The 115,343-nt window shown below is 41.3% G+C and carries 95 protein-coding genes, 2 tRNA genes and 1 other RNA gene (2 of these 98 only partly in view); 38 read left to right on the top strand and 60 right to left on the bottom strand.

What is annotated here, in order from left to right:
- From J4856_RS10485 to J4856_RS10465, 5 genes are all read right to left on the bottom strand, one after another.
- On the bottom strand, positions 1-456 hold the 5' portion of the coding sequence (locus tag J4856_RS10485; RefSeq protein ID WP_306302197.1) for a DEAD/DEAH box helicase. 3,525 nt of this gene lie to the left of the window's left edge; only the first 456 of its 3,981 coding nucleotides appear in the window; its start codon is at positions 454-456; its stop codon lies beyond the left edge, outside the window.
- Between the two features lie 191 nt (positions 457-647).
- Complete coding sequence (gene recA / locus J4856_RS10480) at positions 648-1,673, bottom strand: recombinase RecA (protein ID WP_065367743.1); 1,026 nt, start codon at positions 1,671-1,673, stop codon at positions 648-650.
- Positions 1,674-1,707: 34 nt separating this feature from the next.
- Positions 1,708-2,028, bottom strand: a complete 321-nt coding sequence (locus J4856_RS10475; RefSeq protein WP_025838331.1) for a TfoX/Sxy family protein — start codon at positions 2,026-2,028, stop codon at positions 1,708-1,710.
- A gap of 4 nt (positions 2,029-2,032) precedes the next feature.
- Positions 2,033-3,271 carry a saccharopine dehydrogenase family protein gene (locus tag J4856_RS10470; protein ID WP_025838333.1) on the bottom strand — a complete coding sequence of 413 codons (1,239 nt, stop codon included), beginning with the start codon at positions 3,269-3,271 and terminating at the stop codon, positions 2,033-2,035.
- 109 nt (positions 3,272-3,380) lie between these two features.
- Complete coding sequence (locus J4856_RS10465) at positions 3,381-4,001, bottom strand: DUF6621 family protein (RefSeq protein WP_025838335.1); 621 nt, start codon at positions 3,999-4,001, stop codon at positions 3,381-3,383.
- 148 nt (positions 4,002-4,149) lie between these two features.
- Here J4856_RS10465 and J4856_RS10460 point away from each other — a divergent pair, with 148 nt between their 5' ends.
- On the top strand, positions 4,150-5,355 hold the full coding sequence (locus J4856_RS10460) for a hypothetical protein (protein WP_025838337.1): 1,206 nt from the start codon (positions 4,150-4,152) through the stop codon (positions 5,353-5,355).
- 312 nt (positions 5,356-5,667) lie between these two features.
- Here the strand turns inward: J4856_RS10460 and J4856_RS10455 are convergent, their stop codons facing one another.
- Together J4856_RS10455 and alaS are read right to left on the bottom strand one after the other, a co-directional pair.
- The gene (locus J4856_RS10455; RefSeq protein ID WP_072904681.1) at positions 5,668-6,084 is read right to left on the bottom strand and encodes a DUF1648 domain-containing protein; all 417 of its coding nucleotides are present in this window, start codon (positions 6,082-6,084) and stop codon (positions 5,668-5,670) included.
- Positions 6,085-6,310: 226 nt separating this feature from the next.
- Positions 6,311-8,977 (bottom strand): alanine--tRNA ligase, encoded by a 2,667-nt coding sequence (gene alaS, locus J4856_RS10450; protein ID WP_065367744.1) that lies wholly within the window; start codon positions 8,975-8,977, stop codon positions 6,311-6,313.
- Positions 8,978-9,155: 178 nt separating this feature from the next.
- Here alaS and J4856_RS10445 point away from each other — a divergent pair, with 178 nt between their 5' ends.
- Positions 9,156-9,494, top strand: a complete 339-nt coding sequence (locus J4856_RS10445; protein WP_004360810.1) for a MerR family transcriptional regulator — start codon at positions 9,156-9,158, stop codon at positions 9,492-9,494.
- Between the two features lie 1,210 nt (positions 9,495-10,704).
- Here J4856_RS10445 and J4856_RS10440 read toward each other — a convergent pair.
- The 3 genes from J4856_RS10440 to J4856_RS10430 form a co-directional block, all read right to left on the bottom strand.
- The gene (locus J4856_RS10440) at positions 10,705-12,819 is read right to left on the bottom strand and encodes a DUF262 domain-containing protein (RefSeq protein ID WP_025838343.1); all 2,115 of its coding nucleotides are present in this window, start codon (positions 12,817-12,819) and stop codon (positions 10,705-10,707) included.
- Between the two features lie 51 nt (positions 12,820-12,870).
- The gene (locus J4856_RS10435; RefSeq protein ID WP_025838345.1) at positions 12,871-13,647 is read right to left on the bottom strand and encodes a copper homeostasis protein CutC; all 777 of its coding nucleotides are present in this window, start codon (positions 13,645-13,647) and stop codon (positions 12,871-12,873) included.
- A 158-nt stretch (positions 13,648-13,805) separates the two neighbouring features.
- Entirely contained in the window at positions 13,806-16,403 is a 2,598-nt protein-coding gene (locus tag J4856_RS10430) for a transglutaminase-like domain-containing protein (protein WP_025838347.1), read from the bottom strand.
- A 342-nt stretch (positions 16,404-16,745) separates the two neighbouring features.
- Here J4856_RS10430 and J4856_RS10425 point away from each other — a divergent pair, with 342 nt between their 5' ends.
- Together J4856_RS10425 and J4856_RS10420 are read left to right on the top strand one after the other, a co-directional pair.
- Entirely contained in the window at positions 16,746-18,149 is a 1,404-nt protein-coding gene (locus tag J4856_RS10425; protein ID WP_025838348.1) for a C1 family peptidase, read from the top strand.
- 215 nt (positions 18,150-18,364) lie between these two features.
- Positions 18,365-19,660 carry a histidine-type phosphatase gene (locus tag J4856_RS10420; protein ID WP_025838350.1) on the top strand — a complete coding sequence of 432 codons (1,296 nt, stop codon included), beginning with the start codon at positions 18,365-18,367 and terminating at the stop codon, positions 19,658-19,660.
- A 473-nt stretch (positions 19,661-20,133) separates the two neighbouring features.
- Here the strand turns inward: J4856_RS10420 and J4856_RS10415 are convergent, their stop codons facing one another.
- Positions 20,134-21,753: a RagB/SusD family nutrient uptake outer membrane protein gene (locus J4856_RS10415; RefSeq protein WP_025838353.1), complete on the bottom strand. Its 1,620-nt coding sequence runs from the start codon at positions 21,751-21,753 to the stop codon at positions 20,134-20,136.
- A 32-nt stretch (positions 21,754-21,785) separates the two neighbouring features.
- A complete protein-coding gene (locus tag J4856_RS10410) occupies positions 21,786-24,521 on the bottom strand; it encodes a SusC/RagA family TonB-linked outer membrane protein (protein ID WP_025838354.1) in 2,736 nt (911 codons plus the stop codon).
- A gap of 170 nt (positions 24,522-24,691) precedes the next feature.
- On the opposite strand from J4856_RS10410, the gene J4856_RS10405 reads away from it, so the two are divergent.
- The gene (locus J4856_RS10405; RefSeq protein WP_025838355.1) at positions 24,692-27,859 is read left to right on the top strand and encodes a glycoside hydrolase family 2 TIM barrel-domain containing protein; all 3,168 of its coding nucleotides are present in this window, start codon (positions 24,692-24,694) and stop codon (positions 27,857-27,859) included.
- A 220-nt stretch (positions 27,860-28,079) separates the two neighbouring features.
- On the opposite strand, the gene J4856_RS10400 is transcribed toward J4856_RS10405, so the two are convergent.
- The 4 genes from J4856_RS10400 to rsfS form a co-directional block, all read right to left on the bottom strand.
- Positions 28,080-28,727 carry a SprT-like domain-containing protein gene (locus J4856_RS10400; protein ID WP_025838356.1) on the bottom strand — a complete coding sequence of 216 codons (648 nt, stop codon included), beginning with the start codon at positions 28,725-28,727 and terminating at the stop codon, positions 28,080-28,082.
- A gap of 87 nt (positions 28,728-28,814) precedes the next feature.
- Entirely contained in the window at positions 28,815-29,681 is an 867-nt protein-coding gene (locus J4856_RS10395) for a phosphatidate cytidylyltransferase (RefSeq protein ID WP_025838358.1), read from the bottom strand.
- 14 nt (positions 29,682-29,695) lie between these two features.
- Positions 29,696-31,726, bottom strand: coding sequence for an ATP-dependent zinc metalloprotease FtsH (gene ftsH / locus J4856_RS10390; protein ID WP_025838360.1), 2,031 nt, complete (start codon positions 31,724-31,726; stop codon positions 29,696-29,698).
- A 45-nt stretch (positions 31,727-31,771) separates the two neighbouring features.
- Positions 31,772-32,131: a ribosome silencing factor gene (gene rsfS / locus J4856_RS10385; RefSeq protein WP_025838362.1), complete on the bottom strand. Its 360-nt coding sequence runs from the start codon at positions 32,129-32,131 to the stop codon at positions 31,772-31,774.
- A gap of 238 nt (positions 32,132-32,369) precedes the next feature.
- Between rsfS and J4856_RS10380 the strand changes: the two genes are divergently transcribed.
- The 3 genes from J4856_RS10380 to J4856_RS10370 all read left to right on the top strand — a co-directional run bounded on the left by J4856_RS10380 (position 32,370) and on the right by J4856_RS10370 (position 34,905).
- Positions 32,370-32,440 (top strand) — tRNA-Gln (locus J4856_RS10380).
- Between the two features lie 74 nt (positions 32,441-32,514).
- Positions 32,515-32,901, top strand: coding sequence for a rhodanese-like domain-containing protein (locus J4856_RS10375; protein ID WP_025838364.1), 387 nt, complete (start codon positions 32,515-32,517; stop codon positions 32,899-32,901).
- Between the two features lie 342 nt (positions 32,902-33,243).
- Entirely contained in the window at positions 33,244-34,905 is a 1,662-nt protein-coding gene (locus J4856_RS10370; RefSeq protein ID WP_065367651.1) for an IS1182 family transposase, read from the top strand.
- A gap of 153 nt (positions 34,906-35,058) precedes the next feature.
- Here the strand turns inward: J4856_RS10370 and J4856_RS10365 are convergent, their stop codons facing one another.
- The 9 genes from J4856_RS10365 to J4856_RS10325 all read right to left on the bottom strand — a co-directional run bounded on the left by J4856_RS10365 (position 35,059) and on the right by J4856_RS10325 (position 45,320).
- Positions 35,059-36,948, bottom strand: a complete 1,890-nt coding sequence (locus J4856_RS10365; RefSeq protein ID WP_025839157.1) for a DUF349 domain-containing protein — start codon at positions 36,946-36,948, stop codon at positions 35,059-35,061.
- Positions 36,949-37,103: 155 nt separating this feature from the next.
- Positions 37,104-38,030 (bottom strand): magnesium transporter CorA family protein, encoded by a 927-nt coding sequence (locus J4856_RS10360; RefSeq protein ID WP_025839159.1) that lies wholly within the window; start codon positions 38,028-38,030, stop codon positions 37,104-37,106.
- Between the two features lie 293 nt (positions 38,031-38,323).
- Complete coding sequence (locus tag J4856_RS10355) at positions 38,324-39,355, bottom strand: AMP-binding protein (RefSeq protein ID WP_025839161.1); 1,032 nt, start codon at positions 39,353-39,355, stop codon at positions 38,324-38,326.
- Between the two features lie 56 nt (positions 39,356-39,411).
- Positions 39,412-40,449: an o-succinylbenzoate synthase gene (locus J4856_RS10350; protein WP_025839163.1), complete on the bottom strand. Its 1,038-nt coding sequence runs from the start codon at positions 40,447-40,449 to the stop codon at positions 39,412-39,414.
- Positions 40,450-40,598: 149 nt separating this feature from the next.
- Positions 40,599-40,994 (bottom strand): GxxExxY protein, encoded by a 396-nt coding sequence (locus J4856_RS10345; protein WP_044081193.1) that lies wholly within the window; start codon positions 40,992-40,994, stop codon positions 40,599-40,601.
- 194 nt (positions 40,995-41,188) lie between these two features.
- Positions 41,189-42,016, bottom strand: a complete 828-nt coding sequence (menB, locus tag J4856_RS10340) for a 1,4-dihydroxy-2-naphthoyl-CoA synthase (RefSeq protein ID WP_065367745.1) — start codon at positions 42,014-42,016, stop codon at positions 41,189-41,191.
- Between the two features lie 84 nt (positions 42,017-42,100).
- Positions 42,101-43,762 (bottom strand): 2-succinyl-5-enolpyruvyl-6-hydroxy-3-cyclohexene-1-carboxylic-acid synthase, encoded by a 1,662-nt coding sequence (menD, locus tag J4856_RS10335; protein WP_025839167.1) that lies wholly within the window; start codon positions 43,760-43,762, stop codon positions 42,101-42,103.
- A gap of 94 nt (positions 43,763-43,856) precedes the next feature.
- Positions 43,857-44,903 carry an isochorismate synthase gene (locus tag J4856_RS10330; protein WP_025839169.1) on the bottom strand — a complete coding sequence of 349 codons (1,047 nt, stop codon included), beginning with the start codon at positions 44,901-44,903 and terminating at the stop codon, positions 43,857-43,859.
- Entirely contained in the window at positions 44,904-45,320 is a 417-nt protein-coding gene (locus tag J4856_RS10325; protein ID WP_025839171.1) for a PaaI family thioesterase, read from the bottom strand.
- Positions 45,321-45,774: 454 nt separating this feature from the next.
- Here J4856_RS10325 and lysS point away from each other — a divergent pair, with 454 nt between their 5' ends.
- The 4 genes from lysS to J4856_RS10305 all read left to right on the top strand — a co-directional run bounded on the left by lysS (position 45,775) and on the right by J4856_RS10305 (position 50,963).
- Complete coding sequence (gene lysS, locus J4856_RS10320) at positions 45,775-47,511, top strand: lysine--tRNA ligase (protein ID WP_025839173.1); 1,737 nt, start codon at positions 45,775-45,777, stop codon at positions 47,509-47,511.
- Between the two features lie 143 nt (positions 47,512-47,654).
- Positions 47,655-48,650, top strand: a complete 996-nt coding sequence (locus J4856_RS10315; protein WP_025839175.1) for an NAD(P)H-dependent glycerol-3-phosphate dehydrogenase — start codon at positions 47,655-47,657, stop codon at positions 48,648-48,650.
- A 6-nt stretch (positions 48,651-48,656) separates the two neighbouring features.
- A complete protein-coding gene (locus tag J4856_RS10310) occupies positions 48,657-50,015 on the top strand; it encodes a glucose-6-phosphate isomerase (protein ID WP_025839177.1) in 1,359 nt (452 codons plus the stop codon).
- A gap of 213 nt (positions 50,016-50,228) precedes the next feature.
- The gene (locus J4856_RS10305) at positions 50,229-50,963 is read left to right on the top strand and encodes an inorganic diphosphatase (RefSeq protein ID WP_065367746.1); all 735 of its coding nucleotides are present in this window, start codon (positions 50,229-50,231) and stop codon (positions 50,961-50,963) included.
- Positions 50,964-51,290: 327 nt separating this feature from the next.
- Here the strand turns inward: J4856_RS10305 and rsgA are convergent, their stop codons facing one another.
- The 4 genes from rsgA to rsmA all read right to left on the bottom strand — a co-directional run bounded on the left by rsgA (position 51,291) and on the right by rsmA (position 54,357).
- Positions 51,291-52,235, bottom strand: coding sequence for a ribosome small subunit-dependent GTPase A (gene rsgA, locus J4856_RS10300; RefSeq protein WP_025839179.1), 945 nt, complete (start codon positions 52,233-52,235; stop codon positions 51,291-51,293).
- Between the two features lie 152 nt (positions 52,236-52,387).
- Positions 52,388-52,948, bottom strand: a complete 561-nt coding sequence (gene frr / locus J4856_RS10295; protein WP_025839181.1) for a ribosome recycling factor — start codon at positions 52,946-52,948, stop codon at positions 52,388-52,390.
- Positions 52,949-53,051: 103 nt separating this feature from the next.
- Complete coding sequence (locus tag J4856_RS10290; RefSeq protein WP_025839182.1) at positions 53,052-53,531, bottom strand: GAF domain-containing protein; 480 nt, start codon at positions 53,529-53,531, stop codon at positions 53,052-53,054.
- A 22-nt stretch (positions 53,532-53,553) separates the two neighbouring features.
- Positions 53,554-54,357, bottom strand: coding sequence for a 16S rRNA (adenine(1518)-N(6)/adenine(1519)-N(6))-dimethyltransferase RsmA (rsmA, locus tag J4856_RS10285; protein WP_025839184.1), 804 nt, complete (start codon positions 54,355-54,357; stop codon positions 53,554-53,556).
- A 78-nt stretch (positions 54,358-54,435) separates the two neighbouring features.
- On the opposite strand from rsmA, the gene J4856_RS10280 reads away from it, so the two are divergent.
- From J4856_RS10280 to J4856_RS10270, 3 genes are all read left to right on the top strand, one after another.
- Complete coding sequence (locus tag J4856_RS10280; RefSeq protein ID WP_025839186.1) at positions 54,436-55,464, top strand: lysylphosphatidylglycerol synthase transmembrane domain-containing protein; 1,029 nt, start codon at positions 54,436-54,438, stop codon at positions 55,462-55,464.
- A gap of 64 nt (positions 55,465-55,528) precedes the next feature.
- Positions 55,529-56,983: an aminoacyl-histidine dipeptidase gene (locus J4856_RS10275; protein WP_065367747.1), complete on the top strand. Its 1,455-nt coding sequence runs from the start codon at positions 55,529-55,531 to the stop codon at positions 56,981-56,983.
- A gap of 453 nt (positions 56,984-57,436) precedes the next feature.
- Complete coding sequence (locus J4856_RS10270; protein ID WP_025839188.1) at positions 57,437-58,312, top strand: hypothetical protein; 876 nt, start codon at positions 57,437-57,439, stop codon at positions 58,310-58,312.
- 72 nt (positions 58,313-58,384) lie between these two features.
- On the opposite strand, the gene J4856_RS10265 is transcribed toward J4856_RS10270, so the two are convergent.
- From J4856_RS10265 to J4856_RS10250, 4 genes are all read right to left on the bottom strand, one after another.
- Positions 58,385-58,963 carry a hypothetical protein gene (locus J4856_RS10265; RefSeq protein ID WP_025839190.1) on the bottom strand — a complete coding sequence of 193 codons (579 nt, stop codon included), beginning with the start codon at positions 58,961-58,963 and terminating at the stop codon, positions 58,385-58,387.
- 567 nt (positions 58,964-59,530) lie between these two features.
- Positions 59,531-59,953, bottom strand: a complete 423-nt coding sequence (locus J4856_RS10260) for an RNA-binding S4 domain-containing protein (RefSeq protein WP_025839191.1) — start codon at positions 59,951-59,953, stop codon at positions 59,531-59,533.
- A gap of 31 nt (positions 59,954-59,984) precedes the next feature.
- The gene (gene pth / locus J4856_RS10255; protein ID WP_025839194.1) at positions 59,985-60,557 is read right to left on the bottom strand and encodes an aminoacyl-tRNA hydrolase; all 573 of its coding nucleotides are present in this window, start codon (positions 60,555-60,557) and stop codon (positions 59,985-59,987) included.
- Positions 60,558-60,592: 35 nt separating this feature from the next.
- On the bottom strand, positions 60,593-61,195 hold the full coding sequence (locus J4856_RS10250; RefSeq protein ID WP_025839196.1) for a 50S ribosomal protein L25/general stress protein Ctc: 603 nt from the start codon (positions 61,193-61,195) through the stop codon (positions 60,593-60,595).
- 263 nt (positions 61,196-61,458) lie between these two features.
- Here J4856_RS10250 and nusB point away from each other — a divergent pair, with 263 nt between their 5' ends.
- From nusB to J4856_RS10225, 5 genes are all read left to right on the top strand, one after another.
- The gene (gene nusB, locus J4856_RS10245) at positions 61,459-62,538 is read left to right on the top strand and encodes a transcription antitermination factor NusB (protein WP_025839198.1); all 1,080 of its coding nucleotides are present in this window, start codon (positions 61,459-61,461) and stop codon (positions 62,536-62,538) included.
- Positions 62,539-62,703: 165 nt separating this feature from the next.
- Positions 62,704-63,033: a preprotein translocase subunit YajC gene (gene yajC / locus J4856_RS10240; RefSeq protein ID WP_025839200.1), complete on the top strand. Its 330-nt coding sequence runs from the start codon at positions 62,704-62,706 to the stop codon at positions 63,031-63,033.
- Positions 63,034-63,064: 31 nt separating this feature from the next.
- On the top strand, positions 63,065-64,075 hold the full coding sequence (locus tag J4856_RS10235; protein WP_025839202.1) for a CdaR family protein: 1,011 nt from the start codon (positions 63,065-63,067) through the stop codon (positions 64,073-64,075).
- A complete protein-coding gene (gene coaE / locus J4856_RS10230; protein WP_025839203.1) occupies positions 64,072-64,635 on the top strand; it encodes a dephospho-CoA kinase in 564 nt (187 codons plus the stop codon). Before J4856_RS10235 ends, coaE begins: the two co-directional genes overlap by 4 nt.
- 27 nt (positions 64,636-64,662) lie before the next feature.
- Positions 64,663-65,100 (top strand): DUF5606 family protein, encoded by a 438-nt coding sequence (locus J4856_RS10225; RefSeq protein ID WP_065367748.1) that lies wholly within the window; start codon positions 64,663-64,665, stop codon positions 65,098-65,100.
- Positions 65,101-65,195: 95 nt separating this feature from the next.
- On the opposite strand, the gene J4856_RS10220 is transcribed toward J4856_RS10225, so the two are convergent.
- The 4 genes from J4856_RS10220 to J4856_RS10205 all read right to left on the bottom strand — a co-directional run bounded on the left by J4856_RS10220 (position 65,196) and on the right by J4856_RS10205 (position 68,109).
- Positions 65,196-66,023, bottom strand: coding sequence for a DUF4846 domain-containing protein (locus J4856_RS10220; protein WP_065367871.1), 828 nt, complete (start codon positions 66,021-66,023; stop codon positions 65,196-65,198).
- Between the two features lie 518 nt (positions 66,024-66,541).
- Positions 66,542-66,949: an Hsp20/alpha crystallin family protein gene (locus J4856_RS10215; protein ID WP_025839208.1), complete on the bottom strand. Its 408-nt coding sequence runs from the start codon at positions 66,947-66,949 to the stop codon at positions 66,542-66,544.
- 289 nt (positions 66,950-67,238) lie between these two features.
- Positions 67,239-67,580 carry a DUF488 domain-containing protein gene (locus J4856_RS10210; protein WP_025839210.1) on the bottom strand — a complete coding sequence of 114 codons (342 nt, stop codon included), beginning with the start codon at positions 67,578-67,580 and terminating at the stop codon, positions 67,239-67,241.
- A gap of 4 nt (positions 67,581-67,584) precedes the next feature.
- Entirely contained in the window at positions 67,585-68,109 is a 525-nt protein-coding gene (locus J4856_RS10205) for a hemerythrin domain-containing protein (RefSeq protein WP_025839211.1), read from the bottom strand.
- A gap of 146 nt (positions 68,110-68,255) precedes the next feature.
- Here J4856_RS10205 and J4856_RS10200 point away from each other — a divergent pair, with 146 nt between their 5' ends.
- Positions 68,256-68,927, top strand: coding sequence for a Crp/Fnr family transcriptional regulator (locus J4856_RS10200; RefSeq protein ID WP_025839213.1), 672 nt, complete (start codon positions 68,256-68,258; stop codon positions 68,925-68,927).
- Between the two features lie 51 nt (positions 68,928-68,978).
- The gene (locus J4856_RS10195) at positions 68,979-69,914 is read left to right on the top strand and encodes a calcium/sodium antiporter (protein ID WP_025839215.1); all 936 of its coding nucleotides are present in this window, start codon (positions 68,979-68,981) and stop codon (positions 69,912-69,914) included.
- Between the two features lie 283 nt (positions 69,915-70,197).
- Here the strand turns inward: J4856_RS10195 and J4856_RS10190 are convergent, their stop codons facing one another.
- Entirely contained in the window at positions 70,198-71,034 is an 837-nt protein-coding gene (locus J4856_RS10190; protein ID WP_025839216.1) for a peroxiredoxin family protein, read from the bottom strand.
- A gap of 237 nt (positions 71,035-71,271) precedes the next feature.
- Here J4856_RS10190 and J4856_RS10185 point away from each other — a divergent pair, with 237 nt between their 5' ends.
- The 5 genes from J4856_RS10185 (at position 71,272) to J4856_RS10165 (ending at position 75,359) form a co-directional block, all read left to right on the top strand.
- The gene (locus J4856_RS10185; RefSeq protein WP_065367749.1) at positions 71,272-72,477 is read left to right on the top strand and encodes an ISL3 family transposase; all 1,206 of its coding nucleotides are present in this window, start codon (positions 71,272-71,274) and stop codon (positions 72,475-72,477) included.
- 191 nt (positions 72,478-72,668) lie between these two features.
- Positions 72,669-72,833 carry a hypothetical protein gene (locus J4856_RS10180; RefSeq protein ID WP_234967324.1) on the top strand — a complete coding sequence of 55 codons (165 nt, stop codon included), beginning with the start codon at positions 72,669-72,671 and terminating at the stop codon, positions 72,831-72,833.
- A gap of 240 nt (positions 72,834-73,073) precedes the next feature.
- Positions 73,074-73,766: a queuosine precursor transporter gene (locus tag J4856_RS10175; protein WP_025839872.1), complete on the top strand. Its 693-nt coding sequence runs from the start codon at positions 73,074-73,076 to the stop codon at positions 73,764-73,766.
- Between the two features lie 82 nt (positions 73,767-73,848).
- Positions 73,849-74,304 carry a preQ(1) synthase gene (gene queF, locus J4856_RS10170; RefSeq protein WP_013264236.1) on the top strand — a complete coding sequence of 152 codons (456 nt, stop codon included), beginning with the start codon at positions 73,849-73,851 and terminating at the stop codon, positions 74,302-74,304.
- Between the two features lie 38 nt (positions 74,305-74,342).
- Positions 74,343-75,359 (top strand): endopeptidase, encoded by a 1,017-nt coding sequence (locus J4856_RS10165; RefSeq protein WP_234967323.1) that lies wholly within the window; start codon positions 74,343-74,345, stop codon positions 75,357-75,359.
- A gap of 355 nt (positions 75,360-75,714) precedes the next feature.
- Here the strand turns inward: J4856_RS10165 and J4856_RS10160 are convergent, their stop codons facing one another.
- Positions 75,715-77,010, bottom strand: a complete 1,296-nt coding sequence (locus tag J4856_RS10160; protein ID WP_025839870.1) for a histidine-type phosphatase — start codon at positions 77,008-77,010, stop codon at positions 75,715-75,717.
- A gap of 143 nt (positions 77,011-77,153) precedes the next feature.
- Between J4856_RS10160 and J4856_RS10155 the strand changes: the two genes are divergently transcribed.
- Positions 77,154-77,444 (top strand): SGNH/GDSL hydrolase family protein, encoded by a 291-nt coding sequence (locus tag J4856_RS10155; protein ID WP_025839869.1) that lies wholly within the window; start codon positions 77,154-77,156, stop codon positions 77,442-77,444.
- Positions 77,445-77,699: 255 nt separating this feature from the next.
- The gene (locus J4856_RS10150) at positions 77,700-78,833 is read left to right on the top strand and encodes a BPL-N domain-containing protein (RefSeq protein WP_025839868.1); all 1,134 of its coding nucleotides are present in this window, start codon (positions 77,700-77,702) and stop codon (positions 78,831-78,833) included.
- A 107-nt stretch (positions 78,834-78,940) separates the two neighbouring features.
- Here J4856_RS10150 and ssrA read toward each other — a convergent pair.
- Positions 78,941-79,341: a transfer-messenger RNA gene (gene ssrA, locus J4856_RS10145) on the bottom strand.
- Positions 79,342-79,551: 210 nt separating this feature from the next.
- Between ssrA and mfd the strand changes: the two genes are divergently transcribed.
- From mfd to J4856_RS10125, 4 genes are all read left to right on the top strand, one after another.
- On the top strand, positions 79,552-83,082 hold the full coding sequence (gene mfd, locus J4856_RS10140) for a transcription-repair coupling factor (protein WP_025839867.1): 3,531 nt from the start codon (positions 79,552-79,554) through the stop codon (positions 83,080-83,082).
- 453 nt (positions 83,083-83,535) lie between these two features.
- Positions 83,536-84,897 (top strand): dipeptidase, encoded by a 1,362-nt coding sequence (locus tag J4856_RS10135; protein ID WP_025839866.1) that lies wholly within the window; start codon positions 83,536-83,538, stop codon positions 84,895-84,897.
- 289 nt (positions 84,898-85,186) lie between these two features.
- The gene (locus J4856_RS10130) at positions 85,187-85,543 is read left to right on the top strand and encodes a hypothetical protein (RefSeq protein ID WP_044081298.1); all 357 of its coding nucleotides are present in this window, start codon (positions 85,187-85,189) and stop codon (positions 85,541-85,543) included.
- 105 nt (positions 85,544-85,648) lie between these two features.
- Positions 85,649-86,839, top strand: a complete 1,191-nt coding sequence (locus J4856_RS10125) for an IS256 family transposase (protein WP_428842427.1) — start codon at positions 85,649-85,651, stop codon at positions 86,837-86,839.
- Positions 86,840-87,233: 394 nt separating this feature from the next.
- Here the strand turns inward: J4856_RS10125 and J4856_RS10120 are convergent, their stop codons facing one another.
- The 10 genes from J4856_RS10120 to J4856_RS10075 form a co-directional block, all read right to left on the bottom strand.
- Positions 87,234-87,980, bottom strand: a complete 747-nt coding sequence (locus J4856_RS10120) for a polyprenol monophosphomannose synthase (protein WP_025838237.1) — start codon at positions 87,978-87,980, stop codon at positions 87,234-87,236.
- Between the two features lie 69 nt (positions 87,981-88,049).
- Positions 88,050-88,661 carry an ATPase gene (locus J4856_RS10115; protein WP_065367751.1) on the bottom strand — a complete coding sequence of 204 codons (612 nt, stop codon included), beginning with the start codon at positions 88,659-88,661 and terminating at the stop codon, positions 88,050-88,052.
- The gene (locus J4856_RS10110; RefSeq protein WP_025838234.1) at positions 88,658-88,873 is read right to left on the bottom strand and encodes a hypothetical protein; all 216 of its coding nucleotides are present in this window, start codon (positions 88,871-88,873) and stop codon (positions 88,658-88,660) included. Before J4856_RS10110 ends, J4856_RS10115 begins: the two co-directional genes overlap by 4 nt.
- Positions 88,874-88,942: 69 nt before the next feature.
- Complete coding sequence (locus J4856_RS10105; protein ID WP_025838232.1) at positions 88,943-89,755, bottom strand: lysophospholipid acyltransferase family protein; 813 nt, start codon at positions 89,753-89,755, stop codon at positions 88,943-88,945.
- Between the two features lie 18 nt (positions 89,756-89,773).
- On the bottom strand, positions 89,774-90,946 hold the full coding sequence (locus J4856_RS10100) for a metallophosphoesterase (protein ID WP_025838229.1): 1,173 nt from the start codon (positions 90,944-90,946) through the stop codon (positions 89,774-89,776).
- Entirely contained in the window at positions 90,943-91,782 is an 840-nt protein-coding gene (locus tag J4856_RS10095; RefSeq protein WP_025838226.1) for a vitamin B12 dependent-methionine synthase activation domain-containing protein, read from the bottom strand. Before J4856_RS10095 ends, J4856_RS10100 begins: the two co-directional genes overlap by 4 nt.
- A 6-nt stretch (positions 91,783-91,788) precedes the next feature.
- Complete coding sequence (locus tag J4856_RS10090; RefSeq protein ID WP_065367752.1) at positions 91,789-93,138, bottom strand: dihydroorotase; 1,350 nt, start codon at positions 93,136-93,138, stop codon at positions 91,789-91,791.
- Between the two features lie 127 nt (positions 93,139-93,265).
- Positions 93,266-94,114, bottom strand: a complete 849-nt coding sequence (locus J4856_RS10085; RefSeq protein WP_025838224.1) for a DUF4369 domain-containing protein — start codon at positions 94,112-94,114, stop codon at positions 93,266-93,268.
- A gap of 98 nt (positions 94,115-94,212) precedes the next feature.
- Positions 94,213-94,656: a hypothetical protein gene (locus J4856_RS10080; protein ID WP_025838223.1), complete on the bottom strand. Its 444-nt coding sequence runs from the start codon at positions 94,654-94,656 to the stop codon at positions 94,213-94,215.
- Entirely contained in the window at positions 94,640-94,984 is a 345-nt protein-coding gene (locus J4856_RS10075) for an FtsB family cell division protein (RefSeq protein ID WP_025838220.1), read from the bottom strand. Before J4856_RS10075 ends, J4856_RS10080 begins: the two co-directional genes overlap by 17 nt.
- Positions 94,985-95,141: 157 nt before the next feature.
- On the opposite strand from J4856_RS10075, the gene J4856_RS10070 reads away from it, so the two are divergent.
- From J4856_RS10070 to J4856_RS10050, 5 genes are all read left to right on the top strand, one after another.
- Positions 95,142-96,956, top strand: a complete 1,815-nt coding sequence (locus J4856_RS10070; RefSeq protein ID WP_025838218.1) for a DNA polymerase III subunit gamma/tau — start codon at positions 95,142-95,144, stop codon at positions 96,954-96,956.
- Between the two features lie 464 nt (positions 96,957-97,420).
- On the top strand, positions 97,421-100,267 hold the full coding sequence (locus tag J4856_RS10065) for a putative LPS assembly protein LptD (protein WP_025838216.1): 2,847 nt from the start codon (positions 97,421-97,423) through the stop codon (positions 100,265-100,267).
- Between the two features lie 90 nt (positions 100,268-100,357).
- Complete coding sequence (locus J4856_RS10060; RefSeq protein ID WP_025838214.1) at positions 100,358-101,533, top strand: trans-sulfuration enzyme family protein; 1,176 nt, start codon at positions 100,358-100,360, stop codon at positions 101,531-101,533.
- Positions 101,530-102,711 (top strand): MalY/PatB family protein, encoded by a 1,182-nt coding sequence (locus J4856_RS10055; protein ID WP_025838212.1) that lies wholly within the window; start codon positions 101,530-101,532, stop codon positions 102,709-102,711. Before J4856_RS10060 ends, J4856_RS10055 begins: the two co-directional genes overlap by 4 nt.
- 12 nt (positions 102,712-102,723) lie before the next feature.
- Entirely contained in the window at positions 102,724-103,239 is a 516-nt protein-coding gene (locus J4856_RS10050; RefSeq protein WP_025838210.1) for a nitroreductase, read from the top strand.
- Between the two features lie 364 nt (positions 103,240-103,603).
- On the opposite strand, the gene J4856_RS10045 is transcribed toward J4856_RS10050, so the two are convergent.
- The 10 genes from J4856_RS10045 to J4856_RS10000 form a co-directional block, all read right to left on the bottom strand.
- Positions 103,604-104,425 (bottom strand): zinc ribbon domain-containing protein, encoded by an 822-nt coding sequence (locus J4856_RS10045; RefSeq protein WP_025838208.1) that lies wholly within the window; start codon positions 104,423-104,425, stop codon positions 103,604-103,606.
- Between the two features lie 195 nt (positions 104,426-104,620).
- Complete coding sequence (locus J4856_RS10040) at positions 104,621-105,436, bottom strand: Nif3-like dinuclear metal center hexameric protein (RefSeq protein WP_025838206.1); 816 nt, start codon at positions 105,434-105,436, stop codon at positions 104,621-104,623.
- Positions 105,437-105,522: 86 nt separating this feature from the next.
- Complete coding sequence (locus J4856_RS10035; RefSeq protein ID WP_025838204.1) at positions 105,523-106,431, bottom strand: Cbp1 family collagen-binding glycoprotein adhesin; 909 nt, start codon at positions 106,429-106,431, stop codon at positions 105,523-105,525.
- Between the two features lie 145 nt (positions 106,432-106,576).
- Positions 106,577-107,521 (bottom strand): DUF4595 domain-containing protein, encoded by a 945-nt coding sequence (locus tag J4856_RS10030; protein ID WP_025838202.1) that lies wholly within the window; start codon positions 107,519-107,521, stop codon positions 106,577-106,579.
- Between the two features lie 151 nt (positions 107,522-107,672).
- On the bottom strand, positions 107,673-109,943 hold the full coding sequence (locus tag J4856_RS10025) for a cation:proton antiporter domain-containing protein (RefSeq protein ID WP_065367753.1): 2,271 nt from the start codon (positions 109,941-109,943) through the stop codon (positions 107,673-107,675).
- Positions 109,944-110,159: 216 nt separating this feature from the next.
- Positions 110,160-111,383: a peptidase T gene (gene pepT, locus J4856_RS10020; protein ID WP_025838200.1), complete on the bottom strand. Its 1,224-nt coding sequence runs from the start codon at positions 111,381-111,383 to the stop codon at positions 110,160-110,162.
- Between the two features lie 176 nt (positions 111,384-111,559).
- Positions 111,560-112,726, bottom strand: coding sequence for a dicarboxylate/amino acid:cation symporter (locus J4856_RS10015; protein WP_025838198.1), 1,167 nt, complete (start codon positions 112,724-112,726; stop codon positions 111,560-111,562).
- A gap of 268 nt (positions 112,727-112,994) precedes the next feature.
- Positions 112,995-113,068, bottom strand: a tRNA-Arg gene (locus tag J4856_RS10010).
- A 469-nt stretch (positions 113,069-113,537) separates the two neighbouring features.
- Complete coding sequence (locus tag J4856_RS10005; protein ID WP_025838197.1) at positions 113,538-114,422, bottom strand: carbon-nitrogen hydrolase; 885 nt, start codon at positions 114,420-114,422, stop codon at positions 113,538-113,540.
- 89 nt (positions 114,423-114,511) lie between these two features.
- Positions 114,512-115,343, bottom strand: partial view of an agmatine deiminase family protein gene (locus J4856_RS10000; protein ID WP_025838195.1) — the 3' portion only. It continues 236 nt past the right edge of the window; 832 of the gene's 1,068 nt are visible here — the last part of the coding sequence; the start codon falls outside the window, past its right edge; its stop codon occupies positions 114,512-114,514.

The following is a 115,343-nucleotide window of genomic DNA, read 5'->3' as shown; positions in this document are numbered from 1 at the left end:
CAGAACAAAAGACAATAATTCTGTGGTCATTGATAGAAAGAAGCTCTCATATTCTCTTTCATCAATCAAGTTAAGGCAACAGTCATTGAATGAATCTAAGACTTGTGCATAGGAAGTTGATATTGCTTCCTCAGCATTTGTCGCTATATAATATATTATCAAACGCACCAAAGGAGATGGGGTGTCATTATCATAAGTCTTCTTATAAAGTCTGCGAATATTCTGTAATAATAGGCTGTTTTCTTCTTTGAAAAGTTCAAAGAGAGAAGGAATCAGCATATCCTTATTTATGTACAATACTTTTCCACCTCCGTAATTGTGAAGATTTACTTCTACCAGTAAACCATCGGTCATTAACCTTTTAAAAGCCAAATCGGAAAGAGATGGCAACATTATCTTCTCCAACAAGTTTGATAGTTTCTCCTTAGTTTGACCATATTTGTAAAAATAAGCCATCAGCATAAGGATTGTGCGCTCGCTAGAATTAAGGGAAGAGAATGAAAGCATAGAAAATACTTATAATTAAAAATGTATCCTTATTAAGATTTATAGGAATGGGTATTGATTAAGAATAAATAAAAACCTATGGTCTCAGGAATGCTCTTATATGAAAGAGTTATATTCAAGTTACCATAGGTTGGTGCTTTTTACTTTGTCTGCTCGACGATTGCGTTCTTAATCAAGCCTTCCAGCTCTTCAGCAAGTTCTGGGTTGTCCTTGATCATAGTCTTAGTTGCATCACGACCCTGTGCGAGTTTTGTTCCATTATAGCTAAACCAGCTACCACTCTTCTGTATGATACCATACTGAACGCCCAAGTCAACAATCTCACCAATCTTTGAGATACCTTCACCGAAGGTAATCTCAAACTCGGCCTTACGGAAAGGAGGGGCAACCTTGTTCTTTACTATCTTCACACGAACCTGATTACCGATAACTTGATCGCCATCCTTAATAGACGTGACACGGCGGATGTCGAGACGTACAGAGCTGTAGAACTTCAGTGCGTTACCACCTGTTGTTGTCTCTGGATTACCAAACATGACACCAATCTTCTCACGCAACTGGTTGATGAAGATGCAGCAAGTATTAGTTTTTGCGATAGTTGAAGTAAGTTTACGCAATGCCTGACTCATCAATCGTGCCTGCAAACCAACTGCAGAGTCACCCATGTCACCCTCAATTTCCTTCTTTGGAGTCAAAGCAGCAACTGAGTCGACAACGAGGATGTCAATCGCAGAAGAGCGAATCAGCTGGTCTGCAATCTCTAAAGCCTGCTCACCATTGTCTGGCTGTGAAATCCAAAGATTGTCAACATCTACGCCTAACTTCTCAGCATAGAAACGGTCGAAGGCGTGCTCAGCATCAATGAAGGCTGCAATACCGCCCTGCTTCTGTGCTTCTGCAATAGCGTGAATAGCCAGAGTTGTCTTACCTGAACTTTCCGGACCATAAATCTCAATGATTCTTCCACGTGGATAACCACCTACGCCGAGTGCTGTGTCAAGTGCAACACTACCTGTTGGAATAACGTCCACATGTTCTATTTGTTCGTCGCCCATACGCATGATGGACCCTTTACCAAAGTCTTTTTCTATCTTAGACATTGCAGCTTGCAGAGCTTTCAGTTTCCCTTCTGCTGCCGATGTCGTACTTGTATCTTCTTTTGCCATATACTATTATCTTTTTTTTCTGATTGATAAAATATTATTTTTTCTTCTTTCTACTCTTTGGATAGGGTAAAACCTCAGCTAAGGTCTTAACAAGCTTGACTGCAAAATCAGACCTTGAAACATCTAAAACGTAGTGTTCCTTAGCTCCTTCATAAGGAAAACCGCGTTCAGCAGACTGCATCATTGACTCAATTGCCTCGTGTTCTTTAACATAAGGTATATTGTCACAAACTATGATAACTGGTTTTTCGTCAACATAAATCATGTATTCGCCAAACATCTTTCTGTATCTTACCATTCCTGCAGAAGCTATCTGACTACTAACAAATTCAATAAAGTCCAAAGAGCAAGCCATCTTCTTATAGTTCTAAATCACCACCAAACTCTTCATGCCAAGGTAAGCCCTGTTTATTGAGTACCTCCAAGAACGGATCTGGGTCGAAGTCTTCCACATTCCATACACCAGGTTTACGCCAAAGTCCCTTAAAGAACATCATTGCACCTGCCATTGCTGGCACACCCGTTGTATAGCTAACACCCTGCATGCCTGTCTCGTTGTAAGCATCCTGATGTTTGCAATTGTTATAGATGTAATAAGTCTGCTCTTTACCATCCTTGATACCGCGGATGCGACAGCCAATAGAGGTTTCTCCATCATAGTTTTCACCGAGGTCTTGTGGGTTAGGCAATACAGCCTTCAAGAATTGTAATGGTACAATCTTCACCTTAGTTGTCTTACCAGAACCGTCTGCTAATGGTGCTTCGTACTCAATCTCGTCGATACGGCTCATACCAAGATTCTGAATACAATCGAGGTAAGTGAGGTACTGCTGACCAAATGTCATCCAGAAACGTGCACGCTTGATGGTAGGATAGTTCTTAACCAATGATTCCAACTCTTCATGGTGCATCAAGTAAGAGTCACGAGGACCAATGTTTGGATAGGTTATGTCTTGATGTACTACCAATGGCTCTGTTTCAATCCATTCGCCATTCTCGTAGTAAAGCCCTTTTTGAGTAATCTCACGGATATTGATTTCTGGGTTGAAGTTCGTTGCAAACGCCTTGTGGTGGTTACCTGCATTACAGTCAACAATATCAAGATAATGAATCTCATCAAAGTGATGCTTTGCTGCGTATGCTGTATAAGCCTGTGATACTCCAGGGTCGAAACCGCAACCAAGGATAGCTGTCAAGCCAGCCTGCTCAAACTTATCCTTATAAGCCCACTGCCAGCTGTACTCGAAGTGTGCCTCATCCTTTGGCTCATAGTTAGCGGTGTCAAGATAGTTGCAACCGCATGCTAAGCAGGCATCCATAATGGTGAGGTCCTGATAGGGGAGAGCAAGATTAATAACCAACTCTGGCTTGAATGAATTGAAGAGTTCTTTCAACTGCTCAACATCATCAGCATCAACCTGTGCAGTCTTGATGTCAGCCTTATAGCCTTTATCATGAATTGCCTTAACCAGTTCGTCACATTTTTCCTTACGACGGCTGGCAATCATGAACTCTGTAAACACGTCCTGATTCTGGACAATCTTAAAAGCGGCTACAGTAGCTACGCCACCTGCGCCAATCATTAAAACTTTTCCCATAGTTCAATCCAAATCCCTGTCATTCGTTCCAATAATCCATTCCTAAGAAAGTATCATGGAAGTTGATGCTGGGAATTCTTATTTTATTATTATTACTTTATTTTTATGTTTACTTTATCTTATGCTCAATTTCTGAAGAGGATATTCCCATAGCATTGAGGAGCGAATAGCCCAAAATCTGCTGTTTGAAGTTGCCTCCTTCTAATGGTTGCATTGCAAATAGTGTGACATGTTTTAACTCATCATCTACATCGCGAAGTGTAGAACGAAGCATACCCATAAAGTGACCATCCTCAGCATTTGGCACAATCATAATACGTTTTACCTCTTCGTGATTAAGGATTGTCTTCAGAAGGTCTAGAAGGGCGTCATCTTTCTTCGTTGCTTCATCACCTGTTGCAATGGAATTGATAATGAATTCTCCAAGGTGGTCGTCCTGAAAGGCTTGTCCATTTAGTTCTTTTCCATAATCAGCTGGGGCAAAATTCTCAAGTTTTGGATTCTTCCGATCATGCAAGAGTACCACTTGGGTCTCGTGATTACCAGGCTTCAAGCGTCCGTCAAGTGCAATGTTAACAGCCCACTGACTGAAGTCAGCAGCGGGAATGCGGCGGTTCAACATACGTTCAAAGTTGACGATGATGTCGAAGGCAACATGGTCAATGTAATCACCATCTGCTATGATGATGTTTTCGCTCCATTTAATGTTCTGTGCGTCTTGTGCATTCATAGCTACAAAGATACATTAAATCAAGCGAAATGCAAAATAAAAATTAGTTTTAATTTGATATGATGCGAATGAGAAATTTTATATATCTTTGTAATCTATTTGTGTTATTGTTCATATCGAAAAATATAATAAACTTAAAACAGTAGAAATGAAAAGACTTACGTTTACTTTTTTGCTATTAGTAACTACTATTGCTTCTTATTCACAAATATTCACGGACCAGAAGTATGACCAAATTGTGAAAGCACCTGAGATGTTCTGGCATTGTCCTGAAATAGACAATAATATGAGTTTGTTGTACTCTTTGAGCAATGATGATTACAAGATATATGCAGAAAATGTAAAGAAACGATTTCCTTTGAAAATAGACGAATCAAACGTTTCTGAAAAGTTTATTGCTACTACAGCAAAATTCACTATTGAATCTCCTCTATATAAATCAGAAAATCTTTTAAATCATGTTGCATCTTGGTTGCAAAATCAAAATGGTTTGAAAATAAAGAAAATAAATCTAGCTGAACACTTGATAGATGTGGAAGGAACTATAAATGTTGCTACACATCCTGCTTTCTTTTCTGTTTATAAGATTTCAATATCTCCCTTAATGAGCTTCCAGCTTATTGATGAAAATAAAATGTTAGTTTCTTTTTGGGTAGATAGATATATAAATGAAGAGTATTCTGATGGTAGATGTATAAGAAGTTTCAATCCTAAAATTTCAGATGTTTTTCCTTTTGTGCCAAAATCCGCTTATAAAACTTCTTATGCTAAAGGGTATGTAGGAACTTATCTTTATTTTTGGGACTTAATGAAAAAACTTTCAGAGAATCTTAATACAAATTTCAGGAGGGATAATAAACTTTTGAGTCAACTACACTATGAATATTCAAAAGATTCTCTGTATGCCAAATATGGAGAACCTACTAACATAATTAGAGGTAATAATCTCACTCCTGATGTCAATCATGAGTTACGCTTCTATGCGAATATGCAAAAGGTTGTATTCATGGGAAAAACAATTAACTTTAAGGATGTTATTAGTTGCGAAATTAAGGATGACCCACAACTAATTCCAGGTCATACATCGTCTTATATTGGTGGTATTTCGTTTTGGGGTTTTGAGTTTGGTGGTGCAGAAACGTCAAGAACGCCTGATAAAACGATTCATAATTATGTTGTTAATGTAAAGATTGATGATTTGAGTGCACCTTCATTGCATATTGTAACAGGACATGATGCACATAAAGCAGAGGAGATTGCTTCAGCTTTTGAATATATTATAAGACATAAACAAAGTAAAGAAAAAAACTCGGACAATCGAAATATATCTACACGGAAACGCAATAAAAAATAAGAGGAATATCAACTATTATCTAATTTTTAATTATCAGTCACCTTTATATAAAAATGGCTCTATAACGAATTGTGTGGGTAAAAGATAATGCGATATGTACTTACCACAGAATATTACCATTATAAAATTCTCTGTTTTGGTATAATCTAACGGATGCTTCTCCTTATCTGTAAATCTTTGTCTCAAAGATTTAATGTTGAAGCAAAGAAGACAGATTAACCTGTCAATGAAAAGATGTTCAAGCTAAAAAAGTATCCTTCTGCTATCTACACGAAATGGTATAGAACCTTTTTTATTGTTGTCTGGTAAAAATTATCGTTTTATCCGTCTGCGTGAGTTATAGATAAAGAGGATTATTGCAAGAATGATAAGCACGAAGGATACCCATGAATACATTGGGAGTAAGCATGCAGAACAAGCTGTTATATACAAAATTACTGATAGTAGAATAGGTGTTGCAGCTCCGACTGCCTGTGGATGCTTACTTCTTTGTGAGTTCTCATTTAGCAGACTCGTGTCGGGAAGATGCTTTCCTTTGCTTGCTAACAGCAAGAAAATAATTGTTGATATGACAGGAAGAATTAATATCAAAGACTTTGACCCATAACTATCTGCCTCACCTGAAAAGTTCCAATGAAGTATTATTTGTTCCGGACCATTCACAACACAGAGTAATGAGATGATTATCGTGGCAACGATGATGGCTATTGATAAGAGTCTAGTGTTCATATTGCGGTGATTTTGTTATATTAAATTGTTTTGTTCTCTTAGGCAAAGATAATTATTTATCTTATAAGTGCAAAGCGATATTCAATATTATTACATAAAAGAATAAAATTTATCTGGTGCTAAACACGCTTATTGTATGCACCATCTTTAATAACATCATTGAGGACACAAGTAATATAAAAGAAGGAGAGCCTGAGCTCTCCTTCTTAATGAGTGTTTTGTTTATTTATAGATTGATTAAATCAATCACTTTATCCACTGCTGATTTTATGCCTTCAGCATTCTTACCACCAGCCTGAGCGTAGTGTGGCTGACCGCCACCGCCACCTTGGATGAGTTTAGCAGCCTCACGGATAATCTGACCAGCATTTAAGCCTTGCTCTTTCACCATGTCGTCACTGAGCATGATAGACAATAGAGGACGCTCATCATATACAGAACCGAGTACACAAACAAGCTTCTTTGGTAATGCCTCACGCACTTTGAAGACGATATCCTTTGCCGAAGCTGGGTCGATTGGTAATACAGCCTTAACAACATGTACACCATTTACCATCTCTGCACACTCAACTAACGACTTTGCTGTGCGACTAACGGCCTGAGATCGGAAACTCTCTACTTCCTTCTTCATGTGGTCGTTTTCCTCAACAAACTTAGTGATAACAGCCTTGAGATCCTTAGCATTGTTGAACATAGCTTTCAAGTCGCGTAAAGTATCTTCAAGAGCGTAGATAGCGTTTTCACAAGTTTCACCTGTCATAGCCTCGATACGGCGTACACCAGCAGCTACACTGCTCTCACCAACAATCTTAAAGAAGCCGATACGGCCTGTTGAGGTGGCATGAATACCACCACAGAACTCACAGCTTGGACCGAAACGTACCACACGAACCTTGTCACCATACTTCTCGCCGAAGAGGGCTACTGCACCCATCTTCTTAGCTTCTTCCATCGGAGTATCACGATGCTCGTCCATTGGATAATCCTTGCGAATCATCTCATTGACTAGCTTCTCAACCTGACGAAGTTCCTCATCGGTAATCTTCTGGAAGTGAGAGACGTCGAAACGTAGTGTGTTAGGACTTACGTATGAACCCTTCTGCTCTGCATGCTCGCCAAGCACCTGCTTCAAAGCATAGTCGAGAAGGTGAGTTGCAGTGTGATTGGCAGCTGAAGCATCACGCTTCTCTGTGTCAACACAAGCCATGAAATCAGCCTCAAGGTTCTTTGGTAATTCCTTAACAATGTGTACGCTCTGGTTGTTCTCAAGCTTGGTATCGATAACATTGATTGTTTCGTCCTCACTAACGAGACCGCCTTGGTCACCTACCTGACCACCCATTTCTCCGTAGAAAGGAGTATGGTCGAGTACAAGCTCATAGAAACTATTTTTCTTCTGAGTCACCTTACGGTAGCGGAGGATGTGGCATTCATATTCTGTGTAGTCGTAGCCAACAAACTCCTGTTCACCTTCACGTAGTATTTCCCAGTCACCATTCTCTACAGCAGCAGCATTGCGAGCACGTGCCTTCTGTAGTGCCATCTCCTCATTGAACTGCTTCTCGTCAACGGTATAGCCATTCTCTGCGCAGATAAGTTCGGTGAGGTCGAGTGGGAAACCATAGGTGTCGAAGAGGCGGAAAGCCTCCTTACCATCGAGTTGAGTCTGGCCATGTGCCTTCAACTCGTCCATTGCACCATTGAGGAGCATAATACCCTTGTCCAATGTACGGAGGAAGGAATCTTCTTCTTCCTTCATCACACGACCAATCAACTCACGCTGTGCGTTAAGTTCTGGATAGGCACCACCCATCTCACGTACCAACACGTTGAGCAACTTATACATGAAAGCTTCCTTCTGACCAAGGAAAGTATAAGCGTAACGAACGGCACGGCGAAGGATTCGCCGAATAACGTAACCTGCCTTAGCATTGCTTGGCAACTGACCATCAGCAATAGAGAATGCAACAGCACGAAGGTGGTCGGCTACGACACGCATAGCGATATCTACCTTCTGCTCCTCATTAACGCCTTCACCATTAGGACCCTCTGGGAAGGTGTGGTTATACTTCTTGCCTGAAATATTCTCAATCTCTGCAATAACTGGTGCAAAGATATCTGTATCGTAGTTAGAGTTCTTGCCCTGCATGAGACGAACGAGACGTTCAAAGCCCATACCGGTATCGATAACCTGCATCTTCAAAGGTGAAAGACTACCATCAGCCTTACGATTGAACTGCATGAACACGATGTTCCAAATCTCAATAACCTGTGGGTGATCTTTGTTTACGAGTTCTTCACCAGGCACCTTTGCCTTCTCTTCCTCTGAACGAAAGTCGATATGTATCTCTGAACAAGGACCACAAGGACCAGTGTCTCCCATTTCCCAGAAGTTATCGTGTTTGTTGCCGTTGACGATATGATTCTTTGGGAAGTGCTTCTCCCAATAGCTTGCAGCTTCATCATCACGTGATATTCCTTCTGTCTCATCACCTTCGAAGACAGTTACATAGAGATCTTTTGGGTCAAGGTGGAGTACATCTACAAGGTATTCGTATGCATAGTCGATTGCTCCTTCTTTGAAGTAATCACCGAAACTCCAATTACCTAACATCTCAAACATTGTGTGATGGCTGAGTGCTGCATCACGACCAACCTCCTCCAAGTCATTGTGCTTACCACTAACACGCAGACATTTCTGTGAGTCAGTGCGGCGACGAGGCTCTGGTTCCTTTGTTCCGAGGATAATATCTTTCCACTGGTTCATACCAGCATTTGTAAACATCAGTGTAGGGTCGTCCTTAATAACCATAGGGGCAGACGGTACGATAACGTGTCCCTTCGACTCAAAGAATTTCAAGTAAGAGTCGCGGATTTCGTTTGCTGTCATCATCTTTATTTTATTTTTAATTCAATTTTTCTACCTAAAAGTGTTGCAAAGATACTGACTTTTGAGTATTTTTGCAAACAATTAGGCTGCTGAATACGTAAAAACTTCTTTTAGAGGTGGACATAGTCTTCCTATTCAGACCTAAGATTGTGTAAATAATTGATATAAAAGTTACTAAGACATGGCAGAGAATCCGCGCAAACTGTATTATTCTATCAAGGAAGTGGCACAGCAGATTAACGTTACGGAGAGTCTGTTGAGATATTGGGAAACCGAGTTTCCACACCTTCGTCCTAAGACGACGGGTAATCGTGTACGCCAATATACGGAGAAGGACATTGAACAGATAAAGGTTATTTACAATCTTGTCAAGGTGCGTGGCTTTAAGATTGCTGCAGCTCGTAAGATGTTGCAGGAGAACAGAAGTGGTGCCGACAAGAGTCAAAAGGTAATGGAAACCCTCTTCTCTGTGCGCGACCAGCTGAAAGAACTTAAGAAGCAGTTAGACGGTTTAGTATAGACGGCATATCAAGGGGAGATGCCTTCGGAGATATGTCACACCAATTAGCAGTCATAGCGAGGATTTTTGTATTCTTATTCCCCCTATTTTATTTTTGTTTTTAGTTGCTGTCAGTTTTAACATTTGTGATAAAGAGTTTATAATAAGTCACTTACAGTGTAGTTTGTTGTGATAGGAGTGACAGCAACTTCTAAATTGTGTCCAAATAGTTACGCATTCTATTTGGAACTTTAAGATAGAAAGACTATTCCGTCATTGGGTATATCTACGAGTCAGTCCTAAAAACGCAACTTAAGGTTGCCATCACATATCGTGTTGTACATCAACACGTCTCGTGTTTGCCGTAAGCACAATATGTGCGGCATGTCAGCATTAAAGAATGCAATACCTTAATCGCCTATTGGTATAATTGTTTTTAATTCAGCTATGTTAATGAGTAATGTCATCAAAAATAGTATATCTTTTATTGGAGTTAAACTTTAGTCCTACAATCTAATGAATAATCGAGGATTAATATAGATATCTCATAAACTACGCATCCTGACCGAATGATAAGAAATTAAACTATTGGTGTCCGATAAAACTTTTGAGGAGTTATCTGTATTAGATAAAATAGACTTAAACTTATGATTTCATTAATTTATTTGGTTATTATAAGGCTTCCCTTGTCAAAATAAGCACATTTTATAATGCTTACAGTTTAAAACTGAAAACCAAGCCCATGGATAAGTAAAACGGCTGCAACACCGATGGGTAAAGAGATACAGAACTTTCAGTTTATTTTTATCGGACAGCAATAAAATTAAACTTACTGTCATTACTGTCACTCGTTTTTGATTTATAATATTCTGTATTACAGATAATAATGCGAAATGTTAAAAATGACAGCAACTGCATTTCAAACTTAATTCTCAATATATAAGATTTTATGTCTCGAATATTTAGTGCCCATTAAGTCTCTCAAACAATAGTAGTTACTATCGTATGCGTTGTATAATATTATTAATATTACATCAGTTATAGGAGTAAATATCTATCGTAACTGACTGATAATCATATACAGAATTACTAAAACACCTATCCCCTACAACTTTTATATATTAATTCGTACTGTCCTCTTTTTCAATATAAGCTATAAACACATCTTTAAAAGTTCTACATCTATTGTGGAAAATAGAACAAACGTGAATAACTTATTGTAGGAAAATAACTATTCTTCCTCTAACTGCTTTTCTGTAACAGGTTGCAAGTGTATTTCTAAATCAGTTTCTGGGATGTGACACTTCTCAAAAATAAACTTAATAATAGTTTTCTTTGTTCGAGTGTCGCATGCAGTATGTACAAAACATCCTTCAGCAACTTTTGTTCTATTATTCTTTTCTGTATCATGGAGCCACAGTCCATTATGACTTAGATGAATAATACTTGTTGGGTTCTCCTTATATAGTAATTGGCATAGTTGAATTAGCATACTCTTCCAATTTGACACAGTATACTTTTGTCCTTTATAGGTGAAAGCAAGAATGTTACGACTGGTCCACTCGTACTCATCATCAGCTAATGATACTGTTTCCATATCTTTCTCAAGTGGGGTATATATAGTAGAGATCATAGGCCATAAGCTCTTGAAACGCTGCAATAACAAAGTGCCTCTTTCTATCAATTGTTCTTCCGTCCAATAATCACAGGTCTTCAAATAGCTACTTAATTCATACTTAGACTCATTAAGACCATATACCTTTACACCCTTATACTCATATCCATTTTTTTTATCTTGGAAAGAACGGTTGCTGTAGTTAGTGTTATAACCAGTTAGCGTAAGGTTAGCAAAGGTATGAAGATACTTTTCGTAGATTTCCTCGTATCGCTCGCCAAGTTCCTGTTTCCATTGAAGAGTCAAAGTTTGAGGCATAATATGTTCTATTGTAACTACACCTTCTTTCATCTTTTCAACAATAGGTTGTATTCCCTCATTACTATTTTCATTTTCCATTCTTTCAAATAAGAAGTACTTGTAGTCAATGGGTAATTTATAAATCTGACGAATTGGAAACTCCATATCCACCGCTCTGTCATCAGGAAAGATAGAATTACCCTGTTTCTTTAACAGAAGATACTTCATAATCTCTGCATAAGAGACCTCTACGGGAATATTTCTCTTCTCATGCCTCTCGTAAATTCGCATCACATCATGGTGCAATGTTGCATAGAGTTTCTGCATGACATTAGCTGGATAACCACAAATAATGCGTCTTGCCCAATAATTCTCTGTGATATCAAGAACTTCATAAACAGCTTCTTCTGAAAGTAGATGTTGGTCTTTATAGTTGAAGAAAGATAAGTAAAAAGGCATCGCAACTTGTGAACCAATACTTGCTAATTGATTTAGTTTGCGGTTTATTTTTATACTTTCTGTTCTTCCTTTAACGATTTGTGTATAATACTCTGCATAATGTAATAGGTCTGCAAGAAATTCCTCACGATTTTTGTTGTTGAGTTCACTAAATTCTTTAAACTCAAAATAGAGGTTATTTATATTACAAATTCGTTTGATATGAATAGTTAAATAGTCACGAATAAACATAGTTGGATCACCATCTGTATATTCTTCAATTTTCTTCCAATACCGATGATAGTAATCCTCTTGTTGGTCTTTGGTAAGTGCCATAAGAAGAAAGTTTCTTACCTTGTCAGCTTCTGTAAGATCTTTTCCTGTGGAATTAAGACTTTCGAATATCAACTGTGGCTCATCACTTGACTCTAATCTCAAATCTATAATGATAAGTTTTTCTACTGCTTCAAAAATTTGTTCAAAAGTCAAACCACAACTAATTATTTGTTCATAGTAAAAGTTATAGTTGTCTGTGAGACCAGAGCTCGTAATAAACTTTTTGGGATTATTCTCAAATAATACATCATATGCAGGCTTATCAGACTCTATTGGGCAAAGTTTTATTTTTCGTGGTACCTTCCGAAACATAGCATACAAATAAGGCTGGGTAGTCTGCATCATCATTTCTTTATCTTCACACTCCAATTGACCTTTATTTACAGCATTCCGTAGTGCAAGGATAATCAAGGAAATCGTAGTAATACGCTGCTGTCCATCTATCACCAACAAGTCATTTTCCAACTCATTGTCCTTTACTGTTACAATAGAACCAAAAAAATGACTCGGTCTATTATACTTCTGAATCTTCAAAATATCCTCAAATAATCTACGACAATTATCCCTGTCCCATGCGTATTTTCTCTGATATAAAGGTATTATAAAGAATGCTTTTGGGTCATAGAAAAATTCAGATATGTGTGTTGCGTATTTCATTATCAAATACTATTTAAATGTTAATTATGTAATATAAGTGTTCTCTAATATCTAATAATCTTCCCTATCACGCCTTTTTCCCATCAGTGCGTCAATCGTATTTCTCACTCTGCGCTCTGTTGTTAACATGATAGTGTCCTCATCGGTACCCTCTGCACCCATATAAACGGATGGATTAGAGTAGGTCATGCGACTTGTTTGTGGCTCACGGGCAGAGAAGTGGAAGGCAGGTACGGCTGTTTCTTGGCGTATGCGTGCAATGTTCTTTTCGTTCACACCACAACCCGGCATGATTTTTATACGACCATTTGCCAACTGGTTTAATCGCTGGAGTAGGGGAATACCCTCCTCAGCAGTGGGTTGCTGTCCAGAAGTCAGTACTCTATCAAAACCAAGAGAGATGAGCTGTTCCAATGCTTTCTCAGGTTCACGGCAACGGTCGAAAGCACGATGGAAGGTAACACTCATTCCTTTTGCGTGAGACATCAGATATTCATTGGATTTCATGTCAATGTCTCCTTCAGCTGTAAGGCAGCCAAAGACAACACCATCTACACCTAACTCACGACAAAGATCAATATCCATAGCCATGCGCTGAAGCTCTTGTTCAGTATAAAGGAAGTTGCCCCCACGATTGCGGATGATAACATGTAGACGTGTATCAGTCAACACTTCTCTCGCCATCTTTATCTCACCATACGAAGGAGTGGTGCCACCTTCGGGAATACCCATGCAGAGTTCTACACGATTAGCTCCACCTTTCTGTGCTTCTATGCAGCTTTCAACGCTATTAGCACATATCTCTATCTCAAAATCAGTTCGGTTCATGTTGGATTATTTGAGGGTTAAAGGAGTTAAGGAGTGAAAGGGAGTTAAGACAATACTTTTATAGATGTAATTTATTAGACGATTAACAGTCATACATCACAATAACAGATAGTATTGTCTTAACTCCCTTTCACTCCTAAACTCCTTGTTCTCCTTAATTAAAGTTTACTACTTGTTTTAACGAGTTGCTCACCCAATCCGATTGTATATCCCTGAGAAAGGAAGACAATACGATTGAAGGTGTCAGCGATAATAAAGATAGGTAACTGTTCAGTATTGCGGAGTTTCATCTCTTTTGCTATTTCCTGCTGGATGGTTCCATCCTTATCAATACCGAAGATAGTCTTCGCAGGGAGGTTAGGGAACTCACCCTTCTGTGCTTGGAACTTCTTAGCTTCTGCCTCATTTTTAAAGAGTAAGACGAATGGACGACCCCACTTGTCGAGCTTATCCTTCATCTTTTCAATATCATGCAAAGCGTGGTTGGTTGGCTCTTGACCGATACCCAATACGCCGAGAACGTAATAGCCACGTCCTGTCTGGCTTAGGATAGAAACGCTCTGACCATCTTTGTCAAACAAGTCCTCACTATTGAAGCTACCAATCACCTTCACACCTTCACTTTCCTGACGTACATCGAGTGGGAGAGTAGTCGTCTCTCCTGGTTTAATCTGGAAGAAACGGCTGTGTGCAAGTACACTACCATCTGCCATTCGCTGACCAGTCACGAGGATGTAGGTACCCTCATCGAGTGTTGCCCCATTCTTAAAGGTGTTCGACCATGTAGCACCGCCACCCATGTCGACCTGACCTTCGTCAAAGTTCATCAGCCATGTCTGTCCATAAACAATCTTACTAATGCTGAAATGGCTATAATACTTAGGATCATCGAGGAAACCATCAGGAGTGAATGTCAGTACTAATTTACCAGTCTTCGCAGTCTGTTGTGCTGCTGAATCAAAGTCAACATCCACCCATTTGCCGTTCTGCTTATACTGAATCTTCCATGCCACAGGATCCATACGAGCCTCAATACCTAAGCTGCGTGCAACATCTACGAAGAAGATATCACGACTACGGCTATCGGTAATACGGCTCTCCCAAACACTTCTTGGTGTCTGTGGGATTCTCATTGCACGAGTATCAGGATTCATTTTGATATTCTTTCTAATCCATTCAACCAATAAAGCTGGGTTCTTACGGAAACTTGCAGCCTCCTTTGCAAAGGCTTTCTCAAAGAATTGTTTGAACGGTTTGAGAATCATTTCACTCTCAACACGTGGAGAGAGTTGGTTGCTCTTTGCCTTCATGTTATCCTCCAAGATTTCCATTGGCATGTCACGGAGGTCCTTGTCGCTCAAAGTACTGAGCAATTTTAGGGCACGATCTTGCTGATTAGCATACTTCTCTACAAAAGCCTTGATAGTTTTCCAGTTTCCACGTGCCTTAACAATATAAGGAGTAGCTGCTGGATAGCGATAATCTTTCATAGACTCTGCCGTTGGGAAGGTGGCAATGTAGGCATGACGGATTGAATCCTCATAAGTCAAACGACGAGTATTCTCATCACGCTGTGCCTTGGTAACGGCTGGTAATGTGGTATTTGAAGCAGGTGGAACGATGTCGAGGTCAGCCTCCTTTGGCATATTTTGCTCGTTATAATCCAGTTTGATGGTGATTGACTTATCCTTTCCAAAGGTGGCTTTAGCAAAGCCAAACTGTCCATCCTTTGATGCCCAGACAATCATATCGCCCTTACCAGCAGAGAGGAAGGTCGTTCCATCAGTACCTGTGTACTTAGACACAGCGGTATAGAACTCGGCATAATTATAAATCTTGAAGTCTACCTTTGCGTTGTCAACAGGCTTACCATCTTTATCAATAATCTTAAAATCAATCTTAGACGTACTGCCATAGTTGTCAATGAGGTTAATCTCGGTGAAGTTATTGGTACGTAACATCACCTCCTCTGGACCCTCATAATCACCGAAAGCACGTGTGTGCATGAGCATTGCACGTGATGCGGGCTCGTTAAACCAAGCAAGGTTGAGTACTGGCTCTGGCTCACAAGCACCTAAGAAATACCATTTGCCATCAGCCCAAGCTTCTACCCAAGCATGATTGTCATCCGTATGTGCCCATCGAGGAGTATATACCTGACGAGCTGGAATACCGATAGAACGGAGGGCAGCTACCGTAAAAGTACTCTCCTCTCCACAGCGTCCACGACCCGTACGGATAGACTGAAGAGGTGAAGAAGTACGAGCATCAGAAGGCTCGTAGGTAACACGTTCGTGGCACCAGTGGTTTACCTCAAGGATAGCTTCCTTCATAGGAAGTCCTTTCACACGCTCACTCAGTTCACGATAGAAGATAGCACGAGAGCTATCAAGCGGCTCGTTGTTTACACGCATAGGCAAAACGAAATGTCTAAACAGCAATTCAGGGACATCTTTTCCCCATGCCATAGACTTTCTTGTTTGCAAGGCGGTGCGTATGTTTTTAAGATGATAGGCCGTAGGATAGTCCGTAGCATCGGCAATTGGCATATAAGCATACAAGAAACGTAAGGCTTCCTCTTCTTCAGGAGACACCCGAAGCCCCTTTGTGTTATAGAACTTCTTGCCAATAACCTTCATCTTGGCTTGGAATGCATTTTCTACTTTTTGTCTGAAATTAGGGTCTGTTATAAAGTGCTGTGCATAGCTTGATAGGCTGACAGCAGCAAGAAACAGGCTCAATAAGATTTTCTTCATAGATTTATTTTTAGTTTATGCGACTTTCATCAGCCGCTAATTTGCGTATGCAATATTCGTAAAAAAAAACAATATACGCAAATGTTTTACATAGAAAATGCCTGAAAGTATGGTCAAAGTGATAGGATAGGATTCCTTCTTTTCATGTACTGCCTTTAATTTTTATGAAATAAACTCTTTTCTCTTCACCAAAAGAAATTGTTAAGCTTTCCCTTTTAGGTAGAATTTATCAATATCAATGATGATTTTCACACATTATTACAACAACAATGGGAAATAAATAGTATCTTTGTAGAAAATAAGTTTTTAATAACCCTTTACCTTAATATTATTAAGAAAACAATGAGAAAGAAAATGTTTATAGCCTGTGGCTTGCTAAGTTGGGTGCTTACACTTCAGGCACAGACGAAAGATGGTGGTATTGATGCACAGATGTTGCAGCAGATTCAGAAGTCTGGATTGACTAAGTCTGACCGTGCTTTATCGAATGCAATCGCCACAAATTCTATTGATGACCTTGCTCGTAACTTCCGTAATTCTGGTCCTGTAGACACCTACTTTAGCGTGGAGACACCGAAACAGAATATCCAAGATCAGAAAAGTTCGGGTCGTTGCTGGCTCTTTACAGGACTGAATGTTTTGCGTGCTAACTTTGCACGTCGCCATAAGGATACATTGAGAGTGGAATATTCTCACGTTTACCTCTCTTTCTATGACCAGTTAGAGAAGGCTAACTTGATGTTGCAGGGTGTGATAGACAATGCTGGTAAGTCATTAGACGACCCACGTGTGCAGTTCTTCTTTAAGAATCCTATCAGTGATGGCGGTACATTCTGCGGTGTATCTGACTTGGTTGAGAAGTATGGAGTAGTACCCATGGAAGCCATGCAAGAAACCTATTCAGCTGAAAATACCTCTCGTATGGCAAGGATTGTGTCATCAAAACTACGTGAGTATGGTTTGGAACTGCGTAAGATGGTAGCTGACAAGAAGTCAAAGGCAGCTATCAAGGCACGCAAGACAGAGATGTTGGGTAATATCTATCATATACTCTCACTTTCTTTGGGTGAGCCAGTGAAGACATTCACCTTTGCTTTCAAGGATAAAAACGGTAAACAGATTGGTAAGGCTAAGACCTATACACCACAGGAATTCTATAAGGAGACAGTGGGAGGTCCACTCAATGGAACCTTTATTATGGCAATGAACGACCCTCGTCGTCCTTACTATAAGACCTACGAGATAGAGTATGACCGTCATACCTACGATGGTCATAACTGGAAGTATGTGAACCTTCCAATGGAAGATATTGCGAAGATGGCTATAGCTTCACTGAAAGACTCAACAAAGATGTACACCAGTTATGATGTGGGTAAGCAGCTCGACCGCAAGCGTGGTTATCTTGACTTGGATAACTATGACTATGGAACACTTTTCGGAACAAGCTTCCCAATGAATAAGGCAGAGCGTATTGCAACCTTTGACAGTGGTTCAACCCATGCGATGACACTTACAGCAGTAGACTTAGATGAGAATGGTCAGTCAAAGAAGTGGAAGGTAGAGAACTCTTGGAGTGCCTCTTATGGTCAGAATGGTTACTTGATTATGAGTAATCCTTGGTTTAATGAATACACCTTCCGTCTGGTTGTTGATAATAAGTACGTACCAGAGAATATCATGAAGGCTGCTCAGCAGAAACCAATAATGGTTGTTCCTGAGGACCCATTGTTCCAAGAGGATATGTAAAGACCTCCCCCAACCCCTCCAAAGGAGGGGAGGGCTGGATAGGATTAGAGAGAAATGAGGATGTGTTAATAGGCACATTCTCATTTTCTTTTATTACCTTAACCTCCGAAAATCATGAAAAATGCTTATCTTTGTAGGATAGGATGAAATCACCCTGTGCGTTCATGGCGTTTTGGTTTCGTCCTTATAAGAATATAAAACAAATTTATTATGATATGAGAAAACAAATCACTCTGCTGTGTATGATGGCTTTCCTGTCTTCGTTACATGTGACAGCACAGTCATTCAGAAAAGATATTGATGCGAAGCCAGAACTATCAGCAAGTAATGGGGTAGCCTATCCTACGCCTTCAGGAAAACTTACGGCACCTCCTATTGGCTATGTCCCAGTCTATATCTCTCACTATGGAAGACATGGATCGCGTTATCTTTTATCAGGACAAGACTATATTCGACCGCTGCAGGTGCTTGAGCGAGCTGATTCGGCTGGTATCCTCAGTGAGAAAGGTAGGGAAACAATGGGTAAGATACGTCGTATGTATGCTGAGTCATACAAGCGTTGGGGCGAGTTGACACCATTGGGTGCTGAGCAACATAAGCAGATTGCACGACGAATGTTTAAACGTTTCCCATCTGTTTTTCGTGATTCTGTGTGGGTGGATGCCAAGTCAACGGTGGTTATCCGTTGTATTCTATCCATGGAGAATGCCCTACAGGAACTCTTACGACAGAATCCTCATTTGCGAATTCGCCACGATGCGAGTGAACATGATATGTATTACATGAACTTTTCAGACAAGAAACTTGCTCAACAAAAGGAGAGTGAGGAGGTTAAAGAAACTATGAAGGATTGGGAGAAACGCAATATGAATTATCAGCCATTGATGTCCCGCCTTTTCAAAAATGCTGATTATGTTGACAAGAATGTCAATGCAGAGCAGCTGATAACCGACCTCTTTAGCCTTGCTGGTTTCGTGCAGAACTCGGAGATACGTCATTCGTTATCACTATATGATATTTTTACGCCAGATGAACGTTATCGGCTTTGGCAGCGAACCAATGTTTGGTGGTATCTACACTTTGCAGGTGCACCTCAGAGTGGTGCTAAACAGCCTTTCTCTCAGCGTAATCTCTTGCGTAATATTATTACTGAAGCAGATTCTTGTCTTGCGCTTCCACATCCAGGAGCTACACTTCGCTTCGGACATGAAACAATGGTTATGCCGTTGGCTTGTCTGCTCGATTTAAATGGAAGTTACGTACAAGTGTTTCAGGTTGATAGTCTTGAAGCAAAGGGTTGGATAGGTTCACGTATCTTCCCAATGGCAGCTAATATTCAGCTTGTGTTCTATAAGATCCCAAAGAACCCAAAGGCAGACGTTCTTGTAAAGGCACTGCTCAATGAGGAAGAAGCTACGCTACCATTGCCTTCGACCGCTAAACCTTATTATTATAAGTGGAGTGATTTCAGACGTTTCTTTTTGAATCTGATTAATAGTTATCATGATTAGTAACCTATTAGTTAGGGTTCTTTCAGATTATGAAGTGATAGTTTAAACCTATTATATAATAAGACATACAGAGCAACTCTAAGTTTCTTGCTGCAAACTTAGAGCCTCGCTGTGTGATATTTCTTAAGAGTCTATGCGCAAGATGCATACCTTATCACTCTAAACCTCTTTAAGTTTGTCCAATTTTTTCACATATTGATTTTGTAAAGACCACAAAATGGCTTGTAATTAACGCCCAATTGGCTTGCAAAAGGTGCCCTTTTGAGGTCTTACTAACGCCCTTTTAGAACCTTATTAAGCACCTTTTAAAACCTCTTTTTGCAACTACCTGATAACAAGTAACTTACGGAAGCGATAAAGCAGCTCGCTTTTAAGGCATTTTCCTACCTTTTTCTCGAATGTTTTGTCAATATATTTCTTAACCTTACAGCGTTAAACCTCACACAGAAGCATGGAGCTGACGGAGGTTTTATTTAGCGTTGATAACCTTTATTCTGTTTCAGTTTTTCGTTGAGGTCTAATGCACGTGATGGGATAGGGAAGACGATAGTATGACGGTCGGCTTCTGTTGCGGGTGCAGTACGAAGGTCGTAGGACTGATGGAAACGATTGAAGCGGATGAGGTCATTACGACGCCAGCCCTCCCACATTAGTTCCATCAGGCGTTCAGCAAGAATATTATCTAATGTAGCAGTTCTATTTCCCATGCCACTACGGCTGCGAACGAGGTTCAGTTCAGTATTACCATTCTCTCCGTTGCGTACTGCAGCTTCAGCCTTCATTAGCAATACATCGGCATAACGGAAGAGAACAATGTCGTTGTCTGGGCTTTTACCATCGTTAAAGGCGTTGCGGTCCACCTCATATTTAGCCATTCTTGCTCCTGCCGTCTTGATATATGGGCTGTTAGTGAGATTTAACTCTACAGCAAGTGGCATATAAACAAGTGGTTTGCCATTTTCTAAATATATGATATTTCCATCTACTCGAACAGTGTCAGAGTAGAGGTTATAAGCATATCGCTTGTCAACATTACTGGTACCATAGCCGAAAGTCTTCACTGTTGAAATAGTTGCACAGGCTCCATTCTCAGAGCCTGTACCGAAGGCACCGCCATGTGAGTAGTGACGAGAGCGGAAGAGATACTGGAATTGGCTCTTGTAAAGGTGTTTGTCGAGTGGGATAGTAAAGATATTCTCTGGTGAATTCTCGTTGTTAACAGAGAAGTTGCTGAGATAATCGGCTGCTAAGGTAAAGCCATCAGCAGTCAACTCATCGCAGTAATATTTGCAGGCTTGCCATATATTCATCTGCTGACCATTGATGGTAAAGTAGGTTTGCTTACCATTAGGTTGTTGATTATCTGTCCAATCAGCATCAGAATAAACCTCACCATTCAGCATCAACTTAGCAAGAAGGAAGTTGGCTACAGAACGTGTTACACGTCCATAGTTCTTGCCAAGAAGGTTACTATGACCTGTAGGAAGCAGTGGGGTGACTTCTTGTAGTTCTTTTACAATAAACCGATATACCTCAGGGCGACTTGCTTGTTCTACGTTTTCAGTACTTTCGTCAGCCGTAGTTACTAATGGTATATTTCCAAACATATCCATAAGGTAATAGTAGTATAAGGCACGGATAGCCCTAACTTCCGCCCTATAAGCCTTGTACTGCTCATCTGTAAGCAGTTGTTTATGTTTGTCGATAGTTGTAAGTGCATCATTACTGAATACAATTACTTTATAGAGATACTTCCATGTATCGTAGAGCGGTTTACTGTCTTCTGCCCAGTTATGTGTATATAAATCAGCCCAAAAGCCTCCATCATACCAGTCTCCACCACGTACAGGTATGATTGCTTCATCGGTTGTGAACGTATTATAATCATATACACCACGATAAGTACCTTGTAATCCCTCACTGTCTTTATCACTTCCTATGTAGTTATACAAGGTAGCGACGGCGTTGACATATACATCTCTATCTGTCGTGTAGGTATGTTGTTCATCGAGGCTGTCTTTGCTATTCTCGTCCAGACAACCTGTCAATGTGAGGAGAGTTAGAAAAAAGAGTGGGCGAAGTAAGTATTTCATACTTGACAGTTGTTTATGTTGTGTTAAATTGCTTAGAACTTAATGCTCACACCGATAGAATAAGTGCGATAAGGAGGATAGGTACGTTTGTCATCAATACCTAAAGTGTTATCTACTACATAACTATTGATAATCGGTGTTAAGCCACTATAACTTGTTATTGTTGCAAGGTTATTGATGCTAAAAGACACACGTAGTGAGTTGATATATTTGTTTTTAACAGGCGTATTCCAACCTATCGTAAGATAATCAAAGTTTAGATAATCACCTTTTTCTAACCAATAATCCGTCACATTCTGGTCAACGATATTCCGTGCAGGAGCTTCTGCAAGGACATTATAGTCAGGGAAGTTTGACATGTTCAGGAAAGAAAGAGTTGTTCCGTTAAATATCTTATGTCCGAAAGCACCATTCATCTGTAAGGAAATGTCGAATGCTTTGTATCTGAAACTTATGTTAGAACCCAAGGTCATCTTAGGTGTTGCTTGTCCTGCGATATAGCGATCGCCATGGTCGCTGAGGTCGATTACATTGTCATTATTCAAATCAGCAATGTCGTATTTGTTGTGTCCATGCCCGTTGTCAACGATTCCTTTGCAGTGAGGAAGATAGAAAACACCTAAAGGTTGACCTACAATCTGATAGATAATATCATTATATCCACCATGGAAACCTGCGCCATTCATACCACCAATTGGTGTTATGTCTGATGCAGTCATATTTCTTCCGTTGAGCTTACCATTGAGCGAAAGGAGTTTGTTCTTTTGCCATGCCATATTGACATTGACATTGAGTTCCATATCTTTCTTTGAGATAGGAACAATACCGATACCCAACTCAAATCCACTGTTAGACATAGAGCCGATATTTGCCAATAGCTTGTCGAAGGCGAAAGTTGGCACAGGTACGTCATATTCGTAAAGCATATCGGTAGTCTTGGAATAGTAATACTCTGCTGTAAGGAGCAGACGATTGTTGAACAATCCAAGGTCAGTACCAATATTAAAGGTGCTGCGCGTCTCCCAACGTAGGTCAGGATTGCTGTTGCGTAAGGTACCCATTGTGACTGTTGGTGTACCATTATACGAGATTAAACCTACTGGGATATATTGCCTTAAGGTCAAATAAGAACTGATTCCACCAAGGTTTCCAGAGCGACCATAACCGGTTCGAAAGTTCAGAAGACTAATGTTCTTATTGTTGCGTAGGAAACTTTCTTTCTTCATATCCCAAGTCGCTGAGATAGAAGGGAAGATTCCCCATGTATGGTCTTTGCCAACCATTGACGAACCATCTGCACGTGTTGTCAGATTAAGTGTGTATCGGTCGAGTAGTGTGTAGGTAAGTGTACCCATAAAAGAGGCAAGACTTGGGTCAGCATAACTACTACCAGTTCCTCCATAAGGACGGTCAGAAGCTGCCCCAAGATTGTCATAACCAAAGTAATTATTGGTTAATCCCTTTACTTGTGTCCAAAAAGCTGCCATCTTTTTCTTCTGATATTCAGCAAGAATGGTGGCAGATAAATTGTTAATCCCCCAACGATATTTCCAATCAAGAGAGATGTTACCTAACATATCTTCGGTCTTTCGTTCTCCTCTATATGCTAATCCTTGCGCCCATACCCATGTCGGAGCAAATCGTCCGTTCTCCGTTGAGGTGTAAGAATAGGAACCTAAGGCTGCTAACTGAAGGTTATGTGTTAGCTGTAAGGACAACTGCAGATGTGAATTGAACGTAAGATTCTTCTCATCGTTACGCTCAAATAGCAATGGTTCTGTCGGTCCTATCTGTGATGCATTGCCATTCCTCTGCCAGCCGTTTCCTATTTTGTGGAATGGGAGTGTTGGATTCATTGCAGCAATAGAGTAGGAAAGTGCTTGAATATCAAATATCTTTTCATCTTGTTGAGATGAACCGAAGGCACCAAAGTCTATTTTTAGTCTCTCGTCAAAGGCAAGCTGTGAGATGTCTAACTTAGCCACGAAGTTATTGTAATCCTTGTTTTTAATAACCGTTTGACCGCGCACATAGCCCAGTGAGGCACGATAGTTAGACTTCTCACTGCCTCCACTAAAAGCTACGTGGTGTGAGTTTACGAAGCCTGTTCGTGCTATTTCTTTTTGAAAGTTAGTATCATAGCCCTTATCAACATAGTCTAATCCCAATGCTTTTGCAGCACTAACATACTCCGTAGCATTGAGCATTCGAAGTCGTTTGTATACAACGTCGAAGCCAGCAGTTCCGTCATAGTAGATCTGGAACTTACTACCATTGCCACGCTTTGTCTTTACTTCGATAACACCCGATGCTCCTCGTGAACCATACTTAGACGTTTCTGAAGCATTCTTGAGGATAGTAAAGCTTTCGATATCAGCAGGATAAATGGTGGATAGGGTAGATAAATCAGAAGAAACACCATCTATAAGGACTAGAGGGTCATTACCACCAGTAAGCGATGTGGTACCACGAACGCGCACACTGGTCAACATTGCCATACGATCCTGCCCATTCGTAACGACATTTACACCAACGGCTTGCCCGGAAAGGGCATTAATGGCTGAATTTACCAAACCTTTATTCATCTGTTTCTCACCTACCTTTGCCATTGAACCGACGATAGGTAGGGTATCACTCATGAGGAATAACGGCTGCTTTTGCTTTTTAGTAATGGCTTTATATCTTCTTTGCGCATTTGCAATATTTGTAGAGCCAATTAGTAAAAGGCAGCAAACAAGTGAATGGGTTAGGAAGTGTTGTCTGGCCATATTAGGATATAATAAATGTTGTTTATACTGATTATCTAAGCAAATATACATATTTTTCGTGACATAAGTCGATGATTACAGTTTTTTTTGCTAATTTTGTTGTGTTATCCTTATTATATACTCTTTGTGAGTTGAGGAACTTAAAGATAGAAACCTAAATTATTATCAATATGGAAAAGCTTTTTCTAACGGCTTTGCTGATGGGCATGTCTATGTCTGGTATTCATGCACAGAAAGCCGTTATTGAGCCTACTTTTACCGAATGGCATGACCTACAGGTGAATGCTGTCAATCGTTTTGCAACGCATACAGACTTCTTTGCGTTTGCACCATTTGAAAATCTGCGTGGAACAAAGTTTGATATGAAGAAGTCGGCTAATTACCTTTCACTTGATGGGGATTGGAAGTTCAATTGGGTTGAGAATGCTGATCAGCGTCCAACAGATTTCTTCCGTACCGATTTCGATGATTCTCAGTGGAAGACCTTTCCTGTTCCCGGTATCTGGGAGGTGAATGGCTATGGCGACCCTGTCTATGTGAACATTGGTTTTGCATGGCGTGGCAACTTCAAGAACAATCCTCCAGAGGTTCCAATTAAGGAGAACCATGTTGGTTCATATCGTCGTACTATTCGCATACCAGACAATTGGGATGGTAAACAAATAATCGCTCATTTTGGCTCTGTGACATCTTGTGTATATCTGTGGGTGAATGGTAAGTTCGTTGGCTACAGTGAAGACTCTAAGATTGGACCAGAATTTGACGTAACGAAGTATCTCAAGAAGGGCGATAACCAAATTGCTTTCCAAGTATTCCGTTGGTCAGATGGCAGTTATTGTGAGGATCAGGACTTCTGGCGTCTCAGTGGTGTTGCTCGTGAAAGTTATCTCTATGCCCGTGATGCAAAGCAGCATTTGAAAGATATTCGTGTAACTCCTGACCTCGTAAATGATTACAAGGACGGTACGCTCAGCGTCAATCTCCAGTTAGCGGGTAATACAAAGGCTTTCTTAATCTTGGAGGATGCGGATAATAATCTTACTGCCAAGGATGTTGTTACACCTGATAAGGCAGGGCAGGCTAAGGCTTTCATGGAATTAAGAAACCCAAAGAAGTGGACAGCAGAGACTCCTTATCTTTATAATCTCTATGTGAATGTTGAAGATGCCAAGACGGGTAAGGCTATTGAAACAATCCCTCTCAAAGTTGGTTTCCGCAAGGTTGAAATCAAAAACTCGCAGGTCTTGGTTAATGGTCAGCCCGTTCTCTTTAAGGGAGCTAACCGTCATGAGATGGATCCAGATGGTGGTTACGTTGTGACACGTGAGCGTATGATTCAAGATATCAAACTGATGAAGCGTTTGAATGTCAATGCAGTGCGTACTTGTCACTATCCTGACGACCCTATTTGGTATGACCTATGCGACGAGTATGGACTCTACGTCGTTGCTGAGGCTAACCAAGAAAGCCACGGCTTTGGCTATAATAAGGATGCAGTATCTGGTAGTCCGCTTTTTGCTAAGCAGATTATGGAGCGTAATCAGCATAATGTCGGAACGAAGTTCAATCATCCAAGTATTATTTTCTGGAGTCTTGGCAATGAAACTTGTTACAGTAAAAACTTCGATGATGCATACGATTGGATTAAGTCGCAGGACCAGAGCCGCCCTGTGCAGTATGAGCGTGCTGAGCTGAATGGCTATGCTACGGATATTTTCTGCCCAATGTACTATTCTCCAAAGGCTTGTGAAGATTACTCAAAGAACGCTCAATACACTCGTCCACTTATCCAATGCGAGTATAACCATACGATGGGTAACTCTGGTGGTAACTTGAAGGAGTACTGGGATCTTGTTCGTAAGTATCCTAAATTCCAAGGTGGATTTGATTGGGACTTTGTAGATCAAGGCTTACACCGCAATCCTAAGTTTGATGCTTCTCGTAGGTTGGAAGATTATGAGCGTGCGGCTGATGCGGTTGATGTGAAGACGGAATACACATACGGTGGTGACTATAATAAGACTGACCCATCAGACAACAACTTCAACTGCAATGGTATGATTGGTCCTGACCGTCAGTTGAATCCACATGCTTATGAGGTTGCCTATGAATATCAGAATATCTGGGCTCGACCAGTTGACCTCAAGCAGGGCAAGATTGCTGTTCACAATGAATACTTCTTCCGTGATCTAAGCAACTATCGTATGGAATGGAGCCTTGTTAACGAGGGTAAGGTTGTTGAAAAGGGCGCGATTGAAGAACTGAATGTTGCACCACAGCAGACGGTTGAATACACTTTACCAATAGTTGGTAAGGATTTTGACGGTGAAGTTCTCTTGAATATCGACTTTAAGTTGAAGACTGCTGAACCACTGATGACATCTGGTCAGACTGTAGCAGAAATGCAGATGGAGGTACAGCCTTGGCAGCCAATGCCAAAGATGGAGCCTGTTGTAAAGAATAAGGTGAAGGTAACTGACAATGTGAAAGAAGGTGTTGTGCGCTTTGCAGGCAACAACTTCGACCTCGTATTCGATCGCAAGACAGGTTTCCTCAGCAGTTATCAGGTTGATGGTCGTAACTTCTTGGGTGAAGGTGGTAGCTTGAAGCCTAACTTCTGGCGTGCTATGACAGACAATGATATGGGTACTAACTTCCAGAATCGCCTGTCAGTATGGAAGAATCCTACAATGACATTGAAGTCATTAGAAGTTGATAAAAAGATGAATCGCCTCACAGCAGAATACGATTTACCACAGGTAGGTGGGCAGTTGTGCCTTGTTTACCATGTTGCAGCTGATGGTGCGCTTCATGTTAGTATGGATATGGAAATGAAGGAAGGTAGCAAGGCTCCTCAGCTTCCACGTTTCGGAATGTTGATGCAGTTGCCTTATAATATGGATAAGTCGGTGTTCTACGGTCGTGGACCTATCGAGAACTATGCCGACCGTAAGCTTTCACAGCGCATTGGACGTTATGAGCAGACTGCCGACAAGCAGTTCTTCCCTTACATCCGTCCACAGGAGACAGGCACGAAGAGCGACGTTCGCTGGTGGCAGCAGACTGACAACAGCGGTCATGGATTCCGAGTATTGTTTGATGAGGCAGCTTTCTCAGCCAGTGCATTGCATTATAACATCTCTGACCTCGATGAGGGAAGTGAGAAGCATCAGCGTCACAGTTATCAGGTACCAATGTCTAAGTACACTAACCTCACGTTGGATGCCGCAATGATGGGTGTAGGTGGTATTGATAGTTGGGGTTCAGAACCTCTGAAGAAGTATCAGTTGCCAGCTGAAAACCGAGCTATGCACTTCTGGATTGTACCAGTATTCTAAGCTGATAGACATCTTTTATAAAATAGAAAACGCCTTTGCAGAAGTCCTGCAAAGGCGTTTTTTGTTTAATATCCGTACTGTCAGTATACCTATCAATGGCAGTGTCTAAATTCTTTTCATGAAAATAAATATTTTTCTTCACGTAAATAAATATTTTTCTTCATGAAAATAATTCTTTCTTGTTGTGAAAATAATTCGTTTTTAGGCTTCTATCAGCCTTTTATTTTAGTAGTTTCATCTTCTCAATCATCGTTTCGTAGACCTCTGCAGACACTTGTCTACCACGCAAAGAGCGCACACGTGGCATACTGCGGAAGTATTCATCTTGTGACTGATACCACGCGTAATGTGCTATTTCACGAGCGCGAGCAAGGGAAATTGCCAATTTCCCAGCAGCAGAGGGATTGACGGAAGAGAGAAAATACTTGCCATCTTTCATCTTTAATGCCAATATGAGATAGTCTTTGGGTTGTTGTACGCTGCGTGCTTGTAGGTTGCGTGTGCGCACAGAGATAGTGATGTGTCTATTGAAAGTACGGTTTATTTTGTCCATCATACCACGAAAGACAATGCCATGTGCTGATGTGTCTTTCAATCCTGTATAGGCAATAGAGTAGTGTATCATCTCGTGGATGAGCACATCGTCTATCTCTTCTTTCGTGAGTTTATAATAGTTGGAAATAGAAATGGTGAAGTCATAGTACTTTATACGTCCCCAACTCGTTTTTCTTTTGCATGCCATCTGTCCCAAACGAGTTTTAGCACGTGACCATTTTAGCTTTGGTACGGGTAGTTTGCCTTCAAAGATGAGGTCATTGTAATGCTCAAACGCCTGTCGAAGATAGTCTATTGTTAGTTCTGCGTTCATTATCAAGATATAGCAGGTGTTATAAACAATATAGGGACAGACGGTTCCGTCTGTCCCTATACGTCTGTTATTTCTTCTTATTATAGTTTAATTGAAGAGTGTCAATGTATAAAGATACACGACAGCTGCTGGTATTGCTAAGAGTGATGAGTCGAAACGATCGAGCATACCACCATGTCCCGGTAGGATATTACCACTGTCCTTCACACCGAGTGTACGCTTGAGAAGGCTCTCAACAAGGTCGCCCCATGTTCCGAAGAACACTACGACGAGTCCAAGTCCTACCCATCCAGGAATGCTCAACATGTGAGGTGTAGCCCCGATGTTTGCAAAATAGCCGATGACACCAGCCACAATCAGAACGAGAATTCCTCCACCAATGCTTCCTTCCCAACTCTTCTTGGGACTGATACGGGGGAAGAGCTTATGCTTTCCGAGGAGTGAACCACAGAGATAAGCACCTGTATCATTAGTCCAAAGGAAGATGAAAATACTCAATGGAAGGAGATAGTCGAAGGTCACCTGTCCTGGTTTAACCTGCTGGAAAGCTAATACGTTGATCATTGAGAAAGGCATTGCGATATACATCTGTCCCAACATTGTGTATGCCCAACTGTTGATAGGGTTCTCATTTTTCAGATATAGTTCTGAAATTAATAGGTAGAGAATTGACAAAATGTAGGGTACAAAGACCACGAAGCCCTCAACTGGTGTCAGACGCAGACCTGCAACCGCCAAGAAGAAATAGACTCCTATGATGGTTGAGATGAAGCGATTTACCTTTACTCCCTTGATGTTGTTCACCAATCCAGTGTATTCCCAGATGGAAAGACCCGTGATGAGTGCGAAAAGTGCAATCAAGGCGTGAGGGTGAAGGATGCCCAACACCATCACGGTGACGAAGAATACGCCAGTAACGGCTCTGACAATCAGATTCTTTAGTTTATCACTCATAACTATATGTTTGTTTATAAATCACTGGCTTTGTCGCTGCCTTCTTTGGCGATTCTTGCTTCGTGCTCTGCTTGTGCCTGCTTAACCTCCTCTGGCATATCCTCCAACTTAGGCTGAGACCTCTCTTCCTGTGCAAGCAACTCTTGTGTGCGGCTTACCCAAGGACGCTTTCCGAAGATCTCTTCTATGTCTTCTGCCATGATTACCTCACGTTCAATGAGAATCTGTGCCAAACGATTATGACCTTCTTTGTGCTCTGTCAGAATCTGCTTAGCACGCTCATACTGTCCATTAATCATCTTCAGTACCTCTTCATCTATGGTCTTAGCCGTTGTGTCAGAATATGGTTTCTGGAAGTTGTATTCGTCATTGTTATAATAACAGATGTTTGGCAACTTGTCACTCATACCTGCATAAGCAATCATGCCGTATGCACTCTTGGTCGCACGTTCGAGGTCATTCATTGCACCTGTTGAGATATGACCAGTGAAGAGTTCTTCTGCAGCACGTCCACCGAGCAATGAACACATCTCGTCAAGCATCTGTTCCTTTGTTGTGATAGGACGCTCCTCTGGCAGATACCATGCTGCACCGAGTGCCTGACCACGTGGAACGATGCTCACCTTTACCAATGGGTTGGCGTGTTCACAGAACCAACTGATAGTAGCGTGACCAGCTTCGTGAAGGGCTATAGTGCGCTTCTCGTCAGCTGTCATAATCTTTGTCTTCTTTTCAAGACCACCGATGATACGATCAACGGCATCGAGGAAGTCTTGCTTTGTTACTTCTTTACTGTCATGGCGCGCTGCTATTAGGGCTGCTTCGTTACATACATTGGCAATATCTGCACCCGAGAAACCAGGGGTCTGACGTGCAAGGAGGTCAATATCAAGATTCTTCTCTAACTTCAAATTACGCATGTGAACGAGGAAAATTTCCTTACGCTCTGGCAGGTCTGGCAAGTCAACATGTATCTGTCGGTCGAATCGCCCAGCACGAAGGAGTGCCTTGTCGAGCATGTCAACACGGTTCGTTGCTGCAAGAACGATAACACCTGAGTTCGTTCCGAAGCCGTCCATCTCAGTCAGAAGGGCATTGAGTGTGTTCTCACGTTCATCGTTTCCACCCATAGCTGGGTTCTTTGAACGTGCACGTCCAACGGCATCAATCTCGTCAATAAAGATGATACAAGGTGACTTTTCCTTAGCCTGATGGAATACATCACGCACTCGGCTGGCACCGACACCGACGAACATTTCAACGAAGTCAGAACCACTCATAGAGAAGAATGGTACACCTGCCTCACCTGCAACGGCCTTAGCTAAAAGAGTTTTACCAGTTCCCGGAGGTCCAACAAGGAGTGCACCCTTAGGGATTTTACCTCCCAAATCGGTATATTTCTTAGGATTCTTCAAAAACTCTACAATCTCTTGTACCTCCTGTTTTGCACCTGTCTGACCTGCAACATCTTTGAAAGTGATACCCATTTCGTTGGCTTTCTCATAAAGCTTTGCTTTAGATTTACCTACGCTAAATACGCCTCCGCTGCCTCCTGCACCACCTCCCATACGCCGCATGAGGAAGTACCAGATTCCGAAGAAGAATATCCATGGTGCAATAGAGCCAAGGATGTCGAGGAAGGTATTACCTGATTGGTTGTCGTAGCTATAGCTAACGATTTTCTTTTGTGCTACAGCTTGATCGAGGAAGGTCTCAACCTTATCTACTGAACCAATCTCCACAGTCACATAAGGGGCTGTACCCACTTCTTGTGTACCCTTTTTGAAGATGTCACGGATATGGTTTGGGCTTACGTACATACGTAGGGTGTTGTCATTTCTGTTGACAATCACCTTTGTGGCGTAGCCTTTAGCAACGTATTGTTTGAACGTGGTATAGTCCTTGTCTATACCTGCACTTGACGGAAAAAGCCCATTCCCCCCAGCAAAGAATACTACTCCGAGGGCAATAATAACGAATATATAGAGCCAATTCATATTGAATTTAGGCATATTCGGCTTGTTTTTGGGATTTGAATTGTCCATTTTGAAGTTTTTTTTATGTTATAAGGTCGATAACCAGGTTACTTATCAGTCTATATCAGGCAGAGTGGTTAATTTGGCATCTTCCCAAAGGTGTTCTATGTCATAGAATTCACGTGTCTCTGGGGTGAAGATGTGAACGATAACGTTCGCATAATCAATTGCCACCCACTGTGCGTTGCCAAGTCCTACGCAGTTGATAGGCTTTTCACCGATCGTCTCGCAAACATAATCACTTACTGATCCTGCAATAGCTTCTACCTGTTGTGTGGAGTTACCCTGGCATATAATGAAATAGCGACAGATAGTACCATCAATCTTTGACAAGTCTGCAATAACTATGCCATGTCCTTTTTTATCTTGAATTCCTTTTGTAATTAATTCTACTAAATTCTTTGTTTCTTCCATTAAATTACATTATAATATATGAACTGCAAAGGTAGCGCAAAAGGAATGAAGCACAAAATAAATTCTATTTTATTTAGCAATTTGTTACGATTCACCTTCTCTTGTCTCATTCTCACTCGTATTTTGCATTTAAGCATCTTTTTGGCTTTTTTTTATAAAAAAATTGATAGAAGTTTTGGTAGTTCAAGAAAAAGTGCTAACTTTGCACTCGCAATTCAGAAATGAGTTGTAAGATCATTGGGATATGGTGTAATGGTAACACTACAGATTCTGGTCCTGTCATTCCTGGTTCGAGTCCGGGTATCCCAACAGATGAGAGAGTTGAGGTATTCAACTCTCTTTTTTTATTTCATTTAGTAACTTAAATATTTACCTAGTAATAGATGAAAAAGTTATTTACAGTCATTTTGGCAGCATTAGGAATAAGTGCGGGGGCATGTGCACAGAGTCCTTATAAGGATGTTGACGTAAATGGTTTCGAGCAGATTATTAAGTCTGATTCTGTTCAGTTGGTGGATGTTCGTAGAGCTGATGAGTTTGCTGAAGGACATATCCCTGGTGCAATTCATATTGATGTGTTGACCCCTTCATTCCTTTCTGTCGCTCTTACCAAACTTGATAAGCATCGTCCTTGTGCGGTTTATTGTCGTTCAGGTAAGCGTTCAGCTATGGCAGCGGCGCTTCTCGCCAAGGAAGGCTTTACTGTTACCAATCTTTCAGGTGGTATCCTTGCATGGACTGAAGCTAAGAAGAAAATCGTAAAGGATTAGGCAAGTTCATTTAGTGTAGATTTTATGAGTGATTGATACTCTTTCTTATCTGATCTTTACGAATAGGGTTGTAGCTGTCTGCGAACTTTTTCACAGTCGTTGATAGTTTTTGTTATGTAGAAGAAATCTTCATCTATGCGATGGAAGGTATTGCTTTTCCTGAACATACATTCATGGCTATACTTTGTTTTACAAGGAACTTTTAATTAGGAGATAAAAAGTAAGAGGGTGTGTCAAAATGTACACATCCTCTTTTTTATGCACAAAGCCCCGACTTTCTCAAGCCAGGGCTTTGCTATTTCCTAAAGTTTTTGTACCTTTAGGCATTAAAAAAATCTCATTATGACAAAGATACACTTTCGTTCTTACATACACAAGAAAATGATTCTTTTTCCTCAAAGAATCGATAAGGATATCGCAGAAGATGCCCCTGTTCGTCTTTTAGACGCCTTGGTGGATAATCTTATGTTGGATAATGTCTACAAACTTTATAAGCCCAGTGGTCGCAAGCCTTATCATCCACAAATGATGCTTAAGGTGATTCTTTACGCCTATATGAATAATATCTATTCCTGCCGTCGTATAGAGTCACTTCTCAAGCGTGACATTCATTTCATCTATCTGGCAGGATATGAGCAGCCTGATTTTATTACCATCAATCGTTTTCGTAATCGTGTGAAAAAGGAAATCAACAATATATTCACACAAGTCGTATTAGTACTTGCAGCCAAAGGTTTGATAAGTCTTGACGTTGAATATATTGACGGCACAAAAATAGAATCGAAAGCTAACAAGTATACCTTCGTTTGGAAGAGAACCGTGGAAAAGAACCGCACCAAGTTGCAGGAACAAATACGCACACTCTTGCTTCAGGTTGACGATGTCATTGCGCAGGATAATGCCGCTAAGAAAGAAGGTATTGAGTTCACTGCAGCTCTGCTTGATGAGATATCCGAGGAATTGAACAAGTCTTTGGAATCAATCCCTAAACCTAAGACAAAAGAAGAGAAGCAGGCTGTTAGAACCAAGAAAAAACAGCTTAAAGAACTTGAGAAGAAACGTAATAAACTCCAGGAGTATGACCAACACCTTGAGATTATGGGAGAGAGAAACTCCTACAGCAAGACCGACCCTGATGCCACGTTTATGCACATGAAGGAGGACGCTATGCGGAACGGACAGACTAAGCCTGGATATAATCTGCAGATAGCAACGGAGAACCAGTTTATCACCGACTTTGCACTCTATGCCAATCGTACCGATACACTCACACTACCTTCTTTCTTGGAGTCTTTCAAATCACGCTATCATCGTTATGCCAAGACAGTCGTAGCCGATTCAGGGTATGGCTCCGAGGAGAATTATCTGTTCATGGACGTACATAATATGGAAGCCTATGTGAAGTATAACTACTTCCATAAAGAGCAGCGTCCACGCTACACACCTAACCCATTCAGTCCCGCAAGCCTTTATTATAATAAGGAACAGGATTTCTACGTCTGCCCTATGGGACAGCACATGAGGCGTATAGGTATGAAGCGTTCCCTAACCTCTAATGGATTCGTTACTTACAGCGTACGTTATCAGGCAGAACACTGTGATGGTTGTCCGTTGAGAGGCTCATGTTTTAAGGCAAGAGGGAACAGAATTATAGAAGTAAACCACCAACTACAGCACTATAAACAAAAGGCACGGGAACTACTGACCTCGGAAGAAGGCATCAAGCATCGAGGACGAAGGTGCATAGAACCTGAAGCTGTTTTTGGACAAACAAAATATAATAAAGCCTACAAGAGGTTTAGGCATTTTGGGAAAGACAAGGTCAACATGGACTTTGCATTCTTTGCCATTGCCTTTAACATAGGAAAAATGTGCAGAAAAACTAATCTCAAGGAACTAAAAGCCATTATGGAGGTACTTTTAGTCACCTTCAGATGCTCTATACAAGTTTATATAGGCTATTTAAAGACCAATAAATCATTTTATATGAAATTAGCAGCATAGCTATAGTAAATAATGATTTATATGGTAGACAAGGTAAAGGGGGGGGGTAAAAAGAGGATGTGTCCATTTTGACACACCCTCCTTTTCTTTATTTCATTTTTCCTTATTCAATCCACTGATTACCAAGGATTGAGTTGATAGGATACTTCTGTTTTACTTATTTTCAGCATCGATAGCCTTGATTTTTTGCTTCACCTCATCCATATCGTCTTTGAGTTTCTGGATACGGCGGTTCATCTCGTCAATCAGACTATTCCCCTTTTTAGAGCTGATGTTAAGGAAGCCAAGGTTATTTTCATAAGTGTTTATTTCCTGCTTCAACTGCTCATAGCGGCGGAGTAAACGGCCACGCTCGTTGTCGAGTGCATCAACACCACGATCAGCTACCTTCTTGAGGTTATTGCGGAAGTTGTCAACTCGTTTGCGAGCTGCTGTTATATGAAGATCTTTATAAATCTTGTCCAATACCTCGTGGTATTCCTTGTAGAGATTATCTTTTTCCTTATAAGGAACATGTCCCACCTTATTATATTGTTCAGTAAGCTGCTGTACTTTCTCGTGAAGGTTCTCACCAGCCTGCTCAACGAGTTCTTTCAGCTGGCTAATGATATCACGTTTTTTACTGAGATTCTGATATTCCTCATTACGAGAGTCAGCGTGTATAGCATTACGAGCCTCGAAGAAGTGATTACAAGCAGCGAGGAAATCGTTCCAAAGCTGGTCGCCAATCTTCTTAGGAACCATACCGATGGTCTTCCACTCCTTCTGCAAAGCAATGAGTTTGTCAGATGTAGCCTTCCAGTCAGTAGATTCGCTCAAAGCTTTGGCTTTTTCAACAAGTGCCTTCTTCTTTTCTGCATTCTCAGCAAATTGTTCTTTCATTTGCTTGAAGAATTCACCCTTTCTACCGAAGAAATCATCACATGCAGCACGAAAACGTTCAAAAATCTTAACGTTCATCTTCTGTGGAGCGAACCCAATGGTCTTCCACTCTTGCTGGATAGCTATGATCTCTTTGGTTATTTTCTCCCATTCAGCTGACGTCTTGTTCTCTTTCTTAGCCAATTCTTCAGCCTTTTCGCATAGGTTAGTCTTCTTTTTTAGGTTCTCTTCCTCACGTGCCCGCAGTGTTTCAAAGTGCTGTTGATGGCGCTTGTTGATTACAGTGCTAGCTGCCTTGAAGCGTGTCCAGATCTGTTCGCGAAGTTCTTTAGCGACTGGACCTGTCTCACGATATTCCTGATGAAGTTCCTGTAACTGGTGGAAAGCACTGATAATATCTGGCTCATCGGCCAACTTCTCAGCTGCCTCACAGAGCTTTGTCTTCTTCTCAAGGTTTTTCTTGAAGTCGTATTCGCGTGCTTCACGGTTGAGGTTTAACAAGTCATAGAACTGCTCAACATATAGTTGATAATTACGCCATAGTTCGTTTGACTTTTCAGCAGGAACCGTTTTAAATTCCTTCCATTCATGCTGAAGTTTCTTGAATTGGTCGAAGTTCTTGTTAGCCTCATCAGGAGTAGTAGCCATCGCCTTTATTTGTTCGATGATAGCTTCTTTCTTCTGTAGGTTCTGTTGTTTTTCCTCTTCGAGTGCAAGGAAAGCTTTCTGGCGTTTTTCTTTAATGATGGTCATCTCCGCCTTGAAGATTTCTTCATCCTCATCAGGTAGTACCTGATATTTCTCAGGGTCACCACCATTGTCAAGATAAGTCTTCTGTTGTGCTTCACGCTCAGCAAAATGTAACTTGTAGAAAACTGTTTTCAAGTGTTCTACTTCTGCCTTTTCAGGTGTCTCGTCACTATCAACGATAGCCTTCAGACGTTCTATAATCTCCTTCTTTGAGTTATATGCCTTTGTGGCAAGGTTTTCTGCCTCGTCCTTAGGCTGTGTTTCAACTGGCTGATCGGGGCTTTTAGCTGCTGTATCAGCATTGACATTCTGCGCTTCGGATTTTTCCGTTGTTTCGTTGGTTGTAGCTTTTTCAGACAGCTTAACTTCTTTTGTACCCTGATTCAGGGCATTTTCATGAGAGTCCATCATTTCACTTTTTATTTGTGATTTGGGTTTTCCACATTTAAGGTTTCAGACTATTGCATGAAACTGCGATAGTCTTCTACCAATAACATATCAACTGCAAACTTATATAAAAAGTTTCAAAATACCTAATTTTAGGTTGTTTTTTTTATTTCTACCTTCTAAAGTAGGCGTTTACGGCGTAAAATCCACCATGATGCAGCCGATACAACGACTGATAAGAACATTGCAACAGGGAATCCCCATGGGTTTGTTTCCAAGCCATTGACAAGGTTCATACCGAATAGGGAGGATATAAGCGTTGGCAACATCATAACGATGGATACCGAAGTGAGCGTACGCATCACGGTGTTCATGTTGTTGTTGATAATACTTGAGTAAGTATCCATTGTTGATTCAAGAATGTCAGAGTAGATGCTCGTTGTCTCTCGTGCCTGTGACATCTCAATATTTACGTCTTCAATCAGGTCGGCATCCAACTCGTCAATCTGCAACTTAAACTTTAATTTAGCCAAAAGGTTCTCGTTACCACGAATGGATGTGATGAAGTAGGTAAGCGAATCCTGCAGACGACTCAGTCCTATCAGACTCTCGTTGTCCACACCTCTATCCAAGTTGTGTTTAGCTTTTTCAATCAATGTGTTGATTTGCTTCAGTCGTTTTAAGTACCAAACGGAAGAAGAAAGGAAGAGACGGAAGATGAGGTCAACATAATCAGTGAAGCCCTCATTTCTCTTTTGTTGATAGCTGACGAAGTCAAGCATCATATTTGTTTCGAAGTTGCATATTGTGATCGTCACATCTTTCTTGTGAATGATACCTAACGGAACTGTTGTATAAGGCGTCCTTGATCGAATTTCCTTTACGTAAGGAATACGGAGGATAATCAGCATCCAACCGTCATCATATTCATAGCGTGCTCGCTCATCGGTATCGCTAATATCCGATAAGAAATAGTCTGGGATATGAAAAGTGTCTTCGAGTTCTTGCTGATCTTGCTCTGTTGGGCAAGTTACCTGAATCCAGCAGTTAGGCTGCCATTCCTTAATCGTATTAAGGGTTCCGTTAATGTTCCAATATGTCTTCATTAGCTAATCTCCATAGTTAAATAATAGTGTGGGGATTAGCAACTTTCTGTTGTAATCCTCACGCTTACAGATTAAAATTTTCCGCGTGATAATCGTCCATTTGATAATTACGTATTGGTTTTGTGGATGCAAAATTAGCTAAAAAAAATGGTTATGGCAAACAAAAGAATACTTTTTTCATTGTTCAATAAAGGCTGTGAAGATGTGAAAGTTGATGTAGTGAGTAAACAGTGAGAAGAATAAAATGCTGTTGCTTAACACTATTCTTACATGGTGTAAGTATATACGTGATATTATCCTCTTGTTTTATATAACTGATGTGTTAAAGTCTTTATCTCGACTCTTGCTGGTTTTCCATTACCTGTTTTAGGGAGAGTCGGCGTGTGGAAGATGAAGCGAGGTTGCCAGAACTTTGGGAGATGTTGTTGACAAATCTCATTAATAGCATCGATGCTGCTATCAGTCGTAAGTAAAACCACCGTTTCACCAAAACGCTCGTCTGGGCAGCTCGTTATGGCAAAATCGGATGTTAGGAAAGATTTCAAGCGGCTTTCAACTTCCTCAATTTGAATTTTGATACCACCCGAATCAATTACGTTATCTTTTCGTCCGAGGATACGGAAACAAGGTGTTTCTATTCCATTTTCCATATGTGAAGGAGAAAGCTCAGCCCTATCGTTGGTTACTAATGGATAGGCACAAACGGCAGGAGCGTCTATGACAAGACAACCTTCTTCATTGAGCCATATTTTCACACCATCAAAAGGCTTGTACCATTCGCTGGCATTGGGTCCATTTAAGCGGCGGAGAGCAATGTGTGAGAGGGTTTCTGTCATCCCGTAGGTACTCCAAACAGCGTTAGGGAAATCGTGTAAGGCAGCTGAAAGTTTATTATCGACAGCACCACCGCCTATAATAAGATGACGGATTTGGCGCAAACGCTCACGCTCCTCAGGTATTTGCAGAGAGTTATAAACCTGCAGTGGTACCATTGCAGCAAAGGTTATCTCCTCGTTGGAAATACCTGCTTCGGATAAAGACTTGTCAGAGAGAGGATGCCCAGAAGGTGTCACGCTCAATAGGTGTAGGTTGCGCTCAATACTTCTTACCACTACCATCTTTCCAGCAATGTAGTCGAGTGGCATACAGAGTAGGGCGGTGTCGTTAGCCTTCAAACCCAAGAAATCACAAGTGATGCGGGCTGAATTGAGCATACGTTGCTTCTCTACCCACAGCGGTTTGGGCTTACCAGTTGAGCCACTGGTGTGCACAAGGAGTTGTGAATTATCATTATGCCATTCTGTGAGGAAGTTTTGTAGTGTCATTGTCATTGTTTTTAATTATTAGGCTGATTGGGCTAATAAGGCTAATATAAGTTTTCCTAAACGCTAATCCAAAGCTGGTCGCCTCTGATTTCTAATGGCATTGGGATATTATCGGTGAAGAGTTGTCCCGTGCCTAAGCCTTGCGGAGTGGTGATATCTGGACCGTAGATGTCAGCTGTTAGCTGGGCGATAGCATTCAGTCCGATGTTACTCTCAAGTGCGGAGGTTATCCATGAGTCAATGTTACGTTCTCTTGCCATTGTAATCCATTCTCTTGTTCCAGTCATACCTCCATGTAGGCTTGGCTTTAGGATGATATATTGTGGACGAGTTGTATCGAGTAATAACGCTTTTTCTGTAGGGTTATTGACACCAATAAGTTCCTCATCAAGGGCTATTGGTAAGGGAGTGTTAGCACACAAGCGTGCCATTTCCTGCCATTGATGCTGTCGGATAGGCTGTTCGATGGAGTGGATATCGTATTGTGCCAATGCCTCTAATCGTTGCATGGCATCTTTAAGAGTAAAGGCACCATTCGCATCAACGCGTAGTTCCACCTGCTCACGTGTGAAAGCCTGACGGATATGGCGTATAAGGTCGAGTTCTTTCTCAAAGTCAATCGCACCAATCTTCAGCTTTACACAACGGAAACCAGCCTTGAGTTTCGCTTCCAATCGCTGATACATCTCCTCGAAAGTTCCCATCCATACAAGTCCGTTAATAGTAATACCCTCTTCACCTCGTCCGAAAGGTGTGTTGAATAGATTGATACTTCCTTTCGCATCCAGTTGTGCCTTAGCTGTTTCCAGTCCAAAGAGCATAGAGGGGTAAGGGCGCATCGCATCGAAATCAATGACGCCTGTACGGCAGAAATCATCACAAAAAGTACGCAACTTCTGCTCATATTCCTCATCAGGCATAGCATCGCACGATAGGTCGGGGAGCGTTGCGCATTCCCCGATACCTGTCACCCTTGGCTGGTTGCTATCAGTCATCGTGATGTAATAACTTTTCCTCGTTGTGTAGATACCACGAGAAGTACCCGCAGGGTGGAGGAAGTGGAGGGTGCGAGAGGAGATGTTTATGTTGTACATTGTATGCTCTTAATTAGACATGATAATGTGAGACAATAGAAACGTGGTGGCATGGAAGACATAGTAACATGTGAACATAGTTCTGAAAGTAACATCATCTTTTTGAGATATAGTAACAGAGGGGTACTTTCTTAGGGTAATACGACTCTTTATAGTTTACGATATATACGATACTTTCGCTTAAATTGAAGTTTATCAGCCCCGAAGTTGATAAGCAACCCATCATCTATTTGTGTTGATGTCAGATAGTTTACCAGTTGAACTTCATTGGCAATTGATAGGTCCTGTGTAGCTTTAAGTTCTAAAATGAGCCTTCCCTCAACAATAATGTCAGTACGATATTCACCGACAACAATCCCATCATAGAGTACTTGGATGAGTTTCTCTGTTTCAAAGTTGAGTTTTAGCTTTCGCAGTTCAACAACCATTGCATTTTTATAGACCTTTTCTAAGAATCCTGGCCCAAGTTGTCGACGTATGCGTTTAGCACATTCTATAACCTCGGTTATTAGTTGGTCGGTTGTTATAATATCAGGTTCCTTCATGTTAAGTTCTTTTGTATTTTCTCAAAGTATGATTATAAGCATTTGACTCTTTTGTTACTCAGATGCTAAATGTGTTATTAATAGGATAGCTCTTATATTATCATATAATTAGAAGAATATGTTACTATTAGAACAATGTTCATCTGTTACTATGTCTTAATGGCTCCAATATTTTGTCTCACAGTTCCCTTGTCTTATGGGAACTGTGGATATTTGTCAAAGTCTGGCTTACGTTTTTCAAGGAAAGCCTTGCCACCTTCCTGTGCTTCATCAAGTGTGTAGTAGAGCATAGTGGCGTCACCAGCAAGCTCCTGAATACCTGCTTGTCCGTCAAGTTCGGCGTTAAAGCCGGCCTTCATCATACGGAGAGCGAGTGGGGAACGTTCTATCATTGTCTCTGCCCAGTCGATACACTCGTCTTCGAGACGATCGAAAGGAACCACCTTGTTGACCAATCCCATTCGTTCAGCTTCCACAGCAGAGTACTGACGACACAAGAACCATATCTCACGAGCCTTCTTCTGACCGACAATACGTGCCAGATAAGATGCGCCGAAACCTGCATCGAAGGAACCAACCTTTGGTCCTGTCTGACCGAAGATAGCGTTATCAGAAGCAATAGAGAGGTCGCATACTACGTGAAGTACGTGTCCACCACCAATAGCATAACCATTCACCATTGCGATGACTGGCTTTGGAAGACGACGAATTTGCATCTGTAAGTCAAGTACATTGAGGCGTGGAACACCATCACTACCAATATATCCGCCATGTCCCTTTACGTGCATATCACCGCCAGAGCAGAAAGCCTTGTCACCTGCACCAGTGAGAATGACAACGCGTATATCAAGGGCTTCACGACAATAGTTGAAGGCCTGCGACATTTCCCAGACTGTCTTCGGTGTGAAGGCATTGCGATAGCGGGGACGATTGATGGTTACTTTTGCTATGTGGTTGTACTCCTCAAAGAGTATTTCTTCAAAGTTGAAGCCTTTAATAGTCTTCCATTCTCTTTTCTCCATAGGGTCTTTTTGTTTATGATAAAAATATGAGGAACTTACCAAGTCATCTCTTAGAAAAAGTCTGACTATGGCAAGTTCACTTTGTTAAAATGCTTGATAATAATCTCTTAGGGCTTGTGCGTCATCCGCTGCGTTTGTGAAAACTTCCAGTAGTACTGGTCCTTCCTCTGAATTGAAGAACTTATCAAGATTCTCATCCAGTTCCTTTTCATTATGTGCAGAGAGATAGACGATGTCATGTGCTTGACAGATTCCTTCTGCTGAAGTCGTATGTTGGGCAGCAATGGCACTATCTCGATAAGGTGAATGTTCAAGTCCAGAGAGTTGATGGAAGATACCGCCACCGCCATTGTTCAGTAAGAGGATAGACAGGTTAGGTGAAAGCGACTCGTTCCATAATGCATTCTGGTCATAGAAGAAACTTAAATCGCCAATAACGCAGTAAACGTCTTCCTCTTCCTGATGGGCAATGGCATAGCCAACAGCTGTTGACAATGAGCCTTCAATACCATTCACACCTCGGTTGACATAGATATACTGGTCAGAGAAGATGTTACCCAGTCGCACTGCCATGCTGTTGCCATAAAACAACTCTCCATCAATCGCTTCTTCTCTCATCTTCTCGTGAAAAGTCTTGACAGCCAACAATTGTGAGAAACGTGGGTTGATTGTTTCACGGATTGCTAAGGCCTTATCGAATGCCTTCTTCCATAGCGAAACAAAGTCTTTCTCTTTACCATCCTCCGTTTCATTGGCAAAGATACCTATAACATCTTCGGCGCATCCTTGGATAATGTCTGTAGCGTTCATAAAAGTATCACAACACGCGCCACTCTCATTAACCACGATTGACATTTTACACTTGCTCTTACGCAAAAACTGGCGGAGTCGTTTGCTTACGATGGTCCCGCCTATATATAAAAGGTGGTCAGGATGATATGCTTCATCTTCCCCAATCATCTTCAGTACTTCGTCGGTGGGCTGTGCTGGGGCGATGTCATCATCAGCCAACTTCTCTTGTATGACGACCGCACATTTCTTCAAAGCCTCTATTGCATCTAGTGTATTGCCCACGACCTCGGGAATGAGCTGCCCAAGAATAATCATTGGTTTCTTTCCACTGAAGAAGTCTGCAGCCATTTCATAGACGTAGTTATCATCTGTTGAAGCAGGATGCAGGGATATCTTGCGCTCATTGGGGAGTTGAGGGACATTATATTCGAAGAGTGGTTCGCTGATAGGGACATTAATATGTACAGGACCACCACCATTCAAACGTGTTGCATGTAATGCTTCGTTGATCAACCGATTGCAAAACCAGTGTTCCTCCTCGTTATGAGGCTCTGGAAGTGTTACACTCTTGCGGACATTAGGCTCTAAGGTCTGATGTTGTTGAATTGTCTGACCATCTTGCTGGTCTATCCATTGTGTGGGTCTGTCAGCTGAAATGATAATCAGTGGACGATTCTGATAATAAGCCTCTGCGGCAGCCGGTGCCACGTTGAGTAATGCCGAGCCAGATGTGACGCATACAACAACAGGGTCATTATCAGCTAATGTCATACCTAAAGCAACGAAACCTGCCGACCGCTCGTCAGTAACGGGAAAGCACTCTATGTCAGGACAAGTACAAAGGTTATGTACAATAGGGGAGTTACGAGAACCTGGACATACGACGGCTTTATTAATACCTTCCTTTACGAGTAAGGATGTGAGGATGTTAACGTTTTCTTTGTTGCTGTACATTGTGGGTATTGGGTGGTGAATGTTGGGTGATGATGGTTAGGGGTATTGGGCTAATAAGCCTAATAAGGCTCATAAGCCCAATATGTCCATAATTCTAATTGTGATTTAACAACTGGCGCATAGTGTCAAGTTTTGTCTCTGTCTCCAGCCATTCGTTCTCCTCGCTGCTTCCCTTTAAAAGCCCGCCACCAGCATAAAGCCGACAGGCAGAACGGGTGAGTTGCATACAACGAAGGGTGACAAAAAGTTTTGCCGTGCCATTCTCTCCAAGCAATCCACTGAAACCACTGTAATAACTGCGGTTGAGTTTTTCGTTATGAAGGATAAACTGCTGGGCTTCAATCTTCGGCATACCACAGACGGCAGGGGTCGGATGAAAGGCAGTGAGGAAGGTGCCGAGTCGCTGCGTATCTTTAAGTCGGAAAGCAAAATCAGTTCTGAGATGTGCCAAGTGCGCTGCACGGGCAGTGTAAGGTTTGCTTTCAGTTATCTCTGCGGCAAATGGCTGCAAGCAGTTGCGGATGTAATCGGCAACGAGTTGTTGTTCCTCTTGATTTTTAGCTGACCAACGCATATCCTCCCCCTCATACTTCATTGTACCAGCTAGTGCCATAGTTTGGTAACCATCAGCATTACCATTGAGCAAGATTTCAGGACTTGCAATCAGCCACATACCAGTTTCTTCTGTAAAGAAAAGCGCTATATAGGAACGTGGATACTTCTTACAAGCATTGAGAAAAATATTTCGAGGACTTGTCTTCTCATCTTTTTGTTCTATAATAGAACGTGCCAAAACTAGCTTTTGAAAAGTGTTGTGTTCTAGATGTTTATGAAAACGAGTGAAGGCGTTGTGATAGCCCTCACGTGGAGAAGTTGTTTCTATCGAGAAGGAGAAGTCGTCCTGCCAGTCAGGAATAGCGTCAAAGCCTTTGCTACCATCTAATGGAAGGGTAGTGGAAGTGCTGTCTTGTCCATCCAATAGATAGATTGCGTTGTTGTCATCATTGAAAAAAGGCGCAATGACAAGTCCTTTACGCCCATCGAGTGCTGCAAGCGAAGCTATCACAGTCGGCTTCTCCGATTGAGTGTAGCAATGGCAAATCTCTTTGAAAGGCTCACGAAAGATAAAAAAAGGATTCATTTATTTCTCCTGTGGGGCTATGACATAGTTGGTCACTTGGATGCTTGAGATGAGCTTATCCTCATCATTCTTGATATCAATGTTCCATACATGTAAGGTATTGCCTTTATGAATCAGTTTCCCATAGGCAGTGACCGAACCACCATAAGGCATAGCCTTGACGTGATTGCCATGTACATTGATGCCCATAGCCATTTTCCCTGGGCATAATGCCATCGAACCGATACCTGCAAGATTCTCAGCTAATGCCAAGGAAGCACCTCCTGCGAGGAAACCGAAAGGTTGCTTGTTGCGGTCATCGACAGCCATTCTCGCCTGCAGAGTGTCATCCTCTGGTGTAGAGATGAACTCCATACCAAGCGTGCGGCTCAGTCCGTCTTCTTGATGGATACTCTTTATGATGTGTTCTATGTTCATAAATTAATCAACTTAATACAATGCAAAGATAATAAAAGTTGGATAGATAGCAAAATCAAAGTTGGGTTAAGTCGATAGTTAGGGAAAGACGACATACAGATTTGCGATGAACATAACATCCTTATAGTTCTTGTTTGAGATTACCTCTCGGTCTCCTATAATTGTGCTTGTACTCCGCACATGTGGTGCGGGGCGTCAGCACAGATGGTGCGGGGATTCAGCACGCATGGTGCGGAGCCTCAGCACCATGTGTGCCGAATATCATACTACTTGTGATTCCTTATAAGGGTCGGTGCAGTTAATGGGTGATAAGGATAGCGTAATAGGAATAAGAGTAGCCTTGATTTGATTTTAAGTATCTTTCAATGCCATAAAAAAGAAAAAACCATCTATATTTTGCTAATTATTTAGTAAATTTGCAAACTATAAGAATATATTCGATTTAATTATAAATATGAACGTTTTAGAATTATCTGAGCAGGAGATTGGTCGCCGCCAAAGCCTGCAGGAATTGCGTGAGATGGGGATTAATCCTTATCCAGCAGCAGAGTTTCCAACGAATGCTTACTCTACTGATATTAAGGAGCAGTTCAAGGAGGACGAACACCGTGAGGTTGTTATTGCGGGTCGTATGATGGGACGCCGTGTCATGGGCAAAGCTTCATTCGTTGAGTTACAGGATAGCAAAGGTAGAATTCAGGTTTATATCACTCGTGATGATATTTGTCCGGGTGAGGATAAAGATTTATATAACAAGGTTTTCAAGAAGTTGCTTGATATTGGCGACTTCATCGGAGTAAAGGGAGAGGTGTTCAAGACACAGATGGGTGAAATCTCTGTTCATGCGAAGGAGATTACCCTTTTGTCAAAGAGCTTGAAACCATTGCCTGTCGTTAAGTATAAGGATGGCGAGGTTTACGATAAGTTTGACGATCCAGAACAGCGTTATCGTCAGCGTTATGTTGACCTCGTTGTGAACGATGGGGTGAAAGATACCTTCTTGAAGCGTGCTACCGTACTACGTACTATGCGCCAGTTCTTCGATGAGGCTGGTTATACAGAGGTGGAGACACCAACCTTGCAGAGTATTGCTGGTGGTGCAAGTGCACGTCCATTCATCACACACTTCAATGCGCTGAATGTTGATATGTATATGCGTATCGCAACAGAGCTTTATCTGAAGCGCCTGATTGTTGGTGGCTTTGAGGGTGTATATGAAATCGGTAAGAACTTCCGTAATGAAGGTATGGACCGCTTCCATAATCCTGAGTTCACCTGTATGGAGCTTTACGTACAATACAAGGACTACAACTGGATGATGTCTTTCACCGAGCGTTTGCTTGAGAAGATTTGTACAGAGGTGAATGGTAAGCCAGAGGTACAGGTTGGTGACAAGGTTATCAGCTTCAAGGCACCATTCCGTCGTCTACCTATCCTTGATGCAATCAAGGAGAAGACAGGCTTCGACCTCAATGGAAAGACAGAGGAAGAGATTCGCAATATTGCTGTTAACGAACTGAAGTTAGAAGAGATTGATGAGAGCTTTGGTAAGGGTAAGCTTATTGATGAAATCTTCGGCGAGTTCTGCGAGGGAACTTATATTCAACCAACCTTTATTACCGACTATCCTGTTGAGATGTCGCCACTGACAAAGATGCACCGTTCTAAGCCAGGACTGACAGAGCGTTTTGAGTTGATGGTGAATGGGAAGGAGTTGGCTAACGCCTATTCAGAGCTGAACGACCCAATCGATCAGGAGGAGCGTTTTGTTGAACAGATGCGCTTGGCTGATAAGGGTGACGATGAGGCGATGATTATCGATCAGGACTTCCTCCGGTCTTTGCAGTATGGTATGCCTCCAACCTCTGGTATTGGTATCGGTATTGACCGCTTGGTGATGTTGATGACTGGTAAGGAGTACATTCAGGAAGTATTGCTTTTCCCACAGATGAAGCCAGAGCCAAAGATTCCTCAATCATCTGTTAAGGAATGGGCTGAGATTGGTGTTGCTGAAGATTGGGTATATGTTTTGCGTAAGGCAGGCTTCAACCTCATCTCTGATATCAAAGACGAGAAGGCACAGGGCCTACAACAGAAGCTTGGCGAAATCAACAAGAAGTATAAACTCGGTTATGAGAAGCCTTCAGTTAATGATATCCAACAGTGGATTGACAAAGCTAAGGAAAAATAAAGAAGTAAGAAAGTAAAACGGCTTGGAAGGAGGAAAGAGTAGAAATTATATGGTAAATATTATTGATGCAAGGGTGTTAAGTTTTAATACATTGCTCATTTATTTTACCTTATTACCTTTTTACATTCTTAGCTTTAATGACTATGTTCGACATTGGTAAAATAGCAATCATTGGAAGCGGTAGCTGGGCAACGGCTATCGCCAAGATTGTTGTGGAACATACGCATCATATTGGTTGGTACTTCCGACGTGACGACAAGTTAGAAGAGTTCAGACGGAGAGGTCATAATCCATCTTACCTTACTAGTGTGAGGTTCAATATGGATGAGGTGATACTTTCATCGGATATCAATAAGATCATACAGGAGTATGATACCTTGGTGTTTGTTACTCCTTCTCCTTATCTGAAAGCACTATTGAAGAAGGTAAAGACAAAGCTGAATACAAAGCTAATCTTGACGGCAATCAAGGGTATTGTCCCTGATGAGAACCTTGTTTGTTCAGAGTATTTTCATGAGGCTTATGGTATTCCTTACGACAACCTTGCTGTCATTGGTGGCCCGTCTCATGCAGAGGAAGTGGCGATGGAACGTCTCACCTATCTTACGATAGGCTGTTCTGACGGCGAGAAGGCACGTGCTATTACGGAGGTGTTAAAGTCAAACTACGTCAAGACAAAGACTTCTCCCGATGTTCTTGGTATTGAATACGCTTCGGTTCTGAAGAATGTTTATGCCATTTCAGCTGGTATTTGTTCTGGATTGAAGTATGGTGATAACTTCCAAGCTGTATTGATGTCGAATGCAATGCAGGAGATGGAACGTTTCCTCGACACGATTAATCCGATAAAACGTTCTATCATCGATAGCGTATATCTGGGTGACCAGTTGGTGACGGGCTATAGCAAATTCTCGCGAAACCACACCTTTGGTACGATGATAGGAAAAGGATACAGCGTAAAATCGGCACAGATTGAGATGGAGATGGTTGCCGAAGGTTACTTCGGAACAAAGTGTATGAAGGAAATCAATGGTCACCTGCATGTTAACATGCCTATCCTCGATGCTGTATATAACATCCTTTACGAACGTATTAGTCCACAAGTAGAAATAAAATTATTAACAGATTCATTTAGATAAACACAAATGGAAAGTATTAAGTTAGACATCACAAAAGCCGCCCAGTTCTTGAATCCGGGCGCAGTAGAGGCTTTTGCCCCTCATGTTGCTGCAGCTCAGGAAGCTTTAGAGAAAGCTACTTGCCCTGGTAATGACTTCCTTGGATGGTTGCATTTGCCATCAAGTATTACTCCTGCATTCCTTTCTGAGATTCAGTCAGTTGCCAATACACTCCGTGAGAAGTGTGAGGTGGTTGTCGTAGCAGGTATCGGTGGTTCTTACCTCGGTGCCCGTGCTGTCATCGAGGCTTTGGGTAACAGCTTCGCTTGGCTTGTAAATGACAAGAAGAATCCAACGATTCTCTTTGCAGGTAACAACATCGGTGAGGATTATCTTGCTGAGTTGACAGACTATCTGAAGGACAAGAAGTTTGGTGTTATCAATATATCTAAGTCTGGTACAACTACTGAGACAGCACTCGCATTCCGTCTTTTGAAGAAGCAATGTGAGGATCAGCTTGGTAAGGAAAATGCTAAGGACGTTATCGTTGCTATCACCGACGAGCATAAGGGTGCTGCACGTGCTGCTGCAACGAAGGAAGGCTATAAGACATTCATCATTCCTGATAATGTAGGTGGTCGTTTCTCTGTTCTTACACCAGTAGGTTTGTTGCCAATCGCTGTTGCAGGTTTCGATGTTCAGAAACTCGTTGAGGGTGCGCAGGTAATGGAGAAAGAGACTTCTAACGATGTTCCTTTTGCAAACAACATTGCTGCACGTTATGCTGCTGTTCGTCAGGGCCTCTACTCTGAGGCAGGTAAGAAGATTGAAATTGTCGCTAACTTCCAGCCAAAGCTCCACTTCTTTGCAGAGTGGTGGAAGCAGCTCTATGGTGAGAGCGAGGGTAAGGACCGTAAGGGTATCTTCCCAGCAGCTTGTGACTTCACAACCGATCTTCACTCAATGGGTCAATGGATTCAGGAGGGCGAGCGTTCTATCTTTGAGACCGTTATATCTGTTGAGGAGCCTAATGCGAAGGTTCTCTTCCCACAGGATGAGGAGAATCTTGATGGTTTGAACTTCCTTGCTGGTAAGCGTGTTGATGAGGTAAACAAGATGGCAGAGCTTGGTACACGCCTTGCACACGTTGATGGTGGTGTTCCTAACATTCGTGTCAGCGTTCCTAAGTTGAACGAGTATTACCTTGGTCAGCTCATCTATTTCTTCGAGAAGGCTTGTGGTATTAGCGGTCTTATTCAGGGTGTTAATCCTTTCAACCAGCCAGGTGTTGAGGCTTATAAGAAGAATATGTTTGCTCTTCTCAATAAGCCGGGCTATGAGGCTGAAAGTAAAGCGATTCAGGAGCGACTGAATAAGGATAACTAAAGTTGGCTCCAACCCCTCCGAAAGAGGGGGTGAAGTGCCACCCAACCTCCCTGAAAGGGGAGGGGTACTCAGTAAAATATAGTTCTAGAGGTAGCGTGGGTTGGACTTCAAGGGGAGTACTAGTTTATAATATTCTTAATGTATCCTCAAGTTCTTCACATTGTGTAGAAGGACTTGAGGATAATAATATATAATAAGGTGAAGAAAGAGCCTATGTCGTCCCAATCTCAGCAAAACATCCTCTCAACAGGGGAGACTGGGAGAAATCCTAAAGTAGTCCTTTTTGATATGGATGGTGTCCTTTATGATTCAATGCCAAATCATGGTGTTGCGTGGCAACGTGCGATGAAGGAGTTTGGCATTCATTTTACGGTTGAAGACTCTTACGCAACTGAGGGCGCACGAGGTGTTGATACGATCCGTAAGTATGCCAAGGAGCAACTTGGTAAGGACCTAACCGAGGAAGAGGCGCAACGGATATATGATGTGAAGGCGCATTACTTCCACAAGATGCCTGAAGCTAAGGTGTTTGATGGGGTAGTCGCCCTTATGAAGAAGATTAAGGCGAGCGGATTGAAGATTGGTATTGTGACAGGTAGTGCACAACTTCCGTTGATAGAGCGTGTCACTCGGGATTTTGGTGACTTTGTCTCCGCCGATCAAATTACGACTGCCTACGATGTGAAACGGGGTAAACCTAATCCTGATCCTTATTTGATGGGGTTACAAAAGGCTGGAAATTACTTGCCTTCAGAAGGTATTGTTGTTGAAAATGCACCGCTTGGCGTACATGCAGGGGCTGCTGCAGGTTGCTATACAGTGGCTATCAATAGTGGCCCATTAGCCGACTCAGTACTTTTGAATGAAGGTGCAAATATCTTATTCCCAACAATCAGAGAGTTTGCAGATAACTGGGAGCATGTCTTGGATAGTCTTGAAAAACGTTGACGAATAGTTTTTAGTGTTTAGTCAGTCGCTCTCGTTTTACCAAGAAATTGATAAACTGGAGTTCCTGTCATTCCTGTCAGTTGGAGTGGGTGTTTAATTTGCTGTGTTACAGAGAGATATGTGAAATGTTAAAAATGACAGCAAACAGAAATAAAACAATTTTCTTGTTTTCTGTAATAGTATCTCTCTTTCTGAGGAATGCTTCTCATACACGAGAAATCCTTTATTATTAGTTTTCAGTGTGCTAATCTTACTACTTTTCTCCTATTGGGCAAATGATTCTTTCTGTTCATGAAAATGATTTGCGACAAACAAAAAATCGTGAAGCTAAAAGGCCTCACGATATTTATTTTCTTCCTTATCCTCGAGCATAGATAGGTAACTATTATATCGACTTTCAGCGATATAATGTTCTTCAACAGCCTTTCTTACAGCACAACCAGGTTCATGCGTGTGCGTACAATTTGAGAATCTACAATCTTTTGAAAACTTGAATATCTCACGGAAGTAGCTTGTTAGTTCTTCTCGTTCTATATCAAAGGTTCCGAAACCTTTAATGCCCGGTGTGTCAATGAGATATCCGCCCATTGGCAATTCCAGCATCTCACTGAATGTTGTTGTGTGCATTCCCGTATTATGTGCATCGGAAATCTCTGCTGTGCGGAGGTTTACATGGGGCAGAAGAGCATTGATAATCGTCGATTTCCCAACACCACTATTACCGCTCAGAAGGGTTACCTTTCCTGCTAGCAATGGCTTTAGCTTCTCTACGCTGTAATCATTATCATGCTCTGCACTCGCCTGTATCTCTACGCACTGATAGTTGATTGATTCATAGAGGCGCATTACGGCATGCTGATAACGTAGTTCGTCCTCATCAAGCAAGTCGTGCTTATTGAAAACGAGTGTCACCGGGATGCGGTAAGCTTCGGCAGAGGCAAGGAAACGATCGATGAATGTTGTGGAGGTCTCGGGATAGTTTGTCGTAACAATCAAGAACGCTTGGTCAATGTTAGCAGCGAGGATATGGCTCTGCTTAGAGAGGTTAGGCGACTTTCGGATAATGTAATTGCTGCGGTCTTCTATCTCTGTGATAAAAGCTGTCCCTTCCTGATTAGGCGTGATAACGACATGATCACCAACTGCCACAGGATTAGTAGAGCGTATTCCTTTCAGACGGAAATTTCCCTTAATCTTGCAGTCTATCATCTTGCCTTCCTCGGTCTTTACCGTGTACCAGCTACCTGTGTTCTTTATTACTAAGCCGCGCATAAAAATAAAAAAGAGTGGCCCCTCCCCCTTACCCCTCCCCCAAAGGGAGGGGAGTGATATGTACCGACTACCACAATTCTATTCAGATTAATGGTGGTGACTACTCCCCTCCCTTTGGGGGAGGGGTAAGGGGGAGGGGCCACTATGTTTTCCTAAACGGTCATAATCTCTTTCTGCTTCTCTTCGAGCAATGATTCGACCTGTTTGATAAATTTGTCGTGAATCTTCTGCAAGCTCTCTTCTGCATCCTTCTCATTGTCTTCAGAAAGACCATCCTTGATTGCTTTCTTTAGTTTTTCCTTGATGTCAGAACGAACATTGCGAATCTCAACCTTTGTACGCTCGCCAATCTTGTTACACTGCTTTACCAAGTCTCGACGACGTTCCTCAGTTGGTTGAGGCAAGTTCAGACGAATCAGCTCACCATTGTTCTCTGGTGTGATACCAACATCAGAATCCATGATAGCCTTCTCAATATCTTTGATAGCTTTCTTATCCCATGGCTTGATAGCAATGGTACGGGCGTCAGGCACCATGACTGTGGCAACTTGATTCAAAGGAACCTTTGAACCGTAAGAATCTACTCGTACACCATCGAGAATGGCTACGTTTGCACGGCCAGCACGGATGCGCTGCAACTCATCATTGAGATACATCGTTGCCATTTCCATGCGCTCGCTGGCATCATTTAATGTCTGCTTAACGTCTAACATATATTCGTAATATTAAATTTCTACTTTACAAAAATAGGTATTAATTCGGATATGCACAAGATTTTACTTTACTTTTTTGTCAAAACAAGGTTTTCTATCCTTTCTATTGGAAGAGGTCATGTGTTTCTGCCATTAGTAGTTTGATGATACGTTCCAAACCTTCTTTATCGTCTTCGTTGAAGTCGTTGAGCTGGGTACTATCAATGTCGAGTACACCACGGAAAGTATGTGAGTCATCATACATCGGAACAACAATCTCGCTGCGGGAAAGACTACTACAGGCAATGTGTCCGGGGAATTTCTCTACATCGGGAACAATGAGGGTGCATCCTTCTTCCCATGCCTTCCCACAGACACCCTTACCGAATGGGATGACGTAGCAGGCTACTGACCCCTGAAAAGGACCTAATCTCAACATATTTCCATTCTCTTGGAGATAAAAGCCTACCCAAAAGAAACGCTCTGGAAAGGTGTCATGCAGTGCTGCTGACACATTTGCTAAGATACCCACAAGGTTTGTTTCATCCCTAATAAGTCCGGCAATCTGTAGTATGAGTTGGTTATATTGTTCTTTTCTTGTCATTAGGAGTTATATTTCTTCCTATTTATTGTCCAATAATCTTCAACTGTTCCTCAACCATGTTTGTTAGTTCAACAAACTGAGCGATAGATAGTTGCTCTGGACGTTTGGTCATAATGTCTTGCTCATAGAAACCATCAGTAGGTTTAACCGCATTGAATATCTGTCGTAAGCTCACCCGTAACATCTTACGACGCTGGTTGAACACAGTCTTCACCACACGTTTAAAGAGTACCTGATCACAGCCAATGTCCGTCACTTCGTTGCGTGTCATACGGATAACGGCACTCTTAACCTTTGGAGGAGGGTTGAAGACATTCTCATCTACGGTAAAGAGATATTCCACATTATACCACGCTTGCATCAAGACGGATAAGATACCATACGTCTTTGAGCCAGGTCCTGCAGCCATACGCTGTGCAACCTCACGTTGTATCATACCCGTACAGCAAGGGATAAGGTCTTTATACTCAAGCATCTTAAAGAAAATTTGAGACGAGATGTCGTAAGGATAGTTGCCTGTCAACACAAACTGTCTACCATCAAAGACTTCATTTAAATCCATGCGGAGGAAGTCTTGTCCAAGAATATTCTCACGTAACTTAGGGAATTTCTCGTAGAGGAAAGCAACACTTTCCGAGTCTATCTCTACAGCTTTCACTTCACGTGGCTTCTCAACAAGATATTGAGTAAGGACACCCATACCCGGTCCAATCTCTAAAATAGGGATATCAGGACAGGCATCAACGGTGTCAGCAATCCGGCGAGCAATGCTTAAGTCGGTAAGGAAGTGCTGCCCCAAATTCTTCTTTGGCTTGACTAATTTCATAATTTTTCTTTATTTGCCTACAAAGATAGGCATTTTATTTTGCATTAAAAAACATTTTAATTATCTTTGCTCCATTATATGACGACGAAGAAGGTGTTCAACAATACGGTGAAGATTGCATTGCCGTTGCTACTTGGAAGTGCAATCCTTTATTGGATGTATAGGGGATTCGACTTCTCTAGTATTAAGTATGTTCTTTTACATGACATGAACTGGACCTGGATGATTCTCTCTCTCCCTTTTGGCATATTGGCACAGACTTTTCGTGGGTGGAGGTGGAAGCAGAGTCTAGAGCCTATCGGTGAGCATCCTCGCTCGTCGGTTTGTGTGAACTCTATCTTTCTTTCATATGCTGTTAGCTTGCTTATCCCACGCATTGGTGAGTTTGCACGTTGTGGAGTATTGAATAGATACGATAAAGTTCCCTTCCCGAAAGCTCTTGGTACGGTGGTGACTGAGCGTGCAGTAGATACGCTTATCGTACTACTGATTAGTGCTACCGCCTTTCTGATGCAGATACCAGTGTTTACCAATTTCTTTTCAAAGACAGGTACACGGCTTAATGATATCTTTGGGATGTTTTCACCAACAGGTTGGCTTGTTACAGCTATCTGTGGTGTGGCGTCTATCATTCTTATCTACTATATGCTACGTCACTTGTCTCTCTACAAGAAAGTGAAAGAGATGCTGGGGGGTATATGGCAGGGAATATGTTCCTTACGTGAGGTAAAGAATATCCCCTTGTTTATCTTCTATAGTTTAGCGATATGGGGAAGTTATTTCCTACATTATTATTTGACATTCTTTTGCTTTGATGCAACAGCACATCTCGGTCTTTCATGTGCGCTTGTGAGCTTTGTTGTTGGTTCTGTGGCTGTCATCGTACCAACACCTAATGGGGCAGGACCATGGCACTTTGCAGTCAAGACAATGCTGATACTTTATGGGGTGGCAGACAATCAGGCACTCTATTTTGTGCTAATTGTGCATACTATTCAAACCTTGCTGGTCATCCTCTTAGGTGTTTATGCATGGATAGCACTGAGCTTTACGAAGACACCAGTGACGTTGGGTGGACCTAAGGAACTTACCCGCCCTGCAGAGTAAGAGTAATGGATGAAAGTTTTGAACGATAAATAAACAATGATAATAACCTTTTAAAATCAACATTATGAGTGAAATCAGAAATCTTATGCCAGAAGGCCTTTGGAGAAACTTTGATGATCTGACACAGGTCCCACGTCCTTCTGGATTACCAGAGAAAGTACAAAAATTCTTGTTAGACTTTGCTGCAAGAGTTGGTGTTGAATCCTACGTAGATGCTGGAGGCAATGTAGTAATGCGTAAGCCTGCTACACCGGGTTATGAAGACCGCAAGACGGTTCTGTTGCAGGCTCACATGGACATGGTTCCACAGAAGGCTCCAGATAGTAATCATAACTTTGAGACCGATCCAATCGTAACCCATATCGTGGATGGATGGGTATATGCAAATAACACTACACTTGGTGCTGACGATGGTATCGGCGTTGCTGCTATTATGGCTATTATGGAAGATAAGTCATTGAAGCATGGTGTTGTTGAGGCTATCATCACTCGTGATGAGGAAACGGGTATGTATGGCGTTAACGAAATGCCAAGTGGTGAGTTACACAGTGACATCCTTATGAATCTCGACTCAGAGACATGGGGCAAGTTTGTGATTGGTTCTGCAGGTGGTGTTGACATTACTTCAACCATAGAATATAAGGAAGTTCAGAATGATGAGACTGCTGCTGTTAAGGTAACCTTGAAGGGTTTACGTGGTGGTCACTCTGGCCTTGAAATCAATGAAGGACGTGCCAATGCAAATAAGGAGATGGTTCGCTTCGTTCGTAATGCCGTTACTCAACTCGGTGCACGCTTAGCTTCTTGGGAAGGTGGTAATATGCGTAATGCTATCCCATTCAAGGCAGAGGTTGTCTTGTCTTTGCCACGGGAGAATGTTGCTGCTTTGAAGGAAATGGTTGCTCGTCAGAAGGCACTCGTAGAAGATGAATTCAAGGGTATTGAACCAAATGTTGAGTTCTTCGTAGAGGATGTAGAGAAGCCTGTAAGTCTTGTTCCTGTAGATATCCAGGACAATCTTATTGACGCCATCTATGCTTGCCACAATGGAGTTTTGCGTATGATTCCATCTTATCCAAATGTTGTTGAGACTTCGTCAAACCTTGCAATTATTCATATTGAGCCAACCAAGGCTTCTATTATGATTCTTGCTCGCTCAAGTCGTGAGGACATGAGAGATTATATCTCTACTCAGTTGGAGAGCTGCTTCAATATGGCTGGTATGAAGACAGTCTTCAGTGGTCAATATGGTGGTTGGGATCCAAACCCAGACAGTGAAATCCTTAACCTCTTGAAGAAGGTTTATAAGGAGCAGAATGGTGTAGAAGGTATTGTGCAGGTTGACCACGCTGGTCTTGAATGTTCAGTCATCCTCGGTAAGTATCCAGGTATGGACGTTGTTAGTCTTGGTCCAACTCTCCGCAGTCCACATACAGCAAAAGAGCGTCTTGAGATAGCAACTGTTGAGCCATTTTGGAAACTTCTTGTTCAGACTTTAGAGGAGATTCCTGTAAAGTAAGGCTAATCATAATAGAATGAAAATGCAATGGTCTTCCGTTTTTATAAGAAAGCGGGAGACCGTTTATGGTTTTTATCAAAGAACTCTTTATTCTCGAGATTTTAATTCATCAGTTTCTGATAAATCTTAATACGTTGATTCCATTCTATTTTTGGCAATATTCTGCAGGGAGTTTGGTGTTAGCAAATTGGTATATAATGGTAAAGGATTTTATCGTTATATAAAGTAAGTTATCCTATATATAGAGTTGAGTTCTATCTTTCGTAATCGTTTTGTTTTCGAATCTCTTTCATTTTATGTCATCATCTTGTCTGACTCTCTAACTTGGAGTAGTTCGTAATACTTTCGTTACATATGACAAACGATTCGTTCGATAATATTTTAAAAAGTGGTCAAGGGCTATAACTAATTGGGAATAAGGTTTAAGGACTAATCTTAAGTAAAAAGAAAATTATGAGAAAGCATCGATTGGCAAAGTTTATTGCCACAACTCTTTTAGCATTCCTTGGTGTGGTAATAATAGTTGCATGTACCGATGGGAGTCGGAAAGTGGTTAAGGCTTTTCCTAAAAAGGATTCCGTTGTTGTTCAAAAGCAAACAGATTTACCTCAACGTGTCTTTAACAATTTGGAAACAGTCGTCGATACCGTTTACGATGATTGGCATGTTCTTATACAAACTGCGGATACCAAGAGGAAGATAAAATACTACAAGATGTTTGAAAAGAAACTTCTTGTTACCGTATCAAAGAAAGGTAAGCTACTCTTTGATAAAAAGGAATTTACGGTAAACGACTTTATTAGTACAGATAGTACCTATCAACTCTATGTTCGTCCTTCCATTGAGATTACTAACACTACGGCATACGTTTCTGTTGGTATATATCAAGCTGAGACAGATGAAGGCTTTCCTTTTGTATTAGCCTTCTCTAAAGGTGGAAAAGTTAAGTCTTATTCAATACCAAAGGCATGGGATCAGTCGGATTTAGCAACAGATTTTTATATTCGATATATCCACGAAGCACAGCAGAAACCAGTAGATAAATCATCGCTTATAAAGCTCGCCCACATCTATGGCAGTAGTAACTTTGTACAGCAGGTTACTAATAATGGATTTCAATCAATCTGTCCAACGAAAGTCTTCTCACGTCATCTTCGGAATATAGAGGTTGCATCTGAATTCATGGATTCTGGTGATAGTACTAAGATAAGAAGTAAAGTCTATTTTTATCTTCATGATACTTACACTCCATTTGACTCAGTGTATGTGGAAATGAAGCGTGATGACGAAGTTAATTATGGTTGTGTAATAGATAAGGTAATCCCTTAGTTGTTCCTTATATAGCAAAAGCAGGGGCGCACGATATGTACGTCCCTGCTTTTGTTATTATCTGTTTCTTAATTAAAATGCCCAACCGAAGCCGAGGTATGGATAGAAGAACGCTTTCTTAACTGCATTCTTCTCCCCAATAGTAAAAGAAGGACTGAAACCTGCACGGAACAGGAAACCCTTGTTAGATACGTGACGATAGCCGACGTTTCCAAAGATATAGTAGCCGAATTTGTTACGACTCTCATTGTAAGCCAGCCAGGTCTTTGTTCCTTCTGGAGTGTTATACTCTCCCACAGCATGCTTCTGTTGGTCAGCTGACAACGAAGACTTCGGACCATCTACAGACTCCACAAAGATACCGTGTATATTGTATATACCCACACTGGCACCCACACCAAGCTCAAGGTTGTTCTTTTGGCTACCTAAGAGATAGTTAACTTCCAATGGTACAGCATAACCACGTACGTCTGAACCTTCCCAGAAAATGCTGGAATTATGACCATAACCGAAGCTCAATCCGGCTCTCCAACCAAAACGTGTGTGGTCGTTGAAACGTGCATCATAGTTGATACCTGCAAGGTTTGATGCGCCCAATAGCTCCAAGTAAACGGCTTTGTTCTTTTCTAATCCATTAGTTTCCTGTGCTATAGCTGCTGTGTGCAAGCCAAGAAACAGTGCGAAAATAAGTAATTTCTTCATTCGTTTAGTTATATATGATAATTTGTTACAAAGGTATAAAAAAAAGCAACAATGACAAATAATGTGCTGAAGTTTTATAGCAATGGGATAAGTATGTAGTCGTTGTGTGAGTTTTTTAGATGTAAAGGGAGTTGGATTAGGATGTTTATGTTCGTGTGTATTGTGATAAATTTTCACACCTTCTATTTTTATTGATGCTTAATCTGCTATAAGACACTTGATAGTTACATCCGTGAACAAAAAGAGTCTTTTCAACTCCTTTTAATCAATGTGACTTGATGATTTTGTAATGATATTTCGTGCCTCTTTACGTTGTAGTAGAATATGCTTTCAGGTCAAGATAATGACCAGTTCTTATATAAGAATGCACGGCTCCTACATCCATTCATAATTGTTATTAGTGGAGTATGAGTCGTGTAGTCCTATATTTTTACAATAGCATTTGTTGCAATGTCAGTAGGATATAGCTTTTGTTATGCTGTCTATCAGTTCGTTTTAACTTATCAGAAAACGCTTTTAAAATGTGTTGTCCTCGTCCTCATCCTCATCAAAACCAAATAGAGCAGGATCGACAAAGGCATCCATCTGACGGCGATCCTTCTTGGTTGGGCGTCCTGTACCACGTGCTCTGTCAACGAATCCACTAATGCGGCTCATCTCTAAGAGTTCATACTGCTTAGCATCAGTCACATTCTCATAGACTTCAGGGATGAGTTTTGCACCAACACGCTGTTCAATCGGTTTGAGAACCTTGAACGAATAGGTGATAGGTGATTTCTTAACACTCACCACTTCGCCCGCCTTGATGGTGTGAGAAGGCTTTACGTTGATACCTTTTATTGTGACACGACCATTCTTGCAGGCGTCTGCAGCAATGGAGCGGGTCTTATAGATGCGGGCAGCCCATAGCCATTTGTCAATTCTTGCAATATCGTTCATAGTCTCATATTATATTAAAGAGGATGTGCGATTACTTCTTTCCGAGTTTGTTAAACTGGTTCATTGTGATGTCGAGACCAGCAAGGGCAAAGCTCTTGATGATGTCTACGCCTAAGTCGATAGCTGGCTGAAGTTCTTTCATCTCCTCGTCAGAGTAGCGACCCAGTACCCAGTCGACTTGTCCACCACGTGGATAGTCATTGCCAACACCCATACGTAGACGGGCATAGTTCTGTCCGATGAGTTGCTGGATATGGCCAAGTCCGTTGTGACCACCATTTGATCCATTTCCTTTCAAGCGGAAAGCACCTAATGGTAGGGCAACATCATCAGAGATAACCAAGAGTCGGCTTTGGTCAATATTCTCCTTATTAAGCCAGTAACGCACGGCATTTCCTGATAGATTCATGAATGTCGTAGGCTTCAGAAGAATAATCTTGCGGCCCTTGACCATTGTCTCTGCAACGAAGCCATAACGCTTATCCTCAAAAACAATATTGGACGCTTTAGCGAAAGCGTCCAATACCATAAATCCTGTATTGTGTCTGGTTCCCTCGTATTCATAGCCAGGGTTACCCAATCCACAAATCAAATACTTGTCCAATTCTTATATTGAATTAATTATTTTCGTTGAGATTACTATGCCTCAGCAGCAGCTGCAGCCTGTGCAGCCTGGATAGAGTTACGTGTAGCCTTGATAGAGCAAACTACAACCTCTTTCGGAGTTACCAACTCAAGACCCTCGAAACTCAACTCGCCAACCTTGATACTCTTACCAAGACGAAGTTCAGTAACGTTGATATCGAGGTGCTCTGGAATCTGTTGATAAGGAGCCTTAACGTTAATCTTACGGATAGACAGGTTCATACGACCACCATCGCGAACACCCTGCGCCAAACCAACGAGCTTAACTGGTACACCCATAACGATTGGCTTCTGGTCGTTCACCTCGTAGAAATCTACGTGAAGCAGAGCGTCTGTTACTGGGTGGAACTGGAGTTCCTTAAGAACTGCAGTACGTCTCTCACCATCAATAATCAACTCTACAACGTAGATGTGTGGTGTGTAAACCAATTTACGCAACTCAGACATAGGAGCAGTGAATGAGAAGGCAACTGGCTTGCCGTCCTTCTGTGCCTCACCATAGAGGTTACATGGGATTAAACCTTCCTTACGGAGCTGCTTTGAAGCTTTCTTTCCAAGGTCTGCACGCTTCTGACCTGTTACTTTGATTTCTTTCATAATTTTGTGTTACTCTAAATTAATATGAACTTTAATTCGCCATCACACACTGAGAGACTAAGGAATTGGAAATCTAATAAATATCACAACTTTCAATCCTCAATTTGCAAAAAGCGATGCAAAGTTACTTTTTTTCAATGGATTGAGCAAGTATTTTCTAAAAAAACATAGAAAAAGATATTAATGTTTGCACGTACGAAGGAAATTTCCTACATTTGCAAAATAAAGTATTCAATACGAAACACAACCTTTTAAAATAGACAATGATCAATAGGGAATTAATAAGAATTAAGATAGTCCAGTTAACCTATGCATACTATCAGAACGGTAACCGGAATATGGACAATGCTGAAAAGGAACTACTCTTCAGCTTGGCGAAAGCGTATGATCTTTACAATTACCTCTTGGCCTTAATCGTCTCAATCACGCAAGAGGAGCGCCATCGTGTGGAGATTGCTGCTACTCGTGCTACTCGTGAGGGGACAGAGGCTCCCTCAAGTCGTTTTGTAAACAATAAATTCGCCGTTCAGTTGGAAGAAAATAAGCAGCTTAATCTTTTCATGGAGTCGCAGAAGCGTCGCTGGGAAGATGATATGGAGGCTGTACGTAAACTCTGTGACCAGATAGAGCAGAGTACCATCTACCAAGAGTACATGAATAGCGATGATGATTCATACGAGGCAGACCGTGAGGTGTGGCGTAAGATATATCGTACACTCATACAGGAAAACCCAGACTTGGATGCAGTGTTAGAGGAGAAGAGCCTTTATTGGAATGATGATAAGGAGGTTGTTGATACCTTTGTCATCAAAACGATTAAACGCTTTGAGCCTGCCAATGGAGCTGATCAGGAACTGCTTCCTGAATATCGTGACGAAGAGGATCGTGACTTTGCACTGAAACTCTTCCGTTCAACTATCCTCAATGCTGATGACTATCAGCGTTACATGAGCGAGTCAAGTCGTAACTGGGATTTCTCTCGTTTGGCTTATATGGATGTTGTCATCATGCAGATTGCAATCGCAGAGATGCTAACGTTCCCAAATATTCCAGTGACAGTTACAATCAACGAGTATGTTGACTTGGCCAAGTTATACAGTACACCACGGAGTGGTGGCTATATCAATGGTATGCTTGATACGATTGCTCGTCATCTTATACAGACGGGTAAGATGATGAAGACAATGCCAGAACCTCGTCCACATCGTGCTCGTAATGAGCGTCAGGATATTAGAGCACCTCGTCGTGAGGGGCGTCGCCCAACAATTGCACAGACCTCTGCTCAACGTGTTGCCTATCGTCAGCAGCAAGAATCTGATCAAAGAAGAGAGAACGCTGAATAAGCAGAGAAGTAGGAATAAACGTATAGAAATAAAGGCTATATAGGCGTAACGAATAAAGACTACTTAGTGTCAGACGAGTTACTGCTTTTAAACCCTGAAATATCGTACGTGTCTTTCAACTCCTAACGCATATCTATCAATTAAGAACATAATAACTGATAAATAATGAATACAACATTAATCCTCGCAGCACAGGCTGCAAGTCAAGGCAGTTCAATGCCTATGATTATCATGATGGTGGCAATTTTTGCCATCATGTGGTTCTTTATGATTCGTCCACAACAGAAGAGACAGAAGGAAATTCGTGCTTTTCAGAATGCCCTTTCAGCAGGTGATTCAGTTGTAACTGGTGGTGGTATCTATGGAATTGTTAAGCACATTGACATAACAACCAATAAGGTTGATGTTGAGATAGCACGTGGCGTTGTTATCACTGTTGATAAAAACTACGTATTTGCAAATGTACAGGCTTCTCAGCAGGGACAGAATAAGTAGATCTTATTAGCAAAAAGAAGGAAAGCCTTTGATGAAAACGAGTAAATCGCTTCATACATTCAGTACATTCAGGAACTTCTTGTTGAGAATCTTCAACAAGGAGTTCTTGGTTTTTTTGTTTTTCTTGGTATTGAGTGGTGGATTCTGGTTGATTATGACACTGAACGAAACATACGAGCGTGAGTTTAGTATTCCCTTTCGTATGACTGACGTACCTCGTAATGTGGTCATTACCAGCGATCTTGATTCTGTTGTCCGCTTTACGGTGAGAGACAAGGGATATATGATAGCGTATTATGAACTTGATAATACTTTTCGTCCTATCGTTATTGATTATAGGCTCTATAATGATGGTCAGAGTAAGGGAAACATACCTGTTAATGATATTCAACGACAGATTTACCCTCAATTGTCCAAGAGCTCAAAGATAACGATGGTTAAGAATGGTAAGTTCTCATTCTCTTTCAACTTTGGTCGTCATAAGAAAGTGCCTGTACGCCTTTTAGGAACAGTCTCTCCAGGTGATAACTATTATCTTGCTCGTGTAGATTTCATTCCAGATAGCGTTCAGGTCTATGCAACTCGAAACGTGTTGGATAGTATTCAGACTGTTTACACTGAGCGACAGCAGCTAACCAACTTTACAGATGTCAAGGAGTTGACGGTTGATCTTCGTAAGTTTACGAATGCAAAGTGTATCCCATCACGGGTAAAGATGAAACTCTATCCCGATGTGCTAACAGAAGAGAGTGTTGAGGTTCCTATTGAAGCGATTAATATGCCTAACGATAAGGTGTTGCGTACTTTCCCAAGTAAGGTAAAGGTAAACTTTGTGGTGGGAGCCAATCGTATGCGTTCAATGCCGAAGAATGCAGAGACAAAGGAACTTCTCCCTGTAGGCTTTCGTGTTGTGGTTAATTATGAGGATTTACAGAAAAGTCATTCTGAGAAATGTCCTATCTATATCCTTAATTCTCCCAATGGCGTACGTAATGTGCGCCCAGCAATTAACACTGTTGATTACTTGATAGAACAGCGATGATCGTAGCATTGACTGGTGGTATTGGTAGTGGTAAGTCTTACGTTTGTAAACTTCTTGCTGAGCGGGGAATCTCTGTTTACGATTGCGATGCACATGCTAAAGACTTGATGAGAGCCTCTAAGACGCTACAAAAACAATTATCCGAACTTGTGGGTGACGAAGTATTTCGTGATGGACATTTGCAGAAAGCCATTCTTGCAGCTTACCTTCTTCAGAGTGAAGTACACGTTCATGCTGTCAATGCGGTTATACATCCTGCAGTAGCCCATGACTTTGAACAGTCGGGACAGACATGGCTTGAGAGTGCAATACTCTTTGATAGCGGTTTCGATAAGCGCACGCATATTGATAAAGTGGTATGTGTTACTGCACCAGAAGAAGAGCGTATTCGTCGAGTGATGATGCGAGATGGCATTAGCAGGGAAAAGACGCTTGAGTGGATAGCTCGTCAGCTGCCACAGGAAGAAGTGGCACAACGTAGTGATTATGAAATTGTCAATGATGGCATACAGTTACTCGTTCCGCAGGTTGACCAATTGCTTTCTCTTATTTCAGAATAATTAAATTATAAACAAGAATATAATAAAATGTTACAGACAATCCTTTCAATCGCAGGTAAGCCAGGTCTTTATAAACTGGTAAGCCGTGGTAAAATGAATCTTATCGTTGAATCGCTTGATGAAACTCACAAGCGTCAGCCAGCATTTGGCACAGACCGTGTGACGAGCCTTGCTGATATCGCTATGTTCACCGATACTGACGATGTTCCATTGGGTGAGGTGCTGGCAAAATTGCGCGATAAGGAAGATAGCAAGTTGCCTTCTTTGAACTGGCGTAAGGCATCTGCTAAGGAGTTGCAGAGCTACTTCGCAGAGGTGCTTCCTAACTTCGACCGCGATCGTGTACACACAAGCGATATCAAGAAGCTCCTTCAGTGGTATGAAATTCTCGTTAAGGCTGGTGTTACCAACTTTGAAGAGGATATGAAACCAACAGAGGGCGATAACATTGATGACAGATTGTAATATTACTTTCAAGTCAGAAAACGAAACAATAAAAGCACTGTGAGTTTGGTCACAGTGCTTTTTTCTTGCCTATTCTAAGGGTAATTGACGACTAACTAAAATCGTTTTGCATAATTACCACGAAAATACCAGTCTGGAGTGTCAAGGTATTTGATCTGTGGATTAATGCTGAACCATTGGTTAAAAATCTCAATTTCTTGCGCTGGCGTATAGCCTTGTGCAAGTAGGTAGACGGCTTCTCCCTTCTTGTTGACTGCTTTGTCTACAACAATGACAGTGTGTCCGGGATGACCACCGTTGATAATCACATCGCCAACTTGCAATTCTTTGCCTGTAATAATAGTTAACTCCTTTTCAAGTGAAGCTGTTCCTGCATACGTAAAGACGAGATTTAAATACTTACGGAATGTCTTATAAGAATAGTCTGCAGCTGTGTCCTTGCTATACCAGCACCGCCATGTCTTCTTATCAATGTGGATACGCTCTCCTTTTGCCCAACGAGCGTAATCAGCTCTGAAGCCATTGGTAAAGTTGAAGTGAATCTTGTCATACAGCTTTGTTTGCCAAAGCCATAAGGCTCTGAGGTAGATAACAGCGTCTGCACACTGTTCTACCTCTCCATGACCAAAGTCAATGTCTACAACCGCACCTGCATAATTTCGCTGTTTGATGCTACCATTATAATAATGTAAGTCGCTCCCAGCAGGTTTGAGTGGTAAGCCTCTAAGGAATGAGCCGAATGTACCCGCTGTTAACTTCACTTTCTCGTAACCCAAAGGAGGTGCTAAACGTTGTTGTTTGGCAGTGTGCGGTTGTTCAACGACAGCTTTCTCTGTGGACTGCTGCGGCTGTCCGTTGCTCTTTCCTGTGCAAGAGAGAAGGAATGCAGCCAGTATTATGGGGATTGTATGGCTTGTCTTAATCATTTCTCAATATGGTTTTTATAGTTTTCAACTGCAAATATACTTATAATTTGCAAACTTGTCAAATCGTTGTTCTTAAAAGCTGTTTATGTGTTCTCTTGTTTTTAAGCCGAAATAATGTGTCTTTTCACTATTCTTTTCAGCTGGTTTTATGTATGTTTATCTTTCTTTTTCAAGGGCAAAAGGTCATCTGTATAGATTTATTTTCACGAGTGAAAATATTTATTTACGTGAAAAGAAATATTTTTTTTCATGAAGAAAAATATTTCTGTTCGTGAAAATAATTTGCGAGAGTGTAGTTTCTATATGAAAAAGGTTGTCTGTTTAGGCTCTTTTTCTTATACTTTGAGTGCTTAATAGGTAGTGTTATAAAATGTAAGATAGTTGTTTGTATATACAAAAAGCCCCCAAACATGTTCTGTCAGGGGGCATATTCACTAATAACTAATCCTTTTTATTATTGTTCATCCGCTGGAAAACATCGGAGCAAAAACCTTTCATCAGGGTGTGGGAATTGTTTAGCCCACTGTTATCTGGCGTGCAACCTTCTGCTCCTCCACCTGAATCTTAGGTAAGGTGATGGTTAACACTCCATTTGCTACGCGTGCTGCAATACCATCTTTTTGGACATCGTCTGGTAAAATCAGTGTCTGTTCATACTTGCTGTATGCGAACTCACGACGGAGGTAATGAGCCTTCTGCTCGTTCTCCTCAGCTTTCTTCTCCATCTTGATGGTTAAATCGCCGTCGCTGTTGATGTTCACATCGAAGTCTTCCTTGCTCAAACCTGGTGCTGCAAGTTCTACGATATAATTGTTCTCCGACTCCAAAACGTTGATTGCTGGTGCTGTCGGATTTGCCTTAGGCATATTTGCTGTGTTCAAAAAGTCATTAAATACTTCTGGTAACCATGAATTCCTATACATAATTGTTATCTCCTTTACTTTAATATTTTGTTTTTATTTGTACTGACTATTAAGCAAGGAGCATACCATTGAAGAGAACATGACAAATTGACGGATGGTTGCGTCAATTTGTCTTGCTGGGCTAATATGTAGTACCCACAGCCCTCACTATTCAGTCACAATAGTGCTAAAGCCTTCACACTATAGCGACAGAAAGCAATATCAGGGCAAATACATACTCAGCATTTACCCTATCTTATTCATTGATTCCTAGGGAGTCTTTGTTACCTCTACGAAATAGAATTAATCGCTATTTTTTCAGAAGTAGTTCTTTTAGGACAACAGCGTTGTTATGTTCCTCATCGTGTGCTGCATAGAGTAGGGTAGCGTTAGGATGCTCCTTGATAGCAGCACGCAACTCGTCTAAGGCTCCAGTCGCAGTTAACTCTTCAAGATAACGTTTAGAAAATTCAGCAAATCGTTCTGGGTCATGACCAAACCACTTACGAAGATCATTACTTGGCGCAGCAGACTTCAGCCAGAGGTCTATTTGTGCCTTTGCTTTACTGAGTCCTCTAGGCCATAGTCGGTCAACGAGGATTCGATAACCATCGGTCTCTTCTACAGGATCATAAACACGTTTGATATTCATATTCTTATTCCAACATTAAAGCTCTCGGGAACATTATCTCGTTTTCAATATAGATATGTTCAAGGAGGTGGTCGCGGAATTCGCGGAGGTCAGCAAGTACCTTCACGTATTCAGAATCAGCACCTTCGGGAGCTGTATAATCATTTGTTAATTCTGCAATACGCTCATGGCGTTCTAGTTCGTCGCTATGGTCAGCCATCATCGCGTTGATAGGAAATTGAATCGAACCGCAATGGAAAGGTGCGTGCTCTTGTCCATACTCTGCTGCATTGAAAATGTCAATAATGTATGGGAAGAGGATGTTCTCTTCCTTCTGGCAGTGGAGGTCAAGGTCGGCAACACTATTGCGGAAATGATCTACCACACGGTCGATCTCAGGATGAGCAGCAGCGAGTGTGTTTAGTCTGAGGGCAAGTTCCTCCCCCTGCTTGCGAATGTAACGATGATGATTCTTCAGTACGTAGTCAATAAGCAGGTCGAGGTCCCATGCCTTAAAAGGGATTGAACTTTTAGAAAATGTTTGTGTCATTGTTATCTCTATTTTTATCTTGTTCTTATTATTTATTTGCAAAATTAAGTAAAACAACCGAGAATAAAGGGTAACATATGTGTCCAATGCGGATTAAAAAGTGTTAAAACTAGAGGATTAACAATATTCTTTGTAACTTTGTGACCATGGAAGATAATGTGTTGAAAGCACTCCGTTCTTGTCCTCTTTTTGCAGGAATGAGTGATATTGAAATAGAATTAACATTAGGCAATGTGAGCCATCAATTTGTCTCTCTGCCTTCCCATGAGGTTTATGCTCTGGCGGGTATGCCTTGTAAGTATGTTGACATTGTGGTGAGTGGCCGACTGATTTGCCGAATGGCTGCATTGTCAGGTAAGCAAGTGGAGGTAAGTCGATTACATAGTGGTAACATGGTTGCACCTGCTTTTATCTTTTCTAAGGATAGAAGTCTGCCTGTGAGTGTTGAAACAGAAGGTAAAGTACAACTTTTCCGTATGCGACCAGAGGAGTTGAAGCGTCTTTTAGATGTAGATGAGGCTATTCGTATGAATTTTATCCGTATCCTCTCAAACATAGATGTGTTCTTGACGCAGAAGATGAAGGTGCTCAGTCTGTTTACCGTACGTGAGAAGGTTGCCTATCTTTTGATGGAACGTGCAGGCGAGCAGGGGAGCAACGAGGTACATCTGGAACGTTCGCGTCAGGAGATAGCCGACTCCTTTGGCATTCAGAAGTTCTCATTACTTCGTGTTCTGTCTGACTTTGAGAAAGAAGGTGCAATAGAGATTCATGGTCGTGTTATCAAGATTCTTAATCGTAGGAAGATGTTAAAGTAGGTCTGCTTTATTCCTCAAGATGTTTTTATTTGTTCTATATAATAAGAATTAATGTTACTCAATATTTTATTTGTAGTCATCGGTATAGCGCTCGTTTTATGGGGTGCTGACCGCTTGACAGATGGTGCAGTGGCAGTTGCTGAGAAGATGAAGATGCCCCAGATTGTAATAGGATTGACCGTTGTTGCGATGGGGACAAGTATGCCAGAGTTCAGTGTTAGTCTTATCTCATCATTGAAGGGGACGACAGACTTAGCTGTGGGTAATATTGTAGGTTCAAACATCTTTAATGCTTTGCTCATCGTTGGTGTTTCGGCATTGGTTGCACCGATGATTATTCAAGAGACAACGGTAAGAAAGGATATTCCTTTTGCTCTCGTTTCTTCAACTTTGTTGCTGATAATGTGTCTTGATGGAAATATCAGTCGATTGGATGCAGGTGTTCTCTTTGTAATGTTCCTCATCTTTATGTATATGACACTTAAAGGAGCCAAGAAACAAGGTGCAGAGCAAGAGGCGGCTGTTGAGACTGGAGGAAAGAAGGAGATGGCAACGTGGCTATCTGTAGTATGGATTCTCGTCGGACTGATTTGTTTGATAGGAGGTAGTAACCTATTTGTTGAAGGTGCTACAGCTGTCGCAACAAATCTTGGTGTTTCTGAAGCGGTTATTGGTCTTACCATCGTTGCGGGAGGAACTTCTCTTCCAGAGTTGGCAACGAGTGTTGTGTCGGCTCGTAAAGGGAATAGCGGTATTGCTATCGGAAATGCACTCGGTTCCAATGTATTCAATATCCTTGCAATCCTTGGTGTTACAGGTATGATAACGCCAATGACACTGAAGGGTATAAGTTCATTCGACCTATCAATGCTGGTTATCTCCATTATACTTGTTTGGCTTTTCTCTTTTACAAAGTATAAAATTGAACGTTGGGAAGGAGCTGTGTTAACGGCTGTATTCGTAGGTTATATATACATCTTACTATAATCTCTTCTAGGTCTTTAGTAAAGTAGGGAAACTCTATGTAAGTACAAAGAACCTTTGAGTATAAGTTTACTTCTCTTTAAATGTAAAAACAGAGCCATATCTGAACTCTTCATTAGCTTCAGATATGGCTCTGTTAAAATGTATAGTTCTTGTAAACTCTCAGAGTGTCCGTGTTGAACTTTATCACTCCTCGAAAGAGTAGAAAGGTAAATCTATAAGAACCTTTTACTTTCTTGTTCCTTTACGTCTTTACCTTTTTACTTTTAATTCCGCCCTTTTATTTTTATTTCAGTTTCTCAGCCAATACTTCCTGCAATTTGTTCTCTCTGAGATCCATTGCAACAATCTTTCCCTGTGGGTCGATAAGGATGTTAGAAGGAATGCTACGGATGCCATATAGTGCTGATGCAGCTGATTCCCAACCCTTGAGGTCAGACATCTGAGGCCATGTCATGCCCAACTTTTCAACCGCAGCTGACCATTGCAACTTCTTGTTGTCGAAGCTAACACCAATAATCTCCAGACCTTTATCCTTGAATCGCTTGTATGCCTCAACGACGTTTGGCATCTCCTTGCGACAAGGACCACACCAGCTTGCCCAGAAGTCAACCAATACATACTTACCCTTACCAACCCAATCGCTAAGTTTAACCTGCTTGCCATTGAGGTCTTCCATTGTGAGGTCTTTATACATTGAGCCTGGTTGACGGAGTTTGTATGAATCGAACAACTGCTTTGGCTTTGCCATCTCTGGTTCATTGTAATAACCAGTCGTTGGGTCACATAGTTCCTTTAACTCATCGAACTCAAGGTCATACATGATTTTCGCAACGTATTTTGCTGGGAACTTTGTGTCTTTAAACTTCCTTGCTATCTCTAATGCAGTATTCTTCTGTATGTTATAAAGCGAGTCAGCTTTCTCCACAATTTCGTTCAGCTTAGCTTTCTCTGCATCGGTGATTGTCGTAGGATCTTTTTTTCCCAAAGCTTGATAATCAGCTTCAAGTTTTTTATACTGTGCCTCTATCTGAGACATTTTCTCTTCGTATGGCTTGATGTCTTGTGCATTTGCTGTGAAAACAGTTGTTGCCAATGCTGCCATTAAAATAATTTTCTTCATATTAATCATTCTTTTGATAAGACTGCAAAAGTAATGATTTTCTGCTTATCACAAGGGCAAATTATGATTTTTTATGCGTTTACGACCTTTTTATTTGTAATATGGAATATTGGAAGTCTTAATAGAACAAATCTATAGTAAACTTTCGGTTCTTCCGTTAAATGGATAGATATCTCTGATTAGTTATATATAAAAAGCTGGTATTATGTATCTTTGTAGTGACCAAACTTCAAGAACATGAATACCAGCATAATGCAAAACGCCTTAGGCGTCTCCCAACAAGATTGTCAGAATCTGCGCTACGAAGGTAATAACTTAGTTTTAGAAATCCAAACTCCAAAGGAAAAACTTTGCTGTCCTGTATGTGGGAGTCATAATATTAATCGTAACGGCAGTCATATTCGTCGCTTTGTAAGTGTTCCTATAGGTTTGAGCAAGACTTATATAGACATGCGTGTACAGCGTATTCAATGTCACGACTGTGGCTGTATCAAACAAGAAAACGTCGCCTTTGCGAAAGGGAAACGCCGGCACACAATAGCCTTTGCGAATATGGTGCTTGACTTGTCTCGCTTTGCTACAATCCAGGACATATCATGGTTTCTTCAGGTATCTTGGGATGTAGTGCGTAATATACAGATGGAGTTTCTGCAGTCGAATTACTCCAACCCAGACCTTTCTACTTTAAGGCGTATTTCCATTGATGAGTTTGCCACTCATAAGGGGCATGTATATAAGACCATAGTTGTAGATTTGGATAATGGTCATATTGTTTATGTCGGTGATGGCAATGGGAAGAATGCCCTTGATGGTTTCTGGGACCGTCTCGGCAAGGACAAAGAACATATACAAGCAGTGTGTACAGACCTTTCTGCAGCATATACAAGAGCTGTGAGTGAGCATCTTCCCAATGCAGCACTTGTAGTAGACCACTTTCATGTAACCAAGCTTATGAACGAAAAGCTGGACTTGCTAAGAAGACAGTTATGGCATGTGGAAAAGGACGTCAACAAGCGTAAAGTAATCAAAGGAACACGTTGGTTGTTGCTTAGAAATGGAAATGATATTTTTGATCATGCACACAGAAATAGACTGGAGAACGCCCTAAGCCTAAACCGTCCGCTAATGATTGCCTATTATCTCAAAGAAGATCTTAAGGAAATATGGAATCAGTGTAGTAAGCAAAAGGCTAAAGCTGTGTTGGATGAATGGGTAAAGCAAGCTATAGAATCCAAAATACAGCCATTAATGAAAATGGCGTCAACTATTAGAGCATACAAGACATATATATTAGCATGGTATGACCATTATATAACAAACGGAACTATAGAAGGAATTAACAACAAAATAAAGGTTTTGAAAAGACAGATATATGGGTTCAGAAATGAAGAATACTTCAAATTAAGACTATATGCACTGCATGATAGACGTCTACGCATTTAACGGAAGAACCAAATAAAGGCTACAAAATCTACACTTATCTTACATGGGTTATTCACACAACAAAAAGCTTATATTTAAGGGTTTACAATACTTTTTTATCAACAAGGAAGCCTGAAAAGTATAATACCATCACTCCAAATTCCGGAAGACCCATATATTTAACTCCTCAGTGTGAGAAAGTTGTTTTGAATGTGAATGGTGACATTCTTGACGATCACTTTGGAAATGGAAGCGGTGTACCTGTAGAACCAGTTAATCCTAAACCTGGTGATAAGGGTGATACAAATGGTGTAGATGGTTTCGAGGCCAAAGAGTCTGAATGGGGCGAAATCGCATTCACTCCATGGTCAGATTAAACCAATTAAAAAAAATCAGCAATTTAGTTTTCAAATCCAAATAAACTGATATTGCATATAATTAAGTGTGTTAGAATACTGATTCTATTGACAGATGAAATGTTTGTCCTTATAGTTCAGTATTTTAACACACTTTTCTTTTTCTACAGAAGTTAAGGCTATTTGGATAAAAATGTGTACCTTTGCAGCCACTTAATTGAATAGGGGTACTTGATCAACCCCCTTTAACAAAACAAGACAATGACAAAAAGTAAACAACAAGTGAGTGTGCTGTTTATGCTTTTCAGCATCCTCTTCTGCGTTTGCCTAATTGCAGCAAACATTCTTGAGACAAAGCAAATTTCAGTGTTAGGTATTTCATTGACAGGTGGATTGATTGTATTTCCAATCTCTTACATTATCAACGATTGTGTATGTGAGGTTTGGGGCTTCCAAAAAGCACGTCTGTTGATATGGACAGGCTTTGCGATGAACTTCTTCTTCGTGGCAATGGGTGCGTTGTGTGATTGGATTCCAGGTGCCCCCTATTGGACGAATGAAGCAGGATTCCATGCTATCTTTGGTTTGGCTCCACGTGTGGCAGCAGCCTCTTTCGTAGCTTTCATCGTGGGTTCATTTGCTAATGCCTATGTGATGAGTAAGATGAAGATTCGCGACAAGGGACGTAACTTCTCATTACGAGCAATTCTTAGTACTATTGTGGGTGAGAGTTTTGACTCTGTTATTTTCTTCCCATTAGCATTGGGCGGTGTTGTCCCAACAGAAGAACTCCCTAAACTCATGCTTTGGCAGGTATTATTGAAGACAGTTTATGAGGTTATCGCTCTTCCAATCACCATTCGTATAGTAAAGGCTTTGAAGGAACATGAGGGAGAGGATGCTTATGATAATGATGTAAACTATAGTATTTGGAAGATATTTGCATTAAGTTAAATAAAACACAAGTTAAGCCAATAACGTTTATTGCACATTAGGGTACTAAACTTATTGGCTTAATTTCTTTAAAAAGAAGAATATGGAAAGAGAAAAAGAAGGCTTAAAGTCATTAGGGTCAAAGACTCAATACAGAATGGATTATGCACCAGAGGTGTTGGAATCATTTGTTAACAAGCACCCTGATAATGACTATTGGGTACGCTTCAACTGTCCTGAGTTTACCAGTTTATGTCCTATTACAGGTCAACCAGACTTTGCAGAGATTCGTATTTCATACATCCCAGACGTACGAATGGTTGAGAGTAAGAGTTTGAAGTTATATCTTTTTAGTTTCCGTAACCACGGTGATTTCCATGAGGATTGTGTAAATACAATTATGAAGGACCTTATCAAGTTGATGGATCCTAAGTACATCGAGGTTACTGGAATCTTTACTCCACGTGGTGGTATCAGCATCTATCCATATGCTAACTATGGCCGTAAGGGTACGAAGTATGAGCAATTGGCTGAGCAAAGATTTATCACGCACGAATAAAGAAGTATGTTCCTTGTTCGTAACAAATGCTGATTATTATGACAACTAAGCGGATTGTATATTCTATCTTCTTACTTCACATCCTACTGTGCTTCAGTTGGTGGATATTGCACATGTGTCTGCCAGATGGTCTACGGCTCAATGTTGTCTTAGACAGCATATTGTATTATGGTATGCTCTGTACCCTTCCTATATGGTTTTATCCTATAGGGAGAGTCATCAGAAAGAGCCTAAACCATAATAAGCTGTTAGGTGTGTTGGTGATTATCCTCTCCAGTGTGGTTGTACTTGTTGGTGGATTTATAGCTCTGCTTGTTTTCACTTTTAGTGGTCCAAAGTCTGTATGGTATAAAGATAAGACTCATGTCATTACAGAAGGTTCTGCATTATCTATATATTCTTTCTTCGTGTGTGATAGGGGAGGAATAGTAGATAAGGTGAAGTATAAAGGGTTCACTGGTGGTTCACCGCTCATCCCTGATTCTGCACAATGGAAGTTCTATGACCAGTGGGGAGTACTGATGGCATGGTCGGATAATAAGCTTGATAAAGGCCGAGATATGAAGGCTTATAGCCTTTTTGTTATCGACCCCGTATTATATAATCGGCATCAAAAGGAAATCCTTAACCTGCGTAAGTCGTATCTTGCAAAGGAACAGAATTATATCCTCAAAGGGTTTCTTTCATATGGAGGAGGCTCTATTCCCGCCTATAAATTCAGATATAATACGAAGACACGGATAATGACTGTATCTGAATGGGATGGCTATTACCTGGAGGGCAATCGTATTAAATTGTCTAAAGAGGCGAATGATAGCGTCATAACGCTTATCCGTCAGCACCCTGAAGCACAGGTAAGAGATGGTGAGCATTATGATCGTTATGGGAAAGGGAAAATGTGTTCATTGCTCGAAGTAAATAATCGTACTATCTTTGATTGTGTTGAAAGTGATTTCTCGCGCATGCCTACCCCTTTCCGAAACATCATGCGATTGTTTGCGAGTAAGGATGTACAGGGGCGTGATCTATTGTTTAGTTTAGATAAGTCAAGGTGATTTGTCAATATTGAGTGCGCAACAAAACACACTATATACCCCTATTTTAGTTTCATTTTTGTTTGCTGTCATATTTAACATTTGTCGTAATAATCTAAATTATAGTGTATTACAAGTCGTAAGTGCATGACAGAAATGACAGTAAATGTGATTTTGCTTTGTTTCAGTGTTTGAGGCGATAATAAATTAGATAGAAAAGGTTGGACTAACCATTGGTAGTTCAACCTTTTCTGCTTTCTGTACTATATGATAGGAGTTGTATCTCCTAACGGCAAGACACCCTTCTCACATCGAGAAGGGCGTCTTGTTAGGGGGAAGAGAATATAGCTATGATAACAATTAGGGGCATAGCTCCTTATTCATGATAGCTATTTAGCTTTGAAAGATAGAACTTCTTAAAGTCGCTCCATCGATAGTAATATGGTGTAGAGGTCTTAGGAAGGGGTAGCGTAGCTTCCTCCTCGTTGAGTAAAACCTTCACAAGAACATCAGCTTTTGGATTCTTCGGATTCTTATAGAAAACAAACTGGATGTTAGCAGCCATAGGGACAATGCGTGTAGAACTCCAACCCTTTAGGGTAAGACTGTCAATGTCTGAAACCTTGATGTCATTGTTATTAAGATTCAGTAGGCACGTCAATGGCATAACCATCGTGTCATGACCGAAACGAAGGGTTGCACCTGGATGAGGGAGGGCAAGACAAGAATCAGCATCAGTGATAATCTTGCGCAAGAGATTACGCTGTGAGAAAGGTTGATTACCTCCGCTTTGTGGTGCACTGGCATAACGCAAGTACCACCAAGCATTGCTCCTCTGCCATAGTTGGTACAACTCATCGGCTGTAAAGAGGTTGTATAGCGAGAGCGAATGGCGTATCTCTGAGTTCTGAACAATGCTTGCTAAACTGAAAAGATCGAAGGTAAGCTGTCCTGCATCCACCTTCTTTGTCACGTATTCCTTATCCTTAAAGAGACGAGCCATCAATGGTTTGGTATCAATATTGCGTTTGCCCCACTCGTCAATCGTATTCTTTACAGCACTGCTATCCCTTTGATGAGAGAGTTTCTTGTCTGGCTGCTTCATAAAATACATGTCATGTGCGCTCGCATCATGCCTAATTCTCAACCGAGGGTTATGTCGAATCAGTTCCTGCAGTTCGTTCTCCATGGATAGAATACAGCGGATAACGTCCGTCGACTTGGCATCCACCCATACAGAATCACGGAATACAGATGGAAAACGACGATACATTCTTCGTGCAATCTGCTGATGCTGCTGTGCTCCTAATGGTGTCAGCTCTCCCCATCGTTTATAAGATTCTGTATACATGAGGCGTAATTTCTTCAAGATGTCCTTTCCTTCATTGGTCAACACACCAGCCGAATCAGCTTGCTGTAGGGTTTCTATAGGACGGAGATATTGTTGCTCATGAATGAGATAGCGTGACCCATGTCGCCCATAATGCGATAGATATACAGGAAGATAGCCTGAAGGAGCAGGCGTTAGCTTACCAGATGGTGCTGGGTAAGCAAGATAATTGTTGGCAGAAAGTTCAGGATGCTCACTGATCTGCTTCCTGAATGATTGTGCTGTGACGTGTAACGATGCGGAGAAGGTTAACGCACAAAGCAAGATAAGTTGTTTTTTCATATCGTTGTGATTTGATCTAAACTACTATGCAAAGGTAATCATTTTCTATAAACATACATAATAAGTGATGTGTTAATCCCCCGGAAATCAACTGACATACAAGGTTCTTGATAATAATAGACAATCTTTGTAATATCAAATAAATGTATAAGAAGATTTCTAAGTTTAAGACTAGGTGTTCTATCGCTTCAATCATTGTCTTTGTACTTTTTCTTTCTGGTGCTTTACAAGTTCATGCGAAGTGTTTTATCATTGACCCTATCCCTAACAGCTATCGTCTTACGGATAAGGAGATAACAGAGCGTATCCGCTATGGTGTTCTCAGTATTTGTAAGAAGAGTAAGGTTCCTATCATTGTGTCAGAAAGCTATCCGCAGGCTGATATCTATAGGCCTTTTGCTTTGTTTACAGATAATATATTGCAAGTGAGTTAGCCCTCTGCACCATTGGTGTTTATGCTCTGCACTAATGGTGTTGGGCATTAGCTCGATGAGTACAGAGGGTAAGAATGGTTGATAAATCTTATTATTGTAAGTTATAAAAAGCTACAAACCGATAGTCTAAAAATACTTAAAACATACCTGCAAACTTAAAAGTATCAAAGAATAATACTATATTTGTATCGTCCGTCGTTGATTGACTTTGAATGAATCTGGCTATCATAAGATTACAAACTAACATAAACAACAATGCTACGAAAAATCATTTTTACCCTTACGATGTGCTTTATGGTGTTAAGTGCATGGTGTTCTGGAGGAAACAAGAAGGTACGTGTAGGCGTATTTGAAGGTAATGGCGGTGCACAGACGTGCATCTGGGAGGCCATTGCGGCTGTGCAGTTAGACCCTGATATGACAGCTCGTACGATCACTACAAGCGATATTGCTAATGGTGTCTTGAATGAACTGGATGCTATTATCATTCCTGGTGGAGGAGGGACAACGCAATATATGAATCTTGGTGAAGAGAACGTAAAGCGTATCAATAACTTTATTCGCTCAGGAAAGGGAGCCGTTGGTATCTGCGCTGGTGCTTACCTTTTCACAGATACGCCTAAATATGCTTGTATGCGCATCAATGGTGCTAAGGCAATCGATATTGAACACGATAATCGTGGGCATGGTATATCCGCCTTTTCACTCACTAATGAGGGCAAGAAGCTCTTCCCAGAACTTGCAGATAGGGGAAAATCGTATGTTATGTATTATGAAGGTCCGGTGCTCGTAAAGAGTGATAGTGTTCCTCTTCCTTATACTACGATGGCAATTATGGAGACGGACGTACATGAGGAAGGCAACGCTCCGACAAATATGACTAATAATCGTCCGTTTTTTATCGCCAATGAACTCGGTAAAGGACGTGTCTTTAGCAGCATTGCACATCCAGAGGCAACACCGGGGATGATGTGGATGATACCACGTATGGTACGTTGGACTCTCCACATGCCTATCGTTGCTTACTCGTCAAGAGTTGTCAATCCTAACCTATATAATAAGGAGATACTTATGACAAAAGCCGACTTAAAGAAGGAGCGTGGCTATTATAGTACCTTCCTTTATGGTACTGCTGACGAGAAGGTTGCAGCACTTGACTGGCTGCAAGCATGTCGTTCGTGGGATGCGAAACGATGGGTGCAAGGACTGCTCTTTGATGATAATGCAAAAGTTAGAGTGCGTGCAGCCCGCTTCATATCAGAAACCGACTATCTGCCTTTCCTTAAGGACCTTGAAGTAGCCTGTAAGGCAGAGCGTGACTCACAAGTGAAAAAGCAGCTTCAGAAGTATCTTGATAGTTTGAAATCACTCCTTCCAATGTGTAAGTAATATTCTTATTAGTTTTCGAACGATAGCAATATAGAAAGAGGCAGTATCAAAAATGCTTTGATACTGCCTCTTTTCTAATTCTTTTCATACCCCTATTGAGAGTATACGAGTGGACCTGGTGGGAGTCGAACCCACGTCCGCACAAGGAAACCATACGCTTTCTACACGTTTATTCCAGACTTTGGTTTTCGTATGTCGGCAAGACCTAGACCACCAACCGACATCTTATCCTCTAAAATTTCATCAGTGCAGCGAGGCATACACTGACTATTTCCGATTGAACCTGCATCGCTTACTCTCCGGATTCGGAACAACATCCTCGGAGCGATGTCTCGTCCAACTATCTAATAGTCGGATAAAGCCAGTAACCTACTGTACTTCGGTTAGGCAGCGAGAGCGTAATTGTTTTCGCCAATTAAATTTTCGATAACTGAGATTTAGGAGCCAGTCAACGATGCTCCGCGTGCTTACGTACCATCTCGTCTTGCCGTCAAATCCAAACAAGCCCATAGTACTATGAGGATTTTTATAGGTTTAAGGAGACGTAAATCATCCTTATTTTCCTATTATTTCCTCTTCTGTTTCCACTGAATCAGACTGCAAATATAAGGAGAGTTCACGAAACTACCAAATCTTTAAGTACTTTTCTGCTTAATTTCATAGATAATTGCCCTCTGTCTGAATTTTGTTGTAACTTTGCAAGCACAACGCATTAGCGATGAAGATACAAGACATACAGAAACTATACGCTATGCTGCCACAGGCAGGAGCGATACAGAAGATACAGGAAGATAAGTCCGTAAAAACTATTTTCCTGAAAGGACTCGTGGCTTCAGCTGCTCCGATGTTCTTTGCATCAATAGCTGAACGATGGAAGACTACGACTGTTTTCGTGTTGAATGACAATGATGAAGCGGGTTATTTCTACAATGACCTTAAGACAATTGCTATGCCTGCTGATGGTGAAGGGAAGGTAGCGGAAGTGCTGTTTTTCCCTTCGTCTTATCGTCGTGCAGTGAAATATGGACAGCGTGATGCGGGTAATGAAATCCTGCGTACAGAGGTGTTGACACGTCTCTCCGCCCTTGCATCGGATACTGATAACGATCTTCCACTTTATATTGTCACTGAACCATCGGCGCTGTCAGAGCTTGTCGTATCTAAGAAGCAGTTGGATGAACAACGATTGTCATTGAACGTTGACCAACATATTGATATTGTAGAGGTAGAAAAGACCTTGCGTTCCTTTGGTTTTACAGAGACAGATTATGTCTATGAGCCTGGACAATTTGCCGTACGTGGTAGTATTATAGATGTCTATTCCTTCTCAAATGAACTTCCATTCCGTGTTGACTTCTTTGGCGATGATATTGAAACCATTCGCTCATTTGAGGTTGAGACACAGCTGTCAAACGAGAAATTGAAGCGTATTGAGATTGTACCAGAACTGGCTACAGCCTCAGAAGAGAAGGTACCTTTCCTACAGTTCCTACCTGGTGACGCAATGTTAGCTTTTAAGGATTTCCTTTATGTGCGTGATGCTATTGACAATATCTATCATGAAGGGTTTACGAATCAAGCACTGGCGGAGAAATTAGAGGGTAAGACAGAAGTTGAGCAGTGCGAATTAGAGCAGGCTTTCCGTAAGGAGGGTCAGCTTGTTCCTGCTTCACGATGGATGAATGATGCGTTAGACTTCCGTCGGATAGAGTTTGGAGTCAATCATTCAATCACTGATCAAGCAAAGAAAAAAGATGGTTCACGAGCTACGATAACTTTTAGTACATCACCACAACCACTCTTTCATAAGAACTTCGACTTGCTGTCTAAGACGCTTCGCGACTATCTTTTACAAGGATATAAACTCTATATCTTTGCTGATAGTGAGAAACAGACTGTACGTTTGAGGGATATCTTCGATTCATTGTCAGATACGAAGGTATCACCCGAATCAGAAAATCTATCTGTAGCCGAACTGTCTGGAGAGGGTAAGGATGCGACGGTAGAAACTTTACCTTTCACGCCAGTCAATAGAACACTACATGAAGGTTTTGTTGATAGTACGTTGAAAGTATGTTTCTTTACCGATCATCAGATTTTTGACCGTTTCCATAAGTATAACCTTAAGTCTGACAAGGCTCGTCAAGGTAAGATGGCTTTGACGATGAAGGAGTTGCAGGAGATGGAACCAGGTGACTTCTTAGTGCACGTAGACTTTGGAATAGGTAAGTTTGCCGGTCTGGTGCGTGTACCTGCTGGTGACTCTTATCAAGAGATGATACGTCTTGTTTATCAGCATAATGATATTGTCGATGTATCTATTCACTCGCTTTATAAGATTAGTAAGTATCGGCGTGGTGACAGTGGTGAACCACCACGATTGTCTGTTCTTGGCTCAGGTGCTTGGGATCGTTTGAAAGAAAGGGCGAAGAAGCGTATTAAGGATATTGCGCGCGATCTCATAAAACTCTATGCTAAGCGACGTCGTGAAAAGGGATTTGCCTTCTCTCCCGACTCCTTTATGCAGCATGAATTGGAGGCTTCATTCCTTTATGAGGATACTCCTGACCAGTTAAAGGCAACACAAGAACTCAAACAGGACATGGAAAGTGCACGCCCAATGGACCGCCTGGTTTGTGGTGACGTGGGCTTTGGTAAGACAGAAGTGGCTATACGTGCTGCTTTCAAGGCTGCTGTGGATAATAAGCAGGTGGCTGTGCTTGTGCCAACGACTGTATTAGCTTTCCAGCATTACCAGACTTTCAAGAAGCGATTGAAGGATATGCCAGTGCGTGTTGACTATCTCTCACGTGCTCGTAGTACCAAACAAACTAAACAGGTATTGGAGGATTTGGCAGAGGGAAAGATAGATATTCTTGTTGGTACGCATAAGTTGATAGGGAAATCGGTGAAGTGGCATGACCTCGGACTACTTATTATTGATGAAGAACAGAAGTTTGGTGTGTCGACAAAGGAGAAACTCAGACAGCTAAAAACAAATGTTGACACCCTTACGATGTCGGCAACGCCAATTCCACGTACGCTCCAGTTCTCACTGATGGGTGCACGCGATATGAGCATTATGCGTACACCACCGCCTAATCGTTATCCTATTCAGACCGAGATAGCTTCTTTCTCACATGAAGTGATAGCAGATGCTATCAACTTTGAGATGAGCCGTAACGGACAGGTTTATTTCGTTAACGATCGCATTAGTAACCTTCCTGAGATAGCAAAGCTTATCAAGAAGTACGTGCCTGATTGTCGTATTGCTATCGGTCACGGTCAGATGAAGCCTGAGGAGTTGGAGGAGATAGTTATGGGCTTTATGAACTATGACTATGATGTGTTGCTTTCAACAACGATTGTTGAGAACGGTATTGATATTTCTAATGCCAACACCATCATTATCAATGATGCCCATCGGTTCGGACTCTCCGACTTGCATCAGATGCGTGGGCGTGTAGGACGTTCTAATAAAAAGGCTTTCTGTTATCTTCTTGCACCACCTCTGGCAGCCCTGAACCCAGAGGCACGCCGCCGTTTAGAAGCTTTGGAGACTTTCTCCGACCTTGGCAGTGGTTTTAATCTTGCCATGCAAGACCTTGATATTCGTGGTGCGGGTAATCTCTTAGGCTCTGAGCAGAGTGGATTTATGGAGGATTTAGGATATGAAACCTATCAAAAAATCCTCAATCAGGCTGTGATGGAACTGAAAAACGATGAGTTCCAGGACCTTTATGCAGAGGAAATGGAAGACGGAAAGCAGATTTCGGGTGACGACTTTATTGATGATTGTGCCGTAGAGAGTGACCTTGAAATGTACTTCCCTGATAATTACGTGCCAGGTAGTTCTGAGCGTATGCTGCTTTATCGTGAGCTGGATAATATAGAAAAAGATGAAGATCTCGATGCCTATCGTAAGCGTTTGCAAGACCGTTTTGGTCCTGTTCCACGACAAGGTGAGGAACTGATGCAGGTCGTTGCACTTCGTCGTGTGGGTAAGCGATTGGGTTGTGAGAAGATTATTCTCAAGCAGGGACGTATGCAGATGCAGTTTGTTTCTAATCCAAATAGCGTTTACTATCAGAGTGAAGCCTTTGATAAGGTACTCAACTATATCGGTTATCATCCCCGCCGTTGCAATTTGAAGGAGCGAAATGGTAAGCGTTCAATGGTTGTAAGCGATGTTGCGATGGTAGGAGAGGGTGTAATGGTGTTGCGTGATATTGAACATCCTCGGTCATAACTATTGACAGAGGGTTGTTTTATCGTTCACTCTCTCACTATTTTATAAACCCTATTATGGGGTTGAATGACTGCGACTTTAAGAGTTTGGTAACCTATAGGTTATATGCTATTTGCCACTGAGTCCAAATTATTATCATGAAAATAAATATTTATTCTCATGATAATAATTATTTTTTTTCACGATAATAATTCTTTCTTTTCATGAACATAATTCATTGAAAGCTTCCTTGTTGAATTTAAGAGAAGGTGGAATCAATGATAGATTTTATTTCTTTATTTATTAGTTAACGCCAAATCTTAATATTTCTGTACATTTATTGATATCGTATGTAAATATATCCGATTATGTCGTTTCCGTTATGTAAACAATAATAAAAGCACGGAAAAACTTGCAAAAGTCATAAATGATGCTTAAATTTGCGTACATTAGAAAATCAATAAATAAAGAATTATGATTAAGAAATATGTAGAAGAGAATAAAGACAGAATGCTCGAGGAGTTGTTCAGTCTGATACGCATACCAAGCGTAAGTGCACAACCTGCTCATAAGGAGGACATGGTACGCTGTGCTGAACGTTGGAAGGAATTGCTGCTTGAGGCAGGTGTTGACAAAGCTGAGGTGATGCCATCAAAGGGTAATCCAATGGTTTATGCAGAGAGAATGGTTGACCCTAATGCGAAGACTGTATTGGTTTATGGTCACTATGACGTGATGCCAGCAGAGCCATTTGAGCTTTGGAAGACTGAACCATTTGAGCCTGTTGTTAAGGACGGTCATATCTGGGCACGTGGTGCTGATGATGATAAGGGGCAGTCATTCATGCAGGCAAAGGCATTCGAGTATCTTAACAAGAATGACTTGTTGAAGCATAATATGAAGTTCATCTTTGAAGGTGAGGAAGAGATTGGTTCTGGTAGCCTCGGCCCATTCATTGAGGAGCATAAGGAACTCTTAGCTTGCGATGTAATCCTCGTTTCAGATACTGGTCTTATCGGTCCTGATACACCTTCTATTACAACAGGTCTGCGTGGTTTGTCTTATTGGCAGATTGAGGTGACTGGTCCTAACCGTGACCTTCACTCAGGAACATTCGGTGGTGCTGTGGCTAATCCTATCAATGTCCTTTGTAAGTTGATAGCAGACGTAACTGGTCCTGATGGTAAGATTCGCATCCCTGGCTTCTACGATGATGTTGAAGAGGCTTCTGCTGAGGAGCGCAAGTTAGTTGCTTCTATTCCTTTCGATGAGGAGGAATATAAGAAGTCCCTCGGCGTGAAGGCACTCTTTGGTGAGGAAGGTTACAGCACAATTGAGCGCACTGGTTATCGTCCAACATTCGATGTATGTGGTATTTGGGGTGGTTACACAGGTGATGGTGCGAAGACTGTTATTCCATCAAAGGCATACGCAAAGCTCTCTTCTCGTCTTGTTCCACATCAGGATCATACAAAGATTAGCCAGTTGGTAGTAGATTATTTTAATAGTGTTGCTCCTGATTATGTTACAGTGAAGGTAGAGAAGCATCATGGTGGCCATGGTTATGTCTGTCCTATTGACTTCCCAGCTTATAAGGCTGCTGAGCGTGGCTTTGAGGCTGTATTCGGTAAGCGTCCATTACCAGTACGTATTGGTGGTAGTATTCCAATTATCTCTACCTTTGAGAAGCTGCTCGGTGTGAAGACTGTTCTCATGGGCTTTGGTTTGGAGTCAAATGCTATCCACTCTCCAAACGAAAACATGCCAGTTGACCTTTGGTTGAAGGGTATTGAGACAATCACCCACTTCCACCTTGAGTACGATAAGGAAGCATAAGTTTGAGATTATGACACAATAAGCTGTGTCAAGAAATAGTAACAAAGGAACGTTGTTCTCTGTAGTAGCAGACTTTTTTATCTAAAGGCTTTTATTGCAGGGAATGATGTTCCTTTTAGTTTTTATTAAAACATGGTGTACATACACGTTGGTTGTGTTGGTAGGAATGGACTGGAATAAAACAGAATAGACTGTGTCAAAATAAAGTAGAGAAAGGCAGTCCTCTATAGTAATAGTCTCATTTAAGTGAGTTTAGTGATGATAAAATATTTTTTTAATTCATATTATTATGATTAAACATCTATACATTATAGCATCTTTAATGTTATTTCTCTTTGTGGGATGTACAAAGGAAGAAGACGTAGATGGTGACTACAAGTATGTTAAGACAGATACGGTAAGCGTATTATCACATAAAGAAGACTACTTCTATCCCGGTACATCTATTAGATCGAAAAATAAAGGCTACGTCATAGTTGATAAAGATATGAGAAAATCTGTTGTATTTCATATTGATGGATTTGATAGTATCTATGAAGAAGGACACGAATACCTTATCATAGTAAAAATATACGGTCCACGTTATGAGATGCAAGATTTGTATGAATATAGATACAAGTTTGTTAGTTTAATTAGTAAAAAGTGACGATGTCATATCAACTGTGTCAACGGCTAACACAATAAACTCATATAACCGCTGTTATATCAGCATACTTAGATTTAGCAAATGACACAAGACGAGTACGCCGAGATGTTGTCTCAGGCAAAAGAACAGTTCAAACAAGGTACTCCTTTGTTTGGTAAGGATGGTGCATTCCATCGTGTATTGGAAGATTTCCTCAATTCAGCTCTCGAGTGTGAGATGGACTCTCACCTTTATAACACTAAGACATCCACAAAGATTAATCGCCGTAACGGCAAGATGTCCAAGGAGGTTCAGACAGAGTATGGTCCTGTAGAAATAGATACTCCACGTGACAGAGAAGGGAGTTTTACCCCTGAGATTATCAAAAAACGACAGACGATATTAGCAGAAGGTTTGTCCGATAAGATTATCAGTCTTTATGCTACAGGTCAGAGCATGTCTGACATAAGTAAGTTCCTTGAAGAGAACTATGGTACCAAGATATCCAAAGAGACAATAAGTAACATTACGGACAAGGTCTGGCCTGAGATAAAAGCCTGGCGCACACGCTCTTTGGAAGAAGTCTATCCGATAGTTTGGATGGATGCTATCCATTACAAGGCACATGACGACACGGGTGCTACAACATCTCGTGCAATATATAATGTCATTGGTGTTGACAAGGAAGGACATAAAGATCTTCTGGGTATGTATGTATCTCATAGCGAGGGCGCTAACTTCTGGCTCAGCGTACTTACAGACCTTCAAAACAGAGGTGTCAAAGACATTCTTATAGCTTGTGTAGATGGCCTTACGGGCTTCCCAGATGCCATCCAGAGCGTATTTCCTAAGACGGATGTACAGCTATGTATTGTACATCAAATCCGTAACTCAGTGAAGTATGTCGCCAGCAAGAATCAGAAGGAGTTCCTAAAGGATTTGAAGATGGTTTATGCTGCACAAACTAAGGAGAAAGCAGAGATAGAACTCGATAATTTGGAGAAAAAGTGGGGTAAGCAATATCCTATCGTCATCAAGTCGTGGCGTGACAAGTGGGATAACCTCTCACACTATTTTGACTATACGGAACCTATCAGACGTATCATGTATACTACCAACATTGTAGAAGGTTATCATCGTCAGATACGTAAGGTAACAAAGACAAAGGGAGTTTTCCCAACTGACGAAGCTCTCTTCAAACTCGTATATCTTGCCTATCGTAACATCAAAAAGAAATGGACTCAGCCATTGCGAAACTGGGGCCAGACAGCCCAACAGTTCGCTATAAAGTTTGGCGACCGCTTCCAATTATTATAGGTTCATGAAGTTAGGCATCCGGAAATTAGGCAGTTCAAAAATACTGTCGTATCTTTGCAACACCAAGAGAAGATGCGATGGTTTATACCACCAGCAAATTAAAAATCAGGCTGGGCATCGAGCCCAGCCTGATTTTACCAAGAGAAAGACTGCTCCGGTTTGCCCATCAGCATTCCTCATGCTCCTAAAGAAATGAAGCCAATGACACAGTTCTGATGACGTACCCTAAAAAGTAAATTAAACTTGAACCTCCCGTATTTACTTTCTAATGTTTCTATACAATTGATTTGTACTACCATAGTTTCCAACCTGTTTAAAGACAAAGTCACTTGTGTAAATAGTAACAGCCATGACCTTAGTAGGTCATGGCTGTTACTGTTATTTGGTATAAATCTTAGTTCTTTATCTTAGGATACTTTCTGAACCAACCATCCATACGGAGTCGGATGACACCGAAGAATGCTTCTGAAAAGATACCACCACTCATCTTACTGGTTCCTTCACGGCGATTGACAAAGATGACCGGGACTTCTTTAATCTTAAAACCTATCTTGTAGGCAGTGTACTTCATTTCTATTTGGAAGGCGTAGCCTTTGAAGCGAATCTGATCTAGTGGGATTGTTTCAAGAACACGACGACGATAACAAACGAAGCCCGCAGTAGTATCATGCACGTGGAAACCTGTTACGATACGTACATATTTACTCGCAAAATAGCTCATCAATACACGTCCAATAGGCCAATTAACAACGTTTACGCCACTAACATAACGTGAACCAACTGCAACGTCGTAACCCTCGTCGTGGGTTGCAGCATAGAGACGAGGGAGGTCATTAGGGTCATGACTGAAGTCGGCATCCATCTCAAAGATGTAGTCGTAGTCATGCTCCAATGCCCATTTGAAGCCTGTGATATAGGCTGTACCTAAACCTAGTTTTCCTGAACGCTCAATGATAAAGAGACGATCAGAGAACTCTGTCTTTATCAGATTATGTACGATTTGAGCTGTACCATCAGGGCTGCCATCATCAATGATTAGAATATGAAAAAACTTCTCCAACAGAAATACCGCTCGGATAATCTTCTCAATATTCTCCTTTTCGTTGTATGTCGGTATAATTACAATGCTATCGCTTGTCATAGATTTTTGTTTTTTGCAAAAGTAGTATATTTACCTGAAAGTAACAAAAATATCAGGCGGTTTCAATAATTAAATGTTTCCTTGATAGTAAATTGTTTCTGCCCATTCGGGTATCTCGCTTGTGTATTGCTTTATTACCTCTCCTTCAGACATACGGAAAAGTAATTTAGCATCCTCGTTAGTGATAGAATTGTCGTAAACGTATGCCCTATCTGCAATTTTTGATGCAATAGCACAGTTTATAATTGAGCGATTGTATCGTGATATAATTTTGGTAATGGGAACATCGTGTCCACCCTCCAAAACTCGTTTAGCTATTCTTGAAGCATTAATTGTAGGAGAAGATGTTGAAACAAAGAATAAGCGTATAAAAAAACCTGCGTCTTTTGCTCGTTTTATGTAATCTATCTTAGACTCAACTGATAAAACAGTTTCAAATATAATACTTTGTTTCTTCTCTAAACACTCTTCTCTTAAGCGCTCAGAATAATCAACAGCCTTCATAATAGCCTCATGAGAGTTCCAGTCGCCAAATTTCTCTTGTGCTATAATATCAGGATTAATGTATATAGCATTCTCCATCCATTCATGATGTAGAATTCGAGAGGTAATAGTCGTCTTACCAGACCCATTAGGTCCAGCAATAACTATAAGAACTGGGCGATGATTTTCATTTATCATAGAGAAGTTATTGGGTTGGAAATATTTTTATTATTCCATTCCTTTAATCTTTTGGCAGCTTCTTTACGAAGTTGAGAGAATAGTTGTTGGTGAGCTTTCTCGTTTCTTTCCTTAGCTATTGCAGCAGCCTCACGCATAAGTTGTGAAAGGACCTCGTCAGAAGGCTCTTCAACGCCCGTCAGTTTATATGTATCAATCGTTTGTTTACTCATAATGATTCTTTTATACTGATAGGACAAATGTAGTATAAAAATATGATACTGACAAGTTTTTGTCTGTTTTTATTGGTCTGGATTCTCTACGTAGCCTTGATATTCGGGCGTGAGACCAGCCATAACAGAGTCGTAAGCTTCATTCATGGCTGCCTTTTCAAATTCTGTGCCTTTTCCTTTAGGGAAGATAGGCTTGTGAATGGTCAGACAGAGTGGGTGCCAGTGAGGGAAATGCCAGTCTTTAGTGCGAGGCATCACGTCGAAGGAGCCATTGATGGTAAGTGGACAAACAGGTAACTGAAGCTCGTCTGCAAGCATGAAGGCGCCACGACGGAACTTGCCCATGTGCCCTGTAAAGCTACGTGCACCTTCAGGAAAAACGACAACCGACATTCCGCCACTAAGGGTCTCACGTGCTGTGTCGTAAGTCTTTTTGATTTTGCTTGCGCCACTCTTATCCACAAAGATGTGGTGGGCTTTCTCACAAGCCAGTCCCACCAATGGAATCTTACGAATAGCTTTTTTCATCATCCATTTGAAGTTACGACCGAGGAAGCCGTATATAAGGAAGATGTCAAAAGCCCCTTGGTGGTTGCTGACAAAGACATAACTCTGCTTTGGGTCAATGTTCTCGCGTCCTTCAATCTTTACAGGGAGGAAGAGCATTCGGATAGTGAACCATGACCACCATTTACCAGGATAATAACCCCAGAAATGTCCATTCCCCAATTGACTACCTACAGTTGTTGTTAAAGCAGTAAGTACTGAGGCAATGATAAAGAGAGGTAAGAAGATGAAGAGTGTATAAAGCTTATACAGACCATTGATTATCTGCATTACAAATGAATGTTGTTCTTTCTTCTGAGATGTAGGATTGCTCATAGATGTATTCTTTTTATACTATTTCTTTGTATGTAGTGTTACCACCGTTATTTCATTCGGCATGTTGAGACGGAAGGGTACAAGGCCTCCTAATCCTGCTGTGACATAAAGATAACGTCTGTTTTGTTCATAAAGTCCATAGTCTTCTTTCTGTCTTAAACTTGTTGGACGCCATCCGAAAAGTTGCATCTGTCCGCCATGTGTATGTCCACTGAGTGTCAGTTGTGCCGTAGTCTTTGGGAGTATTGAGCGTTCCCACGCTGAGGGATCATGCTGTAGCATAATCACAAATGCATTAGGCGCAATACCGCTGGTTGCCTTTCTGTAGTCAGAATAGTTTGGGAAAGGTGGTTTACCATCATTCTCTGTCCCACATATATAAATAGACTCCTTTGTAGGTGATGTGATGCGAGTGTTCTGATTACGTAGGAGGGTCCATCCTAAGACTTTCTCTTCAGCTACTATCAAACGAGCTTCTTGTGCAGCTTTCTCCTTCGCATTGCCCTTGATATATTCCGTATAATCATGATTTCCTAAAACGGAGATCGTTCCTTTCATCGGTTGGCGAATGACGTGTGACATTTTCTCTACCTCCTCTGGGCGTATATTCTGTAAATCACCCGTAAAGCAGATGAGGTTAGGTTTCTGCTTTTCAATACTATCCATCTCTGCTTTCAAAATCTTACTGCGCCATCCATTGAAGGTTCCTAGGTGTAAATCAGATACGTGTACAATTCGATAACCATCGAAAGACTTTGGTAAATCCTTGAAATAGAGGTCAATGTGCTTTACTCTTATGTTAGAGACACCAGATGTAAGACCATAAACAAATGTCCCAAAGGCAAAGCAACCCAAGAGAATTCCTATATAATGTCCCCAGTTCCGATTAGTGCAAATGATGTATTTGTGTACTATCGTACCTATGAATGAGGTGAGAGCGAAGATTGCTTTAGGGCCGACGAACATTCCAAGAAGAAATAGATAAGTGTTCAGCCAGGTGAGGTTGTCAGGTGCAAAGTTGCGAATGGATGCCATAGCGCAGGTGTAAACAACCATAACTATGGTAGGAAGCCACCAAAGCAGGCGTTTCCACCATGCTATTTGGTAACGCTTACGGAAATAGTGGATGTCGATGTAGAGGTCGGACAGCACTATTGTTAATATAAGATATATGACGATTCTGGCTATCATTTCTTTAAAAGAGAAGAAGCAAGATACTTCTTTAAAGTCTCAACAGGCTGCTTGCGCCGGTGAGCGTAATCTTCTAGTTGTTCGTTATCAATCTTGCCTAAATCGAAGTAACGGCTTTGTGGATGCGCAAACATAAAGCCTGAGACACTTGCGTGTGGTACCATCATTCCACTTTCTGTAAGTTTAATGCCAATTCCCTTCATATCTAATAAATCATATAAAAGGAAGTTTACACTTGTATCAGGGATAGAAGGATAGCCTACAGCAGGTCGTATGCCTTGGTATTTCTCTGCAAAAATCTCCATTAAGGTGAGGTGCTCATCTGGCGCATACCCCCAAAGTTTTTTACGAACATCTTTGTGGAACTTCTCTGCTGTTGCCTCAGCTAATCGGTCAGCTATGGTTTGGGAGAGCATACGTTGGTAGGGATCTTCCTCATTATTCTCGGTAAAGTTAGCATCAACAGAAGTGGCAAAGAGACCTATTGCATCCTTGATACCCGAAGAAGCAGGGCGTATGAAATCAGCTAGGCAGAGGTTAGGTTTGCCCGGAATAACTTTCTGCTGACGTAACATTGGGACACGCATGCCATTGACGATGATGTCATCGCCTTCACTATTGGCTTCGCATAGGGCAAAGACAGCACGTGTGTGGTATTTCCCTTCCATACCAGCCAACATCTGTTCAGCTTCATTGCGTAACTCTAGTTGTGCATCTTTTGCCTTACCATTCATTGACCACGCATAGAAGAAGAATGCCCAGTTAATGTAAGGAGAGACGTCGCTGATATTGTATGTTACTATTTTACTTTTGTTATCTACTTTGTTTTCGTTCATTATGACTTATTTTTCATTTCTGAAAGTTATCCTTTCACCACGTATTGTGTCGTCAAACTTCCCATTGTTTAGTAGGTGGTGACCATTACAGAAGGTGTGTAATACACGCCATTGATAGGTATGTCCCATCATAGGGCTCCACTTACATTTACTCTGAATACAATCTTCGTTTACAGTCCAAGGTTGTTGAGGTGAGACGATAGTGATATCTGCTTTATATCCTTCACGTAAGAAGCCTCGTTGGTCAATGTGGAAGAGACGAGCGGGTGCGTGTGACATGAGTTCGACCAGCCGTTCTATTGTCAGAATACCTTCATCAACTAACTCGAGCATCGTAACAAGTGAGAACTGAATCATCGGCATACCTGATGCTGCCTTAGCGCATCCACCTTGCTTCTGTGCCAACAGGTGAGGAGCATGGTCGGTACCTATTATTGTGATTCGCCCGTCGGTTAGTGCTTGCCGAATAGCTGTTCTGTCAGCAATCGTTTTGACAGAAGGGTTACACTTTATGAGTGCTTTCTTCGTAAGGTAATCCTCATTTGAGAAGGCAATGTGTGCAATGACAGCTTCTAAGGTAATCCTTCCTTCGTCTTCAGACTGATTAGCTAAAGAGAGTTCCTTGGCAGTAGAGATATGAGCTATATGAAGGTGTGTCTTATATTTTCTGGCTAACTCCACAGCCAATGACGAAGATGCCCAGCAAGCTTCATTACTACGTATCTCCCAATGATGTGTAATATCTGGGTCGTCGCCAAACTGTTCTTTGGCAACTTTCATATTCTCGTTGATAATACCAGAATCCTCACAGTGTGTCATCACTGGTAGATTCAATTCTGCAGCAGTACGGAAAGTCATTTCTAATGCTTCTCGTCGATCAACAAGCATATTCCCTGTTGAGGCTCCCATAAAGAGTTTTATACCAGGAATAGAGTGGGTATCCAACTGCGGGAATAGTTTATAGTTTGTGTTGGTAGCACCGATAAAGAAGCTATAATTCACATGGCTTGAGTGTTTGGCACGTTGCCATTTATCATGTAAAGCCTCTAATGTCGTCGTTTGTGGATTAGTGTTTGGCATTTCAAAGTAAGAGGTGACACCACCATAGGCAGCTGCACGGCTCTCACTATCAATGTCAGCCTTCTCTGTTAGTCCTGGCTCGCGAAAGTGAACATGGTCGTCAATGACACCTGGTAAAACAAAGCACCCCGTGGCATTGACGACTTCGTCAAATATACCACGGGGAGTTTCGTTATTCTTTATAATCTCTTTGATACAATCATCCTCTATAATGAGCGAACCAATAAAGCTTCGCCCTTCGTTGACGATTGTTCCGCCTTGAATGAGTTTCCTCATGTTTTTTTACTGTTAGGGGGTTGTTTATTTTCCATTCTGAGGTGATACATAAGAGCGTATGTGAGTCTCAGAAGAAGATGGGCAATTCTTTAAACAAAGAATACCGAACAAGAAGAAGTGTAAGGTTTTACTTTGGAATGGAGTCGCCTGCCATCTGTGCTGGAGTTGGAGGAGCTACTGCGGCATTTGGAGTTGTTCCTGCAGCATCAGCTAAGCCCGCTGGGTCAACCATTCCATTCATTTCCTTTTGTGCTTGTTGGAAGTTTTTATAGAATTCTTTTATCTGAGTATTTTGCTTAAACGTATCTGTCGCCTTGCTCATAATATACTCTATCCATGATGGTAACTGATTAATAGCATTGGAATACATATAATCATTCATCCAAACAGGATAAGCATTAGGGGTTGTTTCATAACTGATACGAGTAAGGAAACACCATGGACCAAGAATGTTATTGAAATTCTCTGTGATGAACTTTGTAAAGAGTTTATCGCCTTTGTCATATACGCCTAAAGCTTTCTTGATAAGTTGAGCATTAACCGTTTCTTCATCCTGGCCATTCATGATGGCTGCACTCTCCTCATGATCAATCTCTGCATATTGATTGCGAAGCTGAATGAACTTCGTCCAGAAATAATTTAGTTTATCATTCAATGGAGTTCCACTGACACGTTGCTGTGTGTTGTCTAACTTCATTGTGATATCTCCCTTCTCAATGACAACAGGGAACTGAAGGTTTATGTCATCCATGAAAATCTGTGCAATCTTCGTAGAGTCAACTGTTCCATGGAAAGCAAACTGACCATGAACTACATCACATGAATCTAAGTCAATTAGCGAGTCAGATTGGTCTGTTTTCAAATACAACTTCCTTCCGTCCAGACTTGATACGTTGGAGCTTCCTTGTATGTTGAATGAGTTGGCACATGAAGTAAACGCTAACAGCGTTAAGAGTGCATAGAGGATCTTATTCATAGATAACTAAACGGGTTATATTTCTTTTCTGACAAAATTACATTCTATAATTGAAGCCGAGAAACTTTTTCATTCAAATTAAAACTATCTGTAAACTTTTAGCTTTTTTTAGGTTCTTGAACTTCGCTTTCTTTTTTTAGTTCGTAGCTGATACGATGAGTTGTATACATCTCAATGATAGCAGAAATGAGAAGAAGAATAACCCAATTGTGATGAAAGATGTTTACATAACTATCATAACTATCTAACGAGCCTGCAAACAGAGGACGAAGAAAATGATAAGAATCTTCCACCATAAAGAATCCAGCAAGGATGAATCCACAACCTGCTAGAGACATGATTTTGCACAAGCGGCGAATAGTAAGTGAAGTGCCAAAATAACGCTGTCGTGACTGCATGAGTGCAAATGCAATGGAACCAACAAGCATAAGCCAACATGCTATAGGCTGAATCAATAAAAAGGCGTAGAAACCTGCACCTGCAACCATTATGATTCCTCCCAAAAGGTAAATGATAGATTGGAGTTTATTCAGTTGTTTCATTTTTTGCAGTGTTTTCTGTTTGATGCTCATCATCACTCAGCACAAAGATATCTTCATTGTCAGCTTTCATAAAGTAGCGCTCACGAGCCACTCTTGCTACAGCCTTGGGATCTGTCTTTAGTTCCTTAAGCACTTGTGTGTCATGCTTATATTGAGTATCGTAATTTTGGATTTCAGTTTTTAGGTCTTCAATCTGATAAGCATACTCTATACGTTTCATAAAGCTGTTCTCATCCAATACGCCTACAATGAGTACGCCTAAGATAATGACGATATGAAACTTAAATCGACTGAAAAAATTGTAAATATGTCCGGTAATCTTACTCACTTCTTTACATTAATTTTTTGCAAAAGTAAGGAAAAGATTGCACACTGGGGCATGATACATCTATATTTTTAGCAAATTAACAATTTAATTCTTTCTACCTTCCTCCTCTTCTCTTAACTTTTATTACCTTTGCATATACAATTAGATTTTCAAAAATATGGATGAATATATTGTCTCGGCGCGCAAGTACCGTCCGATGTCCTTTGATTCTGTCGTAGGACAACAGGCGTTAACTACCACGCTAAAGAATGCTGTGAAGAGTGGTAAACTAGCTCATGCTTACCTTTTCTGCGGTCCACGAGGTGTGGGTAAGACAACTTGTGCTCGTATCTTTGCCAAGGCTATTAACTGCGAACATCCAACGGCTGATGGTGAGGCTTGTAACGAATGTGAGAGTTGTAAAGCGTTTGGAGAAGGACGAAGTTATAATATCTTCGAGTTAGATGCCGCCAGCAATAACTCTGTTGAGAATATCAAGTCATTGATGGAGCAAACACGAATCCCGCCTCAGGTAGGGCGTTATAAGGTCTTTATCATTGATGAGGTTCACATGCTCTCTACTGCAGCTTTCAATGCTTTCCTTAAGACGTTGGAGGAACCACCTGCACATGTTATCTTCATCCTTGCAACAACTGAGAAACATAAGATTCTTCCAACGATTCTTTCTCGTTGTCAGATCTACGACTTCGAACGTATGACAGTCCCCAACATCATCAACCATCTTAAAAGTGTTGCTGAGAAGGAGAACATACAGTATGACGAAGAGGCGCTAAACGTTATAGCAGAGAAAGCTGATGGTGGAATGCGTGATGCACTCTCAATCTTCGACCAAGCGGCTAGCTTTTCTCAAGGAAATATCACTTATCAGAAGGTGATAGAGGACTTGAATGTACTCGATGCTGAGAATTATTTCAATATCATCGACCTGGCTTTAGAAAATAAAGTTAGTGAGATTATGGTGCTCCTAAATACGATTATCAATAAGGGTTTTGATGGTGGGCACCTTATCAACGGACTGGCCTCTCATGTTCGTAACGTGTTGATGGCAAAGGATGCTCAGACCCTCCCTTTGCTTGAGGTTAGCGAACAATTGCGCAATCGTTATCAGCAGCAGGCACAGAAAAGTCCTGTCAACTTCCTCTATACGGCATTGCAGATTATGAATCGCTGTGATGTGGAATATCGGCAGAGTTCTAACAAGCGTTTGTTAGTTGAGTTGACGCTCATCCAAGTGGCACAGATTACGCAGAAGGATGATGATGTCCCAGCCTCGGGGCGTAGCCCTAAACGATTAAAAACCCTGTTCAAGAATCTTATTCTGAAGGCTCAACAGAAACCGACTCCGCAGGTGGTCGGGAGCCTGAAACGTGATGATAATGACACTGCTCGTGGCTCTAATGATGTTGGGACAGTGTCTGTTGAGGTTGTGTCATCGTCTGTAAAAGCAATTACTGAAACCTCTGTTGAACGTTCTTACGCAAAGATATCGTCATCTCTTCCGAAGTCTGTGAACCTCGGCTCATTGTCAATGTCGTTCGATAATCTGATAAAAACCGATAAGAAACGAAAGCAGGAAGAAGAAGTTGAAATTACCAATAAGGACGAAAAAGAAGGATTTTCACAGCAAGATCTTGTTGTGAGTTGGCGAGCTATGTGCTCACGTATGCCTGAGAAGATGCAAGCGTTGGCACAACGTATGAAGAATATTACGCCTACTATCACAGAATATCCCGCAATCTTGGTACTTGCTGATAATAACATTCAGCTCAAAGAGATGCGAGCGATTAAGTCGCGTATCCGTGCTACCTTGGCAAATGAGCTACACAATGGACAAATAGAGGTAGAGATTCGTCTCGCCAAACATGAAGAGATTAAGCCAATGCTTACGCCACGTGAGTCGTTTGATAAACTAATGCAAACGAATCAACCTGCAAAGAAGCTTGTAGAAACGTTAGGGTTGTGTTTAGATTAAGTTCAAGTAGAATAGAATTTTCTCGTCTTCTAACAGCAAATTACTCATATAGGTAGTTATGGCTGTAAAAACATTTCGCACCCTTTCTAAAGTAGTACATGGTCTTATGACTTCTAAAATATGCTCTTTTAACGTGGTGTTAACGCCCTTTTGGACCCTTGTTAACGTCCTTTTGGGAATGGCTCTGTAATTGCTTTTATGTCAGGGTATTATAAACTTGCTCTCTACACGTGTTTTTGTTTCAATTTGCAGATCTTCTGTTTGTGGAAACGTAAATACTTTTCAGAATTGTATTAATAGGTTTGAGATATTATAAAGAAGCCGTATTATGAATAAGAAATGTGTGTCGAATGATTTGTTGGTGATATTTAAGCTATACTCAAGTACATTATTGAAAAAGTTAAAATAGCGTAATGGTGTTTATGTTCGACATTATTTGAGTATTTTTGTACGTTATTTAGGCAATGAGAAATAAGAGCATTATATTCCTATTATCCTTTGTTGTTGTGTTTGCAATGGCAAGCGTCAATATGCCTGTACCTCAAGGTAAGAAGATTAAGAAGGCAAAGGCAAGCGCAGTTGTAGTTGACACTTTGCTGAAAGGGCAAAGTGCAAAGGATAGTAAGGCGGTTGATAAGAATATCCCAGATACCACGAAGATGGACTCTCTTCAGTTGGCAATCTATCATCATAATAAATCAATTGATGATTCTATCCGTGCTGATAGCCTGATGCGTGCACGCTCAAATGGTATTGATGCACCTGTTAAATACTCTGCAGAAGACTCGCTCGTTTATGATGCAGAATCGGGTACTGCATACTTGTACGGCAACTCGAAGGTCGATTATGAGAATATGAAGCTTTCGAGTGACAAGGTACATATGAATCTTGATAAGAGCACTGTGCGTGCAACGGGTACAGCGGATTCTACAGCAGAAGGTGGTATCAAGGGAAAGCCTGTCTTTACAATGGGTAAAGATGAGTATAAGAGTGATACAATGGCTTTTAACTTTAAGTCAAAGAAGGGTTTGATTAAAGGTATCTATACCGAGCAACAAGAAGGTTTCCTTAGTGGAGAGGTAGGTAAACGTGATTCCACGGGGGCTGTTTATTTGCAGCATGGTCGTTACACGACTTGTGATAAACCTCATCCTGACTTTTATATAGCTCTTTCTCGTGCAAAAGTTCGCCCAGGTAAGGATGTTGTCTTTGGACCAGCTTATCTTGTTGTGGCGGATGTTCCTTTACCATTGGCAATCCCATACGGTTTCTTCCCATTCTCAAAGAAGTATTCAAGTGGTTTCATTATGCCAAGTTATGGTGATGAAAGCGACCGTGGTTTTTACCTTCGTGATGGTGGTTACTACTTTGCAATTAGTGATAAGTGGGACTTAAAACTCTTAGGAGAAATCTATACTAAGGGTTCTTGGGGTGTGTCTGCAGCCAGCAACTACCGCAAGCGTTACAGATATTCAGGTTCATTCCTCTTTAGCTATCAGGATTCAAAGACGGGTGACAAGGGATTACCAGACTTTGCTGAGCAGGAGAGTTTTAAGATTCAATGGAGTCACCGCCAAGACCCAAAAGCTAATCCTTACAGTTCGCTGGCTGCAAGTGTGAACTTTGCGACATCAAGCTATGAGCGTAACAACCTCAATAGTATGTATAATCCGCAGACGCTCACACAGTCAACGAGAACTTCTTCTGTAAGTTGGAGCACAGGCTTCTCAAGTATTGGACTCTCTTTGAGTGCTACTACGAACCTCTCACAGAACATGCGTACCTCTTCTATACAGATAACACTGCCAGATTTGAACATTAGTTTGAGCCGATTCTACCCTTTCAAGCGTAAGCATCTTGTGGGTAAGGAACGTTGGTATGAGAAGATTTCGATGAGTTATACGGGTCAGTTGGCTAATTCTATCTCAACGACAGAAGATAAAATCCTACACTCTAATCTGATCAAAGACTGGAAAAATGCTTTCCAACATACAATCCCAGTACAGGCAAACTTCACCTTGTTTAATTATATCAATGTGACGCCATCTTTCAATTTTACGGACCGTATGTATTCTAAGAAGGTGACACGTGGATGGGATAATACTCTTCAGAAAGAGGTGGTAAGAGATACTACCTATGGTTTCCATAATGTTTACAACTGGAGTATGAGTGTGGGTGCCAGCACGAAATTATATGGTTTCTGGATGCCTAATAGAAAATTATTTGGCGATAAGATACAGGCTATCCGCCATGTCATCACTCCACAGGTTACTTTCTCTTACTCACCAAACTTCGGTGCACGCCGTTATGGCTACTATGATAGCTATCAGTACACAGATGCAAGCGGTAACGTGAAACTTGTTGAATACTCACCTTATCAAGATGAGCTTTATAGTGTGCCGGGTAAGTACAAGACTGAGATGATCAGTTGGGATGTTAGCAATAACATCGAAATGAAGATTAAGAGCGATAAGGATACTACTGGTTATAAGAAGATAAGTATCATTGATGAGTTAGGAGCAAGTATGTCTTACAATGCTGCAGCAGACTATCATCGTTGGAGTGACCTTAGTATGCGTCTGCGTTTGAAGTGGTGGAAGAATTATACCTTCTCAATGAATGCACAGTTTGCTACTTATGCTTACGAACTTGATGCTAATGGTAAGCCTTACGTAGGTAATCATACAGAGTGGGGATATGGTCGTTTACCTCGTTTCCAAGGTATGTCGCAGAACTTCTCATTCACTTTGAATCCAGAGAAGTTGAAGAAGTGGTTCGGACGTAAGGATGATAAAGATGATGATAAGGTGTCAGTAGATAGCGATGGCCCAGATACTAACATCGAATCAAACATGGATGATGACCTTGAAAAGGGAAAATATGCTGCTAAGAAGAAGCGTGGTAATATTGCTGAGACAGATGATGATGGTTACATGAGTTTCAATATGCCATGGTCATTGACAATCGGTTATGGTATTACGATGCGTGAGAATACAGCGGGTAGGTTCAATACTAAGACGATGCGTTACCCTTATAAGTTCACACAGACGTTGAACTTCTCTGGTAATATTCGTATCAGTGATGGCTGGAATATTAACTTCTCAAGTGGTTACGACTTTGAAAACCATGCGATGAGTATGACAACAGCCAGTCTGTCACGTGACCTCCACTGTTTTAATATGAGTGCTTCTGTAGTTTTAGCACCATATACATCTTACAACTTTACCTTCCGTTGTAATGCTGCAACGCTGACAGATGCGTTGAAGTATGATAAGCGAAGTGGTATTACAAATGCTGTACAGTGGTATTAATAAGATAAAATGCACTTCATAAGACGGACGGTTCTGCCGTCCGTTATTGATTTGAATCCTTTTATAAACAATACAAACGTTTAAAAGAAAATGAAGAAACAGACACAGGCTATTCATCAGCCTTATAAGCGTAGAGATGCATATGATGCGTTAAGTATGCCCATCTATAATGCGGTTGCTTTTGAGTTTGATAATGCGAAAGTGATGGCTGATGCCTTTTGTGGACGTATTGATGCGCCTGATTATTCACGTGTGGAGAACCCAACAGTGACTAATCTCGAACAGCGTGTTAAGGCTTTAACTGGTGCTGAGAATGTTATTGCTCTCAACTCGGGTATGGCTGCTATCAGTAATACACTCCTTTCTATTGTTGAACAGGGTAAGAACGTTATCACGTCACGTCATCTCTTTGGTAATACTTATTCTTTGCTCACATCTACACTGAGCAGATTGGGGGTTGAGGCAAGACTTTGTGACCTTACAGATGTTGAGGCTGTAGAACGATTGATAGATGATAACACGTGCTGTTTGTTCCTTGAAATCATGACAAATCCTCAACTTGAGGTGGTTGATGTACGTGCCTTGACTTCAATAGCACACCAACATGGCATCCCTGTCATTGCTGATACTACGCTTATTCCTTTCACACAGTTCTCTGCAAAGGACTTGGGCATTGACTTAGAGGTCGTTTCAAGTACAAAGTATATCAGTGGTGGTGCAACTTCTTTGGGTGGTCTTGTTATTGATTATGGTACGTTCCTTTCTATTGGTAAGCGCCTCTTGAATGAGATGCTCTTTAACCTTGGAGCTTATATGACACCACAGGTTGCCTATATGCAGACCTTGGGCTTAGAGACTTTGGATGTACGATATCGCGCTCAAGCAGGTAATGCTTTGGAGTTGGCACAGAGATTACGTACGCTAAAGCCTATTCATAAGGTAAACTATGTGGGCTTGGAGGATAATCCTTACCATCAGTTGGCTGTTAGTCAGTATGGAGAAACTGCAGGAGCAATGGTTACAATCGACTTGGAGAGTCAAGAGGCTTGTTTCAGAATACTCGATAACTTGAAGCTCATTCATCGTGCAACTAACCTCTTTGATAATCGTACATTGGCTATCCACCCAGCAAGTACTATCTTCGGACTCTTCACTGCGGAGGAGCGTGCAGCAATGGATGTGCAGGACACTACCATACGTCTCAGTATTGGTTTGGAAAGTGTTGATGACCTATTCGATGATATTAAGCAAGCTTTGGAAGTATGATAAAGACTTATAACTTTGACGAGATAATCGATCGTTCGGGGAGTGGTGACTTGAAGCATGAGGCACTTCTTCCACGTTGGGGGCGCAATGACTTGTTACCACTTTGGGTGGCTGATATGGACTTTGCTACTCCTGATTTTGTTGTGGATGCCCTTAAAGACCGTCTTTCACATCCTATCTTTGGTTATACCATTGAACCAACTGAATATCGTCCTGCTATCATCGACTGGATACGTGCTCATCATGATTGGGAGGTAAAGCCAGGATGGTTGAGTTTTATTCCTGGTATTGTTAGGGGTATCGGCTTTGTGGTGAATGTATTTACGGAACTTGACGAAAAGGTGATTATACAACCACCTGTCTATCATCCATTCCGTTTGACGCCAGAGGCTAATCATCGTAAGGTGGTCTTCAATCCGCTTCGTCTCCGTGAGGACGGATATTATGACATGGATTTTGATAATCTTGCAGAGGTTTGCGATGATAAATGCCGTGTACTGGTACTCTCTAATCCTCATAACCCTGCAGGACTGTGTTGGTCGGAAGAGACATTACGTCGCTTGGCAGACTTCTGTTACGAGCATAATATTATTGTCATCAGCGACGAGATACACAGTGATATGGCGCTCTTTGGTAATCGTCATATTCCGTTTGCCAGTGTGTCAGAGCGTGCAGCACAAATCAGTATCACCTTTGCAGCACCAACAAAGACTTTCAATATGGCAGGTATTGTCAGTTCATTTGCTATCGTTCCAAACGAAGAACTGCGCAATCGCTTCTATGGTTGGTTGAAGGCTAACGAATTAGATGAGCCTACGCTCTTTGCACCAATAGCCACGATAGCTGCTTATCGGAAGGGAGAAGAGTGGCGCAAACAGATGTTGGCGTATGTAGAAGAGAATGTTCGCTTTGTTGAAGACTTCTGTCGTGAGCATATTCCTGGTATTCGTCCACTCCGTCCGCAGGCAAGTTTCCTTGTTTGGTTGGATTGTCATGGATTGGGATTGAAGCATAAAGAGCTATTGAATCTCTTTATTGATAAGGCTCATCTTGCATTGAACGATGGTAGAATGTTTGGTCCCGGTGGAGAAGGCTTTATGCGTTTGAATGTTGGTACACCGCGTTCTATACTTCGTCAGGCGTTGGAACAGTTGGCTGAAGCGGTGAATGAATTATAAAAAAGAATTGTTATGGAAGCATTAGAAGCATTGTTAACACGTCGTAGCGTACGTGCTTATGAAGAGCGTATGCCTGAACAGGACTTGATAGATAAGGTTATGGAGGCTGGTCTTTACGCTGCAAGCGGAAAGAATATGCAGACCGCTATCATCGTCGAAGTAACTAATAAGAAAGTACGCGGCCGTTTGTCTGTGATAAATGCTGAGATAATGGGCGTAACGAGCGACCCTTTTTATGGTGCACCTGTCGTTCTTGCAGTATTAGCAGATAAGTGTAGTCCTAATCATGTCTATGATGGTGCGTTGATGATGGGCAACCTTATGAATGCTGCTCATGCTGTTGGTTTAGGAAGCTGCTGGATTAATCGTGCCAAGCAAACTTTTGAGCGTGAAGATGGCAAGCAGATGCTGAAAGAGTGGGGTATAGAAGGCGATTATGAAGGTATCGGCTTCTGTATTCTTGGTTATGCTGCAAAGGAGGGTAAGACTGCACCACGTAAGGCAAATCGTATCTTCTATGTGAAGTAAGGTTCTGACTTATCACTATTGGCTTAACATGCCTGTATAAGTTAATCACCCTTGACTTGCTATATATAATAAGGTGAAGTAGACTTTTCTTTTACATCATTAAACGATGTGTTAACGCTCCGCACATATTGTGTTGACCACTCAAAGCCTTGTTATATAGCGCTAAGGAGTGTGCTATTATTGGTTAGTTTCTGTTAAGAAGGCGATGTTATTTGTGTTTCGTCGAGCAGTATTAATAGAGAGATAATAAAAAGTAGCCTCAATACATAAGAATGCTTTATTTGCACTTCAAATGTATTGAGGCTATTCTTTTTATCTTTCAAAGTTGAAAGAGCTTGTTCCTCGATAGGAATAAAGAGATTGATTACTCTCCCTCCTCTTCCTTCTTTTTGCGAGTTGCTCTACGCTTCTTTGGCTTCTCCTCAGTCTTGTCAACCTTTACACCAGCCAACTCTGGGTCGATAAGAATACGACCACAATATTCACAAACGATAATCTTCTTGTGAATCTTTACATCCAACTGGCGCTGAGGTGGAATCTTATTGAAGCAACCACCGCATGCATCACGCTGTACGTAAACAATACCCAAACCATTACGGGCACCGCGACGGATACGCTTGAAACTACGGAGTAATCCTAGTTCTATCTTAGTCTCCAACTCTGCAGCTTTCTCCTTCAAAAGGCCTTCTTCTTCACGAGTCTCCTGCATAATCTCATCGAGCTCGTTACGCTTCTCTTCTAGTGCATGCTGACGATCTTCAAGCAATGCACGGTTAGCTTGTAAGTCCTTCTGCTTTTCCTCAACCTTAAACTGAGCTTCCTTAATCTTCTTGTTGCAAAGTTCAATCTCAAGTGTCTGGAACTCAATTTCCTTTGTCAATGTATCGTACTCACGGTTGTTTGCAACAGAGTCCAACTGTTTGTTGTAACGCTCTAAACTTGCTTGAGCATCTTGGATGTTACCCTTCTTCTGTGTGATAGCAGCCTGATAGTCTTTAATATCTTGCTCAATCTTTTCGATACGAATGTGCAGACCTTCTAACTCATCTTCCAAGTCACGTACCTCAAGTGGCAACTCACCACGCAAAGCTCGCTTCTCATCGATGCCTGAAAGCGTTGTCTGTAACTGGAAAAGGGTTTTCAACTTTTCCTCTACTGGTAACTCTTTTGGATCTTTTTTTGCCATAGTCCTTATGTTTGTTTAATTCAAAATTCAGATTACTCTTTTTTTAGGAGTTTAGGAGTGAGAGGGGTTAAGATAACACCACAGACCTCATTCGTCCAACTTCTTAACAATTAACTTGTTTACTTGTCTAATACGTCAACCTGTCAACCAACAAACAAGTAACTTGTCAACTCGTCAACTCGTCTAACTAGTTAACTAAAAATACCCGATAGGATTTGTATTTATCTCCGATAAATAGCACTTCACATCAGGGCATTCCTTTTCGATAATGTCACGCAGAACCTCAGTAGTGAATTGCTCGCTTTGATAATGTCCGATGACACAAATCTGTATTTCTTGTTCATGACCAAAAAACTCATGATAGCTCATCTCACCTGTCAAAAAGGCATCTGCACCTGCTGCAATCGCATCCTGCAACAGGAATGCACCTGAGCCACCACAAAGTGCAATGGTACGTATCTCACGACGGAGCAACTCATTTGCTTGAACACACTCTGCGTCAAATTTCTTCTTCAGCAATAGAATCAAATCATCTGCTGCCACAGGTGCTTCTAATTCGCCGATGACACCATCACCACCCGTAACTGTTTCGCCTGTCTGTGGGTTCACAACTTGTTTGTTACGACCAAAGAAACGTAAGTTTTCAAGTCCTAACTTTTCTGCTATCTTGTAGTTGACACCACCAACGGCTGAGTCTAAGTTCGTGTGCATAGCAGCAATGACGATGTCGTGCTTAATAGCCTTTATTACCGTACGCTGCACATAGTTCGCATCTGTCACTTGTGACAGCTTACGAAAGATGAGTGGATGGTGCGCAATAATTAAGTTACAACCTTTTTTGATAGCCTCATCAACCACCTTTTCAGTCACGTCAAGACACAAAAAGGCCCCTGATACTTCCGCCTCTGTCAATCCAACCTGCAGACCAGCATTATCATAGCTTTCCTGTAAGGGCAAAGGCGCGAACCGTTCAAGGGCATCAATTACTTCCTTTATTTTCACGCTACGCATAAGTTTTAGACTGCAAAGATAAGAAAATTATTCGACTTTCACAACCTTTGTAGGCTAATTTATTTTATTACCATTTTAAAGTGGAATCACTCTTGGATGATCAGATAACGAGATACATTCCAGAACTTATCTGTATTTGTAATGGTAAGTGTTGTTGTCCCATCCTCATTCTCTGTGAGGGTATAACTACCTTCTGGGTTCTGAGAAAGAAGTTTTGGACTTGATGAGTTAATGTTCAACGTCTTCAAATCCTTACTATTAGCCTCCGTAAACAGTTCTTTTACTACATTATTGTTGTTAACTTTCTTTGAGAAGAATGATACCTTCAAAAGCCCTTTCTCCTTCAATGTTTCTTTGTTAGCAATAATGTAATAAACTTTGTTTAACTCCTTTTCTTCTTTGATTCTTTGGTTTTCCTTTGCTTTCAACAGGGCATATTCCTTTTCCAATGTAGCCATATTGAATCTATACCGCATTGCGTCAACACTGTTAGCTTGGTTCATAACAATGTATTTAAGCTGATCTACTGTGACTTCCTTGCGATTTGCAACCTGTTCCAACTGATTTACACGATATCCTTTCTCTTTCAACTGTGATGAAAGAAACTCAATCATTTTATAAAGGTTGTCTATCGTGGGGTTTGATACTGCTGAAGCATCCACTTTCTTAACCCTTTCGCTAAGCAACTTATCAATCTGATTTTGCTTCTCGGTGAGTAGGTTTCCTAATCCTTTTATCTGCAGAATAATCTTTGATTTCTTGTCTGCATGCTCTGTAATCCTGCAAAGCATTGCTTCACGGGTTGAGATAGAATCAAGGTTGGCTGAAATCTCATCTATTGAGGCGGTCAGCTGACTTATAGCCTCAGCTTCTCTTGAAGGAGGAGTAACATTAATACGTTTTTGGGTAGGACTTGGACGCTTCACTTCCTGGCAAGAAGTAAAGGTTACAACACCTACCATTGCTATCAAAACTGTTAATTTAATCCTTCTCATTTTGTAAAATCACCGAATGATAATGCAAAGGTACGTTTATTATACGAAGATACGAACAGATGATGTATTAAAAATGCTAATAAAAGGAGAAACGATATGTTGTTCCTCCTTTTATTTTGCTGTTTCTTTGATAAAGAAAAGAATATTATCTTACTACTACCTTATATGTCTTACCATTCGTTTCCTTGATAATATGTACTCCATGTTGCATATTTTCAATTCGTTTACCAGAAAGGTCATAAATCTTTTTTGTATCTTCTTTTCCCTGCTTATAAACGTTGATACCTGTAGGGGTGTCTTCCCAAATAAGCGTTGCTGTCGCTCCTTCTCCTCCTGATTGTTTGATATTTTCTACAATACCACTTGCATTCTGGTTATACGTAATAGTGAAATCATCATCACTTGACCAACCAAAATAGTGTTTATCTATCACCGTATAGTGCACAGCAGCTACTGGATGTTGGAAAACTTTTCCAAAGTATCCTGCAAAGAGTTGTCCGTATGGTGAGATACCTTCATAATCGGCAATTGAGGTAATTGGATTAACAAATAGAGATAGATATTTGTTGGTGATGCTTTTGTTGTATTCATAAGCTACCTGTCCTACTTTTTTATTATCCCGAAAATGCTCTACGAGTGTAATATCTCCGTCGGTCCATGTCAATTTATACTCTGTTCCGGTACGTTCATTGTTTGTTATTACAATCTTTGTCAGTTCCCCAGCTGTATTATATGTGTAGTTATATTCTGCCCAATATTCTGGCTCTCCTTCATACGGAATTAAGTTTATCTTTTCTGAAACAACTCTATTATTCTGGAGAACAGTTGTTCGGATATCTTTATTTTTGATATCTTCATTCTCATAGAATGTTTGAACTACTTTGTCATTACTATAAGTATACTTGCTACTACGTTTTAAGTGGTCGTCAGCAATATATTCAACAGACTCTATAATTCTTCCTTTTTCATCATACTTAAATTCAAAGTAAGATTTGCCGTCGGTCATCTTTAATAACTTTCTGTCGTTCTGTGCACTTATGGTCTGACCAAACACAATGAAGGTAATAAGTAATAGGTAGATTCTCTTCATATACAATATATTTAAAATTTATAAATAGTCATTCTTTTATCAACTGCAAAGTTAATAAAAAAAACGTTAATTCAGTTTTTTCTCTATAAAATTTAGGCTTATTAGTCCAATTACTTAATCCAGTAATGAGGGCTAATAAGCCTGAAGGGCTTTATCCTAATGCAAGGATACGTTCTAAGTTTTTTTCTTCACCTACTACCCATAGGATGTCACCTGCCTGTAGGCAGCGGGAAGGAGTGATGAGTGTAAGGTTCTTCTGGCCTTCATCAACACCCACAACCATACAGTTGTATTCGTCGCGGATACCACTATCTTTGAGCGTCTTCCCAATGAAAGGACTTGTCTTAGAGATGGTGAAACTGCGGAGTTTCATCTCATGCTTCTCTATGTTAGTAACCTCTGGCTGTAACTCAGCATTTATTGCCTTAGAAAGTTTTGTTAGCTGCTCATCATTACCAATGGCTTGCAGCTTGTCGCCAGGGAAGAGAATTGTTCCTCCATTCGGAATATTGATATGCTTGGAGCCACGAAGAATACTACTGATATGCACACCAAAGCGATTTCGGAGCTTCAAACTATGCAATGTCTTACCAGCCCAAAGCGAGTCGTCAGGCAGTTCAAGATTGGCAATATGAATATCACGATCAATCAGGTGATTGGCAAATAGTGGCTTCTTCTTTCCTTGTTTTTGTGCCTCGATGTCACGGCTTTGAAGGTTCTGAATAAACAGACGTTCCAGCGTAATACTTCTTTTTTTAAGCCAACGAGAGAGGAGCATCAATATCAACAAGCCCACTGCAACGGCAATCATCAGCGCATTCTTAAAACGTGTGAGATAGTTGCATACGTAGAAGATGAAACTGAGTGCAATAAGGACACGTGCAAGGATAGTTGCAGTGAGGGGTAAACGATTTATACGACGGTCTGTCCATAGTGCTTTGAACGCTTCTGAATGATTCTGTTTCATTACAATAGAACGTAGGAATGGTGCGATGAAGAGGATTGTAAGGAATCCACACACTGCATTTCCAATCCAGTGACTGCCAGTCCATTTAATGGATAAGTTCCTACAAATAGGAAGAGCTGCAGAGAACATGATAGCAATGACGGCTGAAGAGAGGATACCATAAATAAGCGTGTTGAGTATTATCTTCTTCATCAGGACTTTCCAAAGATTATCTTCAGTGGCACTCTCTCCTGTACTATTCGTTTGTATATGAGTAAGACGGCGTACCCATTGCTTTGGCAGATGCTTAACAAGGAAGTTATAACAAGGCTCTGCTGCACGAATCATATACGGAGTAAGGAAGGTGGTGATAACTGATACGGCAACGACAACAGGGTAGAGAAACTCGCTGATGACACCTAACGAACGCCCTAATGTTGCAATAATAAATGCAAACTCGCCTACTTGAGCCATTGAGAAACCACAACGCATAGCATTCTTAAGCGTCTGCCCTCCGAGAAGATAACCTAAGGTTCCGAACAAAGCCTGTCCAACAAGGATTGTAATGACAAGCAGTAAGATAGGAACTGCATAGTTAATCAGAACGTTTGGATTTACCAACATACCTACAGATACGAAGAAGATAGCGCCAAAAAGATTCTTTACTGGGTCAACGAGACGAATGATTTTATCAGCTTCGACAGTTTCAGCCAAGATACTTCCCATAACAAAGGCACCGAAAGCTGCACTAAAACCGACCTGTGTTGATATAACGGCCATTAGACAACAGAAGCCCAAAGCTACAATGAGCAGAGTCTCGTTGTTAAGTAATTTACGAACAGAACGAAGGAAGAGTGGAATGGCAAAGAGACCAACAACGAACCATAGAACAAGGAAGAACCCAATCTTCATGATGCTTCCGAGAAGCTGGACACCATCAGGACTGTTACCACTGGCTACGGTACTGAGCATCACCATCATCACAATGGCAAGGATATCCTCCAAGATAAGTACACTCATCACGGTAGAGGCGAAGCCTTGCTGTGTGAGTCCCATATCTGAGAAGGCTTTGTATATGATGGTTGTCGAACTCATTGCGACCATACCTCCAAGGAAGATACAGTCCATTTCTTTCCATCCAAAGCTATGTCCTACGATGACACCTAATGTCATCATACAGAAGATGATGGTACAAGCAGCAATGATGGGAGAGGCGCCCATCTTGAGAATCTTCTTTATAGAGAAGTCTAATCCCAGTGAGAAGAGCAAGAAGATGACACCAATGTCAGCCCATGTCTGTATGTCTGACTTATCGACAACGCTCATCACATAGGGCATGTGAGGTGACACAAGGAATCCTGCCACGATGTATCCTAATACCAATGGCTGCTTGAGTTTCTTGAATATAAGTGTTACAAATCCTGCTACAACAAGAATGAGCGCAAGGTCTTTGACCAATTCGGGTAGTTCTGACATAAATACTTTATGGAGTTAGAGGAGTTAGTGGGGTAGTTGGAAGTTAAACCAATACCTTTTATGAGTAATTTTGTAGGTGTTGTTTGTGGGAGAGGTGGGCTATAAATGAAAATCTTATAGTTAAAAGAAAAGGAGTTAAACCAACATAAATATATAGTTCATAAAAGTATTGGTTTAACTCCGGTATGATATCTTTAACTAATTGATTTTCTGTGATCAATCATTAAACTCAGCCGTTAGTCGGCAGATGTTAATGATAACCTGCATTGCCTTCTCCATAACCTGAACTGAAACAAATTCATAAGGTCCATGGAAATTTACTCCACCTGCAAAGATGTTAGGGCAAGGAAGACCTTTGAATGAGAGTTGTGCACCATCAGTACCACCGCGAATAGGCTGTACCTTTGGAGCTACATTTGCCTGTTGCATAGCACGGAGAACCAATTCAATGACGTGCATGTTAGGATCAATTTTCTCCTTCATGTTATAATATTGGTCGTTCATCTTCAACTCAATAGTACCTTCACCGTACTTCTCATTCATCAGTTTTACACAATCCTCCATGAAACGTTTGCGGTCTTCGAAGTGCTCATGGTCATGGTCACGAATGATATAGCTGAGCTTTGCTTCTTCGCAACGGCTTTCAATACCGATGAGATGATAGAATCCTTGATAACCTTCAGTCTCTTCAGGTATCTCTGTGGCAGGTATCATGTTATTAAATTCACATGCTAAACGGCTCGCATTGATCATCTTACCTTTGGCATAACCCGTATGAACGCTTACTCCATGGATAAAAACTTTAGCACCAGCAGCGTTGAAATTTTCATATTCAAGCTCGCCGAGGTCGCCACCATCAATGGTATAGCCCCATTCGCAACCGAACTTCTCTACATCGAAATGATGTGCACCCATACCAATCTCTTCGTCTGGGTTGAAGGCAATACGAATGTCACCATGCTCAATCTCGTCATGATCGCGGAGGAAGCACATGGCTTGTACGATCTCTGCAATACCAGCTTTATCATCAGCACCCAAAAGGGTTGTTCCATCTGTTACGATGAGGTCTTCTCCCTTGTGTTCTAAGAGTTCTGGGAACATTCGTGGAGAACTAACCATGTTAGGGTTCAACTGTATGTCACCACCATCGTAATTCTCTACAATACGTGCCTTGATATTTGCTCCACTTGCATCGAGCGCTGTGTCATAGTGAGAAATGAAACCGATCGTTGGAATTTTCTTCTTAGTGTTAGCAGGGAGGGTAGCATATATGTAACCCATCTCGTCCATTTCAACATCTTTCAGTCCTTCACGTTCAAGTTCCTCCTTGAGATATTTCGCAAAGATGAGTTGCTTCGGTGTACTTGGCACTGTCTCTGAGTCTTCAGCTGACTGTGTGTCAAACTTGGTGTAGTTGATAAATCTTTCTACTATTTCCATGATTTTACGGATATTTTATTGTATGTCTTTTTGTGTGTTCAGTGCTACTTGTTGTAGCCTGTCATTTGCAAAGATACTATTTAATTTTGATAATGCCTAATGATGGAGGCCTTGCGGTCCCTTTTTAGGATTTCTTATTATGATGACAAGCAAAGGAGTACTTTCAAATGAATTAGCTATTTCTTACCAAAAAACTTATTAATCACAATGGCAATAGCACCATCTCCAGTTACGTTGCAAGCAGTACCAAAACTATCCATTGCAATGTATAATGCTATCATCAATGCCTGCTCCTCTTGGTTAAATCCTAAGATACTTGATAGGGGTGCCAAGGCTGCCATAATTGCACCACCAGGTACACCAGGAGCTGCTACCATAATAATAGAAAGCATGAGAATAAAGTAAATGAAGAGTCCTGGGTCGTGTGGCAGACCTGTCAGCAGACAGATTGTTAAAGCACAAGCGGTTATCTTCATTGCACTACCACTTAGATGGATTGTGGCGCAAAGTGGTATAACGAAGCCTGCCACTTCAGTACTTACATTGTTTTTCTCTGTTTGCTTCAGTGTTACAGGAATTGTAGCTGCTGACGAACTAGTTCCTAATGCTGTTAGGTAGGCAGGTAGCATGTTCCATAACAGTCTGAAAGGATTACGTTTAGCGATAGCCCCTGCGATACAGAATTCATAGATGAGGATGAATACGTGTAGCACGAGGATAACAATGATAATCTGTGAGAATACTAAAAGTACCTGTCTTGCCTGTCCGTTATGTGTCATGCTGAGGAAGACGCCAAAGATGTAAAATGGTAGGAGTGGGATAATAGCTTTCTCGATAACCTTCTCGATTATGATTTTGAGCTCATTAAAGAGCGTCTCCATTGTACGCAAACCATAGTGTGCAATGCTCAATCCAGCAATGAATGAGAATACTAAACTGCTCATTACGTCAATCATTGCGGGGATATTGATTGTAAAATAAGGTGCCAACTCACTTGCTTTATCTATTTGTGGCATGCTTCCTCCAGTAGAGGCAATCATAGATGGGAAGAGCCATGTTCCAGTTCCGTATGATAAACCACCGGCAATGATAGTATCAACGTAGGCTATGATTACGGTTACGATCAATAACTTACCAGCCCCTTTCCCAATTCCTGCAATAGCAGGGGTTACTAGACCAATGATAATCAGCGGTATCATAAAGCCTAGGAACTGACTGAAGATACTGTTGAAAGTTAGGAACGCTCTTACTGCTGGGTCTGGTAGATAATAGCCAAGGAACAATCCAAGCAGTATTGCGATGATAACGCGTGGTAGTAGTCCAATTTTGTTTTTCTTCTGCATAATTTTAATTTTATGATAGATTAATCATTGTTTAAGTTAACTCGGTTGAAAAAAAAAGGATGAACAGTAAATAACCATACATCCTTTATTACAATCTGTGACCCCTTTCCTTTTTCTAATCCTTCAGAATGTTTTCTGAATTCATTTATCTAAATGTAATTAAGGAATCATCACTTTTTGTGACTCCGTTTGGATTCAACTCCAAGCCCTTCAGAACATTTTTCTGACCTCAATCATCTAAATGTAATTAAGGAATCATCACTTTTTGTGACTCCGTTGGGATTCAAACCCAAGACCTTCAGAACCGGAATCTGACGCTCTATTCAGCTAAGCTACGGAGCCTAATGTGGTGCAAAGATACAGGAAAGTTTGCATAACTCCAAATGAACTGTAAATATTCTTATTAAACTTTCTTATATCGAGGTAATGTTCCTTACACTTGCTAAAATCCTTGTGTTTAAGTGTAATTCTACAAACTTCTCCCTCTTTGCTTCTTGATAGATTGTTGTGCAGATGTTCGGTGTTGCTCTTCTTAACTGTTAGAAGGAAGGAGAAAAAAGGCTCTATAACGAATCGTGTGGGTTGAGTATTGATATTCCGCACGTGTGGTGCGGGTGCTTAGCACATGTGGTGCGGGTGCTTAACACTAATGGTGCGGATGGTATGCACCACATGTGCGGAAAAAGAGCCGTATCAAAACTCCCTGTTGGCGTTTGATATGGCTCTTTTTAGCTTTATATAAGATAGGCTCTTATCTACAACTAGAGGAGTATCATGCAGTTCACTCCTTGTTGAAGAGCGAGGGCAGGTCTTAATCAATAAACCTTTTTGTTATCTTTCCGTATTCGTCAATTCTTCTGTCGCGCAGGAAAGGCCACCAACGACGTACATTCTCGCTGTGGTCGAGATCGATATTGACAATAACCCTTTCTTCCTTATCGTCACTAGCACGATAGAGAATTTCGCCTTGTGGTCCAGCAACGAAACTACTTCCCCAGAATTGTATGCCATTCGTTTGTTCGCTTGGGTCTGGTTCATGACCAACACGATTGACTGCTATTACAGGCAGACCATTGGCAACAGCATGTCCACGCATGACGGTAGTCCACGCTTCACACTGGCGTTGTTTTTCTTCGTCTGTGTCACTGCTTTCATAGCCAATCGCTGTTGGATAGATGAGCATATCAGCGCCTTGTAGAGCCATCAAACGGGCTGCTTCAGGATACCACTGGTCCCAGCATATAAGTACACCAAGGTGTCCCACGCTTGTATCAATTGGGTGGAATCCAAGATCGCCTGGTGTGAAGTAGAATTTCTCGTAGTAAGCTGGATCGTCTGGAATATGCATCTTCCGATATTTACCAGCAATACTTCCATCTTTCTCAATAACAACGGCTGTGTTGTGGTAAAGTCCAGGTGCACGTTTTTCAAAGAGGGATGTCACGATAACAATGCCTAGCTCGTTTGCCAATTCGCCATAGAAACCTGTAGATGGACCTGGTATTGTCTCAGCTAAGTCAAACTTATTTACGTCCTCAGTTTGACAGAAGTAAAGTGAGTTGTGCAGTTCCTGTAGAATGACAAGTTCAGCACCGCGTTGTGCCAAGTCTGTAATACCCTCAGCCAATCGCTCTATGTTGTTTTCTATATCTGCAACATTATGTTGCTGCAGAAAACCAATTTTCAGTTCTCTCATAATAAAAGGTGTTTGCCTTGTTTATGTTTATTATTTCTGTGTCTTGTTATTATAAAGCAACCATCGTCAGATTGAAAAAGATAATTGGTTTATCCGTTCTGAGGTAGCTGCATTGTAAGACAGTGAATTGAACCATGCTGTCTGATAATAGTACGGCTGTCAATACCGATAACCTTGCGGTCAGGGAAAGCCTCTTGGATTGTGTTCAATGCAGCTTTATCCTTTTCTGGCTGGTTGTAGGTTGGTACAAGTACAGCTCCGTTGATAATAAGGAAGTTGGCATGAGTTGCAGGTAAACGCTCACCATCATCATAGATAGCATCGGGCATCGGCAAACGAAGTAGGCGGTAAGGCCTGCCTTCGAGTGTGCGGAGTTGCTTTAATTGTCCTTCTAAAAGTTGGAAGTCTTCGTAATGTTCATCCTTTTCATCGTCACATCCTATATATAATAAGGTGTCGTTGGGAGCGATGCGCACGATGGTGTCAATATGTCCGTCTGTGTCATCACCTGCTAATTGACCATGATCTAGCCACACTATGCGTTCCACATTTGGGAAGAGTAGGCGCATACGTTTGTCTATTTCTTCCTGTGTGAGAGGCTGATTACGGTGTGGTGCCATTAGGCAACTTGTTGTTGTGAAGAGTGTACGCCTGCCGTCACTCTCTATCGAGCCACCCTCCAGTACAAAATCTTTGTGGTTTTCTAATACTCCTTGTAAGAGTCCAGTTTCGTAAAGTTGACGATTGATTCTATTATCCTTTTCTGCTGCAAACTTTTCGCCCCATCCATTGAAACAAAAGTCAAGTAGATGAAGGGGCTGGGAGCCACCCTCTGATGCTTTGTTTGATATAAGAGAAATGGGTGCAACATCACGTGCCCAAGTGTCATTATTGTCACAAGTAAAGAGCGTCACACGTTTT

This window comes from Prevotella scopos JCM 17725, assembly GCF_018127785.1.
GTDB classification, from domain to species: domain Bacteria; phylum Bacteroidota; class Bacteroidia; order Bacteroidales; family Bacteroidaceae; genus Prevotella; species Prevotella scopos.
The sequence above is the reverse complement of the archived record's forward strand: the minus strand, read 5'-3'. Positions and strand labels throughout refer to the sequence as shown.

Excerpts from the sequence above, each read along its gene's own strand:
- yajC (WP_025839200.1), top strand. The coding sequence starts at position 62,704 with ATGAATACAACATTAATCCTCGCAGCACAGGCTGCAAGTCAAGGCAGT.
- J4856_RS10040 (WP_025838206.1), bottom strand. The coding sequence starts at position 105,436 with ATGCGTAGCGTGAAAATAAAGGAAGTAATTGATGCCCTTGAACGGTTC.
- J4856_RS10420 (WP_025838350.1), top strand. The coding sequence starts at position 18,365 with ATGAGAAAACAAATCACTCTGCTGTGTATGATGGCTTTCCTGTCTTCG.
- J4856_RS10085 (WP_025838224.1), bottom strand. The coding sequence starts at position 94,114 with ATGAATAAGATCCTCTATGCACTCTTAACGCTGTTAGCGTTTACTTCA.
- nusB (WP_025839198.1), top strand. The coding sequence starts at position 61,459 with ATGATCAATAGGGAATTAATAAGAATTAAGATAGTCCAGTTAACCTAT.
- J4856_RS10415 (WP_025838353.1), bottom strand. The coding sequence starts at position 21,753 with ATGAAATACTTACTTCGCCCACTCTTTTTTCTAACTCTCCTCACATTG.
- J4856_RS10060 (WP_025838214.1), top strand. The coding sequence starts at position 100,358 with ATGAAGAAACAGACACAGGCTATTCATCAGCCTTATAAGCGTAGAGAT.
- J4856_RS10270 (WP_025839188.1), top strand. The coding sequence starts at position 57,437 with ATGAGAAAGCATCGATTGGCAAAGTTTATTGCCACAACTCTTTTAGCA.
- J4856_RS10235 (WP_025839202.1), top strand. The coding sequence starts at position 63,065 with ATGAAAACGAGTAAATCGCTTCATACATTCAGTACATTCAGGAACTTC.
- J4856_RS10355 (WP_025839161.1), bottom strand. The coding sequence starts at position 39,355 with ATGACACTACAAAACTTCCTCACAGAATGGCATAATGATAATTCACAA.
- J4856_RS10070 (WP_025838218.1), top strand. The coding sequence starts at position 95,142 with ATGGATGAATATATTGTCTCGGCGCGCAAGTACCGTCCGATGTCCTTT.
- J4856_RS10215 (WP_025839208.1), bottom strand. The coding sequence starts at position 66,949 with ATGTATAGGAATTCATGGTTACCAGAAGTATTTAATGACTTTTTGAAC.
- pepT (WP_025838200.1), bottom strand. The coding sequence starts at position 111,383 with ATGGAAATAGTAGAAAGATTTATCAACTACACCAAGTTTGACACACAG.
- J4856_RS10395 (WP_025838358.1), bottom strand. The coding sequence starts at position 29,681 with ATGAGTGATAAACTAAAGAATCTGATTGTCAGAGCCGTTACTGGCGTA.
- J4856_RS10360 (WP_025839159.1), bottom strand. The coding sequence starts at position 38,030 with ATGAAGACATATTGGAACATTAACGGAACCCTTAATACGATTAAGGAA.
- coaE (WP_025839203.1), top strand. The coding sequence starts at position 64,072 with ATGATCGTAGCATTGACTGGTGGTATTGGTAGTGGTAAGTCTTACGTT.
- J4856_RS10365 (WP_025839157.1), bottom strand. The coding sequence starts at position 36,948 with ATGATGGACTCTCATGAAAATGCCCTGAATCAGGGTACAAAAGAAGTT.
- J4856_RS10150 (WP_025839868.1), top strand. The coding sequence starts at position 77,700 with ATGCTACGAAAAATCATTTTTACCCTTACGATGTGCTTTATGGTGTTA.
- J4856_RS10370 (WP_065367651.1), top strand. The coding sequence starts at position 33,244 with ATGACAAAGATACACTTTCGTTCTTACATACACAAGAAAATGATTCTT.
- mfd (WP_025839867.1), top strand. The coding sequence starts at position 79,552 with ATGAAGATACAAGACATACAGAAACTATACGCTATGCTGCCACAGGCA.
- J4856_RS10155 (WP_025839869.1), top strand. The coding sequence starts at position 77,154 with ATGTATAAGAAGATTTCTAAGTTTAAGACTAGGTGTTCTATCGCTTCA.
- J4856_RS10065 (WP_025838216.1), top strand. The coding sequence starts at position 97,421 with ATGAGAAATAAGAGCATTATATTCCTATTATCCTTTGTTGTTGTGTTT.
- J4856_RS10175 (WP_025839872.1), top strand. The coding sequence starts at position 73,074 with ATGACAAAAAGTAAACAACAAGTGAGTGTGCTGTTTATGCTTTTCAGC.
- J4856_RS10045 (WP_025838208.1), bottom strand. The coding sequence starts at position 104,425 with ATGGCAAAAAAAGATCCAAAAGAGTTACCAGTAGAGGAAAAGTTGAAA.
- J4856_RS10310 (WP_025839177.1), top strand. The coding sequence starts at position 48,657 with ATGGAAAGTATTAAGTTAGACATCACAAAAGCCGCCCAGTTCTTGAAT.
- J4856_RS10430 (WP_025838347.1), bottom strand. The coding sequence starts at position 16,403 with ATGAAGAAAATCTTATTGAGCCTGTTTCTTGCTGCTGTCAGCCTATCA.
- ftsH (WP_025838360.1), bottom strand. The coding sequence starts at position 31,726 with ATGGACAATTCAAATCCCAAAAACAAGCCGAATATGCCTAAATTCAAT.
- J4856_RS10210 (WP_025839210.1), bottom strand. The coding sequence starts at position 67,580 with ATGAATATCAAACGTGTTTATGATCCTGTAGAAGAGACCGATGGTTAT.
- J4856_RS10435 (WP_025838345.1), bottom strand. The coding sequence starts at position 13,647 with ATGAACCGAACTGATTTTGAGATAGAGATATGTGCTAATAGCGTTGAA.
- J4856_RS10195 (WP_025839215.1), top strand. The coding sequence starts at position 68,979 with ATGTTACTCAATATTTTATTTGTAGTCATCGGTATAGCGCTCGTTTTA.
- J4856_RS10055 (WP_025838212.1), top strand. The coding sequence starts at position 101,530 with ATGATAAAGACTTATAACTTTGACGAGATAATCGATCGTTCGGGGAGT.
- queF (WP_013264236.1), top strand. The coding sequence starts at position 73,849 with ATGGAAAGAGAAAAAGAAGGCTTAAAGTCATTAGGGTCAAAGACTCAA.
- J4856_RS10325 (WP_025839171.1), bottom strand. The coding sequence starts at position 45,320 with ATGAACATAGAACACATCATAAAGAGTATCCATCAAGAAGACGGACTG.
- J4856_RS10405 (WP_025838355.1), top strand. The coding sequence starts at position 24,692 with ATGGAAAAGCTTTTTCTAACGGCTTTGCTGATGGGCATGTCTATGTCT.
- J4856_RS10200 (WP_025839213.1), top strand. The coding sequence starts at position 68,256 with ATGGAAGATAATGTGTTGAAAGCACTCCGTTCTTGTCCTCTTTTTGCA.
- J4856_RS10205 (WP_025839211.1), bottom strand. The coding sequence starts at position 68,109 with ATGACACAAACATTTTCTAAAAGTTCAATCCCTTTTAAGGCATGGGAC.
- J4856_RS10460 (WP_025838337.1), top strand. The coding sequence starts at position 4,150 with ATGAAAAGACTTACGTTTACTTTTTTGCTATTAGTAACTACTATTGCT.
- J4856_RS10315 (WP_025839175.1), top strand. The coding sequence starts at position 47,655 with ATGTTCGACATTGGTAAAATAGCAATCATTGGAAGCGGTAGCTGGGCA.
- rsfS (WP_025838362.1), bottom strand. The coding sequence starts at position 32,131 with ATGGAAGAAACAAAGAATTTAGTAGAATTAATTACAAAAGGAATTCAA.
- J4856_RS10275 (WP_065367747.1), top strand. The coding sequence starts at position 55,529 with ATGAGTGAAATCAGAAATCTTATGCCAGAAGGCCTTTGGAGAAACTTT.
- J4856_RS10225 (WP_065367748.1), top strand. The coding sequence starts at position 64,663 with ATGTTACAGACAATCCTTTCAATCGCAGGTAAGCCAGGTCTTTATAAA.
- J4856_RS10015 (WP_025838198.1), bottom strand. The coding sequence starts at position 112,726 with ATGCAGAAGAAAAACAAAATTGGACTACTACCACGCGTTATCATCGCA.
- J4856_RS10035 (WP_025838204.1), bottom strand. The coding sequence starts at position 106,431 with ATGAGAAGGATTAAATTAACAGTTTTGATAGCAATGGTAGGTGTTGTA.
- J4856_RS10095 (WP_025838226.1), bottom strand. The coding sequence starts at position 91,782 with ATGAACGAAAACAAAGTAGATAACAAAAGTAAAATAGTAACATACAAT.
- J4856_RS10025 (WP_065367753.1), bottom strand. The coding sequence starts at position 109,943 with ATGTCAGAACTACCCGAATTGGTCAAAGACCTTGCGCTCATTCTTGTT.
- rsgA (WP_025839179.1), bottom strand. The coding sequence starts at position 52,235 with ATGCGCGGCTTAGTAATAAAGAACACAGGTAGCTGGTACACGGTAAAG.
- recA (WP_065367743.1), bottom strand. The coding sequence starts at position 1,673 with ATGGCAAAAGAAGATACAAGTACGACATCGGCAGCAGAAGGGAAACTG.
- J4856_RS10110 (WP_025838234.1), bottom strand. The coding sequence starts at position 88,873 with ATGAGTAAACAAACGATTGATACATATAAACTGACGGGCGTTGAAGAG.
- J4856_RS10185 (WP_065367749.1), top strand. The coding sequence starts at position 71,272 with ATGAATACCAGCATAATGCAAAACGCCTTAGGCGTCTCCCAACAAGAT.
- J4856_RS10080 (WP_025838223.1), bottom strand. The coding sequence starts at position 94,656 with ATGAAACAACTGAATAAACTCCAATCTATCATTTACCTTTTGGGAGGA.
- J4856_RS10400 (WP_025838356.1), bottom strand. The coding sequence starts at position 28,727 with ATGAACGCAGAACTAACAATAGACTATCTTCGACAGGCGTTTGAGCAT.
- J4856_RS10135 (WP_025839866.1), top strand. The coding sequence starts at position 83,536 with ATGATTAAGAAATATGTAGAAGAGAATAAAGACAGAATGCTCGAGGAG.
- J4856_RS10030 (WP_025838202.1), bottom strand. The coding sequence starts at position 107,521 with ATGAAGAGAATCTACCTATTACTTATTACCTTCATTGTGTTTGGTCAG.
- J4856_RS10250 (WP_025839196.1), bottom strand. The coding sequence starts at position 61,195 with ATGAAAGAAATCAAAGTAACAGGTCAGAAGCGTGCAGACCTTGGAAAG.
- J4856_RS10350 (WP_025839163.1), bottom strand. The coding sequence starts at position 40,449 with ATGTACAACATAAACATCTCCTCTCGCACCCTCCACTTCCTCCACCCT.
- J4856_RS10130 (WP_044081298.1), top strand. The coding sequence starts at position 85,187 with ATGATTAAACATCTATACATTATAGCATCTTTAATGTTATTTCTCTTT.
- lysS (WP_025839173.1), top strand. The coding sequence starts at position 45,775 with ATGAACGTTTTAGAATTATCTGAGCAGGAGATTGGTCGCCGCCAAAGC.
- menB (WP_065367745.1), bottom strand. The coding sequence starts at position 42,016 with ATGGAGAAAAGAGAATGGAAGACTATTAAAGGCTTCAACTTTGAAGAA.
- J4856_RS10090 (WP_065367752.1), bottom strand. The coding sequence starts at position 93,138 with ATGAGGAAACTCATTCAAGGCGGAACAATCGTCAACGAAGGGCGAAGC.
- J4856_RS10115 (WP_065367751.1), bottom strand. The coding sequence starts at position 88,661 with ATGATAAATGAAAATCATCGCCCAGTTCTTATAGTTATTGCTGGACCT.
- J4856_RS10190 (WP_025839216.1), bottom strand. The coding sequence starts at position 71,034 with ATGAAGAAAATTATTTTAATGGCAGCATTGGCAACAACTGTTTTCACA.
- rsmA (WP_025839184.1), bottom strand. The coding sequence starts at position 54,357 with ATGAAATTAGTCAAGCCAAAGAAGAATTTGGGGCAGCACTTCCTTACC.
- J4856_RS10005 (WP_025838197.1), bottom strand. The coding sequence starts at position 114,422 with ATGAGAGAACTGAAAATTGGTTTTCTGCAGCAACATAATGTTGCAGAT.
- J4856_RS10440 (WP_025838343.1), bottom strand. The coding sequence starts at position 12,819 with ATGAAATACGCAACACACATATCTGAATTTTTCTATGACCCAAAAGCA.
- J4856_RS10445 (WP_004360810.1), top strand. The coding sequence starts at position 9,156 with ATGGCAGAGAATCCGCGCAAACTGTATTATTCTATCAAGGAAGTGGCA.
- J4856_RS10330 (WP_025839169.1), bottom strand. The coding sequence starts at position 44,903 with ATGAATCCTTTTTTTATCTTTCGTGAGCCTTTCAAAGAGATTTGCCAT.
- J4856_RS10165 (WP_234967323.1), top strand. The coding sequence starts at position 74,343 with ATGACAACTAAGCGGATTGTATATTCTATCTTCTTACTTCACATCCTA.
- J4856_RS10345 (WP_044081193.1), bottom strand. The coding sequence starts at position 40,994 with ATGAAGGAACCTGATATTATAACAACCGACCAACTAATAACCGAGGTT.
- alaS (WP_065367744.1), bottom strand. The coding sequence starts at position 8,977 with ATGATGACAGCAAACGAAATCCGCGACTCTTACTTGAAATTCTTTGAG.
- J4856_RS10050 (WP_025838210.1), top strand. The coding sequence starts at position 102,724 with ATGGAAGCATTAGAAGCATTGTTAACACGTCGTAGCGTACGTGCTTAT.
- frr (WP_025839181.1), bottom strand. The coding sequence starts at position 52,948 with ATGTTAGACGTTAAGCAGACATTAAATGATGCCAGCGAGCGCATGGAA.
- menD (WP_025839167.1), bottom strand. The coding sequence starts at position 43,762 with ATGTACAGCAACAAAGAAAACGTTAACATCCTCACATCCTTACTCGTA.
- J4856_RS10375 (WP_025838364.1), top strand. The coding sequence starts at position 32,515 with ATGAAAAAGTTATTTACAGTCATTTTGGCAGCATTAGGAATAAGTGCG.
- J4856_RS10290 (WP_025839182.1), bottom strand. The coding sequence starts at position 53,531 with ATGACAAGAAAAGAACAATATAACCAACTCATACTACAGATTGCCGGA.
- J4856_RS10305 (WP_065367746.1), top strand. The coding sequence starts at position 50,229 with ATGTCGTCCCAATCTCAGCAAAACATCCTCTCAACAGGGGAGACTGGG.
- J4856_RS10470 (WP_025838333.1), bottom strand. The coding sequence starts at position 3,271 with ATGGGAAAAGTTTTAATGATTGGCGCAGGTGGCGTAGCTACTGTAGCC.
- J4856_RS10105 (WP_025838232.1), bottom strand. The coding sequence starts at position 89,755 with ATGAGCAATCCTACATCTCAGAAGAAAGAACAACATTCATTTGTAATG.
- J4856_RS10280 (WP_025839186.1), top strand. The coding sequence starts at position 54,436 with ATGACGACGAAGAAGGTGTTCAACAATACGGTGAAGATTGCATTGCCG.
- J4856_RS10120 (WP_025838237.1), bottom strand. The coding sequence starts at position 87,980 with ATGACAAGCGATAGCATTGTAATTATACCGACATACAACGAAAAGGAG.
- J4856_RS10455 (WP_072904681.1), bottom strand. The coding sequence starts at position 6,084 with ATGAACACTAGACTCTTATCAATAGCCATCATCGTTGCCACGATAATC.
- J4856_RS10425 (WP_025838348.1), top strand. The coding sequence starts at position 16,746 with ATGAGAAAGAAAATGTTTATAGCCTGTGGCTTGCTAAGTTGGGTGCTT.
- J4856_RS10125 (WP_428842427.1), top strand. The coding sequence starts at position 85,649 with ATGTTGTCTCAGGCAAAAGAACAGTTCAAACAAGGTACTCCTTTGTTT.
- J4856_RS10465 (WP_025838335.1), bottom strand. The coding sequence starts at position 4,001 with ATGAATGCACAAGACGCACAGAACATTAAATGGAGCGAAAACATCATC.
- J4856_RS10260 (WP_025839191.1), bottom strand. The coding sequence starts at position 59,953 with ATGAACGATATTGCAAGAATTGACAAATGGCTATGGGCTGCCCGCATC.
- J4856_RS10160 (WP_025839870.1), bottom strand. The coding sequence starts at position 77,010 with ATGAAAAAACAACTTATCTTGCTTTGTGCGTTAACCTTCTCCGCATCG.
- J4856_RS10410 (WP_025838354.1), bottom strand. The coding sequence starts at position 24,521 with ATGGCCAGACAACACTTCCTAACCCATTCACTTGTTTGCTGCCTTTTA.
- J4856_RS10475 (WP_025838331.1), bottom strand. The coding sequence starts at position 2,028 with ATGGCTTGCTCTTTGGACTTTATTGAATTTGTTAGTAGTCAGATAGCT.
- J4856_RS10100 (WP_025838229.1), bottom strand. The coding sequence starts at position 90,946 with ATGATAGCCAGAATCGTCATATATCTTATATTAACAATAGTGCTGTCC.